The organism is Asaia sp. As-1742 (assembly GCF_011753235.1).
Lineage (GTDB): Bacteria > Pseudomonadota > Alphaproteobacteria > Acetobacterales > Acetobacteraceae > Asaia > Asaia bogorensis_B.
The window spans coordinates 399,708-515,050 of the sequence record NZ_VWWA01000002.1; the positions used below are offsets into that span (position 1 = coordinate 399,708).

Consider the following 115,343-nt stretch of genomic DNA (forward strand, 5'->3'; position numbering starts at 1 on the left):
GAAAGCGGGCAGGGTCCAGGCGATTGCCCCCTGGATCATCGCCGCGGACCAGATGCCGACGGCCCAGAACCCAACACGCCGCGGCCCGATACGATCAAGCAGGATGGAGGAAGGAAGATTGAGGAAGAAATAAGACCATAGGAAACTCGAGAGAACAAGTCCGGCCTCACCATGGGTCAGATGGAATTCACGAATGATCTCGGGCAAGGCCACCGCGAGAGCCGCGCGATCTCCATAACAGATGACACACATGAGAATGGTGATCGTGAATATGCTTAATCGAGGCAGAGCGCTTTCCCTTCCTGAGATTGGCAAGGTATATTTTTTCCATAGCGCTCTTGAAGCAGGGAGGGTCGCCTGATGTCGTCGCGGCATTTGCATGGCTCCCCTTCCGGTCAGGATGCATGAAGCTATCGGAACGATATTATATCGTATCGATATGACAATCAGCCAACATAAATCGTTTTTTAACAATGATTTATGACACTTAGAAATTCCTTGCATCATCGATGTTGCGATTATAGAACGAATTAAAGCAACAAAAAAATCGATAATTTTTCTTTCTGAGCCACAAGAAAATTGTTGGAAAATGATCGCAGAACTTCGCACCTTTCTGGTAGCCGCACAATTAGAGAGCTTCGCCGCTACGGCGGACAAGGTTGGACTGACGCAATCGGCGGTCAGCGCGCAGATACGCCGTCTGGAACTGGAATTCGGCTATGCGTTGTTCCACCGCACCGGACGTGCTGTGCACCTAAGTAAGCCAGGTCTGGTCGCTATGGAGCGCGCAGCGGAGATTGTGGCACTATTTGATCGCTTGCGCGACATTTCGCGCGAGAGCGTAATCAGCGGTACGATCAAGGTCGGGGTGATCTCGACAGCCTATGCATCGCTTCTCGCCCCGGCCATGTCTGGGTTTATCAAGGATAACAGCGACGTTCTGTTTTCCGTGAGTGTGGGTGTTTCCATGGGGCTGATGCAACGTCTGGAAGCACGCGACCTTGATGTGGCCGTCATTGTCAAACCTCCATTCAGCCTCATGCCGGATATGCAATGGTCCACTCTCGCAATGCAATCCTATGTGCTTGTCGTGCATGAGCAGGTGAAAGGGGAAGAATGGAGAGATATTCTGCGCCAGAATCCGTTCATTCGGTATGACAGCCGATCCTTCGGTGGAAGCACGATAAGTGCCTTTCTCAAGGAAAACCGGATTACCACCGCAGATGTGACAGAGACTGAAGAGATCAGTCTTATCCTGGATATGACATCGCGTAACGCAGGTGTGGCGATCATTCCGTCCTGCAGCGAAATCATGCGGTTTCCGGCCGTGAGGCGGATTGAGATCCCGGAGTTCGCCAAGAAGAGGGAGATAGGAATTATGACATATCGCAGCAAGAGGCGGGCGTCGCTCGATGCGTTTGTGCAGTACATGGCAGATGAATCAGGAATGGAAACACTGTCATGATGGCATCGGCAGAGTGCACAACTGACATAGAGGTACGTCATCGGGAGTTTGGAGCGTCCCTATTTGAGGAACTGCGCCAGATGAGCGAGGACGGTCGGGGAGTGACCCGCCCGTCATATAGCCCTGAAGAGGATGCTGCGCATGGTATTCTGAAACGGATTGCCGATCTGCACGGTCTGGAGGTCTACCGGGATTGGGCTGCCAATCTGTTTATCACTCTACCAGGTGTCGATCGTACACTACCAGCAGTCATGACCGGATCTCACGTCGATACGGTTCCGGTCGGGGGTAATTACGACGGAGCAGCAGGGGTCGTGGCGGGACTGTCCGTTCTTTGTCGTTGGGCGGCGTGTGGGTACAGGCCCTTGCGTGATACTACGCTGATTGTCACACGCGCGGAAGAAAGTGTCTGGTTCCCGGTATCCTATATCGGCAGTCGTACCGCGTTCAATCTGCTCTCTGACGATGACCTGCGGGCAGAGAGAAGCGATACGGGGCGCTCCCTTCGGGCGCATATGCGGGAATCGGGGGCAGATCTGACGCTAGACCGCCGCAAACCGCTCGATGCTCAGACGATCGCAAATTTCGTAGAGCTGCATATCGAGCAAGGCCCGGTGCTGATAGAAGAGGACGCCGTTATTGGTGTTGTATCTGCCATATGCGGCAGTATGCGATATCGACATGCCTCGGTTATCGGTCGGTATGCTCATTCGGGGGCTACACCGCGCAGCTTTCGCGCGGATGCGGTGGTCGCTATGTCCGAATTTGTCGTCGCAATGACGCAATATTGGGAGGAACTGGAGAGCGCCGGTAAAGCTATCACTCTGACTTTTGGAGTTTGCAGCACCGAGAACGGGATCGCGAATTTCAGCGCAGTTGCGGGGAATGTCTCTTTTGCGCTGGATGTGCGTGGGGTGGATGTCGGCCTTTTTGAAGAAGTGGAGCAGCATCTGCGTTCTGTTGTGACGACAATTGAAGCGCGACACGGTGTCCGGTTCGATCTGGGCGCACGCACTGGCAGCATGCCCGCCATAATGGATGCGGGCCTTCAGGACAAAGCTTTGCGACTGAGCCGTTCGCGACACATACCTGCTATCACCATGGTTAGCGGCGCGGGTCATGACGCGGCCACGTTTGCCGGGCAGGGTGTGCCAACACTGATGTTGTTCGTGCGCAATGCGAATGGCAGTCATAACCCCGATGAATCCCTCGACATGCAGGATTTCGCGCGCGCCGCAACGGTTCTCGATGAGCTTCTCGAGTGCTGCGCGGAGGAGATTTAAGCTATGCGCCTTTCACTTACAGGAGATTCGATCCTTTTCCGTCGACTGAACAGCCTTGCTGACCCGCGCATCAAGGGTCTTTTTGATCGCATTCGGGCATGTGACGTCAACTTCACCAATCTTGAACTGGTGGCGAACGATCACGAAGGCGACCCCGTGCTGGATCACGGCGGTACGCACTTCGGGGCACCAAGTTGGGTGCTCGATGAGTTGCGGGAAGCCGGGTTCAATCTCTTTGCTGCCGCAACCAATCACAGTCTTGATTACGGTACCTCGGGCTTACGCAAGATGATCCGATCGCTCGACAAGCGAGAACTTGTTTACGCTGGTATTGGTGTCAATCTGGAGGAAGCTCGCCAGCCTGCTTATCTGAGCACTCCGTCTGGAACGGTGGCGCTTCTCTCCTGCACCTCTACTTTTGCACGGGGGCAGGAGGCTGGGGCTCAGACATCTCTAATGGCCGGGCGACCTGGTGTGAGTCCTTTACGGTTCCAGAGATTTTTCGATGTGTCGCATGACATGTTCCACACTCTATGTGGCCTTCATAGTGCATTGGGGCTTGAGGCCATTTCGAACGAAAAGATTCGTCAGGGTTTTTCTTTCCCACCTCAAAAGGGCATCCTCCCGTTCGAAGGAATTAATTTCCGTAAAGCTTCGGATACCCGTATTCGAACATCGACTAATTCCGAGGATCGTGAGGATATCCTAAAGTGGGTGGAAGAGGCCAAAATGGTCTCTGACGTCGTCGTTCTTAGTATCCATGCTCATGAGAGCGATTATAATAAGGCCGGCTCTCCTGATATCGAGATACCGGCATCATTCCTCACCGTATTCGCGCATGAGGCAATAGAGGCTGGTGCAAGCATTGTCGTCTGTCATGGACCCCATTTGATGCGGGGTATCGAGATTTACAGGGGTAAACCGATCTTTCATGGGCTTGGCAATTTCATCGGCCAAAACGAACTTGTCGCACGTCTGCCTATGGACTCATACAAGGCCTTCCGCTTTGGTCCCGAACTAACACCATTCAAGCTCTATAATGGCCGGAGCGAGAATGATACCAAGGGTTTCCCCTCCGATCAGCGCTTTTGGGACAGCGTCGTGCCGATATGTCGGTTCGATCAGGGACGTCTACTCGACATTGAACTTGTGCCAGTCACATTAGGGTTGGGTGCGAAGCCACATATTCGCGGTCTGCCGTATGTTGCCGAGGGCGCGGACCGTGATCGTGTCATTAATGAATTGATGCGCCTTTCTCATCCATACGGGACATCCATTAAAGCGCAAGATGATCGTATCAGCGTGCTCTTGGAGGGGGATTGAGAAGCTACGCGTTATGTTAGAGGAATGATAGTGACGTGGCGAAGGGCGCGGGCCGGAATGGCAAGTGATAATAACCTGGAAAACTATTTTTTGCGAGATTATAGGTCCTTCGGTACGTCCCCGATATATGTGGGGACATCATAATCGTTATGCGAGGCGAAGTACTGCAGGATGATTGGAGAATATTCCTATAATGCGTCTCGTCAAAATGAGAGGATAATTATGAGAATACGACATCCCTTGTGGGCAGGTGTAGGACACAATCTAATTATGGATGTAGATTGATGTGAATTTGTCTAAGAACCTGTCTTTTTGTGAATATTGGCCTCATGGTAATATTGTCTATATTTATATACAGCCCTTATAGACTCTTTTAGTTTCGGAACATATTGCTGGGAAGGATGTTGGGTTTCAAAGCGATAAACATGGGTTCCTTGCTAACTAATTCGGCTGTTAATTGTGGCGCCTCAGCCGCGTCCAACTTCCTCAAAGCGGCACGCGTCACATATTTGGCTTTTTCAAGATTGCCGGTCAGCTTGCATTTCATGATCTCCGCCTGTGTGGCGCGAGGCAGTTTTGCTGGCGGCACCCAGATAGCGTTCAGCAGATCCAGATCTCGTCTGGCCCTATCGCACTGGGTGACATGGCGTGCTTTCCAAGCGGCGATCTTCTCCTGCCTGCGCCTGTCGGCCTCGCGGCAGAGCGTGACAAGCCATTCCTTGCATGTATCCCGCCTGACGATCTGCTGAAGCAGCTCACGGTTCTCTCTCCTCAGCCGTGCATTGGCCTCTTCGCGTTCCGTCGGCACGGGCAGGCAAAGCGGCTCGGGCGGCGTGGTACGCAGGCCAAGATGCCAGAAGACGGTCTCCAGAAGATAGTGCAGGATCTCGGCCAGTGTTTTTGAAAGCCGTTCGATTTCCTCATCGAGATGAGAGAGGCGTTTTTTCTTCGAGAGGACAAACACCTTCTCACGCAAGGCATCACGCTCCTGTCGTGTTTCCTGCAACCGTTTTCCGGTCTGCCAGAGCTGTCTGCGCACGTCTTCTATCTGCGCAAACAAAGCCGCGCCTTGTCCTTCCACGGAGCGCCGTGGACCATACTCCAGAGGCGGTCTTGCATTCAGTACCGTGCGGCACGCCCTGGCTTCACATTTCCACTGCCGGATGTAGTGAGCAAAGTTCGGTGGCAGTTCGTCGATACGATCCAGCGAAACGATTTTCGGCTTTTTGGGCGAGGAATGTGACGGCCTTACTCTCGCAGCCGCTCTCGCAAATGCTTCAGGGTCACGCCTGAGTTGCTCGCATGGCGGCAGAAGCAGACCGCTCTGCTCTCCATGACGTTCCATCGCAGCCGTCGCCAGAGCAGCACGCTCCAGGAGCGGTTCGACTGCTGTCCGGATATCTCCGCATTTCGGTCTGATCGCCTCATCCATCAGCAACTGGCGGAAATCCTTCATGCGTGTCTTCGTCAGGCGCGTGAAAGACCCGATAAGAACGCCGTCTGACGTCTCGATGATATGCGCGTCCTTACGGGTATCATGCCGGTCTCCGGCACGCATAACCCAGCCCCTTGTTTTCAGCAGGGCGCGAAAACGGTGCAGCTGATTATCCGACTGCGCCCACAGGGAAGCGATGACCTTCTTTGCTTCCACAAGGTCCAGGCCCTGTCGCTCGGCCATACGACGTGATTGGGATGTGTAGGCTGCGCGTGGAAGGGGCCGTGATGCGGATTCCGAGGCCGGGGGAGCAGATAGGTTGTTTTGAGGTGGAGGAGTAGAAACTGGTAGGTTTGCAGTATCGGCTGCAGGCCCCTGCAGGATCGCCTCAACGCGCTCCGCTTCCGCCGCCTTTCCCTCCTGACGCAGGGCTTTGACAATGGCCCGGTCATGCCGACCCGGCACCAGCTGATGCCCCAGACGGATTTCCTCGAGACGGGCACATTTCTCCAGACGCTGCCAGGAGAAGCGCGAGCTGAGCACATGGTCGTCCTGCCATTCGGGCAGAAGCAGATGGCCATGGGTGCTGCCATCCTTCTGATGCACGACCAGCGTCATGCGTTCCCTGTCCGCCTGCAGTTCATCACATAGCCTGGCTGCAAAAGAGGCGAGGGCCTCGTCACTCATGGGCTCGGCAGGGTTGAAGGCTATGTGACGCAGGCCATAGCGTATGTCTTCGCGTCTTGCTTCCTTCATCCAGTCTGCAAGACACCAGTCACTGCCATACAGAATGCGTATCGCCTCATTCCTCGCACCCCGAAGCACATGGCGTGAGACGGCCTGATGGCCGCTGCTGGTCCGGATGCGGGTTTCCTGCACAATCATGCGTCCCCCTCCGGAGTTCGAGGACGCTTAGTGCAGCGTAGTGGGCGAGGTCGCTATTGGCTGGGACACTCCTGCTCTGGCCTTTATCCTTGCCTCTGGTTCAACCATTTTTCGCAGTCGGGACGTTCTCCTTGGCCTCGTCACACGCATGGATTTGAGCAGGACATCGACGCGGTTCTTTGTCGCTTCCAGCGCATCCAGAACATTCCCTGCCCGGACAGCGTCACCGCAATGGGCAGAATGGGTCAGCTGGTTGAGGTTGTTGCCAATGCGCCCGAGCTCGCCCCGCAGCTTGCGCAATGAGGCACACACAGCCATCCCGTCATGCCCGGTCAGGGCGGCCTCTTTCAGCAGGGAGCGTACCCAGAGGGCAGTGGTCTCATGGCCCAGAAGACGTGCTGCCCTGGCCCAGTCGGCCAGCTCCTCAGGCGAGGCACGGACCGACAGGCGGGATGAGCGGGCAGGGCGGGAGTGGCCGGAGACGGGAGGCGTCACGGGCACAGGAACATGCGGCGAAGCAGACATGGGATGCGCTTTCCATCAAGGGGGTCAACGGGGGCGACAGCCCCCTTGCCAGCTGCTTCGTGCACCCAACGGGTAGCCACGAAGCACTGCTGGCTCAGGGGAGCCAACCCATGTCCTCATGATAGAACAGGACAAGAACAGATGCCGGACAGAACAGGCGGCCTCTGACAAACCCCATGCAGAATGAGAGGAATTTTCTACCTTCCGTCTGATGAAAATCCGCTCTCTCGCGGGCTGTCCCCTCCGGTCTCCCGGGGGACTTTCCTCAGTTTTCCGCGGTCTCCTGTGAGGCAGTCTCGGCGGTATCAGCATTAGCAGCGGCATCGGCGGCAGTCTTCGGTTCCTCGACGGCCTTCAGTCTCACACCGGGGCCGAACTGCGCATCGGCCGGGATGAACACCGCCCCGCAGGCCTCCAGAGTCTCACGCATGGCCCGCAGCGTGCGGATATGGGGTGTGCGGGCATTGGTCTCGAAATCAGCCACCGTGCGATGCGCCATCTCGGCCATTCTGGCGAGGTCACGCTGCGAGAGCCCCAACATGGCGCGGGCGGCACGGCATTGTGAAGCAACAAGCGTCATGGAGGGCTCCGTAGAGGTAAGGGCAGTGGGTGGAAGAAAAGAAAGGGAGGAAGAGGAAGAGAGACAGGCGATAGGGACAAAAAGCAGGGCAGGGATATTGATGCCTATACTGCCTCATATGCGTCGCTTTCGAAAGACGCTCGGACGGTTTTCTGCAAAAAAGCCGGGGTTTTTGCGTGGCTTAGTGTGCCGAAAGTAGACACAAAGAGTCCAAAAGAGATTGTAGGGAGTCCATATATGGCTTGGAGTCCAAATACGTTGACTATGACCTAGGAACGCCGCTATCTGTCGTCTCAAGAAGGAGAACGCAGTCATGGCGCGCTATGGATATGCCCGTGTGTCGACCGATATGCAGAGTGTCGACGCCCAGCTTCCCGCCCTCGAGGCCGAGAAGCTGGACATGATTTTCGTCGAGACCGTGTCGGGTGCCGTGCCTGCCAGAGAGCGTCCCGTCCTCGCCTTGCTGCTGGACCGGCTCCAGCCTCACGACAGTCTTGTCGTGGTGCGTCTCGACAGGCTCGGGCGCGATGCAATCGATATGCTGCAGCTCGTCTCCGCCTTGGACGCACGCGACATCCGAGCGCGTATTCTTGCGCTGGGCATCGAGACGGGCACGGCCAATGGCCGCCTGTTCCTTACTATCCTGATGGCGATAGCGGAGTTTGAACGTGAACTCATTCGAGAACGTACCCGGGCGGGGATTGCGGCAGCACGGGCGGCGGGGCGTCGCATCGGACGGCCCCGTGCGCTGACACCGGCGCAGACCCGGCACGTGAGGGCATTGGCGGCACAGGGACTGTCCATCCGGGACATCGCGTCCGTCATGAATGTCGGGCGCGCGACCGTGCATCGAGCGCTGCAGGACGAGGCTGGTCCGCAGCGGGTCGGGCCATCCTCCAGCGCCGCAGCCTGAGCCTGACGCCGGGGGGCGTTGCTTCAGTGACGGGGCCTTTGCATCAGCGTGAAACCCGCCAGCCCGCAGGCGGCGGCAAGCGCAATCCAGTAGCCGCTGTTCCATGAGGTGGCATCAACCAGAGCGGTGGCCTGTTTCTGCACCATAGCCTGCAAATCATGTTGCATGGCGGCACTACCGCCAAAACCGCCAAGCAGCTGACCGGTGCTCTGGGCTGCCTCGGCTGCGAGATGATGCAGCCGCGCATGTACGACCAGAGGCAGGGCCAGCAGCAGGAGTATCGGCAGGGTATTGAGCAGACGCGCCCGGGCAAAACCCAGCCAGGGTGTCACCCAGGGCAGGAGCGTGATGGCACAGCCGAGCAGGCGCCAGAAGCCGAACTGCACAGTGATGCCTGCACTTCCCGTCTGCACGCCGAGCAGCTGGTTCAGCGTGTAATCGAGCCTCATGCCCAGCATGGTGTTACCCGCATCGAGCGTCCAACCCGGCAGAACGTAGAATCCAAGCAGCAAGGCACCTGACATGACCAAGCCAGGCAGGGTCATGCGGTCCCTCTGCAGGCGCAGGTAGGGCAACAACACAGCTCCCAGTGAGCCGCCATTGCTGCGCAGGGTCTGACCGAATGCGCTCAGCGTTTCATTGGCCAGCACATCGCGTCCCAGTACATGGATGGACGCGATGCGTCCTTCCGGTGTCAGGGTGAAGCTGACTTTCTGGTTCAGGGCCGGGGCTGCTGGTCCCTGCCAGATTCCGGAGAGCATGAACGCGTGTTGTTTCCCGTCAGACACGAGGAGGCCCGGCTGGGCGTCGGGAATGCGGATGATGGTGCCACGACTGGCAACGCCCGGCTGTGCATCAGTGGGTGCATGGGCTGAAGAGCTGGCGTCATGGGTATTGCCAGCGTTGGGCAAGAAGGAGGGATGGTTCATCGGTCTGTCCTCACAGGGCGGGCTTCGCGGTGGCATGCGCGAGTTTGGCGTCAATGGCTGCATTGAGTTGCCGGATGATCTCGGCTGTGATGGCCTGTTCGGCACCAATATCCTCGGTCGTGATGCTCAGGCTGCGCACGGCGGAAGGGTTTTGCGGGACGACGCTGACAGCGATGCGCAGCCAGGCCTGTGTGGTGGCAGCGCGCGGATCTGACGAGGGCGAAGGATCAATCCCGGTGCCATCAGTTTTCTCAATGACGTTGCCGCTTTTGAGAGCGTAGAGCGCGGTCGCAGCACTCCCAGCCGACAGAGGGGGCAGATGCGCCGTGTAGTGCGCGGTGAGTTCGGCCTTGAGGGCATCGTATCCCGGCGCATTGAGGGGCGGGTAGGAGACAGTGCGCTCGATGCGGGTCACCACGCCGCCCATGACCGGTGGGGCGAGGGTGACATCAATCCTGTCGTTCTCGCGCTGGCAGCCCAGCGATGCCGGATAGGGCTGGCTCTCGATATCGACGCCCTTATGCGATGTCCGCAAAGTTTCGGTCCGCAGGCTCGGTTCTGTCTGACAGTATTGGTGCAGAACGGTAGTGGCTTCGGGGGCGGACATGCCAAGCGACAATCCGAGTATGGAAGCCTGACCAAGCGCATTGCTTATTCTGGAATAGGTGAGCTTCTGCGTCAGTGCGACGCCGCCATTATCCTGTGTCGCAGGAGCGGTCGGGGGTTCCGTGACGTGTCCTTGGCCAAGCGCATTGGCTGCATTGACCATGTTGCGGCGGAAAGCCTCCATATCCTGGGCCTGAGCGAGCGGCGCTGATGCCGCAGACAGCAAGAGGCAGGCGATGACGCGTTTCATGGTTTCCCCCGAAGTGATGTGACGCAGGCCAACACAGGGCCGGGACAGGTGTCAGTCAGAGCCACCTGAGGAGACATGACAGGGCAATGATGGGGTTATGGGTGAGCGGAAGCCCGACCTTGCAAAACCCTTGCCCTGACTGACTTTTCGGCGGCTCGATCGTGTCCTGGCCGGTTGTGATGACCGGTTCACAATCCGTCGGTTTCGGGACGGCACGGCATCGGGCCGGGTGTCCTGTCTCCAAACCGTGTTCCGAAATGAGCGAGGGGGTTTTCATGACACGGTATGGCTATGCACGTATCTCGACCGATGAGCAGACGCATGATCCGCAGCTTCTGGCACTCGAACGGGAAGGGGTGCGGGAGATCGTGTTCGATACAGTCTCGGGTGGGGTTCCGGCGGCGTCACGACCGGGTCTGTCGGAGCTGCTGGCGAAGCTGCAGCCGGGCGACAGTCTTGTTGCCGCACGTCTCGATCGGCTGGGGCGGACCATGCTCGATGTCATGGGGCTGGTGAGCAGTCTTGTGAAACGTCAGGTGCGCGTGAGGCTTCTCGATGTCGGGATCGAGACCGGCACGGCAAACGGGCAGCTCTTTCTGACCATCCTTGCCGGGTTTGCCGAGTTCGAGCGCGAGATCATCCGCGAGCGAACGCGGGCCGGGCTGGAGGCAGCACGACGGAGTGGCTCGCGGCTGGGACGGCCTGCGCGGCTGACCGAGAGGCAACGCAGGCATGTGGTTGAACTGCATGCATCAGGAAAATCTCTGCAGGAAATTGCGCAGATCATGGCTGTCTCGAAAACCACAATCTGGCGCGCGGTTTCCTGCGGGGGAAAGCGTTCCAGAAACGGAGGTTCCGGGACGGCCGCCCGGGCCGCCTGGCCGGTCCGATTGACACCGACACGATAATGACCGGTTCCGGGACGGAAAACGTGGTGGAGGGCGCGGGGTTCGGTGCGAGAGGTCGGCTATAGGGGGAGAGCGGAATGTCGGTTATAGGAAAAGGATGACCGAAAGCAGCCTTTCGCAATGTTCACGTTCATGACAGCTGTCGACCAGAGCCGGCCATTCCCACCCATCGCCATCAATGTCCGCTTCCTGACCCCAAACTGCCAATTCGGCGCCCGAGGCGACGTTCGACAAGGCGTCTTCATTTTTTGGGTCTCTGAGTAGTGGATTCGTCAATTCGAGTGCTGTCATTCGTTAATCTGCACTCGCGCAGCGGCCTGAAATAGGCCACCCAACTCACTTCGCCACGCGAATCTCGCGAAATGCTTCGCTATATTGCAACGCGGCGCTACGGCGATCACCCATGTCCACCAGCAGATCGAGTATCCTTAAGAACTTCTGAGCGAGAGGTAGAGGAAGAGGCGAGTCCCTGTCGGCGAAATGCTGGACAAGACCCGCGATACGGGCCGGCAGCAAGGTGCCGTGCCAACCTTTCAGTTGTACCGTCGTCTCAAGCAAGGTGGCTAGCACTTGGTCGGCGAACGCATCCGCGCGATAATTCTCCTTTGCCCTCTCGCAAAGGGTGAGAAACGACCCCATTACGGACGCCGCCCAACCTGCCACGCGCACGTAACGATCGACGATCGGCTCGATCCGGTCGATCTCGGTCCAGTCGCCGTTGACGTAGCGGGCGGCTAGGGTAGATCGCTCGACCGAGATAAACATCAAATGTTGCGCCAGCCGAGGCTGATCGAAGCCGGAAAACTCTCCGCTACGATATGAGTCCGGATCAAGTTCGGGAGCGGCAAGAAAACGTTCTAGACACGCACCGAGAATGTCGAAAGCACCATCGGGAATGATAGGAGCGTCCAAAACGTACGAGCAAATATACGAATCGACGAAGGGCGCCAGAACCGACCAACAGGCCTTGCCCTCCAGCGCGGAAATCGGCGCTAAGAACCGGTCTCGCACCTCATCGAGCGACATCAGTCCCGACATCCGTCCAAGAACCTTTCCCAATCCGTGGGTCCATTCGAACAGGGACGATGCAGTTTGGTCACGGCGCCCAGACTTGACCCAGGGAGGTTGGTTCTTTTGGTTCGTCCATCCCAGCAAGCTTGACGCAAAGTCTAGAAGGCTCCCGCGCGCTTGGCTGCGACAGACATCGTCCAGTGGAATGCGGGAAAGGATCTTGTCGGCATAAGGATCGTGCCAGAATGTCCTAGGTTCGGCCCAAACTTCGCCTGACCCGTCTTTGGGCCGCGTCTCATCCTCTCCAAAGCGCCGGTAGACTTGGCCTTTCGCTTCGGCCTCGCTCATCTTGATCCATGCTGGCGGCGGCAATGGAAGCTCTGGCCATACAGAATCGTCGCGGTAGAATTTCACAGCGGCGTTCACCGCCTCAGATATCTCCGCCGACGAATGGATGGGTTCGCTTGGACCACGCGAACGATCCCGTGGCATCGGTGCAACGTGACAAAGCGTAAAAGCAAGATATAGGGCGGCCCAGCTCATCCTTGGATCGCAATTCCATAATCTCGAGGCCTCTTCTAGGGAAGCTAACGAAACCACTTCAAGAGGATGAGCAACCAATCCGAGCAGATTTTCCGGTGTGTCAGCCTCTGCCGTCCCGGCAGCCAAATCAGCGGCCAATCCTCGAGCAGTGAATGCTCCGTGATGCCAAGGAATGATCGCGCCTGCTGGCCACATCGCATCGCCATGCTCGGGAGCCGCAATCGCGCGGCGGAGTATCTGGCGGGCCCAAACGAGATCTTCTGCGCGCGCTTCGTCGCGGTAGCGAAGCACGATCGCCGCCGCTGCCGCGACAGCCCCGCGACGTGTGCCGTCGTCTTCTTGTTCAGCTTTCTCGAAGAGATCGGGAGCATCTAGCGTTCGAGCCAGTTCAAGAGCAGATCGAACCGTGAAGCCTGCTCCGAGGGCATCCGTCTCGAACGCCTTTGCACCCCAAGCCCAAAGATTCACTTCCTGCAGGTCAAGCTTGGCACGCTCCGTCTTCGCAACTTGCTCCGGATCGGAGGCCGAGGGACTGACGTAAACAATTGCGACTTGGCCGGGTTCCTCCGTTTGGTAAGCACGATAGTTGTCGGCCTGAACTAGCTCCTCAAATTTCATCGCCTGGGCGGTCAGATCGTCGATCACCGCTTCAACATTGCGATGTTCTTCGTATTCGAAAGGAAGTTGGCTTTTGAAGCCGCGCACAGCCACCTGCACCTTACTGGCTACGGCTTCTCCGCCGACCATGAAAAAGCGCTGGAGATGCCACTCCAGGTGTTTTTTCCGAACGGATCTGGCTTCGGCCGCTTGGATAGCCTCGATGTGAACTTGATCGGAACGGTCATCAAAACCGAAGAAACTCACAGAGCCGGGCGTCAAATCCTGCGTCAGCCGATTGCGATCGGCGACGAGTAAGCGCTGCGACGTCACGAGCGGGAGGACGGTATCTGAAATTGTATCGTCATGCAGGGCGATCATCGCGGCGACACCGAGAATGGCGATGCATTCATTGCCTCGCACGATCCGCTCGATGAGCGCATCAGCTGGCGTGCCTCTGTCTAGCTCGGAAAAGCACCATCCCTCCAATGCCATGAACGCGCAACCAATTGGCTTTGGCACCCAAGCGTTACGGAACCAACAATATTCACGGTCGCCACCCCAAAAAGTCTGGGCTCCCCAAGTAAACGTGAGTTCGAGAGGAAGCGGTGTCCCGTGACTGTCGCGCACATGATGATGAAGCTGGCGCCAGGCCGTCATCGCGAAATTGCACAGCTCTCTCAGCAACCGAAGGGCTTCATCCGGTGCGGATTGGAAGAGCGAATGAAAGGGCTCTCGGAGTGGGGACGCGGGCCAGAAATTGCGAGAGTTACAATCGAGGGAAAGCCTTTCCCAATCGCGATAGTCGAACTGATGATGTCCTATCCACGAGAATGTGCCCTGGACTGCCAGTTGATCCTCACGGGTTCTCTCATCTTCTGGCTTGGCGAGGGCTCGCCTTCGCCGTTCCGATGACTGGTGAGCTTCCTCTTCCTCCCTTGCGACACGCTCATCCGGAAGCTCTTTGCGAAGGTGCTTCAGGGTGAGTTCGACCAGCAACACCGGATGGGTTCGTGCCAGCGTCGGAGAGAAAGGTATTATCTCGACGAAACGCTCCTCCCTCAAGCTTTCCGAAGCGATTTTCCTCTTCAGATAATCCTCGGTGAAACTCGGCTCCGACATTGCGGATCGGAGGATCAGAGTAACGAGTGATTTCCGGAAATCTCCTGATTGAGGGAGGGTCCCCCAAATTGCGGATCGATTAGTGCGGCCTTTGCTCTTGTTCTCGATGTCCAGCTCTTCGAGCCATTTCGCGCACTGGACGAGAATGGATCTGGAAAGCGGATTTTGGACGTCTTTCAGTGCGTTCTGCCAAACCTCGAAAACCGATAGGATGTCCGGATAGAGCCTCGTGGGGACATCCTCGATGCGCCGTAGCAGGAAGGAGATGAATCGTTCCCAGGCGGCGAAATCCGATGGCCATCCCAGAAGATCGGCAATTCGCAGCTGCTGCTCCTTAGAGAGATTACCAGCCAGAATGTTCCGGTTCGGCGTGGTCTTCTCAGCTTGGAACCAGACCAGCGCCTTCTTGAGGAAGTGAAAGTCGTCCGCCGCGGCTGCAGCGGCGAACTGGTCCTCCTTCTGGGCGAAGTCCGCAGCACCGACCGGCCCGAGCAACCAAGACCGGGTCCATTGCGAACGCATTCCGGACGCCGCTGCCCGACTGAGGTGCCCGGCCCATTCTTGAGAATGGGTGTATTCGGATTGAGAGAAAAGCTCGACGACCCGGGCCACCGCAGGTGGTTCTCCACATGACCGAACTTCGTCTAGCCAATCTTCGCTCCGATCAGCGAGAGCGTGAAAGTAGCCCCATTCGAAGAAGATATCATGAGCGAAGCGAACCGAGTGTCCCTTTCGGGCCTGTTGAAGAATGCCGTCCTCAATCAATTGGGAAACCTGAACGATGCAAGCCGCATTAATCTGGTTCAACTTGATAGGTTGGCTGAGATTACGCGCCCGAACCGTTGCCAGTTCCACTATCGCTCGTTGCCGCTCGATCGCGCTTCGTCCGGCGGCATCATATCCGCCCCGCTCCCACCAGTTTTCGATCAGATCGACTTCGGACTGTGGGATGAATAAACTGCCCGTCGCATCGGCCGCGAAACCTTGATCAAGAATCTTAGCGAAAAATGGACGGCGCACGATCTCGCGAACCCGGGAAGGGCCAAACAATAGCGAGCGAATATGCGGCTTATCGGTGGCTAGCAGTTCTGCCTCTTCGTCGCTCAACGTGCCGACATCGACTGTTCCGACGCCAGCGGAGTCCGTGAATTCACCCATCCAATTGCGGATTGGTTCAATGCCGGTATCGCGTAGCGAAAGCACGATTTGCCAGTTATCGAGCACAGGGAACTCTATGATCGTCCTGAGCAACTCTAGGATGATCGGTTGATGTTCCTTTTCAACGCGATCGATCGCATCGACGAACAGGACGCCCGTACCAGTGGCCGCAATCTCCACGAGCAAGTCACGCAGATTGCCGCCTGATAGTCCGAGGGTCGTTGCAAAAGCTCGCCAGCTTCGCCCTTCGAGCTGATCTCCTCGAAGGAAGAGCGCCGGTCCCGCCGACAGCGCTCGCTCGACGCACCGCTTTAGCAGTACCGACTTTCCGCTGCCCGGCAGCCCTCTAATTTGCACGACGCGGAAATTCTGGAGCATCGCATCGACCTTCGCGACAAGCCCGTTTCGCAGGAGGCGTGTGCCGCTGACATCGTCGGGAATGTTTCGTGCGAGGCTGGCGGCCAGATCGCTGAGATGCTCGATGTCGTTCCGGAATCTGGGAGCCCCGCTGAGACGGGCGACCGCCGAAATTGCGCGGACCAGGCGAGCGCGGTCAAACACGCCCGACTTTCCAGCTGAGTTACGCGCAAGCTGGACGATCTTTGACCAGACTAGCGGCGCCTTGCCGATGTCCGGTGCCGCCAATGCGTTTCGGATATTGGCGATCGCAGCTGGCGGATCGACGGCACCTTCGTGCAGGAAATCGAACTGGACCAGAACAAAATGAGCCAAGAACTGATGAACTTCAATGTCGCTGGGGGGCCTCTCCATCATCTCCGTGAGAAGCGTGACAATGTCGTTTCGTACCGTTTTGACTGACGGCCCGGCATTGCCGCCAGTGGCGAATCGGGCAGCGAAGTGGGCGGCATCGACACTTTCGCGCGCCAGTTCGCACAGCGTCGTCAGTGCCCGCGCCTTAGCTGGCGTCACCATCCCAGCAACGACGCCATATCGATCTTCCTTCTTGCGAAAGCTTGGCTTCGCGAGAGTGGCGGACGCGTCTCGGATGATATCTCGAAAGTCTGCGTTCGAGGTGGCCGCGCTGATCGTAAGAGACCGCTTCACCTGAAGGCTGAGGCGAGCGATCTCACCTGTCTCGCTTCGAAAGTCGACAATAACGTCGTCTAGCGGCTCGCCAAAATCACGTTGCTGGACTGCGACTTGATGCACGACACGATCTTCGATCCCTGGCGCGCCGACTTCGGCCAAGAGAGATGCCATATAGAATGCGGCAGCATCACCTTCGTAGGTGAAGCCTTCACCCCCGGCCAGTTCTGATGATTGCGGCAAAATATTCATCCGATTCTGTTAGGCAAAAATGCGCCCAAGCTTGTCGCCCGAACCATAGGTTGGTGAGCAGACATCGCCAAGCGGGCTGTGTCGGCGTTTTGAGAATTGGTAAGCAGATGCAGCTGAGCTTCAGCCTGTCAATATAATGCCGTGACGGCTATGTTAGAAATCATGACCAAGTGGCAATCTATAGTAAACTCGAAGGCTTCTGATGCGATGTTTTACTGACCAAAAGGGTGACCTAAAATGATTTTCGAATGGCAGATATACGATTTACATTCGGAAATACATGTAATTGATTTTTGGGGTTCCTCTCTCTTTGCCATGCTAGCCGGACAACCGCCGAATATTAGCTCCTGACTTGAGCTTCCGTTCGCCCTGCCGCTGGAAAAAGGTAGAAATGTCCCAAACGCGGTCTATCGCGGTTCACATAACAATGTCGGCTTTCGGGCAACCACCATCACCACTTCGATGTCTGCATTGGGGCGTAAGCGGACGAACTGATGTCTAAAGATGAGTCTCCGCTCAACTTTCGGAAATTGCTAAATCAAGCGTCTCGTAACCGATCGCGTCGACAACACGCTTGAGGTTAGGGACGTCAATCGCGGATGTGTAGTTCATGGTCCCCTGGCTGCGATGCGTCGCCTCATGCCCCAGGAGACGGTCAATCCAGATCTCCCGTAGTTCATGCCCGGTATTGCGCAGCTTGGTCGAGACTGTGTGGCGGAAGCTATGGAAACAGACTTCCCTGGGGAGTCCGGCTCTGCTTCGCAGGCGCGCAAAGGCCTGAGAGAAGCTTGCCGAGCGGTCGCCGGTTTTCGTAACGACAAGATCCGGGAACAGCCAGACCTGATCGGGCTTCATGAAAGACAGAATACCCTTTGCAATCAGCTCAGGGTGGATTGGTACGATGCGTGTGCCTGCCTGTGTCTTCGGGGACCATCCATTCTCGTCGTGCGGGCGGATCTGAAAGCAGGCGACACCTTCGATATTCTTGATGTCGGCGCAGCGCAGGTTGCAGATCTCACCGAGTCTCATACCTGTATAGGCCGCAATATTGATGATTGCGGCTGCCGTGCGTGCAGAGGGAATGCGGCTCGACCATGGTGTCGTACTGAGCTGCGCCAGCTCAGCATCGCTGAAGCAGCGTCGTTCGACCTTCTTCGTAACATGGTAGTCCCAGCCTGCCCAGACATTGCGTGACACCAGATCACGCTGCAACAGGAGCGCCCAAAGAGCGGAGAGACGAGAGAAGTGGTTCTTGACCGTCTTGGCGCTGATGGTCTCGAGCTTCTCGGTTTCAGCGCGCGCGACCTCGTCACGGATCGAACGACCGTTGCGCTCCTTGCCGTGGGTGGAGGGAAGACGGAAGAGGAGATCACGGAACTCGCCAGCGGTCTCTCCGGTAATCCGTTCAACCTCCATGTCGCCGAAGGCATCGATGAACATAGTAAGCGCTTTGCGCGTGCCGCGTTTCGTATCCTCTGAGCGATTGGTATCCGGGTAAATAAAACGCTCCGCAGCCATGCTGACCGTCAGAAGCTTTGAGCGGGAGCCGGAGCTTGCAAGCTTTTTCCTTGGCGTGGATGGTTTGCGTGGGTCTGGTTCAGCAGTCAGCGGCACTGGGGCGATAGGTTCGCTCTTCGTAGCGGTTCCAATGTCGACGACGATGCTTTTCAAGAGATCGACCTGAGCGGCCAGATTGGCGGCCTCCGCACGCGCTTCAGGCAGATCCTTCTTCACGATTTTCCGCATCGTTTCGAGCCGCTCGGTATCCTTGGCAAGATAGGGGCCGATGATGGAGAGAAAACGCGTTACAAGGTTGTTGAACTCGAGGAAGCGTACCTGAACCTCTGTCATTTCCCTTTCATGCTTGAGTTCGAGCAGGCGCATTTCGATGGCATGGGCAGACTCGGTATCGCGAACGAAGCTTTCATAAAAAGTGATGATCTCATCCGGTGTGGGCGGTCGGGCTTTCGAGTCACTCATGGCGCGCACCTTGTCGAAGAACTGTCCGGTCCGGTCATATAGCTGTGCCGCCCGTCTGCGAGCCTCGAGTTTAGCCGAAGTATCAAGCGAAAGGGAGATCTCGGACCGCCTCAGGAGAGGCTGAATATCCTTCGGCACGGCCCTGCGAAAATGGTAGCGGGACCCGATCAGACGCAGCATCAAAATTTCCCATTCTGGGAAGAATTCCGGGAAAACCCCGGTTTGACGCGATGAGAGACAAAAAACCCATCAATTTCAATGAGATAGTGGTGCGAACTATGGGACTCGAACCCATACGCCCTTACGGACTCGAGATTTTAAGTCTCGTGCGTCTACCATTCCGCCAAGTTCGCACAGCACGGCTCAGGCTCTAGCACGTGGGCGAGGGGGTGAAAATCCCTTGCGGGCTGCATAGCCATTATCCCAGCGCCATCAGCGCTGTACCATGCTGCCTGAGCCAGGCTTGTGCCGGCTTGCGGTGTTCATGAAACCGCTCCACCAAAGCCCAGAAGGCCGGACTATGGTCGAAATGCGTCAGATGGGCGAGTTCGTGCACCATCACGTAACGGCGAACAGGTTCAGGCATCATGATGAGGCGCCAGTTCAGCATGACCCGTCCGGTTCGTGTGCAGCTCCCCCAGCGGGTGCGAGCATTGCTGCAAGCGAAACGCGAGATCTGGCACGACATTCGCTCTGCCTCATGGGCGAGTTCGGCGGGGAGCATCAACCCGGCCCGATGCCTGAGGAAAACCAGAACCCGTTGCTCGAAGCGCTCAACAGGACCGTTGATCCGTAGGCTACCCTTTTCCATAACGGCGCTCTGTCTCTGCTCCGGCGCATGAATCAGGGTGACCGGGTGATCATCAAGCAGGATGGTGCTTCCCGGAACAAGGGCCGTCACAGCTGGCAGGGCATTGAGTCGTTCGCGCACCCAGCTGTCGTGAGTGAGCAGAAAGCGTCGCGCATGGTGCAGCGATAAATGGCGGGGGCAGGTCACCACGACCTGACGGTTGGCGCTGTCGATGCGAAGCGAAATGCGCTTGGCACGCGCAGAGTGTCGCCACGTCACCGGGTAGGCGGGGTCTGTCACCAGCGTCGTTTGGTTGAAGGTCGCTTGCGCCGTTTTTTCGCCACGCCGGGGGGAATTTCCGCCGGCCACTCAACGATATGGTCTTCCAGCATCCCGGCTTCGCGCTCGCTGATCATGCGGCCCTTTCCCGAGATTCCCGCTTCGTGCACAGAGTTAGCCGAGCCCGTGCGCAAATGATGCCAGGCCGGGAGGTCCTGCCCGTCGCGGATCAGCACATAGGCGCAGCTTGGAGGCAGCCAGTCGATATCGGCCAGAATTTCCGGTGTGAGCGAGACACAGTCAGGCACCTTGCGAAACCGCGTGGGATATTGCGAGCACTGACAGGTTTCCAGATCGAGCAGACGGCACGCGACATTTGTGAAATGGATCGCGTCGGTCTCTTCATCACGCAGCTTGTGCAGGCAGCATTTGCCGCAGCCATCGCATAAAGATTCCCACTGCGCCTTGGTCATCTCTGACAAGGGGATCACCTGCCAGAAAGGATGTTCGGAGTCAGACATGGACAGGCTTTGCAAGCATGAAACAGAAGGTGAGGGCAACAAGAGAAATCAGGCAGGAGAGCAGGATCGGACCTCTCAAAAGGGGAAACCACAGCAGGCGTATGCGTGCGCGGGAGCCCGCCCCCAGGCCGGATGCTGCGCGGCTCAGCGCTTCAACTCTACCCACAAGCCTCCTGTAGATCGGCAAGGTGCAGAAAGGCGCTGAGAGAGCGCCGCTCATGAGCATCGCACTGTGAAAAGGCCAGGGCGGCGGGGCGCTGCTCAACCAGAATGCCCCGATCAAGGATGCCCAGGCCGCGTGTGTGTAATAGGTTTCCTGAGCTGGCTGTCGTCTGAGGTGGGCAACGCGGGGAGCAACAAGAGCAATCAGAGCCAGGCAAAGCGCCCAACCGCCAATAAGTGCCAGCAAAGAGATCATCATGGCGTTGCCGTCAGCCATGCCTGAAAACGCTTCTGCAAGGCGTAATAGTTTATCGCCCAGAAACCATCGTTTACAGCGAGCATATGGATATCTCGCCCGTCCTGGGGGGCATCCTGCGTATCGTCATGCAGTGGCGTCTGATCGCGCAACATTTTCAGAACGGCCTCAGCCTGCTCGGGAGAAACGTTGCGCGGTATTGCCCAGGAAACTTTCTGGCGCAGGGATTGCCGCCATTGCACCGCAAAACTCGCTTTATCCCCAAGGTCTGCCAGCCGATCATGGGGGGTGGAAAGCATAAGGGCAGCCCCACTGCTCATGATACGTGATGCTTCCTCTGGCGTGCGCCACCAGACCAGATAAGGTCGCAGCTGATCGAGCTTGCGGAATGCGCGATCCACCCCGGCAGGGGAGGCGAGGGCAGTATAGATATCGCCGGGCGCAACGCCATCAGCCATGAGGGCAATTTCAAGCGTGCCACGCGGGTCAAGGCGCAAGGCGCGCTTGCCGGGATGACGGGCTATGTCCCAGAAATCGCTCCAGCTAGGCGCTTCGTCTCCCAGCCTCCCCCGATCCCATGCCAGCACAAGGCTGTCCTCGCCAGCAGCAATGCCACAAGGTGAAGCCGGGGGATTGTTTGCCACCGCAGCACTCGTCGATACGGGCAAGGTTTGCACCACGCCATCGCGGCAGGCGGCGTAAAGCGTCATGTTATCCATCATCGCGGCCAGCCACGCTGGTTTATGTGTCTGTGCAGCCAGCCGCAGCGTCGGAAGCGTGCCGTCCCACTCCTGCAATGGGTAAGGCTGGTCGGGCATCAGGAGCGAATGTGCGTCCAGACTGCCCGATAGCACGGCAAGACCCAACTGGGATCTGGAAGGATGTACTGCCTTTTTTCCTGACGCATGATGTGCAACGTGGCGGGCGTGATGGGTCGTCGCGACGGCCTGACATGAGGATGAAGGCAACGCTACGGACAGGCAAAGCGATACCAACAACGAGTATACGGCTTTGCTACAAGCGTCGCGTGTCAAACGACCATGTCGGATAAGGGTGGGCGACGCGTTCAGGAAACGGCCTTTCTATGAAAAAAAATACGGAACATCCCTTATAGATCGTCTTTCATCGGAAAGGCCACAGCCTGACTTGCCTGCCATGCAAGTTGCATGGGCGTGCCGGGCGCGAGGTGGCGGCCGGACTGCAGGAGCGGGCGTCTCATCTCTATCTCCACACCGTCGGAGAGACGAAGCCTCAAACGCATCTGCTCCCCCGTATTCAGCACGGATTGCAAGGTCGCGACGAGAGGCTGTGGGCCGTCATCATCCAGCACAGAAGTCGAGAAGAGCGGCGTTATGCGATCAGGGCGTATGCAAAGCACACAAAGGCTGTCTTCCTCCAGATCAGCGTCGGCAAGTGCCTCTACAATCCCGCCACTGGCGAGATGCACAGTGGCAACATCATCTTCGATTGTCAGCGTGCGCCCAACCAGAAGATTCGCCTCCGCGAACAGGGAAGCAACCCAGGGGGTGGCTGGGCGATCAAGCAGAATGCTGGCGTTGGCGCACTGGACAAGGGTCAGCTTGTCGAACAGCGCGATGCGTCCCCCCAGCCAAACTGCATCCTCACGACTGTTCGCGGTGTAGAGCAGGGTCAGGCCGAGCGCTCTGTGTAGCTTCGTGATCAATTGACGCGTTCGGATGATGGCGCGCAAGTCCAGCCCGGACAGAATATCATCCAGCACAAGGACTGAGGGATTGAAGGCCAGCGCCCGCGCCAGCCGCAGCCTCAGATCATACTCGGGGGACAGACTGTCAGCACGGGTCGAGGAGAAAGCATCGAGCCCGAGAAGCGCGAGACGGTTGCTGACGATGGCGTTCATCTCATGAAGCGGCATCCCCCGCACACGCAGGGAAAAAGCAATGTTGTCGGCAACGTCCATATGGCCGAAAACAGGTTCGCGCGCCGAAACCAGTGCGATATCACGCCTCTCGGGCGGCTCTTCAAGAATTGGCTCACCGTTGATCATGACGCACCCCGATGCCGGAGCTGCAAAGCCGCTCAGAACATCGCAGAACAGACCTAGCTGGTCGGTTGTCTCACTCAGCAGGCTGATGGCCTCGCCTCTGCCCAGCTCGAGAGAGAAGCCGGGTGCTCCCGCCGTCATCGAAAGCGCATGTATCGACAGTGGCGGCTGATGTTCCCGCGATGAACCTGACATGAAACCTCGCCTGAACTCTAAGCGTTGTATCCGAAACCATAAGATACGGTTCAGACCGTTTGAGGAGTTGTGACATGAGCAAGACCGACGTCAAGAAGTCTGTAGATAATGCCAGCAAATCGGCTCAGGAACAGATCGACAGCCTGAAGGACCAGCTGGAGCAGCTGCTCAAGGATCGTATCAACCCTGCGCTGCTTGATGTTGCAGGGCGCGCCGATCAGGCAGTGGCCAATGCCCGCGAGATCACAGACGTGCAGCTTCACAACGCCGAGGCCCGTGTGCGTGCTCGCCCCATCGCTGCGGTTTTGATTTCTGCAGTCATTGGCTTTATTGCAGGACGTGTCTCCAAATAGGCTGTCTTCCCTCCTGGATAAGGCGGCCTCCTGTTCCAATCCGTTTCAGGGTTGGATGTTCGGTGGCCGGCTTGCCCGGGTTGATCTCTGGCGGGTTCGCCTCTGGCACGTCCAGCACTGGCACGACTACACCGTAAAGGCTTGCGAATCTCCATGAAGGTCATTGATGTCGGGCAGGAAGCCCTTCAGGCTCAGGGCGAAGTTCTGCAGCGCGTGGCGATGCGCCTCGGCCGCCGTGTAGCCTACTTCGTCATCGCGGCCATTTTTGGGCTTTTTGCCCTCGTCTCGTTTCATGCCGTACTGTGGGCTTTCGCATACAGTGTCCTTCACTTCTCGGCTTTTGCTGCGGCCTGCTCGGTGCTTGGTCTTGACCTCCTGTTTGTGGTCATCTTCGGGTTGCTCGGCACGCGTAACATTGCTGACCCCGTAGAGTTCGAAGCCAGGCTGCGTCGTGATCGCAAGATGATCGAGTTCAAGCAGACACTGGCCCTGTCAACCATTGCCGGATTGCTGGTTGGCCCCATTGGCCGTTTTACAGGCAAGCAGCTCCTCGAGATTCTGCGTAATATCTTCACCCGGCGGTAAACCTGCTAACCGCGTTGTGAAATTTGTTGCTCTAAATCTAATGCAAAATTCAGGTTTGCCTTCTGGCGGCAAGCCTGGGTTTACCCTATGACCTTCCCTTAGTTGCCTCAGGCGTCAGTTCTGGGGCTTTTCCGGGTTCGGTCAGGACATCCGGTGTCTGCGCCCCTACAGCATGGCGGAAAATCCCGCACTTCATGTTGCCGGGCTTGGCTCTCCTCCTTCTGATCCCGCAAGGTCGATAGTGGAAGGAGAAGGGAGGCTGATGCTCGCGGAATTCGATCTTTTCGGCGTATTCATATCTCCGATGGCCATCTATTTCCTCGCCGCCATTCCCGTCACCCTTTTCATCCGGTTCCTGCTCTGGCGTACAGGCGCCATTGAGTGGTTCTGGCATGTCGCCCTCTTTGAGGTTGCGCTTTATGTCTGCGTTTTCTGCCTGCTGGTGCTCTATGTGTGAGCGCAGGGCAGCTTTGGAGATGGCCTTGGTTGGCCTTGTCTGCAGTTCTCCAGGCCTCGTGTATCTCGTCCTGCAATCTGTCCCACACAAGGAAATGCCTCCGTGTTGCTCGCTCGTACACTGATCCGGGTCTTTCTGACATTCGCGGTGCTCGGAGTGACGATCCTGCTGGGCTACACGTTGTGGGAGACCTACATGATCGCACCCTGGACGCGCGATGGACGCGTTCGCGTGTATGTGGTCGACGCAGCGCCTGAAGTGTCGGGAACAGTGGTCAGTGTGCCGGTGCATGACAATGATTTCGTTCATCGTGGCGACCCGCTTTTTGTGATCGACCCGGTACGGTTCCGCCTCGCGATCAAGGAGGCGGAGGCCCATCTGGCGAGCGCCGAGGAAGATCTGAAGCTCCGTCGCAACGATGCCAAGCGCCGCATGGGATTGAGCGGTATCGTCTCGGCTGAAGAGCAGGAAATCTACAACTCCAATGTCGAGACGCAGGAGGACGCGGTCAATGCAGCGCGTGCCACGCTCGATGTGGCGAGGCTGAACCTGCAACGTTCCATCGTCTACTCGCCGGTTGAAGGATACGTGACCAACCTCAATCTGCGCGTGGGTGACTACGCGCATGAAGGGCAGTCCCGCATGGCGGTCATCGATGCTGACAGCTTCTGGATCAACGCCTATTTCGAGGAAACGAAGATGTGGGGCGTGCATGTGGGCGACGTCGCCCGCGTGAAGCTCATGGGCTATCGCGAAATCATCCCGGCCCATGTCGTTTCCATTGCCCGGGGTATCAACGATCAGAACGGATCGCCGGACAAGCTGGGGCTGCAGGATGTGAATCCCATCTTCACCTGGGTCCGTCTGGCGCAGCGTATTCCCGTGCGTATCCATCTTGATCGCGTGCCGCCCGAGGTCATCCTGGCGGCCGGAATGACCTGCACGGTCACGGTCGGTACCCCGCCACAGGGGCAGCGGGGCCGTCTGACCACCTGGCTGCAGAACCATCTCTGATCATGGTGTCTCTCTCCCGCAGGCTTTGCGCCTTCACTTTTGCTGCCTCGCTTCTTGCTGGATGCACGGTCGGGCCCGCCTACAAGCCCGACCGCATGAAACTGCCCGATGGCTTCGTCGAGACCGATCACGCGGCCACCGCAGAGGAAATCGCCCGCACTGAGGCCGAGATGAAGGAGTGGTGGGGGCAGTATAACGATCCGCTGCTCAACCGGCTCGTGGCGCAGGCCATCAAGGGCAATTACGACCTGCTCATTGCCGACCAGCGTATCATCGCCGGTCGCGCGATGCGTGAAGAGGCCGCATCGGCCTGGTACCCGCAGCTTGATGTCAACGCAGGCGGTGGCTCAAGTCGATATTCCATCAATATCGACAACTGGCCCATCAGGCCCGGCAATCCGCAGAACCGGCCAGAGGCGTCGGTCCTGACCTATGGTGCCCAGGCCAGCTGGGAGATCGATGCGTTTGGACGCATCAGGCGCGAGGTCGAGGCGAGCGAGCGCGCCATCGATGTGAGTATCGAGGACCGACGCGCCACGCTGATGACGCTGCTTTCGGATCTGGTACGCGCCTATATCTCGCTCCGGGGGGCGCAGCTACGTTTCTCGATCGCGCAGGCCAACGTCAAGAATGCCCAGAGTGAGGTCGATCTGACCAAACGTCTTTATCTGGAGGGCATAGGCAACACGCTTCAGACCGCGCAGGCGCAGAGCGAACTTGATAGCGAACTGGCTTCGCTCGAACCTCTCAAGGCCCAGATCGACACGCTGAGTCACGGGGTGAGCGTGCTGCTGGGCGATATGCCGGGCGATCTCAAGGCAGAGCTTGAGGCATTGCCCAATGGGACAGCCTCCCTGCCGGTCATGCCACGCTTTCCGGCCACATTGCCCTCGATCGTCGTGGCCAATCGCCCCGATATTCGTGCCGCCGAGCGGGGCTATGCCGAGGCGACGGCTCGCATCGGCGTGGCCGTGGCCCAGCTCTACCCCAAATTCTCGATTCCCCTGACATTCAACCCGAATGCCTCCGCCATGTATCAGGCGTTTCAGGTCAATGCGATGAGCTGGTCTTTCATGATGCTGGCAACCCTGCCGGTCATGCACGGGGGGCGTTTCACCTCGCAGGTGGTCGAGGCGCGCGCACGGGCCGAGGCCAGCCGTCTGACCTATCGCAAGACCGTGCTCAATGCGTTCCGCGAGGTCGAGGACGCCATGACATCATGGCTGCATAACGACCACTATGTCGCCCAGCTGCATCAGGCAGCAACCGATAGCGGTCTGGCAGCGGACAGGGCAAGGCGGCTCTATGCCGCGGGTCTGACCGATTATCTGAATGTTCTGACGACGCAGCGCACCTTGCTGGGGGCTCAGGACCGTGAGGCAGTGGCCCGTACGGCCAGACTGCACGATTCCGTGGCGCTCTATACCGCGATGGGCGCAGGGTGGCAGGGTGTGGCGATGCGCGATACGGACTTGCCAATCGATGCGGCAAAGCAAAGTATCCTTGCAAAGGCCTTCTCGCGCTAGCTCACTTGAATTGCCGGCGATGGTCACAATATACAACGTATGAATTCTGTAGTATTCACGAAAAGCAAGGAGATACAGGCGTGAAAGACCCTTATGCAGCGCTTGGCCTGACGCGTAGCGCCACGGATAAGGAGATCCGCAGCGCCTATCGCAAGCTCGCCAAGGAACATCATCCGGACCATAATCCGAACAACAAGAAGGCTGAGGAGGCCTTCAAGGCCGTTGGTGCCGCCTATGCCATTCTGGGCGACAAGGAGAAGCGCGCGCGCTTTGATCGCGGTGAAATCGATGCCGAGGGGAATGAGAGAGGGCCCTTCGGTGGCGGCCAAGGTTTCCATGGCGGCGGTAACCAGTTCAATCAGGAAGATCTGGGGGCCTTTTTCTCCGACATGTTCAGCGGCGGTGGCACCGGTGCCGATTTTGGCGGAGGGCCATTTGGCGGGCGTCGTCGGACGCGTCGCGGGGCAGACCGCTCCTATACACTGACAGTCTCGTTCGAGGATTCCGTGCTGGGCACGACAAGCCGTGTGACCTTGCCCGAGGCGGGAACGGTCGAGGTCAAGATACCCGCCGGAATCGAGGATGGTCAGACCCTGCGCCTGAGCGGCAAGGGCGGTGCCGGTATGGGAGAGAATGCCCCTGCCGGTGATGCGCTCATTACGATCTCGGTGACGCCAAGCACGATCTATACCCGCGATGGTCGCGATCTCAGGGCAAATGTGCCGGTTGATCTGGAAACAGCCATTCTTGGCGGCAAGATCGTGATCCCGACGCCCAAAGGGCAGGTGACCATGAAGGTGCCTCCCCATTCCGATACCGGTACGGTGCTGCGGTTGGGTGGCCGTGGTGTCGCCGAGCACGGCCAGCACAAGGCGGGAAACCTGTACGTCACGCTTCAGGTCAGGATCGGTGACGTCGATCCCAAGCTCGAAGCGTTCTTTGCCGAACAGCGCGCGCAGCAGGCTGAGGAGGCCTGATAACGGTGGCGAGGCCCGGTTTTTTCGACTGGAAGCTGATCTTCACCCGTGAGGTGATGGGGGCGATTGTTGCCCTTCTTTCCACCGCATTGCTCGTGGTCCTTTGCTATGGCGGCATGAGGATCTCGGGGATCTGGGCCGGACTTTAGTCTTTCCATCACGGGGGAGTGTGATATCTCGGGTCCACTGATCTGATTTCTTGACCCGGACCCCCCTCATGAGCTCATCCTCTCTCACAGAGCTTCCGACGCGACGACAGGCCTTCTCGGTCGTCTTCGCGATCGAACTCTGGGAACGTTTTGGCTATTACGGCATGCAGGCCGTACTGACGCTCTATCTGGTTCAGCGTCTGGGGCTGAGCGACGTGGCAGCCAATGTCATGATCGCCGCCTTTGTTGGTCTTACCTACATCACCCCCGTTCTTGGCGGCTTTGCCGGCGATCGCATCCTTGGCCCGAGGCGCACCATGCTGATGGGTGCGTTTGCGCTGGTCTTCGGTTATGCAGCGCTTGCGCTTGCTGACCAGCATCGCTCATTGCTGTTTTTCGCCATGGCCCTGATCTCGGCAGGGAATGGCCTGTTCAAGCCCAATGCGGCCAATCTGGTACGTCGCATCTATGAGGGCGACGACGCTGCGCTCGATGCCGCGTTCACCATCTATTACATGTCGGTCAATGTGGGCTCGACCGTCTCAATGCTCATCACGCCGCTGCTGCAGGATCGCTATGGACCTGCAAGCGCCTTCCTGACCTGTTCGGGCGGGCTTGTCGTGGGGCTGGCCTATTATTTCTGGCGTCGCCGCTGGATCCATCACGCTGGCTCAGCGCTGGATCAGGGGCCTTTCCAGTTGAAACCGTTTCTGACTGTGTTTGGCGGGTTTGTACTGACCGTGCTTGTGCTGACAGGCATCATCGCGAGCCCCGGGATCGCGCGGCTCTGCGTCTGGTGCGCTACGGCGGCCATTGCCTTCCTGTGGGGGCGTCTCTACTTGCGCTCGGGCAATGCAGCCCGACCCGGTTTGCGCCTGACTTTCCTGCTCTGTCTGGAGAGCATGGCCTATCTGATTTTCTATCAGCAGATGATGACATCGCTCACGCTGTTTGCGCTGCGCGCTGTCGATGGTGATCTTCGTATCGGTGGCGTCACCCTGGTGCATCTCAGCGCTGGCCAGTTTCAGGCGCTCAATCCGATCTGGATCATGCTGGCGAGCCCGGTTCTGGCGGCCCTGTATAATCGTTTGGCCCGCCAGGGGCGCGACCTGTCACTTGCGCACAAGATGGTGCTTGGCTTTGGCCTCGTGACGCTGGGCTTCCTTATCTGGTGGATTGCCGCTTCTCATGCCCAGCCTCTGGTTTCGGCTTGGGTCATGGTTCTGGGTTACGGTCTGATCTCGATTGCCGAGCTTCTGACCATGGCGCTGGGGCTGGCGATTATCGCTCGCTACACACTGCCCGAAAGCAGTGGCTTCATGATGGGGTCGCTCTATCTGCTATGGGGCGTGGCTATGTACGCTGGCAGCCTGGTTGCCAATTTCGCTGCGGCCACGGGCACACCGGCAACGGGCGCTGCGGCGGCGGCGCTCTATGTGCCTCTCTTCCGCGATTTGTTCGTGGCAGGGTTGATCCTGACAGGTGTTCTCGTGTGCCTCTTGCCGCTGGCGAAGCGCTGGGATCGTGAGCACGTTATGGCGACAGGCCCGCACGTCCATCCTGATGCCCGCTCCGCCATGCCTGCCGAAATGGAAGGCTAGTCTTCCCGGGTCGGAGCGGTCTCTCTGGGCCGCCCCGACCCGCATCTGTACTCATGTTTTGCAGGTCGCAGGGGACGGCAGGAGCATTTGATGCTTTGCCGCGGCGTATCGTTTCTACTCCCGGCAGAGGCGCTTCTCTGTTTCCCAGCTAAAGGTTCAAGGCCGAAACGTGCCGTTCTAATGCTTTTGAGAGCAGGCATTTCTTGCAAGCGCCCCTTGCTCTCGAGACGCCGCCTCCGGCGCGTAAGAGGTTGAGCGGTGACCCGGCAACCTGCTTCAGGCCTGTTTCCGACATCATGATATCCCTGAAAGATGAGACGCAGAATGGCACCGCACGCGCGGGTTTTGCCAATTGCTTCGCATGATGCCTATGATCCTGCCGTTCAGAATGACCCTGTTCAGAAGGACGACAACATGAAGCCGAACTCCCGTCTCGCTCTCGCCGGTCTTGCTCTCATGGCCGGTACGGCGGCTCTGCCCTGCCTGCCCGTCACAGGGCTCGTTTCGCCGGCATTGGCTGCCAGTGCCCCGGCTGCCGACGCACCGCTGACGCTCAAGATTCTCAAGGTTGAGGGCAACAAGGCCGTCTCGACTGACGAAATCATGGCCGCACTTCCCTATCATGTGGGTGATACCGTCACGCGCGATCAGCTCGATGCAGGCGTGCAGAAAGTGGCGGATCTCTACAAGGCCAAGAATATGGGTGCCAAGTTCAGCGAGAAGGAGCGCTTTGTCAAAAACACGGTGCAGTTCTATCTCGTGATCGAAGAGCAGGCACCGCAGGCCGCCGCAGCCCCCGCGCCGTTCGTGCTCGACAAGGTCGAGTTCGTTGGCAACAAAAAAGTGCCGACCGCCGAACTTGAAGCTGTGACGAAGCTGCGTCCCGGTGCCACTGTGACAGCAGAGGCCGCAACCGCTGACACGCAAGCTATCCAGAAGGTCTATCAGAAGCATGATCTGGGCGTGCAGATCCAGCCAGTCGCCACCCAGCCCAATCACGACAATCATGTCGTGCTGACCTATCAGATCACCGAGAAATAAAGCGGTCCGATATCGTCTCTCGCTATCAACCGGCGCAGGGTACCGCGGTACCCTGCCAGCCGAATCACCTGACTTTTCCCATCAAGGGGCGGGCTGACCATCCAGCGCCTTGAAGAAGGCCTCGTCTAGCCGGACTGGTGTCAGGGCAGATGGAAGGTAGAGGGGGTGCTCGGGTCGGCCTCCCTTGCTCAGCCTCAGAACGAACAGGGGGATCCCGGCGGCGTGGAGGGCTTGCGCGACATGGTTGCCGCGTGCCCGTAATGACGGGTGGGTGGGTGAGCCATAGGCCAGTATCACCTTGTCGGCCTGCCGCGCCATATCGAGCAATGCCGCATCATTGCCTGGCCCCACAGGGTCCTCGACTTCAAGCAGACGCTTCTGGTCCGTGCAGCGATAGCCAAAGCTGTTGCCGACAAACATCGCGCCATACTCCCACTCGCGGGCATAGCGCTGGCATTTGGCAACGGTCCGGTCGTCGCCATACTCGGTGGCCACAGACGGGTTCATCATAAGCCACATGATGCTGGGCTTTTCAGGCGCCCATACCCTGTGCAGGCGGTAGCGATAGCAGTCACCGGGGCCATCGTAGAGGGCGGTGCTGGTCACGTCACCCTGCAGGCGCAGGGGACGCGAAGCACCAACATGGTGGGTCTTGTCTGATGAAGTCATGAACGAAGCGGCCACCCGTCACAGCATGTGGCCCGATCCCTATTTGCGGCGGTTCTTCATGGTATCGGCCTTGAAACTCTTCAGCGCTGCCAGCGCCTTGCTGACATGATTGCCCGGAGAGTCCGTGCTGATTGTGTCGATAATCTGCCCTTCGGGTGCGATCACATAGGTAATCCGCTGCGCAATATCGAGCATGGGCATCTTGGCATCATACAGGCGCGTGACCTTGCCATCCGTATCGGACGCTACGGGGAACTGTCCCTTGATCTGGCTGACCGAGAAATCATCCAGTTTGTGAATGTTGTCCATCGATACGCCAATGACACTGGCGCCAAGCGCCTTGAACTGGGGCATGGCGTCCGCAAAACCATGCGCCTCGGCCGTGCAGCCCTTGGTGAAGGCCGCCGGGTAGAAGTAAAGCACGACGGGGCCGTTCTTGAGAGCATCGTGCAGCGTGTAGCTGGTTTCCTGCCCATTCTGCGTGGCGGGGAGCGTGAAATCCGGCGCTTCACCCCCTTGTTTGAGCGCAGCGTGTGCCGAGGGGACCGCCGTCGCTATCGAGAGTGACAGGAGAGCGGCGGAAACGGGGATAAAACAGCGTTTCATGATGTCTCCACAGGGAGCTTGGTCAGAATGATGATCCCGGAGAGACGACGACGCAGGGTGTGTCACGGCCCATTTTCCGGCAGGCGGCCACGGCATTGTCATGGGAGAGATTGACCAGACGCGCCCGATACAGATGCGCCCGGCCCGACTGCACCGTGGAAACCTGACTACGCGCACCGGAAAGCGAAGTTCCAGCGTGATTCTGGGCCTGGGCCACAGCACGTGTGGCCTGCACGGCAGAATTATACGCGCCCACCTGGATAGCCCAATTGCCGGGTGTGATGGCCGGGGCCGCGCGGGATACAGCAGTCTGGCGGACGGGTCGGGGTGTCATGACCGCCAGTACGGGTTCGGCGGAGAGATGTCGACCGACGGGGATAGGCTGTACCGGTGCCCGCCCCGCCCAGGCCTGCGCCACGCTGTCGGTGCTGGAGTCAGAAGATGTATCCGAGGCGGAGGTCGTCAGACTTGCCATCTGGACAGGAGCAGGTGAAGGCGTTGCTGTGATACCGCGGGCAGCCCAGGCAGAGCTGACAGAATCGCGGTTCGAGGATGGTGCAGGCGCTTCGGCCACCTGCATGTCCTGCTGGTCGGCACTATAAGTAGCTGCCTGCGCCTGATGTCGCCATGCTGCACGAACCGAGGCAGTCTCACTGTCATTCTGGGCGACCATCGTCGCAGCCGAGGGGTCGTGCTGGGCCACCAGCAGATCGGCAGCCGAGCGGTTACGCGGCCAGATCCCCGCAATCTGCGGTCCCACATGGGCTACATAGCGACGGGTTTCGCGCGGCAGAGCCCGCCCCCGGCGAAGATAGGAGTCCAGACTGCCGGGACCATCATTATAGGCTGCCAGAAAACCCGGAGATCCGTAGATATCGTACATCTGCCTGATATAAGCCGTGCCCGCCATGATATTATCGTGCGGGTCATAAGCGTCATCACCGAGGCTGTACTGCATGCGCATGTCGTCATAGGTGGGGGGCATGAGCTGCATAAGCCCCATTGCTCCCGGTGCCGATGTAGTGAACTGGCCATTCCGGTCGTATAGCCGTCCGCCCGACTCCTGCATCATCACAGAGCGTATCCAGGTTGTCGGTACGTCGAACCGCTGAGATGCCTCCTCGATATAGGGTCCCCACGGATCGTCTGCCGGGCCGGGAGGCGCGTAATAGGATTTGGCATGCTCGCGATAATGCGCGGCTTCCTGGGCAACAGGGACCTGCGGGCGCTGAGGTGTGCTGGCGCAGGCACTGAGTAAGGCCGTTATCCCCGTAATCAGTAGAACGCGCTTTGGTGGCATTCCCGCAAGACGGGACCAGCCGACTTCATTCTGTCCGGCCTGAATGGTCGAGTGACGGGGAGGGGCCATGATGGATTTCACCTGATGCAACCGAGCGTGATCCGTAATGTGGGGCGAGAATGAGGCAAAACTACGGAGTGCAGCAAGAGAAAGGAAGCCAAAAGTGGCGTTATCGTGCTGCCCTGGATGATTTGGCCCGGTCTATCGCGCTGCAGTTGCGAAACCGAGTCTGATCCGCTACGCGAATTGTCCAGCGCGTCATGTGTTTTCAGGCGCTTGTCCCAAAAGAGACTGTCAGCAATTCCCGGAGAGACATGAGCCAGCGTCGTTATGCCCTCGCATGGGAGGATATACTATCAGGGCTGCGTATGTGGCGACTGGCAGCTACTCTTGGTTGGACTGATATACGACTGCGTTACCGCGGTTCGGTGCTTGGCCCGTTCTGGCTCACCCTTTCTGCCCTTATCATGATTGCTTCAATGGGGGTGATCTATGCTCGTCTGTTCCATATGGTGCTACGAGATTATCTGCCTTTCCTGTCGCTTTCTCTCGCACTCTGGCAAGTTGGCCTGTCGAGTCTGCTGACCGAGTCCTGCACCTGCTTCGTTGAAGCAGAAGGAACCATTCACGCGATGAAGCTGCCTTACACGCTTCATGCCATCAGGCTGCTGGTGCGCAATCTTATCGTGTTTGCTCATAGCATCATCGTGCCGATCGGGGTTTTTGTTCTCTACGGTGTCTGGCCGGGGCTGATCAGTCTCGCTGCATTGCCCGGGCTCGTACTGTGGGCTCTGAACGGCTATGCGGCATGCCTGCTCCTGGGTGCCTTCTGCGCACGTTTCCGCGACATAACGTCTGTTGTCGGGGCCTTCATGCAGATCGCTTTTTATGTCACCCCGATCATCTGGCAACCCAGCCAGCTGGGACCGCGCGGCCGGTACCTGATTTTCAATCCATTCTACGATCTTCTCGAGCTGGTGCGTGGCCCGATTCTGGGGCTCCTTCCCGGTCTGGACGTCATCACCGTTTCCTGCGGTGTCAGCCTCGTCTGGTGTCTGCTTGGCTTTCTGACATTCGTCAGAACGCGTGAGCGTCTTGCATTCTGGGTGTAAGAGCGATGTCCTCCATTACTCTCAAGGATTACTCCCTGATTTATCCCATGTTCCATGGGAGTGCGCGCTCGTTCAAGAAGAGCCTGTTCAAAGGCGTCCGACAAAAGATCCAGAATCGCCAGGCCGTTGGTGGCAGCATCATCAGCCAGGATGACACGACAATCATTGTGGCGCTGGATGCCATTTCGCTCACGATTGCATCTGGGGAACGTGTCGGACTGATCGGGCATAACGGGGCTGGGAAGTCTACCCTTCTGCGGGCGCTCGCCGGAATCTACGAATCCTCGATCGGCCAGTTCGACGTCACGGGAGAGGTCCACGCACTTCTCAGCCCACAGGCCGGGATGAATACGGAACTCACTGGCCGGGAGAACATCCGCTTGTATGCCCGTGTGCTGGGCATGACTGCGCAGGCAACCGTGGCGCTCGAAAAGGACGTCGAGGCATTCGCCGAACTGGGAGCTTTTCTGGATCTCCCCGTCAGGCATTACTCTTCGGGTATGGCCATCCGCCTGGGCTTCGGGCTCGCAACATCACCCCGCCCCGAGATCCTCCTCATGGATGAATGGTTCATGGCGGGTGACAGCCATTTCCAGGAGAAAGCGCGAGAAAGACTGACGCGCCTGATCGAATACGTTCGCATTCTTGTGGTCACGTCGCACTCTCTGCCCATCCTGCAAAAATGGTGCACGCGGATCATCTGGATGGAGGGGGGGCGGATCCGGATGGACGGGCCACCTGACCTGGTCATTGCCGCCTACGAGGCTGCAGGACAGGGCTAGCAATGACCTGCCCCCAGGATGTCGCCGGGGGCAGGAATGATCCCGCTTGGGGATTGTGTATCAGTGAAGCGCCCCGTCGGAAAACGATGGCGCACACTGCATTCAATAAGTCAGCTCTTGAAAATGCCAGTGATGGTCGAGAGGAGCGACAGAGCCTCCTCACGCGGGCGCTGGAAAGTATTGCGGCCGATGATCGAGCCAAACCCGCCGCCAGCATGGATGCCACGGATGGTGTCCAGCAGGGCCTCGGTGCTCTCATGCTCACCACCCGAGAAGATCACGATGCGGCGCCCTGCGAAGGTTGACTGCACAACGTGGCGTACACGGGCTTCCATGGTCGAGATGTCGATCTTCTGATCGAGATAGACCTTTTTGGCTGCCGGCAAGGAAAGCGCGTCTGTCGGCGGTTTGACCTTGATGATGTGCGCTCCACATTCGGCGGCCATATGCGCTGCATAGGCGCAGATATCGATAGCGGTTTCACCGGCCTTGTCGAGCATTGGGCCGCGAGGGTAGCTCCAGACGATGACGACGAGACCAGCGGCCTTTGCCTCCTGGGCCAGCTCACGCAGTTCGTTCATCTGATCGAAGCAGTATTCGCTACCCGGATAGATGGTGAAGCCGATTGCCGAGCAGCCCAGACGCAGGGCATCGGCAACCGTACCAGTGACGGCCTGGTTCTTCTCTGTCGCCAGAGAGTTCGAGCTGTTGCATTTGAGGATAAGCGGCAGCTGACCGGCAAAGGTCGAAGCACCTGCCTCAAGCATCCCGAGGGGGGCGGCGAAGGCATTCAGTCCGGCCTCGATCGCCAGCGAAAAATGATAATGCGGGTCATAGGCCGGAGGGTTGGCCGCGAAGGAGCGGGCAGGTCCGTGTTCGAACCCCTGATCGACGGGCAGAATGACAAGTTTGCCGGTGCCAGCCAGAACGCCCGTATTCATCAGGCGGACAAGATTGGCCTTGGTGCCGGGATTATCTGACTCGTAATTGGCAAGAATCGCTTTGACCTGCGGCGTAAGTGACATGCAACGCTCCTGTTTTACTGTCATGCCCGTCATTTTTGAGCTTCCGGGCGACCATCATACCGCTGTTTAACTGACGCGAGGGCGCTCCGTTTCTTTTGCAGCGCCAACAAGTCTTCACAGATGCGATATCGTTTTCACGGGCGATGGATCCTGTGCCGCTTTGCAGCGTTCGGGAGGTGGCTTCGAACGGCCTGTATGCCACCCGGATTGTCGCGGCGTGGCGGGTCTTGGAATGCGATAAAGGAGCTTTCATGCGATATTCCGGTCAGGCCCCGCTATCACCGGTCAGGCGCAGTCGGCTCGCGGTTCCAGCGTTCTCCCTCATCGCAGCCCTTGGCGTTTCGATCGCTAGCGGCGAACCGGCACGAGCCGAGCCGGTTGCGCTGATTCACGCGCGTGTTGTCGATGGCACAGGCGCACCGGCACGCACGGATCTTGCGATGGTGGTCGATCATGGCCAGATCATCGGCCTGGCCACGACACCGCCTGCGGGGGTCAGGATTATCGACTTGCAGGGCAGGACGATCATGCCTGCGCTGATCAGTGACCACAGTCATGTCGGGCTGGTGGACGGGATGAGCGCCGCTTCGGCCAACTACACACGCGCCAATATCCTGGCAGCGCTCAACCAGTATATGCGCTACGGGGTCCTGACCGTGACGGCGCTCGGATTGAACAAATCTCCCCTGTTCGATCAGCTGCGTCACGAGCAGCATGAAGGGGCCAATGAGGGGGCCGATCTTTTCGGTGTCGATCAGGGTATCGGCGCGCCTGCCGGGATGCCGCCCGAAGCCATGATTGACGGCATGGGGCGTGACCAGATTTTCCGCCCGTCCACCCCGCAACAGGCAAGACAGGCTGTGGACCGGATGGCTGATGAGGGGACGGATTTCGTCAAGATCTGGCTCGATGATCTGCGTCTGACCAATCCGGGCAAACCGCCCTTGCCGCTGCTCGGCGCGTCTGTCTGGGATGCGGCCATCAAGGAGGCTCACCGGCGTCACCTGCGCGTGGCGGTCCATATCCATGATCTGGATCTCGCCCGAACGGCCCTGCAGCATGGGGCCGATATTCTGGCGCATGGTGTGCGGGACAAGCCGGTCGACCAGGGCTTCATCACCCAGATCAGATCCACCGGAGCCTGGTATATCCCGACATTGTCGCTGGATGAGTCGACCTATTATTTTGCCGAGCATCCGGAGACACTGGGGCAGCCCGTGGCACATGATGCCATGTCACCGGCCCTTCGCGATAGGATCGCCGATGAACAATGGCGCAAGGATAGTCTGGCGAAGCCTTCGGTCGGCGCGGCACGCGCCGCATTGGCAATGAATGAACGCAACGTTCTCGCCCTGTATCGTGCCGGAGCAAAGATCGGGTTCGGGACTGACTCCGGAGCGACGCCGCTTCGCCTGCCGGGCTACGCCGAGCATCGCGAGCTTGTCCTGCTGACGCAGTCAGGCCTTACGCCGTTGCAGGCTATCAATCTGGCGACGCAGAAAGCAGCGGCTCTTCTGGGGCTGCAGGATCGTGGCGTGTTGGCTGTCGGGAAACGAGCTGACTTCCTCGTCATTGACGGCGCGCCAGACCGCACCATATCTGACATCGACCTGATTTCTCAGGTCTGGCAGCGCGGCAAGCCGGTCTCGGACGGGCTCGTCATCAAAGGGAAGACACCATGATTCGTCATTTCGGGTCAAAGCGTATTCTGGGGGTAGCCCTTTCGGCGCTCTCTCTTGCTGCCCCCTCGCTCGCGTTCGCGCAGCAAGGCCCGGCACCCCACCGCTATGCGGACGGGACTGGCAACAACATGATTGAGCAGCTGAATTCCTCCCAGCTGAACAACAACTACAAGGGGCCTTATTACAACCGCGGAGAGGCACCGCCGCCGTTCAGGCCCGTGCAGATGCAGCCACCGCCGCCACCCCCACCCCCGGTACGCCCGCACAGGCATCATTATCATCCGCACCCGGTACCGCCCAGACCCATGCAACCTGTTCCCCCCGGCGGTCCACGCTGAGCAGGTGCTGCCCATGACCCCTGCCGTCATTCTGGCAGGGGGACAAGGCAGTCGGTTGGGGTATCGGGACAAGGCGCTCATTCCAGCCGGGGAGGGGGCTTTGCTCGATCAGCTCCTTGACAGGTTACGGCCACAGGTCGGTCCGGTTGCGCTCTCGACACGACGCGACTGCGAAACTGCCTATGGCCGTGATCTGCCGCTGCTTCAGGATCGATACACCGGGGCCGGTCCGCTCTCCGGCGTGCTCGCGGCACTTGAATGGGCACAGGGTCTTGGCAGGTCGGTCGTTCTGACCGTACCGGTCGATACAGCTTTTGTCCCGAACGATCTGGTGAAACGGCTGGACGTGTCGCCCTGTTGTGCCATGAGCCGAGGACGCATCCATCCTCTCGTTGCGCTCTGGCCTGTATCGTCTCTGCCCCTGTTGGATGACTACCTGAGCGCGGGCGTGACATCGGGCGATCACCGTCAGCTTGCCGTCTGGAACTTTGCACGACGCATCGATATGACCCCCATCCCCTTTGATGATGAGGGGCCGGATCCGTTCTTCAACGTCAATACGCCGGATGATCTGCTGGCTTTGACAACGCTTCTTGAAGCGTGATTACGCGGGCTCAGTCATCAACAGGCCGAACTCACGCAATGCCGGAACAAAATTCTCATTTTCATGGCGTGAGCGGGCAAGCTTGACCAAGGCAAAGCGTTGCAGCGATGTCAGCGTTCCCCACGCCTCAGGTGTTGGCGGTGAGACCCTATCTGAAGCGGCCTGCTGAAGAACACAGTCAGGAATCGCCGCGCTATCACGCCAGAGATGATCCTCATTTGCGGGGAGGGGCTTTGGTGGCGCGTCACAGCGTTGCGCGATAAGGGACAGAAGATGAGCATGATAGCGGCTTTGCTCGTCTGGTGTAATGCAGGCGCGTTCCAGCAATTCACGACGTTCGTCCGGAAGAAACTGGCTCCATTGGCGCAGGCTTAGCTTGATACCTGTCAGATCGAGCTTCATTCGCACACACATCGGTATGCAACGTAACGATCCTGCAAAATCCTGCTCGAAACCGAAAATTCCCTGTGAGGCCGGTGAGGAGTTGGGTGTCATGTGGTCATCATTTCCAGAGTTTCGGGTCTGACAAGGCGATGGCCGCCGCAGAATACAGAGAAGCGGTCCCGCCGCGCATTGCCGATCAGGGTCATATCTGCCTTGCGGGCAATCTGGATGGCGCGATCGGTTGGAGAGGAGACCGCTACCAGTGTCGAGATACCCAGGGTCAGTGCCTTTTCAACCATTTCGTATGAGCAACGGCTGGTCAGCAGGCAAAAGCCTCGCCCCGGATCCCTTGGTGACTGGCTTAGTATGCCGATCAGCTTGTCCAAAGCGTTATGGCGCCCGACATCCTCACGCACGTAATGGATGATACCATCAGGTGAAGCCCAGGCCGCAGCATGCACCATATGCACTTGCTGGTTCAGGACTTGCTGGTCTGGCAGGGCATTGAGCGCCGCACGTATGGATGACACCGGAATACTATGCGCGGGAAGGCTCGGTGTTGCAGTGGCAATATCGTCAAGCGAGGTCACGCCACAAAGCCCGCATGAACTGCCTCCGGTCAGCAGGCGCTGACCCCGACGGATCAACCGGCTGAAATCGGCACCGGTGATGCGTATATGCGCTGTAAGCTGCTCTTCATGACGTTCGATATGGCAGGAGATCATATCGCTCGGTGCAGCGATGATCTTCTCGGTAAGCACGAAACCGAGCACGAAATCATGCAGGTCAAGCGGTGTGACCATCATGACGGCATGAACATGGAATTCATTGAAAATCAGGGTGAGCGGTATCTCTTCGGCAATGCCAAGCTCAATCCGCTCCTGAACGCCCTCGGGGCCGATTTCGATGGCGTGGCGCAGCACATGGGCTGCTGCAAGACTATCCGGTCTCGTGGTCATGATGTCCCCTCCGCGAGGAAAACACGCACCGGGATCGATTTGGCAGCGGGTGTGCCACTGATCTCGTCGAAATGGTTGAGAGGCAACAAGGGGTTGAGTTCGGGATAGTAGCCCGCAATTGCGCCACGCGGCATGGGATAGGCCACCGCCACGAGGTCGTTCACGCGGCGATGGATGCCGTCTGTCGAGATCGTTTCCAGACTGACGACCATTTCCTGCGTAATGCCGCGCTCTTCCATGTCCTCATCATTCATGAACACGACCATGCGGGTGTTGTAGATGCCCCGATAGCGATCATTCATGCTGTAAATGGTCGTGTTGAACTGGTCATGAGAGCGTATGGTGGAAAGACGCAACATGTCAGGATCATCGACCGCATCATCGACGGCGAGGCCCGGAAAGAGCAAGAACTGCGCCTTTCCAGTCGGGGTTTTCCACGCGCGACGACGGGGCGGAATGTCGAGATGAAACCCCTGCGGGTTGCGTATGCGGGCGTTGAAATCAGCATAGATGTCGGGATAGACCGCCGCAATCCTGTCGCGGATCAGACTGTAATCAGTCGGGAACAATGCCCATGGGATGGTGCTGTCCGGCAGGGTGGCCTGCGCCATGCCACAGACAATGGCGACTTCCGAAAGCAGGTCCGGGCTGGCGGGCTCGAGCACGCCGCGCGAGGCAGTCACATTCGACATGGCGTCTTCGATCGTCACGAACTGTTCGCCGGTCGCCTGACGGTCGATCTCCGAGCGGGCCACGACCGGCAGGATGAGCGCATCGCGCCCATGGACGATATGGCCTCTGTTGAGTTTGGTCGCGATACCCACGGTCAGGTCCAGACGACGCATGGCCTCATAGGCGCGCGGTGTGTCCGGGATGGCATGCACGAAATTGCCGCCCATGCCGATAAAGACGCGGGCCGTACCGGCAAGCATCGCCTCGACCGAATCAGCAGCATGATGGCCATGATCCCGCGGAGGCTCGAAACCAAAGACATCGCGCAGTCGGTCGAGATAGACCTGACTCGGCTTTTCATCAATGCCGACGGTGCGATCGCCCTGAACGTTGGAATGGCCCCTGATCGGGGCAATTCCTGCGCCTTTCTTGCCAAAATTGCCCCGCAGCATGAGAAAGGCCGCAATCTGCTGGATCATGCGGGCACCCTGCTGATGCTGGGTAATGCCCATGCCAAAGCAGATGATCGTGGCATTCGATCGCGCATAGATGTCGGCTGCGCGCTCGATCTGGGCCTTGTCGATGCCAGCAATACGCTCGATTTCCGCCCAGTCCTGCTGCATCACCTCCTGGCGCAGGGCCTCGAAACCTTCGGTATGGGTGGTGATGAAGTCATGATCCAGCACGCTCTCGCCTGCCTGATCCCGCTCGAACAATGCCTTCATCATGCCCTTGAAGAAAGCGAGATCACCGCCGATCCGGATATGGACAAATTCGGTCGCAATCGCTGTCGATCCCCCGGTTGCCATCTGCACGGCATCCTGCGGCTCCGTGAAGCGTATCAGGGCGCGCTCCGGCATGGGGTTGACCACAACGATCGGCACGTTGCGTTTGCGGGCATGGGCCAGAAGCCCCATCATGCGTGGTGAATTGGTGCCGGTATTCTGCCCGATAATGAAAATAGCCTCGGCATGGTCGAAATCATCCATGACCACGGTGCCCTTGCCGATGCCAATGGCACCCGGAAGGCCGCGACTTGTCGGCTCATGGCACATGTTGGAGCAGTCGGGAAAATTGTTCGTGCCATAGGCCCGCACAAAGACGGAATAGAGAAACGCCGCCTCGTTCGAGGTTCGTCCCGAGGTGTAGAATTCGGCCTGATGTGGCGAGGCAAGGCCCCGCAGATGCTGCCCGATCAGGGCGAAGGCTTCGGGCCAGCTGCACGGAACATAGTGATCCGTCTGTGCATCATAGCGCATGGGTTCCGTCAGGCGCCCCTGTTCCTCAAGCCAGTAATCGCTCTGTGCGGCAAGATCGCTGGCGCTGTACTGCGCAAAAAATTCCCGTGTGACGCGTCGCTTGGTGGCCTCAACCGCCAGACCCTTCACACCGTTCTCGCAAAACTCGATCTTCTTGTGCCGCGTGGGGTCCGGAAAGGCACAGCTCGGACATTTGAAGCCGCCCGGCTGGTTCATGGCCAGAAGCGCCCGCGACCCTTTGCCCACCACGCTCTGCTCCAGCAGAGCCTTGGCCGTTGCCTTGACCGCACCCCAGCCACCCGCAGGATGGTGATAAGGGCGATAAACGGTCTTGCTTTCGGACATGGACGGGTCTCCGATGAGGGGGCAGAACCTCACCTTAAACGCATGAACCTTGCCAGCGTCGAAATCGCGGTCTCATTTCTGCGTGAGGGGGTGCAGGATAGCCCTCACGCTGCAGTCCCGGCGTTGCTGATCAGTTCAGAAACTGCTGACCATGGAGAAGAACATGCCCCGCCGCTGGCCGTACTGGGCCTGGGTTACACCCACGCCGCTGCCGTCACGGAGCTGGTAACGATGGTCGAACAGATTGACCACATCGGCCCTGACCTTGAGGGAATGTCCAACCGGCACCTTCGTGAAGGTATGGGCGTAGCCAATGTTGAAAATGGCGTAGGCTGGCTGCTTCTCAAGATTGGCAAAGCCGCTGCGCAGGCCGTAGCCATACAGGAAATCGAGATAGGCCATATCATGCCTGTTGGCATAGGAAACCCCGGCTGAAGAGGTGAACTCCCCCTGATGATCGAGCTGTATGCCGTGACGCTGGATATAGGCCAGTTCTGCTGCCTCGAACTGATACTGCGCCGAATTGATGTCCTTCGCCCAGGTCTTGACGAAGGAGAAATTGCCATAGACCGACCAACCTCTGTGACGCCATGAATTGCCGATTTCCGCCCCGTAAACGCGGCCGCGGCGATAACTGAACGGTGCAAGAATGACCGCGCGCCCGAACTGCCCCAGATCGCCCTGGTCATGTGCCCATTTGCCAAAAGCATCGATCGTGATCTGATAGTCGCGCGTGACATGCTGAAGAATGCCGACATCAACGTAATGCGATTTCTCGACCCGTGTGGGTGTGTTCAGCATCGTATCGGGCGCATTGGTCGTGCCCGCGAATTTCTGAAGCGTCGCATCCGATATGTATTGCGGCGAGGGCGGCGCGAAGTAACGGGAATAGCCGAAATGTACCGTGGTCGAGGGGCTGGCTTTCCAGACCATATTGGCACGCGGGCTGACCTGTCCCTCGCTATTGAAAGACGAGGCAAAGCGGTCATAACGCAACCCGTAATTGAACGTCAGGCGCGGCGTGATATGAAATTCATCCTGGATATAGGCCCCGGCCTCGACGGCCCAGTTTCCGCTATGATCGATGATGCGCCTCGGGTCGATCGTGCTTTGGGCACCGGTCTCATCAACAGGAAAGGCCAGCGTGTCGGTATCGAGCTTTTCTGAGGTATATTGCGCGAGCAGGCCAAAGCGCAGCACGTGATGGGGGGCAATATCGTAGGAATTGTCGATTTGCAGACCGCCCGTGGTGAAATCGTTCACTTCGTGCTGCGATATGCCTGAAAAAGCGAGATCCCTGTTCGGGTCATTGCGATAGCCGATGCGTCCGTAGCGGAAATAGGGCGAGATCTGCAGGTTCGATTTCTCTGTGCTGCGCTGATAGGACATCACGGCATAGTAGTTCTGCTCGCTTTGGCCGTCGCGCAACAGACGCGACTGGATGTCCGGATCATCGGGCGCAATGGTGGAGGACTGATAGAGGATGGGCAGGGCGGTTGTGTTGGGTAGCTCGAAATCGGCGTAGGAAGCGCTGGTCAGGAAACTCAGCCGGCTTTCATCGTCAATCTGATAGGCGGCATAACCGAAGGCCTTGCCCTGCTGGGTCGTGTCATGCGTGGCGCGAAAGCTGTTCGTCGGGTTTTCAATGCCGATGTCGTTCCGGTTGTAGGAGGCCGTCACGAAGTAGTCCCACCGGCCCTTCGATCCTCCCAGTTGCAGCGACGGAATGAACGTGTTGTAGCTCCCGCCATAGAGTGAGACCTGGTTCTCCCTCAGCGTTGCGCCACTCTTGGTCTTGACGTCGATGACGCCCGACGTGCGAAAACCGAACTGGGCGGGTAGCGTGCCTGTCAGCAGGTCCACCGACTGGATGATACGACTATCGAGTTCCTGCCCGAAGCCGTTCAGCCCCTCAGGCAACAGAACGCCGTTCACGCGATAGGTGAGGCCGCCATGCTCGCCACGCACATGCACCTCGCCATAGCTGTCCATCACGACACCGGGGAGCCGGAGCAGGATCTGGCTGAATGCGGCGTTTTCACCTCCCGGAGTGACCTGTATCTGCCGCTGGTCGATGCCATAGGAAACCGCCCCCAACCCCGGTGCGAGACGGCCACGGGCCTGATCCATATGGGCAGTGACAGTAATTTCCTCCCGATGCGGGGGAGGGGCGGCACTTGCCACGGCAGGCTCGCTGCCTGCTTTCGACGGCTTTGCCCTGTCCTTTGACGTCGCAACAGATTGGCGGCCTGCATGCGTGGCAGACGGTGCCGGGCGATCCCGATGCGCAGGCGGTTCCGGCGGTGATGCCAATGGGGATTTTCGCACGGGATCGGCAAGGGTTGTACCCGACATAAGAAGGAGGGCCGTCGGCAGGCCAACCCAGAACGCAGGGCGGCGAAAAAAGCCTGCATTATGAGTGAGTGCTCTACTAAATCCCATATACTCACTATTATAGCATTTGCTAACTTCAAAATCGAGACGAGGCATGAAAGGGTCCTGAGCAGGGTTGAGAGGCCAATAGACGAATGGAGGCGGTAAGACGCGGGATTGCCGAGGCGTCATGGCTCGCTGCGTTGCAGGCTGCGCCATGACGCTGCGGAAAGTGCCGGACTCAGCTCATGAGCGTATCGTAGAGCAGCTTGAAGTTGAGCAGCAGGATCACGCCAGCGACGCCCCAGGAGAGCAGCTTCATGGGTATGCCAATCGTGAATTGACCCATCTTGCGCTTGTCAGAAACGAACATCACGAGCGGGATGACCGCAAAGGGTAGCTGCAGCGACAGGACGACCTGGCTGAAAATCAGCAACGTGCCCACGCCATGATTGCCATAGAGTGCCGTGACCACCACGACGGGCAGAATGGCGAGGCCGCGTGTGACGAGGCGCCGGGCCCAATGGGGCAGGCCAAGATGGAGAAACCCCTCCATCACGATCTGCCCGGCGAGTGTGCCGGTCACCGTAGAGTTGGTGCCCGCAGCGAGAAGCGCGACCGCAAACAGGGTCGAGGCCATACCCATGCCCAGAATGGGTGAAAGCAGGCGATAGGCGTCCTCGATTTCCGCCACGTCCTGATGGCCGGTATTATGAAAAGCGGCGGCCGAAACGATCAGAATGGCGGCATTGATGAAAAGCGCCAGCATGAGCGCCACTGTGCTGTCGAGTGTTGCCCATCGCAGGGCCTCACGCCGCCCGGTCTCGGTACGCGGGTAATCACGGGTCTGCACGATGGATGAGTGCAGATAGAGATTATGCGGCATGACCGTCGCGCCGATGATACCGATCGCGATATAAAGCATGGCGGGATGCGTGACGATTTCAGCCCGTGGGATGAAACCGGCTAGCACTTCGGCCACAGGGGGGGCTGCCGCCACGATCTGCGCTGTAAAACACAGGGCGATGATGCTTAAAAGCGCGATGATGAAGGCTTCGAGATAGCGAAAGCCCCGATTCATCAGAAACAGGACGATCAGCGCGTCAAAGGCAGAAATCAGCGCGCCTGCCAGTAGCGGAATATGGAACAGGAGTTGCAGGGCTACGGCTGTGCCGATTACCTCGGCCAGATCGCAGGCAATGATCGCAAGCTCGCAGGTGAGCCAGAGCACGAGATTGAGAGCGGGCGGAAAATGGTCACGACAGGCCTGCGCCAGGTCGCGTCCGGTGACGATGCCCAGACGCGCTGCAAGGGCCTGAAGGAGAATGGCCATCAGGTTGGAGATCATGATGACCGAAAGCAGCGTGTAGCCGAATTGCGCGCCACCCTGCAGATCGGTCGCCCAGTTGCCAGGGTCCATATAGCCCACAGCCACCATGTAGCCCGGACCGACGAAGGAGAGGAAACGACGTATCCAGCCCGACCCTTCCGGCGCAAGACGCACGGATGAGAAAACCTCAGGCAGGCTTTGTCCCTCACTGCCCAATGCGCGGACGAACCGCCGGGCTTTGGGCCCGGGAGGAGCCGGGTCGGGATGCGTCCCGCGAGCAGGTGGAAGAGAGGACATGATGCGTTACTCAAACCCAAGGCTTAGAAATATGCAATATACTATATTCACGAGTGAACGGTTTTGTGGATGCTAACGGTCCTGATGGCGCGAAGTTGACCGGGTATTTCCTCGCGGGTCGATGAGACTGCGAGCGGCAACGTCTGGACCGATCACGCAGCTTCGTCATTGGGAGGAGACAGGCAGAATAGACGGGATACGCGGCGAGCGAAGCGATCTCGTCCGGTAGGGGACGTTGTCAGTTCACTATATTCCCCAGACGAGAGGCAGGGTTTCTCTACCGTGTCAGGGCGGTTGCACTGCGAGCGACGCGCGGACTGCAGAAGGGGGAGAATGTTCGTTCAGCCGATCTGCCGCCCAAGGCTGCCGCGGGCGGTGAAGACACGCGTGCGATGACAGGAGCGCTGGCGCTACCGCGTTCCCATTGCAGGGTTGCCAGAAAGCGTGGTCAGGGCCGGGGGGATGGCGTCATGAAGGCGGTCAGGCCTGCTTCCAGCGCCTTGTGGAAAGCGGCCAGGGTCTCGTCACTGACATAATGCTCGATCCCCTCGGCATCGACCCGCACCGTTTCTTCGCTGATACCCAGAGCACGGAGGAAATTCTCGACAATCTGGTGACGGTTCTTGGCCTGATTGGCGATATCCTGCCCCATTTCGGTCAGGAACACGCCGCGATAGGGGCGGCGATGCACGTAGCCCTCATTGGCAAGGCGGGTGAGCATCTTGGCGACTGTTGGCTGTGAAACCCCCAGGCGGGTTGCGATATCCACCTGCCGCGCCTCATGGCCTTCAGCCAGAAGATCGGCAATGAGTTCCACATAGTCTTCTATCAAGGCATTGCGCCGCGCCGCCCGATTGAGACGAAAGCCTTCGGACTGCGTGTCGATATCGGGCAGGGTCATGTCACCTGCGCCGCTATCAGGCAGACCCGGCAAGGCAAACGCCTTCTCGCCCGGCTTTACATCCGCCTTCCCGCCTGCATCCTTACCCGATCGTGTCTTGCCGCCATTCATGGATTTCTCATCGCAGATTAGGCGGGCAAGCTCAACCGTGGCGCCCATACGGCACAGTCAGAAAAGAGGCGGTGTCATAGGGCCATAGCCGTCCTGTCATCACGTCACGGTGCCTGACCGCGACCCGCCTGATCCGGCATTGTGCGCCGCCCTCGTGCATGTCATGTCTCTGGCCTCAGCCGGCTGTTTGGACCGGGTGATGAAGGGCCGATGTCTCGTGACGAAGGTGGGCCCCACGACGGAACAGGAAAAGGCAGGAAGGACAGGACATGGCCGATCTCGACAGCATCGTTGCCGAAATCGCGCGTGACATGCAGATGATTACCGAGCGTGGCCATGTGGCAGATTACATCCCGCCGCTTGCCTGCGTCGATCCTGCCAAATTCGGTATCGCGGTCATTGACGCAGGGGGCACCGCTCATGTGGCGGGCGATGCGGATGAAGCCTTCTCGATCCAGAGTCTCTCCAAGGTATTCGGCCTGACCCTCGCCCTCACGCTGGAGGGAAGCGAACTCTGGAGCCGCGTGCGTCAGGAGCCTTCGGGAAGTGCCTTCAACTCGATTGTCCAGCTGGAGAGCGAGCACGGTATTCCCCGCAATCCGTTCATCAATGCCGGGGCCATCGTCATTTCCGATATTCTGGTCTCCCGGCTGGGGCGTCTGGGTGCGCGTCAGGCGTTGCTCGATTTTGCGCTTTCGCAGTCCGGCGCGCCAGAGGGGCTGCATATTGACGAGAACATGGCCCGCCAGGAGCGCGATACGGGGTTTCGCAATGCCGCCCTCGCCAATTACATGCGTACTTTCGGCAATATCAGAAATCCGATCGAGGACACGCTCGATCTGTATTTCCACCAATGCGCCCTTACCATGTCCTGCCGTCAACTGGCTGAAATCGGTTGTTATCTCATGACGGGCGGGGTGGATCTGCGCTCCGGCCGGATGATCACCTCTGTGCCCGATGCCCGTACCACCATGGCCCTTATGATGATGTGCGGCCATTATGACGGGTCTGGTGCCTTTGCCATCCGGGTGGGGTTGCCGGGCAAATCCGGCGTGGGCGGCGGTATTCTGGCCATTGCGCCCGGGCTGGCTTCGGTCGCGGTGTGGTCGCCAGGGCTGAACAGCCAGGGAAATTCCCTGCTGGGAACGCTCGCGCTTGAGCGTCTGGTGCAGCGAACCGGCTGGTCGGTGTTCAACCCGTTCCCCCTCTCGGTTCAGACCATTCCCTGATTCACGCGTTAGGTCTGACAGAATAGCGCTGCGAAGTGGCGCTGACGAATGGAAGGAGAGCAACCGTCGTGAGCCGTATTACCCAGTTTTCGACCATCGGGGCCCTGATGGCCGGACATCTGCAGGCCGAGCAGAAAATCGCATCGCTATGCGCCTGCCACGAGACCGGGTTCGGTCTCGGTTGCTCTGCCGGGCTCAATGGCGAACTCACGATCTGCGATGGCCGTGTTTATGAAGCAACGGCGGGTGAGCCCTTGCATGAGCTGCCGCAACGCGACGCAGTCCCTTTCGTGCAGGTCACGGCGTTTCGGCCTCAGTTTCAGGCCGAGGTCGAGAACATCACCCATGAGACGGCCTATGACAGGCTGTGCACCCTGATCGCGCCCGATAATATCTTTATGGCGGTCAGCGTGACGGGGCTGTTCGACCATCTCGTGCTTCGTCGCCCCCAGCGCGCCGCAGGCGAGAGCGATCAGCATCGCGATGTTGAGGCTGTTGCCGCGAGCCAGAAAATCGACAGGTTCGAGGGGATAAGGGGCCGATTGATCGGTTTCTGGACGCCCGCCCTGTTCGGTCGCATTTCTGTTCCCGGCTTTCATTTCCATTTTCTCGACGATGAACGCCAGATAAGCGGGCATGTGCTGGAATTTGCCGCCCGTCATGCAACGCTCAGCGCGGAGGAAAAACCGACCATCGAGATTACCAACCCGCAAAGCGACTCGTTCCGGCATCGAACCATCGAGACGGACAAGCTCGATGACATGATCCACCGTATCGAGAAATAACCCGCCCCGGGCCACGGGATGCAGGGCCGGACAGGCTGAACTGGCACAAAGCTCAGGCCGCGTGCTTGCCATGATGGTGTTCTTCGCCATCATGGGCATTTATTCGCCTTTCTGCCGGGTCCGACGCCATGCATCCGCTCGATCGTCTTGTCATCCTGCTCTATTTCGCAGGGCTTTGTTTCCTGGTCTGGCGTGTCAGCCGCCGCTCTGCAGGGTCGTCGCGGGATTTTCTCTCCGCGCATCATGACCTGCCCTGGTGGTCCCTGTGTCTCTCCCTTGTGGCGACCGAGACATCGACCCTGACATTCATCAGCATCCCGGGTATCGGCTATACGCAGGGGATGGTTTTTCTCGGTATCGCCGGGGGATATTTCATCGGGCGTGGCCTGGTCGCCCTGTGGTTTCTGCCGCGTTATGTCGAGGGCTCGATGACGAGCGCCTACACCGTGCTGGGTGCCCGTTACGGGGCCCCCATGCAGCGTCTGGCGTCCGGTGCATTTCTGGTCACGCGTTTCATGGCCGAGAGTATCCGCCTGCTTGCCGGGGCTTTGCCCATCGTCTGGCTGTTCACGCAAAGCGGGTTGCCTGTGGGCCGCTGGAGCGTCCTGTCCGCCATTCTGGTTTTCACGTTGTTCTACACAATTCTTGGCGGGCTTCGTGCGGTTGTGTGGTCAGACGCGATCCAGCTTGGCATCTACGGTTTCGGAGCCGTGTTCTGCGTGGTGTATGTCTGGCTCGGCATGGCAGGGCATGGTGTAGCAGGGCAGGGCTGGTCCATGGCCGTTCAGTCAGGCAAGCTCGCGGTCTTTCATCCCCTGACCGCACAGAACTGGCTCGGTGACCCCTTCACCCTCGCCGCCTCCCTTTTTGGCGGGGCTGTGCTTTCCATTGCTTCTCACGGCACGGACCAGCTCATGGTGCAGCGTATTCTGGCAGCGCGTTCATTGCGGGAAGCCCGCATGGCCCTGATTGGCAGCGCTGTTGTGGTGGCGGCCCTGTTCGGGCTTCTCTCCCTTCTCGGGGTTCAGCTCTGGGTTGCCCGCGCAGGGCGCAGCCTTGCTGTGGATCATATGATGTCCTCCGACGCGCTTTTTCCTCATTTCATGATTGAAGCGTTACCCGCCGGGATTGCCGGTCTGCTTATCGCCGGGGTGCTGAGCGCCACGATGGGGTCGCTCTCTTCCACACTCAACGCGATGGCCGGGGCAAGCCTGACTGATTTCGGTCCGAGGCCCCGTCGCTGGATCGAACAGGCGATGCACCATATCGGCTATCGGCCCGGCCCGCTCTCTGCGCCACGCTTCATGACCCTTTTATGGGGGGCTGTGCTGCTTGTCGGGGCGGCCCTGTTCACGATGGGAAGCAAATCGGCGGTTGTTCTGGGGCTTACCATCGCCGGGTGGTCCTATGGGCCGACACTGGGAGCGTTTCTTTGCGCGCTGTTTTTGCCCGGCCTCGGGGCTCGGGCGGTTATGGCAGGATATGTCGCATCCCTTGCTTGCATGGCGCTGGTACTGATCGTTGGCCAGTTGCGTGGTGTCGCGATTGCCTTTTCATGGCTTGTGCCACTGGGCATCCTGTTTCACCTTGGTGCCGCGGGGCTGTATCGCGCTTTGGCGGGACAGCGCGCCGCTCGCCCAGAAGCTGCCAGTCAGGAGCCCCAACGTGACTGAAACACCGTCAGATATCCTTCCGCAGAAGCACGCTGTGGAGAAACTCCAGACGGAGCAGCAGGACCCGCGCTACGCAACGATCGAGCTTTGGCCAACGGCAACGATCCTCGATGCGCTGGCTGAAGCGCAGATGGCGGCCACGGCGCTTGTCCGGGCGGCTGTTCCATCGCTTGAAGCGGTCGTTGAGGCGGCCCTGCCGCGTTTACGGCGGGGAGGAAGGCTCTTTTATGTCGGTGCCGGCACGGCGGGCCGGGTGGGTATGCAGGACGGGGTGGAACTGACCCCCACCTATGGTTGGCCGCCGGAGAAGCTGGTGATGCTGCTGGCTGGAGGCAGTGCCGCCGTATCGCAGGCTGCCGAGGGTGCCGAAGATGATGAGCAGGCGGCCTGTGCGGAGATGGACGCCAATCATGTAGGGCCCGATGATGTAGTGTTCGGTATCGCGGCGAGCGGCAACACGCCTTACAGCTGCGCGGCGCTCGGTTTCGCGCGCAGCAAGGGCGCGCTTACCATTGGCATAAGTTGCGTGGCAGAGGGTCGCCTGCTGCGTGAGGCCGAGCTTGGCATTGCACTGCCAACAGGAGCCGAAGCGGTCGCAGGCTCGACACGGCTCAAGGCAGGGACGGCGCAGAAAGCAGCGCTCAACCTGCTCTCAACCACGCTCATGATCCGTCTCGGGCATGTCTATCAGGGGCTGATGGTGGATATGCGTGTCACCAACGCCAAGCTGGCGCGGCGTGCGATCGGCATGGTGCGTCGCATTGCCGGGGGAACCGACGCGGAGATCGGGAATGCGCTGAAACAGGCCGATGGCAACGTCAAACGCGCTGTGCTGCTCCGTCACGGCATGACGCTCGAGGAGGCCGAACTCGCCCTGAGGACGCATGGGGGTGATCTGCATGCCATACTGGGCCGCAAGACAGAGACCGGCTCATGATCTCGTCCCGACAGGATGACGGGCCCCCAACGGGGCATGACGGCAGATATGAAGGCACGGGCAGATTTCTGCGCGTGATCGGTCTGATGAGCGGTACATCGCTCGATGGGGTGGATGCCGCCCTGATCGAGACGGATGGCGTGAGCGTACGGTATCGCGGCGCTGCGGTTAGTGTGCCCTATGAGGCCTCATTGCGTGAGCGTGTTTATGCCCTGTTCGGCCGGGCATCCGCCTTTGCCGGTGAGACGCTCGACGCCCTGCCGAAAGAATTCGGGGCGGTCGAACGCGAACTGACCGATGCCCATGTGCGGGCCGTGCAGCAGGTGCTGAAGCAGGAAGGCACGGCCGATCTTGTCGGGTTTCATGGCCAGACACTGTATCACGCGCCGGAACGGGGGCGGACATGGCAGATGGGTGATGCCTCTCGTCTGTCCCATCTGACCGGGCTGCCGGTTATCCATGATTTTCGTTCGGCCGATGTGGCGGCAGGCGGGCAGGGTGCCCCTTTGGCGCCTTGGTATCATGCTGCCTGCCTAGGCAATATGCAGGGGCCGGTGGCGATCCTGAATATCGGCGGCGTGGCCAATGTCACCTTCGTCGGGGCGGATGGGGCCATTCTGGCAGGTGACACTGGCCCGGGGAACGCGCTGCTCGATGACTGGGCCCTGCGCCATACAGGCGTGGCGTGCGACCGGGATGGCGCTCTGTCGCGTGCGGGGCAGGTCGATCAGGCTATTCTGGCCAGTCTGATGGCCGATCCTTTTTTCGCACGGCCCCTGCCCAAATCGCTGGATCGGCAGGCTTTTGCGATGGCGCTGGAGCGCGTGTCGGGCCTGGGGGCAGAGGATGGCGCGGCGACCCTTGTGGCCTTCACGGTTCGTAGTATCGCTCAAAGCGCCCTGCCGGAGGTGCCGCGTGGCTGGTTTGTGTGCGGGGGCGGGCGTCACAATCCGTCGATCATGCAGGCGCTCGGCCAGGCTTTGCCGGGCACGGTCGCGGCAGTAGAAGCGCTGGGGTGGAACGGCGATATGGTCGAGGCCGAGTGCTTTGCCTTTCTTGCCATGCGCAGCTTGCGCGGCTTGCCGCTTTCATCGCCCGGCATCACAGGGGCGCCCGGTTTCGGCTCGGGGGGCAGGCTGACCTGTTCAGCCCTTGTGCCCTCGTCGATTCTTCGAGGGACTTTCGCCCGCTGAAGGTGTTTCGGGGGCGGGTCTGCATGTTCTCTCAACGTATCAGTCCCGCCATCCCCAAGGCGTGATGCGGATCCCGGCTGACCCCGATTGACACTCTGTGCAGGGTGGTGCGTTGATGAACTGTAACAACGGATGGACCGAGCATGGGCAAATTGATGGCATTTCTGGTGGGCGCACTCGCTCTCACTTCCTGTAACGGGATCGATCATGCGGCATGCGCCAATGATCCGACGGCCACCTCCTATCAGGTGACGAGCGCAAAATCGGTTCTGCACACCTGCAACTGACCCAGCATTTCCCGGCTGGCCGGCGTTCGCGCAGGCTGCCGGCCTTGCTTCAGCCGGTCTTCATGATCAGCGGCGCAACTCTGACCGTACCGTGGGTCACAAGACTGGAGATGCGATGATTTCTCGCTATTGTCAGTAGAAATTCACGTCGCTGAAATATTAACAAATCAGACCAAAAATAGTCATCAAACTATAGTTTGATACGCGGGAACCCCTCGCACAAAGTGCCGCCCGATATCGCAAGCGTAACGACACGCATGCCGTCACAGTATCGGAACCGGGTTATGTCGCGTCCTATTTCCTGCAAAATGGCTTCTCTGCTCGCGTCTGGCGCTCTTGTGGCACTGCTTCCGCCGCGACCCGCCTGGGCTGTGCATCATGCCCCCCACTCGCCGCATAAGGGCATGCCTGTCAGTTCAGGCACACGGCCTGCGGCAAGCCGGGCCAAACGGCATGAGCCGGTAAAGGGCCAGGATGAAAACGTCAGTGTCTCAGGGCGCCGTGCCGTTCTGGGGGGCGGCTTGATGGCGCGGCAGACCGTTGCGCGTTCGATCAGTACGGTGACGCAGGAATATATCGCGAGGCAATCGCCGCTGGTCAATCCGGGCGTGCTGGTCTCCAGCCTGCCGGGCGTACAGGGAAATAACGAGGGACCGCTCAGCACGAGCTCGGAGACAGTTCATATCCGTGGTCTCGACCAGACCCAGATCGGCATGATCTATGAAGGCATGCCATTGGCTGATCCCTTCACCTATAGCGCTTACACATCGGCGATGGTGGATAACGAGGATCTGGCGAATGTCTCGGTCAGCCAGGGATCATCGGACCTTACGGCGCCAACCTATAATGCCGATGGCGCCCAGATGACCATGAGCCTGCGTCATCCCTCGGACCATTTCGCTCTATACGCCGAAGGCTCAGGTGGAACGCACAGCACCAACAAGGAATTTGTACGCGTCGATACGGGCGAGCTGGGCCATAGCGGTGTGACTGGTTTCGTTTCCGGCTCATATTCCAGCGGCAATCTGTGGCGTGGCCCCGGAAGCCTCTATCGCTGGCATCTGGACGCAGCGCTTTTGAAACACTGGACGCCCAAAAGCAGCTCCGAGGTCATTTTTGGATATAATTATGCGAACCAGACGGAGTGGGTCTATCCCAATCTCGCGCAATGGCATCAATATGGTACGGGCTATAATACGCATGGCCAGTATACACCGGGAGACACGCTGTATTACAAGCTGAATACCAAGGCCACCAATGCCGTGGTCGGCACCATCAAGAATCATTTCGATCTGGGGAGCGGTTGGTCGCTCGATGCCCAGCCCTACGCCGTTGAGACTTATGGCCCTAACAATTATGGCGCCAATATCCCTGTGACGAACGGGTATCGGGGTACCGAAAAATATGCTGTTCTGGATGGCTATACGCCGCAATCCGGCACGATCACGGCCATCAGTATTCACCCCTGGGTGCAGACCTCAAGCGGGCTGAACATGATCGCTGCCTGGCACCGTGGCATCAATACGCTGAAATTCTCCTACTGGTATTCCTATGCCGTTCATACCGAGTTTCAGAACCATTATCCGGTGAATGCCATGGGGCAGTACACGCAGAATAACGGCTACCTGACTGTAGGTGGAAAAGCGGTCACCCAGTATGACATCAACGGCTTCCAGCAGCTCAACGCGCTCGGTATCGAGGATCAGATCAAGCTGTTTCATGATCGCCTGACCATTGATGCGGGTTTACGCGCCAATATGATCTCGCGCCAGTTCACTGAAGATCTACCCGGATCGACCCCGTACAAATCGATCAAGAACATGTTCATCCCTACGCCGCAGGTGCTCATCAGCTATCAGATCGACCCCGACAACCAGATCTATGTGAACGGCACCACAGGTTATCGCGCCCCCTCATCGTTTCAGGCGCAGGTGCCGGTCTATACCTTCACGACGCCCGTAGCTGTCACGCAGCCTCTGGCAAATTTCACACCCGAATACATGATTGGCGAGGAAATTGGCTTCCGGCATTATGGGCCGGTCATGCTGAGTGTGGCGGGCTTCAACTACAATCTCACCCATCACCAGATCAGTTCTGTCTCCTATATTCCTGGGACCAGCATTCTCACCTCGCAACCTATCGATGCCGGGGGTGAATCAGCGCAGGGCGTGCAGGCTGAGCTTTCGACCCGTCCCTGGCATCATTTCAGCGCCTATGCCTCGGGCCAGTACATGCACACCCGTATCGGCAATAATATCGCCTATATGGGCGACATTCTGCCCACCAAGGGGAAGCAGGAGGTGGCTTCTCCCAAATTTCTCGGGGCGCTCGGACTGACCTTCGATGACGGCACGACATTCGGCAATTTCAATTTCCGTTACTCCGACTCCCAGTATTCAACCCTCATGAACGATCAGGGCATCCCGTCCTATTTCACGGCCGATGCCTCGATCGGCCGTTATCTGCCCCGCTTCGGGCATGTAAGACCCAAGGCGATGCTCAGCCTGATGAATATCGGCGATGTGCATTATCTGTCATCCATCACAGGTTTCACGCCGAGCGCTGCGAGCCGGATCAAGGGGCTGGGGGGCAAGACGCTTGTCGGGTCTCAGCCCGCCTATGCCGTAGGGACCGGCTTTGCAGCCATCGCGACCGTGTCTGCTACCTTTGAGTGAAAGGCAGACAGAACACGGCGATGTGAGAGCCTGCATGCGGAACATGCAGCCTGTCGTAGCCTTTCTTTTGGCAATCATTGCGAAAGGTTGTTCCGACCCATGAGCCAGGCTCTCATTATCCACGCGCCCCATGATCTGCGCCTTGAGACATTCGAGACGCAGCCCCTCCAGGACGGTGAAGTCATGGTGCGGGTCGAGGCAGGGGGTATCTGCGGTTCGGACCTGCATTACTATCATCACGGCGGCTTTGGCGCGGTGCGCATCAGGCACAAGATGGTGCTTGGCCATGAAGTGGCTGGGCGCATTGCGCAAAAGGCACCGGATGTGCAGGGGCTCGAAATCGGTGATGTCGTGGCCGTCAATCCGGGTCTGGCCTGCGGCCATTGCGCCATGTGTCTGGCTGGACTGTCCAATCACTGCACCGATATGCGGTTTTATGGCAGTGCCATGCGCAACCCGCATGTAGATGGTGCCTTCAGGCGGGACCTTGTCTGCAAGGCCGTTCAATGCGTCAGGGGGCATCACAAATCACCTGCCGATCTCGCTCTGGCCGAGCCCTTCGCCGTTGCGCTCCACGCTGTCAGACGGGCGGGCGCACTGCTTGGTAAAAAGGTACTGATCACGGGGGCAGGGCCGATCGGAACACTCGTGGCGGTTGCAGCCCGACTGAATGGTGCGAGGCGGGTGATTGTGACCGATATCCTCTCCGAGCCGCTCGCAATAGCGCGCAAGGCTGGCGCAGATGAGGTGATCAACGGGCGGGAAGAGCCTGATGCGCTGGCGGCGCTCAAGGGGCAGGTGGATGTGATGATCGAGTGCTCAGGCAATGAGCAGGCGCTCAGAAACGGCATTGATCTGATGAGCCCTTGCGGGACGATCGTTCAGCTTGGTCTTGGGGATGATGTGACTCTGCCGCAAAGCCGTATCGTGGCGGGCGAGCTGAACTGGGTGGGGTCATTCCGGTTCCGTGAGGAGTTTGCCCTTGCAGTCGAACTCATCGATAGCGGCAGGGCCGACCTCTCTGCCCTCGTCACGCACCGCTTCGCGCTCGAGAGAGCGAGAGAGGCATTCGATCTGGCCTCGAACCGCAAGGAGGCCATGAAAGTGCTTCTCACGCTCTAGGCTTGATCCCCTCAGAAGGCTGCGGCGATCGACCCGATGAACTGCCTGGGCGATGCGACAAAGAGATTGCTGTTGTTATCGCCCGACACCGATGCCGCGCCATACACGCCACCGATGTAATTCTTGTCAAAGAGGTTGGTGACGCCAAAGCTTGCCTTGAAATGTTCGGCAAAGCCGATACGGCCGAAATCATGAGCGAGAGTCAGATTGGCGAGCCAGTAGGACGGAATGCTCAGATCATTGAGAAATGTCATGGGTCGTGAGCTGATGTAGTTCACGTTGAAGTTAAACTGTGTCGCACGCCATGTGTAGGCCAGATTGGCCTTGTACATATAGGCTGGATAATACACCTGACGCTTGCCCTTCAGGCTATAGATCTGACCGCCGTAATTAATGCCCGTTCCCTGATAGCGCGCATTGTTCCAGCTGAAGCTGTTGGTGATTTCGAGCCCCTTGACCGGGCGGATGGCACCGAGGATATCGACCCCATCCATGGTTTCGCGGCCGACATTCATATAGGCATTACGCGTGTTGTTCGACGTCCCTTCGGTAATCGAAGCCAGACGATTATAGTAGTCTGTGTGATAGTAATCGACTGTGCCGGTGAAAAATCTGGTGTCGTAGCGATAGCCCACGACGTAATTCCAGGTTCGCTCGGGCTTGAGGATTTTCTTGTTCGCGTCAAACACCTGTTGCGCGGGCTGCGAGGCATTGCCCAGCCCACCCCAGGCCGTGCCGGAAGCGACCTGCGAGTAGTAGTCATAGGCGCGCAGGTTTTCGGCAATATCCCAGTAGATCTCATGATGATCGAGGAAATGGTAATCGAAGCTGAAATGGGGCAGGAAGGCGCCTGATGCCGTCAGGGAGCCACTGGCAGGGCGTCGATAATACGTGTTCCAGCCCTCGGCCTTGAGTTGTTGCGTATAGTCATTTTTCGTGCCGCCATGCGTGGTCTGGGTGAGTGATTTGAAACCCGCCAGAAGCGTCATACCCCTGATGATGGTCCAGCGATCCTGCAGGAAGAACTGGAAACTGTTCGAGTTGTAAGTGTCCTCGAACCACGTGGCCCCTGTTCCCTGCCTGAGATCGGACATCATGTTGTGGGCGCTGGTTGGGGTGTCCTCGTACAGGCGTGCGTTGTAGATCCAGCGATTGTTTTCATACCAGAGCCCACCCTCGACGAGATTATGATGCGGCGCTTCGTAGGAAAGCTTCTGCGTAAAGCCGACGCGCTGCATGCCGGCATGGGCCCGTTGCAGCGCCATGGGAACACCACTCACCGTACCATCCGCCAGAAGCATGGGCACACCGTAGCTTGGTGACGTCACGAAATTATTCGTGCCGCCATAAACGCCGCTGGCCACATTGCCATAGGCTACCGTGTCAGAATGCAGGCGCGTAGAGATATCGAAATGACCGTTGACCGAGGACAGGTAGCTACGCTGGATCTGGGAGCCATCCCATGCGTAATTCCCCACCTCGCTGTTGGAGAGAACGCCCTCATAGCCGGGCGGCACATCATCGGTGAACTGGGCATAATAGGCCCAGAGCTTCGCCTTTTCGTAATCGGGTTTGAGGTAGGTGGTATCGCGCCCGAGACGCTCCCACATGTTTTTCGTCAGGCTCAGATAATTGGCCTGGGTGAAATTGCCGAACCCGAAGAACCCGGTAATCTTGCCGTGGTCTCCCACAGGCTGCACGAGTTTGGCATCGGCCTGCAATTCGCGCTGATAGCCTTCGCCCTTCCAGAGTTTGCTCTCGGTGCGGGCAAAGGACGCATAGAATTTCGTACCACTCGGGTTGAGGATACCGCTATCGGCCCTTCCATAGGTGCGAAAGGCGTTATAACTGCCAAAGCTCTGACTCACCCGACCGTCGGCCTTGTCTGCAGGATCGGAGGATGTGTACGTCATGGCGGCGCCCAAAAGCTGCCCCGAGAACGTATCAAGTGAGCCTGCGCCTTGCGAGATGGTCATCCCCGCCAGATCATCCTGAATCATGGCCTGGGTGATCGATACCCCGTTCTGGTTGGTAAAGCCCTGCGTGCCGAGCGGTATGCCGTCAAGCGTTGCGCCGATCTGTGTCTGCGTGAAGCCGCGCACGTAAAAGGTATTGGCGGCGGTATCGAGGCCGAAAGCATCGGACGACGTGAAATTGGCCCCTGGTGTAGTGAGAGAAAGGACCTGCATCGGGTTCGTGCCGGGAATGAAACGATCCATGACGCTGCGCGAGATCGCGACTTCGGCAGCATGGCTGCGCAGGCGCTTGCCGCTGACAGAGATCGACTCTTTCTGCGCAGGGACGGCCAAGGCAGCAGTCTTTCTGGCCGTTACGGGTGTCTTCTTGCGTGCCGAAACGGATTTTTCCGCCTTCTGGCCGGCGTGAGACGCAGCCATGACAAGAGCAGGATTGCAGCCGAGAGATACGAATACCATGAGGAAAGCGCCAGAACGGAGTCTGTTGTCTGGTATCATCACTTTCCATCGACGCATGATCGCTTTTTCCGTAATCAGTTTCTTTCTGATTACGATAAAATGACGATATCGAAATGGTCAATCGCTTTTTGTTACGGGAAGTCACCAAATTTTCCAGGTTCGTGCCGGGGTCTCAGGCAAGTGCGCCTGCGTCACGCTCTCTCGCTGGCACCGACAATCAGGCCTTGCCTGTCCACCACCAGCACCCCGATCTCACAGTCTGGATAATCGAGCGTTTTGCGGGCGGTGGCGCAGGCCGCTTCGGCAATGAGTTTGCCCAGCCTTTCATCAGCGAGGGCGGCATAGCCCTGCGCAATAGTCTTGGCTGCGTCGAGTTGTGCCATGCGGGAGGCGGATAAGCCCAAGGGTGCGGCGATGCTGCGTAGCGCGGCCGGATTGGCCAGGGTGCGGCTGGAATGCAGATCGAGATGGCCCTCAGCCAGCTTGGTCATCTTCGCAATACCGCCAGCGAGAGTCAGGCGCGGTACCGGATGCCGATGGAGATATTTCAGCAAGCCACCCGCAAAATCACCCATCTCGATGAGGGCGGCCTCACTCACTCCGTAGCGCAACCGCGCAGCATTTTCCGAGGTCGCGCCGGTGCTCGCCACGATATGGGGGAGGCTAAGAGCGCGTGCGACATCGATGCCGCGATGGATCGAATGGATCCAGGCCGAGCAGGAATAGGGTATGACAATGCCGGTCGTTCCCAGAACGGAGAGACCGCCAATGATGCCAAGGCGAGCATTGAGCGTCTGTCTGGCCAGCATTTCACCATCGGCAATCGAGACCGTCACGATGGCATCCGCCCCTTCCGGCGTGACCTGCAGGAGTGCTGCGCGGATCATCTGTCGGGGCACCGGGTTGATGGCGGGCTCTCCCGGCGGCAGAGGCAGGCCGGGCTGGGTGATGGTGCCAACGCCTTCGCCTGCGCGAAAGGTGACACCCGCGCCCGGAAAGGCTTGCTCTACCGTCACGCGCATTATGGCACCATGGGTCACATCCGGGTCGTCACCGGCATCCTTGATCACACTTGCCCAAGCGGTTCGGCCGTCTTTCCCATGCCCGTTGAGCGCAAAACAGGCTTCCTTGCCGCCGGGCAGGCTGATCGTCACCGGGTCGGGGCAGATATCGTGCCGCAGCAGAGACCAGGCTGCCTTGGCTGCTGCCGTAGCGCAGCTTCCGGTTGTCCATCCGCGACGCAGGGCCGTGGCTTGCGTCATGACGGCGTTGGCTCCTCTCATCGCGGGGGAGGAAATACCTCCTATTGCAGGTCTGCGTGTTCTTTACATAGACGGCCCCGCGCCGCCAGTGCGGCGTGGTGGAGCGATAGCAACGGAAAGGCGCACGCCTTGTGCGTGCGGGCACGCAGCGCTTGTCTGGGGCGCTCAATAATGCGGACGTAACAATTCTCTCTGTATTGGCTGGATAACACGGCTATGGTTGGGGGCTTCTCCCGCAAGAAGGAAACACTGACCATTCCCGCGCCCGTTCTTCTCACCATTGTTGTGGTTCTCGCTCTCCTCCTCGTCTTCTGTCTGCTGTTCGGCGGGATCATGATCGTGCCGGGGCGGATGGTTTACGTCACCGAGTTTCTCGGTAAGCCGCAGCGCAAGCTTCTCGAAAGCGGGCTGCACTTCCGTATTCCGTTGCTGACACGCGTTTCGTACAAGGTGTCCCTCCAGCAGATGCAGGTAGAGACCTCTTCCGAGGTCAAGACGCTGGATGACGTGTTCATCGAGATACGCTGGGTGCTGCTCTACAGTGTCCGTGATGACAGCGAGGCCGTGTTCAACTACGCCTACAAGGTATCGCAGCCCGTCAAGCGTCTGGTCTTTCGGGTAGAGAATGAAATCCGGCAGATTGCGTCCACGATGACGCTGGCCGCGCTCTACTCGCAACGCAACGAGATTGCCCGCCGCGTCATTGCCGATCAGGTGGCCGATGCCCTTGAATCGGGTCTCGATATCCATGGCGTTACGATCGAGCAGCCCATGCCACCGCGCGAGATTCAAGAGGCCATGAACAACAAGCTGGCCGCCATTGCGCGCAAGGACGCCGCGCAGGCTGAAGCCGAGGCCGAAATGGTGCGGCGCGTTGGTATTGCCCGAGCCGAGGCCGAGAGCAAGAAGCTGCAGGGTGAGGGTATCGCCAATGAACGCAAGGCGATTGCGGCAGGGTTTGCCGAGGCGGCGGAGCTGTTTCGCCAGAGCGTGCCGGGTGTGAGTGAAGAAGCGATCCTGACCCTCATGCAGAATGTCAATCAGGCCGATATGGTGGTGACAGCCAGCCGCTCGGGCAAGGCGACCGTCATTTTTGTTCCAACCGACATGAATGTTGGTCAGATCGCCGCGGCCACGTCAGGGCAATTCGTCTCATCAATCGTCTGATCTGAACGCGACAAATGCGGATCATGGGGGTGTGGGGTGCCCCTGACCGTCAGCAGGGGCGTCGGTCAGGGTGTTGAGAAAATCCACAATCCTGTCGCGTTCGGCCTCCGTCAGGGCGGGTTTGTCACGCGGCCCGAAAGGCGCGTCATTCCTGTCGACATTGGCGCGGTATTGCTTGGGCAGATCGTCATAAAGGGCGACCGTTCCGTCTCTGTTGCGAGGATAGAAGCGCGCGGGCTCGATATCGCGCAGCACATAGAAATCCATTACCTCACGCAGGGAGGTGAACACGCCATTATGGAAAAAATGCCGACGCGTGGCGCTGTTGCGCAGAGAGGGGGTGCGAAAGAACCCGCAATAGCCAGAAGCGGCGCCGATATCGGTCCGGCCGGCAGCGCACAGACCCAGATCCACACTGCCGGGCAGGGCGAGTTTCTGTCGTGGCGCGGCAAGGGCCTCGTATTGATGATCGGTGAAAAGCGGTGGTCGCCCCTCCGCATCGACCGTGCTGAGATGACAGGCGGCGCAATTTCCCTTTTCCGGATCATTGAAGAGCGTCAGACCCTCGGCTTCATGGGGTGTCAGACGCGCCTTGCCCTCAAGCCAGGCATCATAGCGGCTGGAGTATGGGTGAAAGCCGGGAGATTCAATCTGGTATCGGGCAAGGGCAAAGAGTGCCTCTGCGACCAGCATGTCATCGGAGGCTGAGCCACCGACCAGCGCCATCAATGCCTTCGTGTAGGGTGCATGGCGCAGGCGCTGCACGACATCAGCCTGGGTGGCAGCCATTTCGCGCGGATCGAAAAGGGGCCCCGCTGCCTGCGCCTGTAGCGTATCGGCCCGGCCGTCCCAGAACAATCCGCCCTGAGGCACGAGGGCCAGGGCAGAGGCCGCCGTGTTGCCGGCGGATTTGGCTGCGTGCGGCGTCTGTGGGCCTGCCTGCGCAGGAGCGGCGGGTGCGGCCTCGCTGGTGGCATCATCCGGCCCGATACTGAAGGGCGGCTGGCGCTCCCGATAGGTAAGAGACGGCACCGCCCTCACGCCAGCAGCCTGCATCGTCCGTCCACCGCGGGCAAATACACGGTCATCATCGGGCGCGTAATGAGCCTTTGGCACATGGCAGGAAGCGCAGGAAAGCTGCCCCGACCCCGAAAGTTTAGGGTCGTTGAACAGATCGCGGCCCAGTCGGGCCATCGCGGAAAGGGGCGCTGTTACCGGACGCAGCAGTGTGACAGGGCAGGGATTGCTGCCATCGGCACGTATGCTGCACTCAGGTGCGGCGCTTTGCGAGGCGGCAAGGGCCAGACCGGGATGACAGCCCAGCATCCAGACGGCCCCGACCCAAAGTGGGAAAATCCGCTGGATCAGACGAGTACGCCCCCCTTGCAAAGGCCTTGGTAAATCAGTGCGGGGTGCAGCGAATGCAGGCGATTTCTCAGAAGACCGTCGGCGCATCATGCAGGATCGAGCCGTCTCTGGGGGCAAGATAGAGCGGCGACAGGTCAGGCTGTTTTTTGAAGTCGAACAGCGTATCGAGGTCGTTCGCGTCCTGATCGAATGATCCGCCACCCAGGCGCGCCCCGGCAAGCCAGTTATTCTCGATGAAGCGCAGGACTGAACTCTGGGTCAGCAGGGTATGGTCAATCGCATTACGGCGTGCCCAGGGGGAGAGAACGAGAAGCGGCGTTCTCGTGCCCGGACCACATCGTCCGTTGACCGGTTTGCCCTTCACCCCGGCAGGGGCAGGCGCGTTGCCGCACTGGCCGGGGCCATCCAGCTGATCGGCCTGCGGGTCATGAGAGCTGTGCTGGGGTTTGACGAAGGCATGGTCATACCAGCCATCGGAGTCATCATAGGCAATGATGATGGCCGTGTCTTTCCATTCAGGACGGGACTGGATGAAATTGACCAGACGTACCACGCCTTCCTGCTCGTCCAGCGGGTTGGAATAGCCCGCATGGGCATCCTGAAAGGCGGGAAGTTTGAGGAACGACACTGCAGGCATATGACCGGCCCGTGTGGCGGTTATGAAATCCTCGAGATCATACTGGTGGTTGGCGGGGTCTTTCGTCCTGCCATCCATGCCAAGCGTCTGACCAATGGCCGCAACACCCGAGGGGCGCAGATGTTTGGGATTGGCGGTGGAGGGATAATACTGGAACCAGTTGTGATGAGGAATGTAATCCACCACTGTCTGGGCAACGATGCTCGAATAGGTGGCGCGCTGGCACCCGGTTGTTCCGTTGCGGTTGCGGGCAGACAGGTCGAACCCGGCCATGAAGCCGCCCCAGCTTACGCCTTTTGCCGTCAGCAGATCACCGATATTGCGGCCTTCCATCCAGACCTGCTCACCGGGAAGCGAACAGACGTCTCCGCTGGGGTCGATATCGTTGATCATGGTCATACGCCCCTGATCATCCGCTCCCGTCCCGCCATTGCCTGACCCATCGGGGATAAAGGGCGAGGGATGCTCGCGTGTGCTTCGTTTCTCGGCCGAGGCAGTGATATGCAGACCGTTGGTCTGACCCGAAACGATTTCGAGCGCACCGGGCGTGGAGGGACCATAGGTATCGGTAAAGGCATTATCGCTCATGGCAAAACGCTGTGCGTAGCGCCAGAGGGCGGTAACCGTGTTGCCATCGAAATAGCCCATGACCTGACCGCGCGTGGCAAAAGCCCCGACACCGCCGGGTGAGGCCCTGCCGGTATGAAGCGGAAACAGATCGGCCTTGCCGCCATTATAGGCCATCTGTTCGGCCGTGTAGCCATGATTCTGGTCGGCCGTGCTGGCCTGCGTCCGGTCCAGCCGGAAGGGCAGCGCTGCGTCCGCACCATTCGCCGGGTTGGTGTTGGGGTTATGGGTCAGAAGATTGGCGCGCAGAAGGGTATTAGCGGGCGGTGTGCCAAGCTGCGGCAGGAAAATCGGCTCACCTTCGAGATTGGCTGCCTGGGGATAGGTGGCGAAATAATGATCGAAGGAAACGTTTTCATCGAAAATGACGACCACATGCTTGATGGGTGTCCTGGTTCGGAATCCCTCCGCCGCATCACGGGCAGTTTGTGCCTGTGCCTGTGCCGGTTTCGCAGCGAGGCTTGGGCTCAGGCAGGTCAGGGCAAGGAGGGCGGCGGCGAGAGAACGTGTCGGACGAGTCATGATCAACGGCGATAACATCTGTTCAGCGAGGAGAGAAGCGGCCTTTTGTCTGAAGCGTGGGGCCGGATATAAAGCGGGTCACGCCTCAGGTCTGGTCATCCTCACGCAGGGGCTCTTCATCGAGAGCCATGAGCGCGCCGCGACGCGATTGCAGGGAAATGGCTGTCAGACGGTGCTCCCGCCATGCCGCAACAAGCGTCTGGCGCCAGCGATCTGAAGGGGCTGAGGATCTGTCGTGCTGAAGCTGAAGTTCCATTGACCTGCTCCTTTTCCAGAAGAGTGCCGGGTTACGGCGCCTCGATAAAGGATTCCCGAGAGCCGGAGTGTGACCGTTCCATGAATTCGCCCCAGCAGAGCATTCGGCGGTACGGCGTGTCCTTTAAAACCATATAAAAACATGGGTCTAGCTATGATTGGAGATATCGACGCCTGCGCTTGTCACCTATTTCCTAGTCGCTGAGGCAAGGGGACTTACGGAGAGCACAATCCCGATATATTCGTCGCAGGCGGCTTGAATCATGGGGGCGTTAACGGACATGCTGGCGTAAAATGAGGTGCAGGAAAGCACCAGGAGTTACACCAATGTCGTTGCCCTGCTATGACCGTCTGGCATCTATAAGCGCCATTCCGTCAACATGTGAACCCTTCTCTTGGGGGCTGCCGAACGGAAGGTTCGGACTGGTGAGAGGGCCTGAAGCTCAAGCCTTTATCGTCGCGCAGGGACTTAATATCGACCTTACGGTCCGGTCTCCTCTTGAGTGCAGGCTGGCGGACACGTCTATCAGGCTTTGCGCGGGCGATCTGACGCTGCCTGGGAAACTATGGGGTCCCGATGAGGTCTTGCCGCCGCGCACCTACCCAAATTTCGGAGCCTCAATGGAGGAGATAAGCGCATATCTCCAAGTGCAACCCGCCACCGTTGCGGCGCTGGTCATCATCAATGATGCGGATCCTCTTCTCGCGCAGGCCTATCTTGATCTCACTGGCAAGAGCATTCCTGTTATCGACCTGCGAAGAATCGATCTGGAGTCGAAAATTATCGAAGCCCGTGCGGCCTTGGGCGCATTACTCGCTCAGAAACTGACCGCCGACGCCTATATTCCCCGGTTCCAGAGCATGGAAGAAGGGACCTCAGGCGTTCAGAACGAAGAGTCGAGCCGTTATTTCGGATCCCCCTTCATGCCGGAAACGATGGCGTGGCCAAATTGGCGCTGGGGAGAGAAGAGCGGACCTTATCTCTTCTACTGTCAATACCAGGTATCTGATCTCCCGGATCCGGTTCGCGCTTGTCTGCCTGAAGATGTCACCTCATTCCTCGTTTTCGTCAATCCGATCATTGATGTCTGGCCCCATACGCCTGACAATCCGCCTTACGAGCTGCGTTTCGTTCGTGCCGGGGAGAAATGTGCACTGTACACTGCACCCTCATCCTCCGATCAAGAAGCGCCTTTAGGGCGTGACATCGCAAGGTTCTGTCGAACGAGAGATACGGGAAGCGCACGAGAGTATTCCTCCCGTCCAGACGCAAGGCCAGAGTTTTTCGAGCTTGCGGACATGCCGTATAGCGTCAGCGAACCCTTTTTTATGAGCCCTGAGGCTGAACGTCGGTTTGTTCTTGACGAGGTGGCGGGAGAAGTTCTGCCTGAATCTCCACTTCTGAGATGGGAGGGAGACAAGTTCCTCGGAGAGCCCATATGGCTTCAGAGTGCGGAATACCGTTCCAGCCGGGACGGGACACCGATGATTGCTTTTTTACATATTTTTTATGACGGTGTGCCGGATCTCGCCCCCCCGCCTGAGGCTCTGTCGCGGGATGGGGCTGGGATCATTTGGTTGCCGAGGCGCTGGGTCAAAAATCGGACCTATGAATCCCAGGTCGAGATGACCTGGGATATGGGTTGAACCGTTCACGAGGTGGTTTTCGAGGCCGCCTCACAGACGGGTTTCAGTTAAAGCCCGCCGAAACACCGGCGAAAACGCCAAAGCCGTCGCCGGGTTGAAACACCGAGAGCTGCTTGCCTGCGGCGATGTAGCCCGGCACTACGATCGAGGCGTAATGCGTGTTGGCGAGGTTGTTGAAGGACAGAAAGACCTGCCGGTGTTTGTGCGGCCACTCATACCCGATGGTGGTATTGAAGATGTGGTAGGACGGGGCGTAATAGGTGTCGTCATAGGAGCCGGAGACTTTTGACGAGACCTGTGTATTGAAATTGGCATAAAGCCCGTTCTTCAGGTCGAGGCGTATTTCCCCCTGGTAGAAATGCGCCGGTATGCCCGGCAGGGCGTTATGGCCGAACACCGCATCATGCTTGAAGTGGAAATCCTGCCATGTATAGGACTGGCGCAGGCCGAGCTTGCCGCCTGACCATTTGATGAGATCGGTTTCCAGCGAGGCCTCGACACCCTGATGCGTCGTCGGGCTGGCATTGGAATAGGTGGCCGCACCGTAAAGCTGGGAGAGCGGCGTCATGACCGAGAGCAGCTCATTGCGTACGTCTGAGTAGTAATAGGAGACGCTCCAGCGATTGTTTTTCCACTCTCCCCGTGTGCCGACTTCATAGGTCGTGGCGGTCTGGTTATCGAGCTTTACCCCTGACGCGTTGAGGCCCTGCGCCGGGCCGGAGGTGTAAAGCGCGCCAGAAAGCAGTTGCCAGTCATTGGGCGGCTGGAAGCTGCGGCTGACATTACCGTAAATAGAGGCATGGGGCGAAATCACGTAGCGAAAACCGCCACGTGGCGTAAAGCCGAGCCCGGATGTGCCAACTGAGCTCTGCGTGGGATAGGTGACCTCGGTCGAACGCTGCACGAAATCCAGTGCGCCAGCTGCTGTCAGCCAGAAATTATGGAACAGCTCAAAATTGTTCCGGATGTGAAAGTAGTTATCGGTGCCGCCGTAATTCGAATGGCGCAGCACGGTGCCGAAGGGGATCTTGGCATAAATGCCCGTATTGGTGCGCGACCGGTTGGTCTGCCACGCCTCCAGATCGGTATAGGTATCGATGCCGAACAGCGTTTCGCTCTTGTGGCCCCATGCAGTGTCGTTGCGGCTGTAACGCAGCACACCCGCGACTGTCTTGTAGCCCCAGCGCTGGGCAGTCGCCGTATTCTGGATATCGATCGGCGCATCCTGATAATCGAAACCGAGTTCGAGCTTCGAGCGGTCATCGATACGGATCGTGGTCATGTCGCCATAGAACTTGCTGCCGGGCTGGATGCGATGCCCGTGCAGCGAGGCATAAAGCGCCTGAGCCTGTTTGGGGTTGGTTTCGATCTGGTCGCGGGTCAGATAGCCCGGATAGCCGTTCTGCGTCTGGCGATAGCGAAAGAAGAGGCGTGTCGAGACATTGTCATTGAAGCGATAGCCGTAATTGGCATTGACGCCGAAGCTGCTCGCTGCTGTCTGGGCCTGATACCCGCCGCGATAGGATTTGGTGAGGCTGATATAATAATCGGACTTGCCGATCACGGCGCCGGAGCTGATCTGCTGCTTGTTGTAATTGAAGCTGCCTGCCTCGACACGCGCCTGGAAATGATCGGCCGTATAGCCCGTGGGCGCCACGTAATTGATGGCACCGCCAAGCTGCAACCCGCCATAATCGAACGCATTCGCACCGCGCAAAACCTCGGTGTACTGGATGCCCAGCGTCTCGAATAGCTCATAGGGCGTGCCGGCAGGGGTGGTGACGGGCAACCCGTCGAACATCAGCAGAATGCCGGAGCGGAAGTAGTTGGTGCCTGTCTGGATGCCGGAACCACGAATGGAGAGGCGCAACCCGTCGCCGCCGCCAGAACTCTGGGCAAAGACGCCGGGCTGGAAGGCCAGCAGATCGGCATTGGTCAGATTACGGCTGCGAAGGACTTCCTTCGAACTGATGACAGATACCCCACCCGGCACGGTTTCGAGCTGGCGGCTTGCTGCTGCGGCCGGGGAGAGACGATGCTGTGAAACGGTAATCGATTCCGCTTTGGCGCCGATGACAGATTTCGCGCCACTGCGTCGGTCGGGCGTCTGGAGGCCCCTTCTGGCTCGATCGGTGGCTTTTGCCGATGCTGCGTGTCCCGAAGCTGACGGTGAATCAGCACTTGAGCCAGGCTGAGTGGCCGTGTGACCGGGCTGCACGAGAGCTGGGTTGCGACTTGGTGAGACGGCGGCAAATGCCGTCGAGACGGGAACAAGGCTCACCCCGGCCAGAAGGGCGAGGGAATGAGTGCCAAGCGTGTTGCGACGCAGGAGGGGCAATTCAGATCGGTGGCGGTGTTTCATAAGGGCGATATCCGGGGAGGGTGATGAATGAACTGGAGGGCGTGCGAGAAGGCGGACATCGGTCGCATGAGGGGATAAACGTCATATTTTCGTTGTTCATTATTTCACTCATTTGGAATCGTTGAATTTGGTCGCGGATCGTCCGGGCGCAGAGGGAGAAGCCCTTCATGCCCGGAGGGTGAAAGAGGGGGCGCTCACGGGGCCTGGTTTGAGGGGCAGAGCGTCTGCCCCCGGTTTCCGTCCCGTGTGCGATACAGGGCATGACGCAGGGTCGGGTCAGCATCGGCGTCATAGCCGAACACCTCCCATCGCAGCGCCATATGCAGCGCAATGCCGAACAAGGGGGCAATCAGGATGACCCAGAAGATCTGCATACCGAGTGCTGTATAGAGCGTAGGCAGCGCCCACATGCTCAGTGTGCCACTGAAGCCTGCCACGAAGTTGGTGAAGCCAATGCCTGTGCCGCGCAATTCGGTCGGGTAGCTGAGCGTCGGATAGACCATCTGCTGGCATCCTGGCCCGAAACCCTGAGCGAACAGAAAGAGGGCAAAACCGCTCATCACCGACACGATGCCCAGGCTGCTATGCGGCGTACCGGTCAGGGCAAGCAGCAGAATGCCCGCCACCTGCATGGCATAACCGGCAAGTGTGATCGGTCGCGATCCAAAACTGCGGGTCAGCCTGACGCCAAGCAGGCCGCCACTGAAGGCAAAGACCAGATTGAGCAGGATCGACACACCCAGCACTTCGGTGCGTTGCAGGTGCAGCATGGACGACAGGAGTCCCGGCAGACCGAAGGCAATCGCTGCATAGGAGGTGGCGCTCACGATCTTCATGCCAATGACAAGCGTGGTGCGCTTGAGCAGGGGTTTGCGCAGCAGGGCAAACAGGCTGGGCGGCGTCTGGCGCGGCGGCGCTACCGTGATATGCAGAACCGGGTCCACTCCATGTGTGGCGCGCAGGATAGCGGCGGCTTTTTCCAGATCACCGTGGCGGGCAATCCAGAGCGGCGATTCACTCATGTAGCGGCTGCGCACCAGAATGATGATCAGGGCGGGGACCGCGCCAAAGCCCAGCGAGGCACGCCACAGCCAGTCCGGGTGGCTGGCTGGCACAATGGCGTTGAGCGCAAACACGAGTATGAAGCAGGCCGAGGAGGCCGCATACCAGGTCGGGCACCATGCGGCGGCCCGCCCGGCCTTGCTGCCCTTGCCCGAGAGCTTCGAGAACTCGGAGAGAAACGCCATGGCAACGGGCAGATCCATACCAACGCCAAACCCCATGGCAAAACGGGCCAGGATGAGAATGCTCGCGCTTGGTGCAGCAGCGGCAACAAGGGCCGCAATCACGAAGCATGCCATGTCGGCCATAAATACAGCGTAGCGGCCGATACGGTCGGTCAGCCATCCGCCCATGATGCTGCCGATAATCGTCCCTGCGCTCATGGCGGCCGCGACCATCCCGGTTTGTGAGCCGGTCAGGCCGAAATGCTTCTGCACATCGCCAATGCCATAAGAGAGGGTCGTCAGGTCATAGGCGTCAAGAAACACGCCGCCCAAAGCCAGCAGCACGATGATATTGGCATGACCCTTGCCGCTTGGCCCGCGATTGATCAGGGCCGCAATATCATCGGCCGAGCGGATGATCGGGCGTTCGGGCGCATGAGAGGGGGCGGCACTCATGATCGGACCTCATCGGGCAGACGTTGCGTTGCAAGAGAGAGGAGGGCCGCGAGATGGCGGGCCACCGCTTGCGCGTTCTCGGTCACTTCGGGCAGGCCCATCAATTCGCCGAACGTGCCGCGTGACAACGGTCCCGCAATAAGGACGGAGTCCACCTTGTGGCCATCAGACAGCGCGTGATGATCAAGGCCGGTGTGCAGTCCAAGGCCGGTCGGGTCCGGGGCAAGGGCACCCTGTGCTGCGAGCGAGCGCAGCACAGGCATGTGTGCGACAATGCCTGCATGGTCGGGGCCGGTAGTATTGATCACGTGATCCACCACAAGGGGAAAGGAGGGCTCCCCCAGCTTTGTTCCGTCCCGGGGCTGGATGCGCAGGCGCACACCACCTTCCGAAATTTCTGCACTCACAAGGCGTGCAGCACGCAGGCTAAGCGTTTTATCGGCCAGACGCTGTGTCAGAATGGCGTCGATCTGCGGGGCGATACGGAAGCGATGCACGTCCCAGAAGGGGCGCAGGTGACGTATCAGTCGTCGACGCTCTGGAAGAGAAAGTGCCGACCACAGAACAAGCCCTTGCTTGCGCACGGCATCAATCACTTCGTGCCACGAGAGATCGGCATGATCGCGCAGTGCCTGTCGCACATGGCGCAGCAGGCCCGTTGCGGTCGGGGCCGGCGCAATGGACAGGAGCTCCGAGAGCGCCGAGGCCTCGGCAGCATGAGCGCGCGGTCGTAGCCCACGCCGTGAGAAGGCAACGATGGGTCCGTGATGGCCGCGTGCGGTCAGGCTGGCCACGACATCGGCCATGGTAAGGCCCGTTCCGATAATGGCCACGCGATCCTGCACCCCGATGCGCGACAGCGCGTCGTCACGCCACGGGTTGGCAATCACGCGTCGGTCGTGGGCGAGCGCCCTGAGCGGCACCGGCAGGGCGGGTGCGGGATGGGTCAGGGCGATGACAAGCCGTTCCGCCAGAATGGGCGGCCCATCGCTGAGAGCGATACGCCAAAGCCTGTCGCGCGTGATATCGAGCGCTTCGGCGCGGATATGCCGCAACCGCCCCGATGTGATCTCGGGGGCGAGGCGGGCCGCAACATAACGGCCAAACTGCGCCCGTGAGGGGTAGAGATCGCCCGAGGGTAGAAAGGCGTCAGGATCGGTGGCGGACAGGGCATCGAGATCGAGCCATGCGCGGAAATCTCCCGGCACGCTGGTATCGAGACTCATGCGCGACGCGGGCACATTAATCCGGTGCTGCGGGTCCTGCGTGCCATAAGCGAGCCCCGCGCCAAGCTGGGCACGCGGCTCGATAATCGCCACCTGGCCGGCGGCGAGGTCAGGGCGCAGCCTGAGCAGATGATAGGCCACCATCGCACCTGAGGCGCCGCCGCCGATAATGGCAACCGGGTAGGGGGGTGATGCGCTGCCCATTATGACGCCGCGACCCGTCCGGGCCTGTGGCTTCCGGCAATGGTTTCGCCAAACGGGCCCATATTGCTGCTGGCCTGCTTCGTACGCACGGGATGGGCGGTTGGCAGCAGCGGCAGCACGAGTTCACCGAAGCGATAGGCTTCCTCCAGATGCGGATAACCTGAGAGAATGAAGCTGTCGCACCCTGCGCGGCGGTATTCATCCATACGCTCGGCAATGGTGGCCGGATCGCCCACAAGCGCCGTCCCCGCGCCACCGCGAACCAGCCCGACACCGGCCCAGAGGTTCGGGCTGATCTCGAGCTTGTCACGCCGGCCGCCATGCAGGGCACTCATGCGTGACTGCCCCACGGAATCAAGCCGCGCAAAAACAGATTGTGCCTCGGCAATGGTGGCATCATCGAGTTTCGAAATCAGCCGGTCTGCCTCTGCCCAGGCCTCTGCCGTCGTTTCGCGGGCAATGACGTGAAAGCGTATGCCAAAGCTGACCTCGCGACCCGCTTTGGCAGCAGCCTCGCGCACACGGGCGATCTTCTCGCGCACAAGGGCGGGCGGCTCGCCCCAGGTCAGGTATTTCTGTACCCGTCTTGCCGCAATATCGATCCCGACATCGGAAGAGCCGCCGAAATAGAGCGGCGGGCCGTTTTCCTGATGGGGCGGAAAGAGCAGCCGACCATCCTCGATGCGGAAATGCGGCCCTTCATGGGCGATCGTTTCGCCACGCAGGAGGCGCGAATAGATATCCAGAAATTCGTCGGTAATGGCGTAGCGCGTGGGATGGTCATGAAACAGCCCATCGCCGCCATTCTCGCGCGGGTCACCCCCTGTCACGACGTTGATCAGCAGACGCCCTCCGGACAGGCGGTCAAGCGTCGAGGTCATGCGCGCGGCGAGCGTGGGTGACTGAAGCCCCGGACGCACAGCCACAAGGAATCTCAGACGCTCGGTCGAGGTGACCAGCGCGGAGGCAACAACCCAGGAATCCTCGCAGCTGCGCCCGGTGGGCAGAAGCACCCCATAATAGCCCAGCGAATCAGCGGCGCGGGCAATCTGCTGCAGATAGGGCAGATCGACCGCGCGACCGCCCTCGCTGGTGCCAAGATAACGGCTGTCACCATGCGTGGGGAGGAACCACAGGACGTTGATCTTGTCCGGGGTCGTGTAGGCTGAACCACCATCGCCTGAATGCCCCCCGAAAGAGGTGCTGTCTGCCGGTGCGAACGGAAGGGAGAAGGGGGGGCGGGTCATGGCAGGGCGCTTTCTTTCTGTACGGTCTCTTGCCGTGGGCTGGTCTGGGGTCGCGATGCGGGCTCTGGCTTGCGCCGAGCTGGCTGGGACGTGCTGGGATGTGCGTCGGACGCTGGCGGCGCGGCCCAGAAGGCCGGGGGCTTGCGATAGGCGGCGGCGGGATGCGTGTCGGGCAGGCGGTCGCGCCCTGTCAGGCGATGGCGCAGCGTTTCACCCTCTGCCGGGGCGGGGGGCAGCCTTCCGCGACGGCGCAATTCGGGCGCGATCAGGGTGGCGTAATCGTCCAGCGTTTCGTGGCTGTGATATTGCCGCAGATTGATGCCATCGATGCCGTCCTCATCGAGCCAGGTCTCGATGGCATCGGCAATCTGCTCCGGCGTGCCGGCGATGAAAAAGCGCCCCTCGTCAAAGCTTGCGATCTGCGCCAGCGCCGCACCGACTGTCTGATCGGCACCAAAGCGACGCCCCATATTGCCCAATTCACGTCCGCTTTGAGAAAGGGCCTGACCGATGGTGAGCGCCGGGTCGAACTGTCGCAGGTCGATTTCAGCCTGAGCATGGACGAGTGCGCCCTCCACGGAATACAGAGCCCGGTAGCGCGCCAGTTTGGCCTCGGCTTCCTCGGTTGTGCGGCCTGCAATGAGACCGGCCATCACATAGAATTTCAGCTCTGCTGGATCGCGCCCTTCTGCTGCGGCCGCTGCGCGGGTGCGGGCAATATGGTTGCGCACCTCATCCTGTGTGCGACCGCCAATGAATACGGCCTCGGCATGGCGTGATGCCGTTTTCAGCCCGCGTGGCGAACCGGTGGCCTGAAACAGAACCGGTGTGCGCTGTGGTGTGGGCTGCACAAGATGCGGCCCCTCGACACGGAAATGCGTGCCGTCATGATTGATGTGGCGCACACGAGCGGGATCGCTGAAGCGATCACCATCGCGATCCGCAATGACAGCCTCCTCCTCCCAACTGCCTTCCCAGAGCTTGTAGAGCACTTCGAGATATTCATCGGCGCGGTCGTAGCGGCTGTCATGTTCCAGCTCGCCATCCAGGCCGAAATTGCGTGCGGCATTGGGCAGGTAGGAGGTGACGACGTTCCAGCCCACGCGGCCATTCGTCAGCAGGTCGAGCGTGCTCATGCGCCGCGCAAAGGCGAAAGGTGGTTCGTAGGTGGTGGAAAATGTCGCGGCAAAGCCGAGCGTAGTGGTAACGGCGGCCATTGCCGGAATGAGCGAGAGCGGATCGAGATTCGGAATCTGCAAACCAAGACGCAATGACGCATCGAGCCCGCCAAACCGGTCATAGATGCCGATCACGTCCGCCAGGAAGATGGCATCCATCCCCGCAGCCTCGGCCTTGCGGGCTGTTTCAAGCCAGAACGCCATCTCGCCGAAACGATGGCGCTGGTTGCCTTCCTCGCGCCACATGCCGTGGACGATGTGACTGACGCAGGCCATCTCGAACAGATTGACGTGAAGGGTCTTGCGTTTGCCGGGCGGTGCCGCGCCCTGCCGATCGGCGTGGGGTGCAGGGCTCATGCTGCGTTCTCCCGTTTTGCGTCTGCCGCAAGGCGGCGCAGCCCGTCGCGGTAGGGCGTCCATAATCTGGTGCCGTTGAGCGCCACATCGCCCAGTTCGCGCTGGCGCTGTGCGGCGGGATTATGCGAGGCCAGTGTGCGGGCATTGCGCCAATGCCGATCAAGACGCCGTGTTTCGGAAGTGGCCGAGGCACCGCCAACCTCGAACAGGGTCGTGGCAGCTTCCAGCGTCTGCTGTGCGATGATCTGCTGCGCCTTGAAGATTTCCTCCTGGGCCTTTTCGATGGCATCGTCATCATGCTGCCCGGCAAGGAAGAGCGGCTCGATCTCCTCAAGCGCCTGTGCTCCGCGATCAGCAAGCACAGCAGTCGAGTAGGCAAGAGAGGACAGACGTCCCACGACGCTCTGTACGATCGGGTCATCCTTCTGGACCACCTTGCCCGGCACGCCGAATACCCTCTCGCGCGGGCGGACAAAATCCAGTGCATCGCGCAGCACGGCCTGGGCGATGCCTGCGAGGGTGGTGTTGTGGAATTGCTGATAATAGGCCCCAAGGAAAGGCTGGCTCGGCGGGGCGTTAGATGATGAGCGTTCGACAATCTGCCAGGGCTGCAGCGGAACCTGCTCGAAAATTGTGGTGCCGCTGCCGGTCAGGCGTTGGCCAAACCCGTCCCAGTCGTCCAGTCGGGTAACGCCGGGGGCGTCTGCAGGCACGAGCACACGCACCCTGTCACTGCCGAAAGTGGCCCAGACGATAATCCAGTCAGCATAGAGCGTTCCGGTCGAGTAGTATTTGCGTCCGTTCAGCTGCAGCCCTTCAGGGGCCTCGGTAACCTGGGTGGTGACGCTCGTCTCGTTATTGCGCTCGGCCATGGCCGCGCCCAGAACCCGGTTTTCGCGTATCAGGCCGCGCCACCGTTCGGCATCCGGCAATCCGGCGCGCAGCGTTTCAACGAAGGCAAAATGCGCCCGGAAAATCTGTGGAATATTGGAGTCCGCGCTGGCGAGGTCACGCAGGACCCTGAAGCTTTGAGACAGGCTCAAACCTGCCCCGCCTGCCGCCTTGTCCAGACGCAACCGACCAAATCCGGCCTGAGCCAGAGCGGCAACAGCGTCGTGCGCAGGGGCTCTTTCACAGTCGCGCTGCGCCGCATCCTGAGCAATAGCACGAAAAATATCTGTGAAAACCATATCAAAATTCCTATGACAGGACTGGATCACCACAATTAAACTATGGTAAATAGTTATTATTCTATCATAACAGAATGGATGGGCGGTTTCTGTCAACGGCTAATGTCGTTAAATAAGTTAATCACTATCAAATTGCGTTATTATGATGCGCCGATGGTATGCCGAACGGCGGCCTCGGCGATGCGGTCAAGGTAGATTCCGGGCTGCTTTTCCCCGTGGGGTTGCGGGGCTAAACAGAGTGGATCGTTGGCGAGACGTGACGAGAGGCGGGGGCGAAAGATGGCGGCCGAGGCTTATCTGGATGAATGGAGAGCAGCGCTCGAGCGGGGAACCGGAGCGCTCTATCTCGTGATGGTCGAGTCAATTGCTCACTCCATTCGCGAGGGCGATTTGCAGGAGGGGGAGAAGTTGCCTCCCCAGCGCGAGATCGCCGCCCGTCTGGGGACCAATCTCAGCACGGTGACACGCGCAATTGGCGAGGCCCAGAAGCGTGGGTTGCTTGATGCAACGGTTGGCAGAGGGACATTCGTCAGGATCAATGCGGGCGATGGCTCATGGCGCCAGACGAGAGCCAGCGTGATCGACCTGACAATGAATTCGCCCCCCCTGCCTCAGGATCCGTCGCTTCAAACCATGATCCAGGGGGAGATGGCGTCAATCTTTCGCCATCAGGACGTCCAGTCAATCATGTCCTATCGGGTGACAGGCGGCACGCAGCAGGATCGTCAACTCGGGGTTAACTGGCTGCAGCCAGTCCTCGGGCGGAGGCGGGCGGATGAAGTGCTCATCGTACCCGGTGCCCAGGTGGCGCTTTCGGCCATTATGAGTTCGCTACTCAGGCCGGGCGAGGCAATTGTCACAGATTATCTGACCTATCCGGGCATGCGATCGATTGCAGCGCAATTCGGTTACGTCCTGCTCGGGGTGAGCCACGATGAGGAGGGAATGAACCCCGAGGCGCTGGATCAGCTTTGTGCACAGCACAGGCCGCGCGTTCTGTATTGCACCCCGACCTTGCATAATCCCACAACCGCAACCTGGTCGGTCAACAGGCGAGAGGCCATATTGGCCATAGCCAGACGCCATCAGGTTCATATTGTCGAAGATGATCCCTATAGTCTCCTTCTCAAGGCGCCCCCGCCAACACTGGCGATGCTCGATCCGACGCGTGTCATCTATGTAGCCACCTTGTCCAAGGTGCTCAGCCCCGGTTTGCGCACGGCTTATATCGTCCTGCCAGGAGCCGAGATGACCCGGCGGATTACCTCTGGCGTGCGCGCAATCTGTCAGGCCAAGGCGGGTTTGCTGGACGCTCTTGTTTCGCGCTGGATCGAAACCGGTCTGGCACAGCAATGTCTGCGTAGCATCCGCGAAGAGTTGACCCATCGTCATCAGGTGCTGGCGCAGATCATGGGGCGTCATCTGCACGATCGATCGCCCAGCCCCCATGTATGGCTGCCCCTACCAGAGTGGTGGAGAAATTCTGATTTTGTGACGTTCGCCCGCAGGCAAGGTCTCGCGCTTGTTCCCAGCTCTGTCTTTGCGGTGACGGGTCATTCGCCTTCAGCTGTGCGGATTGCCTTGGGCAGCGTGCCGGACCTGTCGGGGCTACGGGATTCCCTGATCAATCTGCGATCAGTCCTCGACTACAGGCCTGCCGCAGGCTTTGCGGATATCGTCTGAGTTCGGGATATCCTACGGTGATCACGAAAAAGAGAGGCTAAAACCAAGCGTTTCCAGTGCTTTGCAGCACTGACGTCCGATTGTATTGAAAGCGTGCTAAAATTGTATGGGTATGTACGGGTCAATAACGGCAGAATTGTTAAATTGATTTAATTGTATTGATTTGAAATCCAGACAATATCTTGCATTTCCGATCAGTTTCTCGCACTCTATCCGGGTGATTAGCGAGGCCACCTTGGCGCATTGGCGTCTGCGGTGTTTCTCGCGAAGCATGACCGAGTTGAAGACGGAACGGCACCGGGGGGATGTACCTCATCACGGATGCTTCTTCGTCTGGGAGAGAAACGATGACCGCAGAATTAGCCAACGACACTTTGGATATTGCCGAAGCAAAGGCTCAACGTCGCCTGCGCTATCGTATGATTGCTATGGTCGTGGGCGTCGTCATGTTTCATGTCTGTCTTGCCTGGGCCATTGCGGGCACGTCGGTCGACATGCAGGACCATTTCCACACGAATTACTGGGCTCTGAGCGCCACACTTTTCTGGGCGATCTTCGCCGTTTACAACATGAGCGTCTCGTAAGGGTTTTCCTTGCGGGAGCGGCGTTGTGATGCGTTCATGACCTGCCCATAGATGACCTCATAACGGTCGATCATCGTCTCATGGCTGAAAGCGGCTTCGGCCCTAAGGCGGGGGATCGACCTGTTGATGTCGAGAGCCTCTCTGATCGCTACCGAAAGACCGGATACATCCTCAGGCGCAGCATAGCGTCCGGACTCTTCGCCGATGACCTCTCGTACCGCGCCTTGATCGAACGAGGCCACTGGCAACCCGCTCGCCATGGCCTCGACAGCGATCAGACCAAAAGGCTCATCCCAGCAAGGCGTAAACAGCAACAGTGCGGCCTGTTGCATTTCATCCGACAGGTCTGCACCTTCCAGAACACCGCCATACGTGATGCCCTCTCCCAATTCGGGTGCGATCTCCTGATCGAAATAGGCCCTGTCCTCCAGATACCCAAAGAGACGAAGCGATATATTGGCGCGTTTTGCGGCTGCGATGGCGAGATGCGGCCCCTTGTTGCGTGTTATCCGCCCGCACCAGATGGCGTGGTCGCCCCCTGAGGCACTGAAGGGCCAGCAGGCCATGTCGATCCCGTTATGTACAACCAGGCTCTCAGGCGGAATGGCCTGCCCCCACCATGATATGTTCTGTCGGGCGGATGTCACTGTGACATGATGGGTGTCACTCAGCGTGTCACGCACGATGCCGTGTATGGCGTCAAATGGCGGGACATGCAGCGACGTCACGCAAGGCAGGCCGGTGCGTTTTGCTTCCTGCATCACGAAGCGATGGAGGGAGTTGTTATGAACAATATCATAGTGTCCCGAAAAAATCCGGTGGCGGGCCGCGCCAAAGGCCTTGTCGAGAACGGTGTAGAGCTCCGGATGGGGGTTCGTATTTTCCCAAGGGTAGTCGCGGTCATAGTGAACAGGCAGTAAGGGATCGATCGTAAAGGCGGGATCGCTGTCACCCGCAGCGAAAAGCGTGACGTCATGCCCCCGCGCCATCAGGCCTCGCGCAAGATGAAAACTATGCGCCTCCATCCCACCCTTGAATGGTTCGGCAATCGGGTGGCGCGGATGCGCCACCAGGGCAATGCGGAGCGGGCGGTTCATGATGACGACCCGTCACTCAGCCGCGATGGCGACAGGGTTCACCGCGTCGGGGCTCAAAGAGCCAGGAGGTACTGGCAGGGGCACGGCAGCTTCGGTCGGTCGCAGCGCAGCGAGAGCGGCTTCACGTGTTGCCTGACGCTGCTCCAGAATGCTGATGACCGAGGCCGTATTGGCATAAGGCTGATGAGCCTGCTGTCCTGTCAGGGCCAGATCGTCTGCATTGGGTGCACGCAGAATACGGATAGGCTGTCCGGGCGTGTCATCGATTAGCCCCATGAGCCGGAAGGCGTGAAGCCAGTGGCCCATGGTGCGGTAGCCCCATTTGCTCTCGAAAATCTCGGCGTTCCGAACAACCGTCTCAAGATGGTGAACGGGCGGCATATGGTGTGTGTGGTGCTGATGATAGACGCGTGCGCCGTTGACCCAGGCCAGGGCATTGCCGGCCAGAGTGAAACCTTTGGCAAAATCCGTGTCCTCACCGCCATAGCCGGTGAATTCTTCGTCGAACCCGCCAGAACTGGCGAAGCGTGTCCCGCGAATGGCAAAATTGAGCGACCAGAAGCAGCGATAATCCGGGCAGGCTTCCACCCCATAAGCCGGTGGCCCGCGTCGGTCGGAATGGCGCTCGCTGACGGCTTCGAAAGCGGCGTAGGTCCAACCTTCATCATTTGCCCCAGCTGGGAGGTACATGACCTCACCCATCAGCAGTCCGTCGCAGGTTTCCAGCGCATCGCGATAATCCCGCAGGCAATGCGGTGCCGGGATACAATCGATATCGAGAAATACGAGAGCCTCACCGATGGCTTCCGATGCCGCAAGATTACGCGCGGCAGACAGATTCATCACCCCGGCAGGGGCAAGGATCTGACGCACGGGAAAATCCACCTCTGGCAGGTTTTCATAGGGCGTATCCTGCATCACGATAACGATGAATTCGTCAGGCTGGACGCTCTGGCGCGACAGACCGAGCATCATGTTGGCCAGATGGCTGGCGCGCCCTCTGGCAAGAGTCAGAACCGAAAGCGTGTTCATGGCAGGAAGCTTTCATGCGCGGTGGCGCCGGTCATGGTGGAAGGGGGCTCATTCCAGAGGCGGGCAATCAGGCTTTCAAGCCAGTGCGCAACGCCCTCGGCGGGACGATCATCTATGGCGCTGCGCTGGATGCCGGGCCGGTGGTGCGCATAGGTCTCTTCCAGCGCTTTTGCCCAGGCGAGTGCTGAAGCGGGCATATGCTGGCGTATGACGGCCATATGGGCGGCTTCGAGGCACTCGGCCTTGCGACGCTGTTCATCGAAATAGCGCCATTCAGGAATAGCGAGCCACGGCTTGCCCGCGGCGAGAATTTGCTGGCAGGTCGTATTGCCTGTGCTTGCAATGATGCAATCGGCCGCGGCGATATAGTCTGTCGCGTTCGATACCCACCCGCGATGAAGAATATTGCCAGGCTCTGTTGCGTGCCAGTCGCGTTCCAGCGCGCCGATTGTGACCCACAGGGCATCGGGGCGGTGGCGTGCGCCGACCGTGATGGGGGCCAGAGTGAAACCCGATCCGCCGCCGCCCGTCATGACAAGGATCATTTCCCGGTCGGGGACGATGCCGATGCGCTGTCGGGCCACTTCCTTTTCTGGCAGGATTTCGGGCTTGCCGAGGCCACCGGCAAAGAAAATCTGCTGTAGCCGTGAGGTCGTCCATTCAGGTTGTGCAAGCTGGGCCGAAAACGGCGCCAGCAGACCGACTGCGCCATCATAGGCAGCCTGATGACCCTCGTCGTCGCGGTCGCCGTGTTGCAGGATCTTGATATGCGGCACACTGCACAGGCGGCAAAGCTGGGCAATTTCGGCCGAAACGTCACAAATCATCAGGGCCGGGTCTGCCTCGACAAACCACGCCACTATCTGCCCCATAGCCTGCCGTATGCCGGGCCAGCCAAGCGGCGCACAATGCAGGGTGCGGGGCGTGGGCATATCCGCCAGCGCTGCGTTTTCCGCCCCGGTCGCTTCGAAAAGCGACGGAATGACGGTCAGGCTGACATGAGCGGGCAGGTCAGGAAATAGATCGGCGCGGGCACAGAAAATGCGTACCGGACGCGTATCGGGCAGAGCGTTGATGATCGCGAGACAGCGCTCCGCATGACCGCGACCCTGGTGATGCACGAAATAACCAATAGGGCGCGTCATGCGGACCATCCTGACAGTTGCGGCTGGGTTGCGCTGTCAATCAGCTGGGAGAACGCCGGCAAGGGAAGAACCGATGGCGCGATGCTACCCGACGGAAAGACAGTAGTTGCAAGCCTGCGCGGGGCAGGGCGTGCCATACGCTGACGTTGGCGTCCAAGTTTGCGGTAGAACGCGACAGAGTCTGCGGCGTAGTTTTCCCAGCCCAGGAGCGCCTGATGTCTGGTCGCTGCGCCTGAAAGCTTTGCCCATAGTTCAGGCGATGACAGCAGATGGTTCAGGCTTTCCGTCAGGCTGTCTGATGAATCAGGGGAAAAGAGCAGGCCATGCCCTAGTCTGGCGATGATATCGACCGGGCCGCCCCGATTTGTGGCAAGAACGGGCAGTGCGACCGAGGCCGCTTCGAGCAGGGTAAGACCGAAGGGTTCGTGACGCGCCGGATTGACGAAAACGCCTCTCGTATGAGCCGCAAACCGGTAGAGGCTGGCAACATCATGCGCCTCATGAGCGGCAGGTAGCGCGAACTGCGCCTCCAGCCCCGCTGCATGGCGGATATGATGCAGTTGTGCGATTACACCGGCTTCTTCCGTGCCGGGTTGCACACCGGCATGTTGCCCCGCGAGAATGACCAGATTGGCGCGCTCGCGCAGGCCGTGATCACTTGCATAGGCCTGAGCCAGGAGGACAAGGTTCTTCTTCTCGACAGCGCGGGCGATTGCCAGAATGACGGGGCGATCAGGATGATCCAGATGGCGGGCGATAAAGGTCCGTCCTTGCGCGGCGGGTGCGGGATCGAGCGTGGGGACGCCGGGTGTGATCTGGCGCAGGCGTGAGCGGTTGAGCGCGACGCCGTAGCGGGGGATCTGGTGGCTCGCTTCATCGCGGGTTGAAACGATGATGCCATCGGCCTGAGCGATGGCGCTTCGCTCCATGGCGATACGCGCGTGCAAAGCCGGGCAATTGCGCCCTCCCGCCTGCAATTTGTCGATGCCTAGCGCATGGGGTGTGTAGATGACGGGAATATTCAGCTTTTGCGCAAGAGCGAGACCAAGCTGGGCAGCATCGGCAAAATGCACATGAATAGCGTCGTAACGCTGGTCCGGGCGGCTGGCATGGCGCAGCAGGGCTTCAGTCAGGTCAGGAAGGTCCGCAAGAGCGGCATCTTTTTCGCGGTAAGGCGAGGCAGGAGCACCGATGCGCTGGATCGTGATCTTGTCCGAGACACATTCGATTTCCTGATCGTGAATCAGACCAAGCATTTCATTACGAAAACGTCTCGTAATGATTGTGATATGATCAACGTCACGACGGGCAGCCTGTGCATTGGCTGCCTCAAGCACATAAGCGATATGACCGCCCGTATCAGGCGTAATTCCGTAGGTAACCGGGGGCGCGCGAAGACAGCCACCCAGCGCAATGTGGAGTATATGCACGCGTCACCTCGCTCATGGGGCGATGTAACGTTTTCGGGAGAGAACGGGTTGCGCCGCCTAGGGACTCATTCCGCGTCCCATTTCCTCGTGTGGCGCTTGAGAGACTCTCGTTGAATCACGAGCGGTCATGCAAAGCCGACTAAGCATGGTTGCTGACACCAGTCCCACGCTGCAGGGCGTCCGGCGAGGATAGGGATGTCTATGCCCAAAGGAGTGGGCGACAGGCGTCATGGTTCGAGCCTGTCGCATCACGGAAAATCAGTCCCGGTTGATCAGGATATCAATTGGTGGCCGGCCATTGAGATAACCTAGCGAGAAAGTACCCGCCTCTGGCGCAATACCGTCATGCAGCAGGCTGCGCCAAGCGCCCTGAACAGGAAGCATCGTTTCGCTAAGGCCGCGATGGTGAATGCATAGTCCTTCATCGGGCGCCAGCTCCATTGTCAGCCGCGGCGCAATGATAAGGTATGAGCCTTCCATCGTTTGCCGCTGGAAGGCAATCACATGCTCTGCCAGAGGGCCGGTGGCACTGAGTGGCAGATAGCGCCCAGAAGCAAAGAGATCCGTGTTCTCAAGGCGAAGAGCCAGAACGGTTTCGATCAATGCCTGCTTGATGCGGCCATTCTTCCACCCGGCGCTGCTTTGGGCAAAGGGCAGGGCTTCATCGAGCATTGCCCGATGGGTGGGATAATCGACGGGTCGGCGGTTATCCGGATCGACAAGGCTGAAATCCCAGGTTTCACGACCCTGATAAAGGTCAGGAACACCGGGGTTGGTCATGCGCAGCAAGGTCTGTGACAGGCTGTTGAGCGTAGCAGCCGGGCTGATGCGCTCGACATAGGATGACAGGCCTTTGCCAAAGTCTCCGCTCATGCAGCGATGGGCGAAATCCAGACAGGCTTTTTCATAGGCCTCGTCAGGATTGCTCCACCCGGTCTGGCTGCCGGCTTCACGCAGTGCCTTGGTCAGATAGGCGTCGATACGTTCGCTGTAATCGCTGAAACCAGCCTCATTTAGGGGCCAGGAAGAAATTAGCGTCTGGAAAATGAAATAGGCATCGGCCGATATGGGTGAGGGACCATGGGCAGTCTTTTCGAGGAAAGCCTGACTCTGGTCCAGCCAGCGCCGCGCCGTTTCAGGCCAGTTGGCTGCGGGCTCGCTGAGAACCATGAGCCGAGCCCGCCCATCTTCCCCGCGCTTGTGGTCATGCGTTGCGGTGGTAAGGAGTGCCTGGGGGTGGTTAGCCAGACGCTCGATATTCATGCTGTGAAAGCTCTTCACAGGGGCTGCGAACCGATCGGGGCTGCAACCGACATCGTTACGCGAGAGGAGGCGGGCATAGCGATAGAACGCTGTATCCTCACCTGCCTTGGCCGTGAGAGGCGCTGTGAGATGCTCGAAGCGTTCAAGAATATCCTGCCGTTCCGTCGTGTCGATCCGGGCATCGGCAAGGTACTGGCAAATCTGGTCCAGTATCTCGTGCTGATAGACGGGCAAAATCTGCTGTGCTGCGAGACGTGCCTTGTCGATGGCGCGAAAATCGGCACCGGAATCACCACCATCGGCGAAATAGCTGCGATAGACCGGAAAGACGGTCAGAAGAGCGCGCAGGGCAACGCCAATGGCGTGCGGCGTAAGGTCACGACCCGACGGGAACTGCCCCGCAAGCCGCACTGTCAGCGCCTCGAAATCGCCCACGAATGAAGTGTCGAGTTTTTCATGCCGGGCCCCGTGCTCGACGGTTTCAAAATCGGCCGGACCGTAAGCGGACCACAATTCGGTGAGTGGTGCCTCGCCACGTGGGTCATGAAGGGCAAGATCAACCTGCTCGAGAAAGTCGTAGCCAGTCGTCCCCGTGACCGGCCATTCCAGTGGCAGGATTTCGTTCTTCTGGAGGATCTTCTCGATGAAGAAAGGTGCCTGATCGCGCAGACCTTCCGGGCGTTCCCGCCGCAAAGTGTCCAGACGGGCGCGAAGTCTCGTGCAGTATTCCGCCGGGCGAGCGAGGCCATCGACATGATCCACGCGCAAGCCGTCGATCAGGCCTTCACGATAGAGCTCGAAGACGAGTTTATGCGCGTCATCAAACACGTCCTTGCGGTCCATACGCAGGGCAACGAGAGAGGTAACATCGAAAAAACGGCGCCAGTTGACCAGATCGCCTGCAACGCGCCACCAGGCCAGACGGTAGTGCTGCGCCTCAAGCAGGGCTTCCAGTCTCTCGCGCCCGCTCTTGCTGTCAGGGGTGATCAGCTCATTGAGTTTCGCAAGGGTCTCATCGGTCATGACCGATGCCCCTAAGCATCCCGCTTCGGCAAGCAATGAGGCTTCGCTTTGTGCGGATAAAGGATAGAATTGATCGCCGTAATGGATGGCGAGATGGTTGGACGCTTCATGAAGCGCGATCTTCAGATCACCGCTCTTGATGGTGTCATCAAGGGGGTCGCCGAGAAAAGGCAGCAACACCTTGTTGTGCAGCATCGGGTTGGCCGGTGACCAGTCGATGTCGAAATGCTGGGCATAGGTGCTATCGCGCCCGTGGCGCAGGACATCCATCCACCAGTGATTGGCGGAACCAACCCCCATATGGTTGGGGACAATATCGAGGATAAGCCCCATGCCTTTGTCACGCAGCGCCGCAACCAGATTCTTCAGCCCTTCGATACCGCCACGATCAGGGTCGATCGTGTGGCAATCGACCGTGTCATAGCCGTGCGTGGAGCCGGGGGTGGAGGACAGGAGCGGCGATGCATAGACATGGCTGATTCCAAGTTTTCTGAAGTAGGGAACCAGCGGGACGGCGTCATTGAGGGTGAATTCACGATGAAATTGCAGCCGCAGGGTTGCTGTCAGAGGCAGATAGGTCATGCGCGTCACTCCAGTCCGGCCACCAGACTGCCGGGTGGCAGTTCTTCTACGGCGCGTCGCGCTGCCGAGCTATAAAGGAGCGTGGCAGGTTCGGAAATCTTGCAGGTTTCATGGTCCGAAAGATTGATGGCGATCGACAGGATTGATCCATCGTCGAGTTTCCAGCGCGCTATTACCGATTTGTCGCCTATCACGCTGGCATCGAGGCTGTGCACATTCGAGAGCCTTGGCACAAGAAAGCGTTTGCGCAGGGTGAGGAGACTGTGGGTGCGGTCAAGCCAGATACGCCCATCCAGCGTGGCGCGCTCATCACGATCCGGGCGCGACTGGTCGAAGGTCGAGAGCGCATTGGGGTCAGGGATGGTCTTGCGCTTTTCGGGATCCTGAAACGAGGCGAATTTGGCAAATTCCTTGCGTCTGCCCTCACGCACGGCGTCAGCCAGTTCATCATGAAAATCGCAGAAGAAGAGAAAGGGTGTGGTGCAGCCCCATTCCTCTCCCATGAACAGCATCGGGACCATCGGACACAGCAGCAAAAGAGCATAGGCCGCATGGAGGGCTTCGGGCGCTGCGAGTGAAATCAGACGCTCACCCATGGCACGGTTGCCGGTCTGGTCATGGTTTTGCAGGAAGAGGATGAATTTGGTTGCGGGCAGGTCGCCGCTCGGCATGCCGCGTTTCTTGCCCGAATACGGGTTCATCTCTCCCTGATAGGCAAATCCCTCATGCAGCACGCGGGCAAGTATGCGCGTGGGGTTATCGGCGAACATTTCATAATAACCCTCCTTCTCCCCCGTGAGCATGACATGCAGCACGTTATGGCCGTCATCATTCCATTGGGCGGTATACCCATCACGCAGGAGGCCTGCGTCGTTATTTTCGTTTTCAAGAATGAGATGCACGTAGCGACCGGGTTCGATTGTTCCGGTGACGCGCTTGCGCAGCTTGCCGAACCACGCATGGTCGGTAATGGCTGAGGCTGCATCAATGCGCACGCCGTCAAATCGGAATTCCATCAGCCAGTAGAGCACATTGTCGATGAAGAAATCGGCCACTTCAGGCTTGGCAAAGGCAATGCCAGTCCCCCAGGTGGAATTGTTATCGTGATCGAAAAACGCTTCCGCGTAGTCGTGCAGAAAATTCCCGTCCGGGCCGAAATGGTTATAGACCACATCCAGCAGCACCATCATACCTTTGGCATGGGCCGTGTCGATAAGCCGCTTCAGCGAGTCAGGGTCACCATAGGCCTGCGTCGGGGCGTAGGGCAGGACACCATCATACCCCCAGTTGCGCGTGCCGCCGAAGCTGTTGACGGGCATGATCTCGATGGCCGTAATCCCCAGCGCCTTGAGCTCATCCAGACGATCGCGCACGCCATCGAAACCGCCGAGCAAGCCGGCATGGAGCTCGTAAATGACGGCTTCGACCCAGGGGCGGCCAGTCCAGTTCCGTGTTTTCCAGATATAGGAAGACGGGTCTGTCACCACGCTCGGACCATGCACGCCGTCTGGCTGACTACGGCTGGCCGGATCGGGAACGGCAAGATCGTCCCGTACGCGATAGCGATAGCGGGCACCTGACGGACAAGACGTTGTCAGGGTGAAGGTGCCGTCAGGTTCGGCCTGCATGGGCAGGGGCGCCTGGTTTTCCAGTTCGAGGCTGACGGCCTTGCATGACGGCGCCCAGAGAGCGAAACGTGTTGTTCCGTCACTCTGGGGGGTGGCACCAAAACGGGTCTGGTAGAGATACGCTTCTGGCATTGGTGCCTCCGGTTGGGGAAGGGTCAGCCGTGTTTCGGGACGAGATACAGAACGGCGAGAGGAGGAAGCGTCAGGACGAGTGAATGTTCCATGCCATGAGCAAATTCTTGCGACGCCATGACGGGATTGTCATGAACCACGCCAGAGCCACCCAGCTCGCTGCGGTCGGTATTGACGCGTTCGACCCATGCCCCACCACGTGGCACGCCGATGCGATACTCGTGGTGGACCACTGGCGTCATGTTGCACACGACGAGAACAGGGTTAGCCCCCGGAGCCTGACGCAACCAGGCGAAAACCGTATTTTCGGTATCGTCTGCGATGATCCATCTGAAACCGTCATGGTGGTAATCATGAGCGCTGAGCGCCCGTTCCTCGCGATAGACCGCGTTCAATAGGCCGACCGTATCGTGCATACCCTTGCCAAGATGATCGTGCAGACGGTTCCAGGCGAGTTCACGGTCATTGTGCCACTCTTCCCACTGGGCGAGTTCACCCCCCATGAAGAGTAGCTTCTTGCCCGGATAGGCCCACATCAGGGCGTAATAGGCGCGCAGATTGGCATGTCGCCGCCAATCATCACCCGGCATGCGCGACAAAAGGGATCCTTTGCCATGCACGACCTCGTCGTGAGACAGCGGCAAAATGAAATGCTCGGTATAGGCATAGACCATGCCAAAGGTGAGGTCTGACCCATGATAGCGCCGCCATAGCGGATCCTGCTGCATGTAGCGCAGCGTATCGTGCATCCACCCCATATTCCATTTGAAGCGAAAGCCCAGCCCACCGACCTCAGCAGGCGCAGTCACACCCGGCCAGGCCGTCGACTCCTCGGCAATCAGAGCAGCGTCATGGCAGTAATCGCGTATAATCCCGGAGAGCTCGCGCATGAAATTCACGGCCTCCAGATTTTCACGGCCGCCATAGACGTTGGGACGCCACTCGCCTTCCTTGCGGCTGTAATCGCGATAGAGCATGGAAGCCACTGCATCGACACGCAGGCCGTCGATGTGAAAATTTCTCAACCAGTAGAGCGCACTGCCGGTCAGGAAATTGCGAACCTCCGTGCGCCCGAAATTGTAAATGAGCGTATGCCAGTCCTGATGGTAGCCCTCCATCGGGTCAGAGTGCTCGTAAAGATGCGTGCCATCGAAAAGGGCCAGCCCGTGGGCATCTGCCGGAAAATGCGCCGGTACCCAGTCCATGATGACACCGAGCCCCGCCTGATGGCAGCGGTCCACAAACCGCGCAAATTCGGCGGGCGTGCCATGGCGCGAGGTTGGCGCATACATGCTGAGAGGCTGGTAACCCCACGAGCCTGAAAAGGGATATTCCGTGATCGGCATGAGCTCGATATGGGTGAAGCCCAGCCCGGTCACGTAAGGAATGAGTTTGTCGCCCAGATCATTCCAGCTCACATAGCCGGTCGGGCTGTTCAGGCGCTGCCATGATGGCACGTGTAGCTCATAAATCGAGATGGGTGCCTCGAGCGACTGCCGTGTCGCGCGCTGCGCCATCCACTCCTGATCCTGCCAGTCATGCTCGAGCGGTGGGGCAACGATCGAGGCTGTGGCCGGGGGGAGCTCGGCATAACGGGCATAGGGGTCTGCCTTGGCAGGCAGAATGACACCCCCTTGTGCCATGATCTCGAATTTGTAGCGCTCGCCAGACCCAATGCCCGGAACGAACAGCTCCCAGATGCCTGCGCTATGGCGCAGGCGCATGGCGTGACGACGGCCATCCCAAATGTTGAAATCACCGATGACCGACACGCGATGGGCATTGGGCGCCCACACACTGAACCGCACACCCGATACACCATCGATCTCACAGATATGGGCGCCCATGATCCGGTCGATGTCGCGATGATTGCCTTCCGCGAAAAGATAGAGATCAAGATCGCCAATCAATGTGCCGAAGCTGTACGGGTCGTGCGTTTCCTGCCAGCCATCTGCCCACAGAATGCGCAGGCTATAGCGTGTGGAGGTCGCCGCTATGGTTGCCTTGTAGATGCCGCGCTCATCGATGCGGTCCATTTTCTTTTCGAGCGGGGGCTTGTTCTTGCGTTCAGCAAGCAGCCTGACCTCGACGGCGTCCGGGTAGAACACGCGTACGACGCCACTGCGTCCTTCGCGATGGCGGCCGAGATATGAGAAGGGATCATGAGCGCGCCCTTCGACGATTTCATCGATCAGGGATTGTTCCTGAGGCTTGATGGCCTTGATGGCGGCCTGCGTGGTTTCTGTTTCAGTCATGGAAAAAACGATCTCGCCTCAGGGGATTGCGCAAGCGGGTGGGTGCGCGGGCCATGAGGTCCGCGCGTCATCAGGAGCGTGATACGGGGTGGTGCGGTCAGGCACTGGTCCCGAAACGGGGCAGATCAGTGCGACCCAAACCAGGGTTGCGCGGGCGGCTCTGCGGCATTCTGGCCGTGCGGTTGAAGGATGTGTTGGGCGCAAGAGGGATGCCCACATCGCTCAGTCGCGGCGCAATTTCGCTCTCACCGATCAGGCGGGCAGGTGCGCGACCGGCCATCTCGAGAAGCAGGCGCGCGTAATGGGCCGCCTTCCCATGCCATGAAACATCGTGCAGCGACCCATTGCGCTGCAAGCGGGCCCAGACCGATTTCTGTCGATAGAGCCTCTGTGCATGACGGATAGCGCGGTATAGCGCATCGCCCTGGGTCGGGGAGAACAGGATGCCGTTAGCCACACCTTCTTCGATGGCGGCGGCATTGGCGTCCACAATGGTATCGGTCAGACCACCTACACGGGCAGCGATTGGCACGGACCCGTAACGGAGGGCGTGAAGCTGCGTCAGGCCGCAGGGCTCGAACCGCGAGGGTATGAGTGAGGCATCGACCGCAGAATGCAGGCGGTGGCCGAGCACCTCATCGTAACGCAGATGACAGACCAGATGACGCGGGTAACGCAGCTGAAGCGACCGGAAAGCCTGCATGATGTCGTTATCGCCCACGCCCACGACGGCGAGCTGGATATTGGCCTGAAAAAGGCGTGGCGCGATTTCGGCCAGGATATCTACGCCCTTCTGGCGGGTCAGACGGCTCACGATACCGAGCAGCATGGCATTCGGATCCTGCGGGAGGCCAAATTCTGCCTGGAAAACACGCTTGTTCGCACGGCGGCCCGCGATGTCACCCACGGCATAGGGAAAGATCACCGCAGGGTCAGTCAATGAGTTCCAGTCGTGGAGATCGATGCCGTTGAGAATACCATGCAGGTCATTCGCCCGCGTGCTGAGCAGACCCTCGAGACCCATGCCGTTTTCGGCCGTCTGGATCTCCTCTGCATAGGTAGGTGATACGGTGATGAGTTTGTCTGCAAGCTGCAAACCCGCCTTGAGATATCCGAGCTTGCCGTAGAACTCGACACCATCGACCGAGAATGCCTGATCGGGCAGTCCGATGCGTGAGAGAAGGTCGCGCGGAAAGAGGCCCTGAAACGCCATGTTGTGGATGACATGGGCAACCGGGGGCGCTGGCAGGTTGTCGTAGCGCAGATAGGCGCTCACGAGCCCGGCCTGCCAGTCATGGGTCATGACAACGTCTGGCTGCCAGTTTGCGAGGCAACCCTGCGCAATGCAGGCTGCCACGCGGGAAAGCACCGCGAAGCGCATGTCGTTGTCGGGCCAGTCTCGCCCGTCAGGCCCCAGATAGGGACCGCCTATGCGGTCATAGAGGTCACTCGACTCAATCGCGTAGAGATGATGCCCGTGAGCCATTCCTTCCCACAGGGTAACGCGATAGCCAAGCATGTCATGAAATACATAGACCTGCGTTCTCTGGGTCAGGGCTTTCATGACGGCCGGATAACCGGGAAGGATGGTGCGGGTGCGCACCCCATGATGACGCAGGGCTATTGGCAACGAAGCGGCGACGTCCCCCAGCCCGCCCGTTTTGACAAAGGGAAACATTTCCGCCGTCACGGAAAGCAGCTGCAAATCCGTCGGAAGCGCAACGATCTGGTCTGAGGGCATGGCGGGCCTCGTTTTAGGAATCGGAAAAGAAATTGCAGAGCCTTTTAGGATGCTAATACTTATGAAACGCTTCGCATCTGAAATCGTTAATCGCTCGCGTTTATGTTATCAGCCCTTTCCTGTTTCGTAGCGTTAGGCCCCTCGAACCCGGTTGCAGATAGGAAACACGCCAGTCTGTCGGGTCAGGATGGAAAGAAACTCATGAGTGATTCTTTTGCGAAACGCCTGAAAGAAGGAAGCCCGGCCGAGAGAGGCGCCGTCTACGACGGGAAGGGCGTCAATTTTGCAGTATTCTCCGCCAACGCCGAGGCGGTTGAGATCTGTCTGTTCGATCAGAACGGCGAGAAGGAGACCGACCGGATCCGTCTCCCGGAATATACGGACCAGGTATTTCATGGCTGGGTGCCCGACCTTCGTCCGGGGCAGCTCTACGGGCTGCGTGTTCATGGCCCTTACGAGCCCGATGCAGGGCATCGTTTCAATCCGAACAAGCTTCTGCTTGACCCTTATGCCCGTGAGCATTTTGGGGAGATCGAGTGGAATCCCGCGCTCTTCGGCTATCAGATTGGCCATGCCGATAAGGATCTGAGCTTTGACGAGCGCGACAGCGCAGCATTCATTCCGAAATGCGTGATTACCGATCCTACGGCGCAAAACCTGCGTCCTTTGGGCACGCGTTGGTCCGAGACGGTGGTTTATGAGACTCACGTCCGAGGTTACACCCTTAATCATCCCCGGGTTCCGCGTCGCCTTCGGGGCACTTATGCAGGGCTGGCAAACCGCCATGTGATCGAACATCTGAAATCGCTTGGCATCACCACGATTGAGTTGCTGCCGATCCAGAGCTTCGTTGCAGACGAGTATCTGGTGAACAAAGGCCTCACAAATTACTGGGGCTATAACACGATCGGCTTCTTCGCTCCCGACACGCGCTATGCTGCAGATCAGGATGATGCCCTGACCGAAGTGCGCCGCATGGTCGCCGCCTATCATGAGGCGGGCATCGAGGTGGTCATGGATGTGGTTTACAACCACACGGCAGAAGGGAATGAACTCGGTCCGACCCTCTCCTTCAAGGGCCTCGACAACGCGACCTATTACAGGCTTATGCCTGACAATAAGAGATTCTATATTAATGATACCGGTACAGGAAATACGTTCAACCTGACAAAAACGGCCTCATTGCAGTTCGTTGTTGATAGTCTGCGCTACTGGGCCAATGAGATTGGTGTAGATGGCTTCCGCTTCGATCTCGGCACCATCCTCGCGCGCGAGGTCGACGGGTTCGATAGCCAGTCGGGCTTCCTGCGCATCTGCCAGCAGGATCCGACCCTCACCCATCTCAAAATGATTGCCGAGCCTTGGGATATTGGACCCGGTGGGTATCAGGTTGGACAGTTTCCGCCCGGATGGGCCGAATGGAATGACAAATTCCGCGATACCGTGCGCGACTTCTGGCGTGGCGAGGCCAAGGCCGATGTATTGGCGCCGCGCCTGCTTGGCAGCCCTGACCTGTTCAATCATCTGGGCCGTCAGGCCTGGGCCAGCGTAAATTTCCTGACGGCTCATGATGGTTTCACGCTATGGGATAGCGTCTCGTATAATGAAAAGCACAACGAGGCGAACGGCGAGGATGGCAAGGACGGTACGTCGGACAACCGGTCATGTAATTACGGTGTGGAAGGTGAGACGGACGACGCTGCCATCAACGAAGTACGTTGGCGCCAATGCCGCAACATGATGGCCACGCTTGCGTTTTCCCAAGGCACGCCCATGATCGTCGCCGGTGACGAATTCGGTAGAACCCAGGGCGGCAACAACAATGCCTATTGCCAGAATAACGATATCTCCTGGGTTGACTGGCGTATCAGTGAAGGGGGCGCACGCCTCTCCAAATTCACAACACGCCTTCTCGCACTGCGTCGTCGCTTCCCGATCCTGCGTCGCGCTCGCTTTCTGACCGAGGCCTATAATCCTGAACTGGATGTGAAAGAACTGACGTGGGTGAGCGCGTCAGGTGGCGACATGCAGCAGGATGAATGGTCGCTGGCGCAGTGCTTTGGGCTCATGCTTGACGGCCGGGCCCAGCCCAGCGGTATCATGCGTCGCGGTGCCGATGCCACGCTTCTGCTCATTCTCAACAGTTGGCACGATGTCGTGGAATTCACGCTGCCCAAGGCAGAAGGTGATGAGTGGAAGCTGCTGCTGGATACCAACCGGCCAGATGATGGCGAGGCGCTGGAATCCGAATTGTTTGCACAGGAGCAGGTTTATACAGTGACAGGGCGTTCGGTGCTTCTTTTTGAACTGATCACCAAGTCTGAGGCCAACTAATCCTCTCTCTCCAGGCCCAACGATCGACGATGAGCACCGCACTTTACGCGTCCAGCTCATCGTCAGCAGGCTGCCTGATCCGGCCGGGATCTTCCCACGGTCCCGGCCTTTGCCCAGCGTCTTTCGGGTCGATGATTGCCCTTCGGGGGCCGTAGCATCACACAGGCATGTCACGGTTATCGGCGATAGCCTCCATAGAGAGATAGGAGGTGACGGTGTCCAGCTCCACCTTACTGATAAGCATCTGATAGATGCGGTCGAACGCGTTCATGTCCTTGGCGACGACCTTGAGCATGTAGTCGTAATCACCCGCCAGACGGTGGAAATCCACGATGTTAGGTATGGCCAGAACGGCCTCGCGAAACTGGCTCAGCCATTCGCGTGAGTGGTAGCGGGTGCGTACCATGACGAAGACCGTCACACCCAACCCTATGGCCGTTTGCGACAGCCGGACGGTTTCTCCCTCGATCACGCCGCTGGCTCTGAGCGCATTCAGACGGCGCCAGCAGGCATTCTGCGACAACCCGACTTTCTCGGCCAGACCCCGCTGGGAAAGCGATGAATCCTGTTGCAGGGCTCGGACGATAGCGCGGTCTATTTGATCCATGAAATTGAGAAAAACAGATCATTTGATAGAAAGAAAGCAGAATCTGCGATGAAATAGGGTGAGTTTTTTACCATTCCATCGCTCTATCCTGTGCTCATCCGATCACAGGAGCCTTTACCATGCTGAACCCCGATACCTGCCTCGATGATTTTGCCAGTTCGCTGAAGGGCGAAGAGGGGCTGGCAGGGCTTCGCAAAGGGGTCATTGGTGAGGGTGTGCCTGTGCCGGGGCCGTTTGGCGACCATCCGCTGCTCTATGCCGATTACGTGGCATCGGGGCGTGCGCTTCAGCAGGTCGAAAGTTTCGTCCTCACGCAGGTTCTGCCTTACTACGCCAATAGTCATACCCAGGCGTCCTATTGCGGGCGCATGATGACAAGGCTGCGTGCCTCGGCGCGCGCTCATATAGCCCGGCTCTGCAAGGCAACGGAGGCGTACAGCGTTGTTTTCACCGGCTCAGGTGCGACGTCAGGCATCAACCGTCTCGTCAGCCTTATGGGCGTTACACAGGCCGTCGCTGAAGGCAGAAAACCGCTCGTTCTGATCGGGCCTTACGAGCACCACTCCAACATTCTGCCGTGGCGCGAAAGCGGTGCGGAAATCATCGAGATCGGCGAGGCCGTGCAGGGTGGGCCTGATGTGGCAGAGCTCACCCAAGTGCTGGAAGCCCTCACCCCGGGTCGGCTGGTGGTGGCGGCCTTTTCCGCAGCCTCGAATGTGACTGGCATCCTGACCGATGTCGCGGCCATCACGACCCTGCTCAATGCGCATGGCGCGCGTTCGGTCTGGGACTATGCGGGCGGTGGGCCGTATCTCACCATCGATATGGCAGCGGGAACGCCTGCCCAGATCGATGCGGTGGTCGTATCACCCCACAAATTCATCGGCGGACCCGGCGCTTCGGGCGTGATGATCGTTCGTGATGCTGCTGTGGCCATCACACGCCCGAGCCTGCCGGGTGGTGGAACGGTTCGTTTTGTCTCGCCCTGGGGCCATGATTACTCCGATCGCGTGAGCGACCGTGAGGAAGCGGGCACACCCAATGTGGTGGGCGATATCCGTGCGGCGCTGGCATTTCTGGTGAAGGATGCCATCGGTCAGGATTTCATGGACGGACGTCATGCCGAACTGCGCGCGCGGGCGCTGAAGGCCTGGGGCGACGTGGCAGAGATCGAACTGATCGGTGCCTCACCCGACAAGCCGGCTCTGCCCATCTTCTCCATGCGCATCCGCGATCATCAGCGCGGCGGTCATATCCATCAGCAGCTTTTCACCCGCTTGTTGTCCGATTGCTACGGTATTCAGGCTCGTGGCGGCTGTGCCTGCGCCGGGCCCTATGCGCATCGACTGCTGTCCATCGATGAGCCTGCCTCGGCAATCCTGCGCCGCGAGATCCTGTCGGGTCACGAAATCGAAAAGCCCGGCTGGACCCGGCTGAACTTCAGCGTTCTGATGAGTGACGAAAAGGTGGATCGGGTCATCAACGCAGTGGCGACGCTTGCGCGACAGCCATACCCGATGGCCGATATCTATCGCTGTGACGAGCAGACAGCCCGCTTCGAAGCGCTCTCAGCCTGAAGGGCAACCTCTGCGGGGGCGCATAAGGCAAACCCTGTGTTCCGCCAGGCTCTGGCCCGGCGGGATGGTCGTCAGGATATCAGGCGTCCTCTTCGGTCTCGTTCTGGGCAATCTGAAAGGCCCCGGCATTGAGCTTCGAGGCGGCATGGTGCCCCAGCGATACCGCGCCAAGGCAGAGCACGGCTGAAAGAATGATGTTGAGCATGGCGCGGCCCCATGCATCGGCACGCATCAGATCCAGTGTCTGGAGGCTGAATGACGAGAAGGTGGTGTACCCTCCGCAAATCCCGACCATGACAAAGAGCCGCATGTTTTCCGAAACGGGAAAGCGGCCATGGGCGAGCGTCAGCGTACCGAAAAAACCGATGACAAACGACCCGACCGTATTGATGGCCAGGATCGTGCCCCACGGCATGGAGCGGCTATAGGGCGCGGTCGCGACAGAGACGAGATAGCGCCCCAGCGTGCCAAGGGCCCCGCCGAGCATGACGAAAAGACAGGCGGTGAAGGACATGAGGGGGAATAGCTCCGGTCTGGTTCGTCGGGATCACCGCCTTATCATAGGGTGGCCGAGGCTTACAGGGCTGTCTCGCGCGGCATGACCTTCCTGAGCCGGTACAGGCCCAGGGTCTCGATGCTTGCCCCTGCGCCCGTCGCCTCAAGCTTGAGGAAGCTGAGCGGGTTGGCCGGAAAGAGCAGTGCGGTTCCCACAGAAAGGCCACCATTGGCGAAGACCTCAAGTGTGCAGGCATCAAGCACCAGACGTATGTCGAAATGGCGGTCATCGGCATTGAGAGGGGTCGAGAACTGCCCGGTAAAGAAAGGCTGCTTGAAACCGTTGAGATCGGCCCGGTCAATCCAGAGCTGACCGCTGAAGGCGTCAAAACCGATGGTCAGGTTCTCGCCCATATCATTGCCGAACACGATAACGAACCGACCTGTGCGCCCCTTGTCCCCCAGCGGCAGATTAGGGGGCATCTGGTCAACGGTCGCGCTAAGGACCAGTTCGAGCGCCACGCCTGGCGGGAGCGGCACCGAGGCACTGGCACCGGCGGCCAGACGCTGGCAGGTGAAAGCGATAGGTGCTTCACGCAGGGTTTCGAGCCCTCTCGGGGCCTGGGCGAGGCGCAGCCAGCCGGCTGAGTCATGGCGCAGTGTCATGAGCCGGGGCAGGGTCATGCAGCCGCGCCAGCTCTGGGTCGGGAGTTCCTGACAGTACTGCCAGTTGCCCAGCCAGGCGATGGAGACGGCCTGCTTGCCCGGCATGTTCTGGTAACATTGAAGGGCATAGGCATCCTTGGCAAAATCCGTCAGCCCGATCACGGTGTCATCCGGGGTGAAGCGACTGCCATCGAAGCTGCCAACGAAATACTGGGTGATGCTGCCCCCCGTCGGCCCACCGGGATTGACCGAGATGAACAGAACCCAACGTGATCCGCCGCCTTCAACGGGAATCTCGATCAGATTGGGGCATTCATAATCGACGCCATACAGGCCGGACGGGCCGAAATCGCTGAGATGCACCCAGTGTCGGAGGTCGATGGAGGCGTAGAATGCAATCTGATGCAGGCGTGACTTTGCAACCACCATGACCCATTGCCGGGTGGGTTCGTGAAAGATCACCTGCGGATCACGAAATGAGTTGCTGCCGATATCGAGCACCGGATTCTGGGCGATATCGTGGAAACTCTGTCCCCCGTCCTCACTGATCGCCAGATACTGCGACTGCTTCTTGGGCGTGGCGCGGGTGTAGAGGGCAACCAGTCCACCTTGCCCCTCCTTGAACAGCCCTGAGCTGTTCTGTGCGTCCAGCACGGCGCATCCGGTAAAGGCCTCGCCAGCAGGCGTTTCATTGAGCGCAATCGGCTGATCCTGCCATGACAACAGATCCTTGCTCGTCGCATGGCCCCAATGCACGTGACCGGCATAGGGGGCAAAGGGGTCATATTGATAATAGAGATGAAAAACCGACCCATCATGAACAAGCCCGTTGGGGTCGTTCATGAAACCGCTCTCGGGTGAGAAATGGATCGTGGGGCGATAGAGGGCATCGCTTTGCGTGCGAATGACCGGATGGGCGGTGGCTCCTGGCTGGTCGGCAGGGGAGGGATGCGAGGCGTTCGGCTCGGCCTTTCTTTCCTTGTCCGGTGCCTTGGGTGCCGCCACAGGGCCGGGCGCGGCCTGCGCCAGTGCCGCTCCCATCAGGCCACCTCCGGTCGCGACAAGCGAAGCGAGGGCCCGTCGGCGGCTCAATCCGGGGAAAACGTGACGCTCGGTCATCAGAACTCTTTCTGTCGGCATTGGAGGAAGGCCGAGGTGCCCCCCGATGGAAAACCAGCATAGGTCAGCCATGACTCAGCGCCAAACCGGGGCGCTACGCAGTGCCTTGGGTGAATGCGGTGCCTGCCCACAGATGCTCGCGCCCAGATCGAAAATCACGGAGTGGTGTTCTGCTCACGCAAAAAATCATCGGATTTTGTGAATAATAGATCTATTTCATGAGACGACGTCGTTATATCTAACAGTTCTGTCATGTTCGCGTATCGCTGGAGCATGTCAGGACCTGCAAGGAATGACGATATGGCACAGGCACTGGTTCTGGAAGAGCGTGGCAAACTGTCGCTGCGGGACATTGCCCTAGATGACACGCTTGGCCCTGATGATGTGCGTATTGCCATCCATACAGTCGGGATCTGCGGGAGCGATGTGCATTACTATACGCATGGTGCCATCGGGCCGTTTGTCGTGCGCGAGCCCATGGTGCCCGGGCATGAGGCCTCGGGGACAATCACCGCGCTGGGCAGCCGGGTTACGGGGCTGAAAATCGGTGACCGTGTGTGCATGGAGCCGGGCATTCCTGATCCGCAATCGCGTGCCTCCCGTCTGGGGCAGTATAATATCGACCCTGCCGTGCGCTTCTGGGCAACCCCGCCTGTGCATGGTTGCCTGACCGCCTCTGTCGTGCATCCGGCGGCTTACACGTACAAACTGCCTGATCGTGTGAGCTTTGCTGAAGGGGCGATGGTCGAGCCGCTGGCGGTCGGGGTTCATGCCTGCGTCAAGGCCCGCCTGCAGCCCGGCGACGTCTGTCTGGTTACAGGGGCAGGGCCGATCGGGATCATGACAGCGCTTGCGGCGCTGGCCTCCGGGGCAAGCCAGGTTTTCATCAGCGATTTCTCGGCCCCCAAACTCGCTATCGCCGGGGCTTATCCCAATATCACGCCGATCAATCTGGCAGAAGGGAAAGCGGCAGAGCGCATTGCCTTGCATTGTGGCGAGGGCTGGGGGGTTGATGTCACGTTCGAGGCGAGCGGTTTCGAGAGCGCCTATGACGATGCGATAGCCTGCACGCGCCCCGGTGGCCGTCTCGTTCTGGTCGGCATGCCGCCGCGCAAGGTCGCTTTCGATATCGTGGCGGCCCAGGCGAAGGAGCTGAGCATGGAGACGATTTTTCGTTACGCCCATGTCTATGATCGCGCGATTGCCCTGATTGCCTCGGGCAGTATCGACCTCAAGCCGCTTGTTTCCGGCACTTATCCCTTCGGTGACGCCATCGCCGCCTTTGAGCGTGCGGCAGAGGGGCGCGCCGAGGATGTCAAATTGCAGATCACGCTCTGACGCGCCGCCATTTCCCCTGAGCGAGACAACAACGTGCTGTCTTCTGCGCATAATCCGAGAGTGCCGAGACGACCATCGGGTGGCGGTGGGCGTGGGGCCGTCAATCCGGCCGTGCTCGAACTGATCCCGGACCGGAAATCGTTCAGTTTCCGCTGGCATCAGTACGATTATCCGGCGGCAATTGCCCGCTGGAACCATCACCCGGAATATGAGCTCCATCTGATCACGTGCGGGACCGGCAGGGCAATGATCGGTGATTATATTGGCCCTTTTAAAGCCGGTCAGCTGGTGCTTGTCGGCCCCGATCTGCCTCATGCGTGGTTCAGCCCGCTTGCTGAAGGGGAGGTACTGAAAGGCCGTGATGTGGTGCTTCAGTTCAGCCAGAGCTGGATAGAAGGGCTGATCGCCCTCTGCCCTGAACTCGCGGGCCTGACGCGTCTGCTGGCTGATGCCCGCTACGGCGTTGAGTTTACGGGCGCGCAGGCCCTCGCCAACGGTCTGGCGCTCAGAAATCTCGGTGGCCCAGTTGGGGAGTCCATGGGCGAGCAGCCTTGCACGCCTAATGGTTCGACCGATGACACGATGGAGCGTGCTGCCGCTGATAGCGGTGCGCGTCTGGCTGGTTGCATCGCCCTGATGGCGCGTCTTGCGGCTTCCCCCTGGAGGCGCCTTTCCGGCAATTGCCAGAAAATGCGGGACCCCCTCGCACAGGGGGGCTCGGGCGCCGTCAGGATCAACCAGCTGGTTCGTGCGCTTTTATCTGCCGATCCGGCAACGCTGCGCCATGAGGATATTGCCGCCTCTTTAGGCATGACGGCATCGGGGTTCTCGCGCCAGTTTCGCGCGGTTACCGGTGAGACATTCATGAGTTTTGTGCAGCGTTTGCGCATCGATCATGCCTGCCATCTTCTGAGCACCACGCATGATGCCATCACGGTGGTCTGTCTCAAGGCCGGTTTTGGCAATCTCTCGAATTTCAACCGGGTTTTCCTGAGCTTGCGTGGCTGTACGCCGCGACAGTTCCGGCACCACTCGCACCAGATTACCGCCCCCTGTTTTTCCGGGTGCCACAAGGTGCCCCTTACCGAAGGATCGACCCTGTCATGAACGCTCTCTCGAACCGCTTTTCGCTTGAAGGAAAGATCGCCGTCGTGACCGGCGCCTCACGCGGCCTGGGGGTCACGATCTGTGAGACCCTGAGCGCAGCTGGCGCCGATATCGTGGCTGTGGCGCGGGACGAGGCCCTGCTGGAAGAAACACGAACCCGCGTAACGGCGAATGGACGTGAATGTCTGGCTCTGGCCGCAGATCTTCTGGATGCCGAGGCCGCCGAGGCAGTAACGGCCCGGATCAAATCGACGCTAGGTGACGCGACGATCCTGGTCAATAACGCGGGCATGAGCATCCCGCGCTCGCTGACCGAGCAGAGCGTTGAGGAATGGGATTCCATCCTGAACCTCAACCTGCGTGCGCCCTGGCTTATGGCCCGTGCGCTTGCACCTGGCATGATTGCCGCCAAGGCAGGCAAGATCATCAATATCAGCTCGATGGCCAGCGGTGTGGCGCTCGTCGATCATGGTCCCTATGTCGCGTCGAAAGCCGGGTTGAACGGCCTGACCAAGGTGATGACCGCTGAATGGGCTCAGCACAACATCCAGGCCAATGCGGTCTGTCCTACCGTGGTCTGGACGCCCATGGGCGAGCGCGTATGGGGGGAGGGGGACAAGCTCCAGCGTTTCCTGGAAAAAATTCCCGCAGGCCGTGTGGCCACGCCGCAGGAAGTGGCCGATCTGGTGCTTTATCTTGCCGCGCCCGCCTCAGGCATGATCAACGGGCAGGAGATCTTTGTCGATGGCGGTTATACCGCGCTGTAAGGGGTGTCACAGGGCCCGTTATCACCCCCATGGGAGAAATGGGTCCGGCATATCGGCATAGAGACCGGGATCGAAAGCGCCGGTATCGGGCGGTATGATCAGGCACGCGTCAAGCGCCTGACGCAAGGCGGCCTCGTTCAGGTTGGCACCGATAAAAACGAGCTCCTGCCTGCGGTCACCATAGCAATGGTCCCATAGCGCATCGAGTGTTTGCCGCCATTCAGCATCATTCGGCCAGTCTGCTGCAGGGATACTCACCCACCAGCGCCCGGCGGCCTGGTTGCGCGCCAGCGAGCCGGCAATGCTCAGCTCGCCCACCCAGTCGGGGCGGGTTGCCAGCCAGAAATACCCTTTGGCGCGCACAAGCCCCGGCCATGAGCGGGCGATCAGTGAAGCGAAGGCTTCCGGCTCGAAGGGTCGCCGCGTGCGATAGACGAAGCTGGTCACGCCATAGGCCTCAGTCTCCGGCGCATGCATGTGCGGGTGATAGAGTTCCTGAAACCAGCGGGCATGGCGATGGGCCCGCTCGAAATCGAAAAGGCCGGTATCAAGCACCTCCCGCGAGGCAAGACGGCTTTCCGAGGTTTCGATCACCCGGGCCTCGCTATTGAGGGCGTTGATGATGGAGCGTGCGACCCGGCGCTGTGCCTCGCTTGCCGTATCGATCTTGTTGAGCACAATGACATCGGCAAATTCGATCTGCTCCGTCAGGAGATCGACAAGGCTGCGATGGTCATCCACGCCAGCGCTCTCACCCCGCTCATGCAGGAAATCGGTGGAGGAGAAGTCATTGAGCAGATTGACCGCATCGACCACCGTCACCATCGTATCCAGCCGCGCCACGTCGCTCAGACTATGCCCTGCCTCGTCACGAAACTCGAATGTGGCGGCGATGGGCATAGGCTCTGCAATGCCTGTCGACTCAATCAGCAGGTAGTCAAAGCGATCAAGGGCGGCAATGCGGCTGATTTCCGTCAGAAGGTCGTCGCGCAGGGTGCAGCAGATGCAGCCATTGGTCATCTCAACGAGGTTTTCCTCCGCACGTGTCAGATCGGCATGGCCCGCGCGAATGAGTGCGGAATCGATGTTCACCTCACTCATGTCATTGACGATCACCGCTATCCGCAAGCCTTCGCGGTTATGCAACAGATGGTTCATCAGCGTGGTTTTCCCTGCGCCGAGATATCCTGAGAGTATGGTCACCGGCAGGCGCGTGTCACGGTCTCCCTTGTTGGTGGCGAGGGTTTCGGCGGTCTCGCCGGACAGATGAGCGGGGGAAGGGCTGGATGAATCGGGCATGAGGCGCTCAGGGCAGAGGAACGGGGAAGGATTGAAATCTTTGATAGAACCGTTATGTTATAACATAACTTATTTTGAGGGCCACCCATGATTGCTTCCTGCCCGACGCGACGTATCCTCGCCTTCCGCAAAAGCCCGCTGGCGGTCACACTCCCTTCCGGCGACCTGACGACGCTGCCACTGGGCTTGCACGCAGAGGTGCGCGACGCGGCCTATCGCTACCTTGCGACCCGTCCTGCCGTGATTGTGCTGCGCGGTACGCGTGATGAACTCGGGGCGAAGCTGGCCGATGCCATGCAGGGCACGTTCGACGCCTTGCGTGGGGATATCATGTCGCTTGTGGCGCTCTACGCCGATATGACGGGGCACTCTGTCATGCGGGTCAGGCTCGAGCGGATCGTGACGGATAGCTGCCGCAAATTCCATGTCGATCACCTCGCCTTGCGACTGTTGCGCAGCTATGTCGGGCCGGGCGTGCAATGGACACGTGATGACGGCGCCCATATCGAGGATACCCCGCCCGGGGCGGTTGTCCTTCTGGCAGGGACGGCCCATCCCGACTGGTCCGATCAATGCACGGTGCGACATCGGTCTCCACCTATGACAGCGGCACAGCTTCAGGTCGGGGGAAGGCTGCTGCTGACGATTGACGAGACCGCGCTGGGGCATGACGGTCTGATCGATGCCTGCTGCGAAGAGGACCATGACACAGTTGATCGCGGCCTGCCCCCGCAGGACGGGCACGCGCCGGACGACGATGCGGGGTTGCATGTTCGCCATTGAGAGCTGGCCCGACGGGCAGGATATGCTGCATGGGATGGCTTCCCAGTCAGGCCAGGTTCCCCATGTCCGCGCCGGTAATCTGGAGGACACACTGGCAAGCCTGACCCGTCAGGATCTCGATATGGTCATCTGGACGCGCCAACCTCCACAGAGCTGGGTGGAGGCCATGAGAGAGGCCTTGCCGCCTCTGGAGCCGCTCTCGCTCTCAGGAACGGTCGAACAGGTGATGCAGGCGGCTCAGGCTCTTGTTTCGGAGGAAGGATATCCGGATTTTCTGGCAGAGGACCTTGCCCATTGTGCGTCGCTTGCCGCGGCCCTCTCGGGATCAAACCGGATCAGTCTGGTTCTCACCACGGGCGTGGCCGGGGGGCAGCCTGAGCCGGGAGGGCGTCTGTCGCTGTTCTGCGCCTATGGTCATGATGAAGCCGGCTGGAATTCGGGCGAGCCTTTTACGGGCCCGCGCCTCACCCGGTTCGCGCCGTTCAGTCTGGCTTTCATGCCAGTCCGGGATGAAAGCCGGGTGAGGATCGATCTGGACAAGGCCTCGCTCGGCGTCGTGCTGTTCCTGCGCGCCGACTGAGGGCCCAGCGTCAGGGGGTGATCAGAGCGAGATCTTTCCCTGACGATGCAGTGTCTGGATGCGGTCGGCGGTGCGCAGGGCAATGGCGGTGATGGTCAATGAGGGATTGACGCCCCCTGTGGTCGGGAAAATCGACCCGTCGCAGATCCACAGATTAGGGACATCCCAGCTGCGACAATCGGCATCGACCACCGATGTTTCTGCCGAGAACCCCATCCGCGCCGTACCCGCCAGATGGTTGGTATCGTTTTCCTGACGCCAGATATCCTGTGCGCCGATGAGTTCGAGTGAGCGCTGCATTTCGCCCAGAGCGTGCTGGATCATGACCTTGTCGTTATCCTGCCAGCCATAGGTGATATGTGTGATGGGCAGGCCATACTGGTCTTTCTCATCAGCCAGCGTCACGCGGTTAATCATGCTGGGGAGCATTTCCCCTACCATCTTGAGGCCGACCTGATGGTTGTAATCCATCATTTTCTGTCGCAGCGCCTCGCCCCATAGCCCACGCGAGGAGGACACGGCAGAGGACCATTCCAGCGGCAGGGGACCCTGGGCCATCCAGCAATACCCGCCAAAGAAATCCTTCTTATCCTCATAGTTCCAGTGCTCGGTAATGGTGAGAGAAGGCGGCCCCTTGTTCCAGCGCACCGTCTCTTTCATCTTGCCATAGACAGCCTGATTGGATTGCACCATGAGGTTGCGCCCCACATAGCCCGACCGGTTGCCGAGCCCTTGCGGAAAGCGGTCTGTGGCCGAGTTGAGCAGCAGCCGCGGCGTCTCGATGGCATAACCGGCAACGATGACCTGTTTCGCCTTCTGGAAATGCCACTTCCCTTCGCGATGATAATGCACACCGGTCGCGACACCCTGCGCGTTGGTCTCTATGCGTCCCACCATGGCAAGATCACGTATCTCGGCACCGGCCTTCAGGGCACGGGGAATATAGGTCACAAGCTGGCTCTGTTTGGCGTTGGTCGAGCACCCGACACGACAGAAGCCACGATAGACGCAAGAGGGGGAGTCGCCGCGCGGTGCCGAAACCGTAGCAAGAGGTGTTTCAGACCATTGATAGCCCATTGCCTCGGCACCACGCGCAAGCCACTCCGCCGCGCCGCCAATTTCATGCGCACGATAGGGATAGCGTGGCCGTTTTGGCCCCCAGGGATAGGAAATCGGCCCGGCAATAGCGAGGTCGCGTTCAGCCTTGTCGTAATACGACCACATCTCGCGCCAATCGAGCGGCCAGTCGACCGCGTAGCCCAGCTTGGTGCGCGACTGGAACCATTCGGGCCTGAATCGTAATGAAACCATAGCGAAATGGACCGTCGAGCCGCCAACAGCCTTGCCGCTGTTATTGCTGCCCATCTTGATCGGATTTGCCCCGTCGATCAGCCGTTCATCGGTCCAGTAAAGCTGGCTCTGACTGGTCTCGTCAGAAGCAAAATCCTCAATCGGCCTGAAATACGCGCCCGCATCGAACCCGATGACCGAGTAACCCATCTCAGCCAGACGGGCGATCAGGGGGCCTCCACCCGCCCCGGTGCCAATCACCACGAAATCCACCGGCTCATTCTGCGCATATTCGCGCATGGGCACCCATTCGCCCTTGCGAAAGACATCCGGTGCGCGGCCATTGATGGCGCGCGGTGTGAGCAAGGGATTATCGGACATGACGGTTTTCCTTGCGCACTTTCTCGACCGTTTCGGGCGTGGCTTCGATCGCCTCCCAGGGGTCGCGGCGGTCATTCTGCATACGGACGTAGCCCCGTGGGCTCGCTGGACCGCCAAAACCGATCTCGCTCCAGGCGGTCGGATGGGCGTAATAGGCGGAGAGGATATCGGTCAGTACATGCCCATTGAAGAAAAGCTGCATCTGCTCAGCGCTCCACCCGGCATGGCCCAGACGACCGGCCCCGGCTTCGCGCATCAGGTTTTCCTGATCGGCGGCGGATAGAAGGTGGAATGAGGCGTCGTGGCGTGCGCGGGCTTCGGCCTCGAATACCGCCAGGCCACTTTTCCATGTTTCGCGCTGGGGGGGCAGGGCTGCATCGCGAAAGCCGGGGCGCTCATCCTTCAGCAACTTCTGGTCAACATAGGCAGCGAGCGGAACGGGCGGGCGATCATTCGGCTGGGGCATAACCCTGTCGCACAGGGCGCAAAGCGTCAGCCATTCCGCCTGCTCTAGAAAGCGCGCCTCACGTGGTACAGCGAGGCGCTCGTCAATCACGCGGCGCGTTGCATCGTTCCATGAAGGACCGAGGCGCTTATTGAGCACATCATAACCCGGATAGCGCTCAGACATCGCGGTCATCCTCCATCAGATCGAGCGCCGCGAGCCCGGCAAGCGCCAGTCCGGTGAAGGCGGGCGGGGCCGGAATAGGGGGGCCATTGAGCAGGTTCTGTTGGATGTTGCGCCAGCCATCCATGTCACGCCCGACGCCGATCGCATGAAAGACGGTGCCGGACACACCCATGATGGCGGTAGCGCGCAGCCACCAGCGTGTCAGGCGGCGGTCCGTCCGGGCATCGCCCAACGCGGCATGCGTGATGGCCACGGCAGCGGCAGGCGGCATGGCAACAGGCAGGACCATGAACGGGTCATGGAAACTGCCGCGGAAATGGAGCAACCCGGCCTCACCGGTCGTGCCGACCATGCCTGCGCCGGTAACCGCGCCGATGACGCGCCCCGCGGGCAGGCCGAACAGTTTCGGCACGTCGCCCGGTTTTGTCTCGCGCACTCGTTCAGAAAAAAAACCGAGAAGGCCAGAGAGCCCTATGGCCATGGGCGCCCCGAGCGGTGCCCCGTAAAAAAGGTTTTGCCAGATGAATCGTCCCGGCTTCTGGACGACATTCCAGATGTGAAACCCGGTGCCTACCAACCCCACGAGCCCTGTCAGGGCATAAACTCCGTCACGGACCAGATGCGAATGAGCGCGTCTATCCGCCGTGCCATGCGCCGAGACAGCGAGGGCGAGGGCCGAGGTAACAAGGGGGGTGTACATCGCCTTGTTCGCAAAATCGCCCCGGTAGTGCTCGACGGCACTGTCGAAAAGAACCGAAGCGGCCAGTGTGCCGGCGGAACGGTTGAGGCGTCTCGCAGCGAGATTGGCGCGATCCGCCGAGGGAGGCGGCTCTGCCGCAAGGGCAGGGAGGGCGGATTTCCGGCTCATGCGCCCGCCTCGCGTTGCGGCAGCGAAGGCCGCCGCTGTGAGCGCGCCGGTCAGGCCGAGGGCCCAGCCGACCGCGCCACGCGGGCCACTATAACGCGGCATTCAGGATTTCTTCGAAGGCAGGAACGTGGCCAGCATTTCTTTCGCTGACCCGCGGATCACATCGAGCAGTTCCGGTTCGGTCGGCAGGGAAGAGAGGAAAGCCTTGGCCTGTTGCAGGGTGATGTGCGGTGGCAGGGGCGGCACGTCGGGATCGGTGCGGGCTTCGAGGATAACGGGTCGATCCGCGTTCAGGGCCTCTTCCCATGCACCGGCAATTTGATCGGGGTGATCGACCAGAATACCCTTGAGGTCGAGCAATTCGGCGTATTTGTGATACGGGAAATCTGGAATGGATTGCGTGGCGGTCGTCTTGCCCTCGCCAAGCTGGACGCGCTCCTCCCATGTCACCTGATTGAGGTCCTGGTTGTTGAGCACGAGAACGATCAGTTTAGGATTTTCCCATTGCTTCCAGTATTTGGAGATCGTGATCATCACGTTCAGGCCATTCATCTGCATCGCCCCGTCGCCCATGCAGGCAATGACGGTCCGTTCAGGAAAGGCCATTTTCGCGGCGACCGCATAAGGTGTGCCAGCTCCAAGCGAGGCAAGGCCGCCCGAGAGCGAGGCCTTCATGCCACGACGGATTTTCAGATCCCGCGCAAACCAGTTGGCGACCGAGCCTGAATCGGCGGTGATGATCGCGTTTTCAGGCAGACGGGGTGACAATTCCCAGAATACGCGCTGCGGGTTGATCGGGTTGGCGTCCGTCATGGCGCGGGCTTCGAGAACCTTCCACCAGGTCTCGACTTCCTTCTCGATTTTTTCGCGCCAGCTTCGGTCGCTCTTGCGCTGCAAAAGCGGAATCAGGGCGCGCAGTGTAGCGGCGCTGTCGCCTTGCAGGCAGACTTCCATCGGGTAACGCAGAGAGAGATTGGAGCCGTTGATGTCGATCTGGACGCCGCGTGCCTGACCCGGATTGGGCAGGAACTCGCTATAGGGATAGGCCGAGCCTACCATCAGGAAAGTGTCACATTCCTTCATCAGGTCCCAGGACGGTTTGGTGCCGAGCAGGCCGAGTGAGCCGGTGACATAGGGTAGTTCGTCTGGCACGGCGGCCTTGCCCAGAAGCGCCTTGGCAATGCCGGCGCCGAGCAGGTCGGCAATCGCAATCAACTCATCCGTGGCTTCCAGTGCGCCAGCACCGGCCAGAATGGCGACTTTCTTGCCGGAATTCAGAATTTCCGCGGCGGCTTGCAGGCCGTGCATCTCCGGCACGGGGCTGATGACCGTCTCGCCAATGCCGGTATGGGTAAAGCCATGCGCGACAGGCGCTTCCTTGTAAGGCAGCTCCTGCAGGTCGTTGGGGACGATCACGATGGTGGGGGCACGTTTGTCGCGGGCAATACGCACGGCGCGATCAATGGCGTGCCTCATCTGCGAAGGTTCGGTAACGGTAACGATATATTCCGAGCCGACATCCTTGCAGAGCGATTGCAGATCGACTTCCTGCTGGTAATTCGACCCGATACAGGTGCGCGCCTGCTGGCCCATGATGGCGACGACGCCCACATGATCGAGCTTGGCGTCATAAAGCCCGTTGAGCAGGTGAATGGCACCTGGCCCCGAGGTTGCAAAGCAAAGCCCGACCTGACCTGTGAATTTGGCATGGGCGGAAGCCATGAACGCCGCCATTTCCTCATGGCGCACCTGAACATATTCCACACGCCCGGCATCGATCTCGCGCTGAAGCGCCACATCGATCCCGCCTGCACCATCACCCGGATATCCATAGGCCCTTTTCAGGCCCCATTCCTGAAGGCGTTTCCACATGAATTCGCTGACATTCATGGACATGGCTCTGATGCTCCGGCGATTGGCTGTGTGCCAGAGCAACGTCGCGTCAAGCGGGAATGTTCATTTTCATACTTTGTAAAATTATTTTATATTCATGAACCGGAATGATCAGAATTCGCTGTTTCCTGCGTTATCCGATGCTGAAAACGGGATGAACCGGGACAGGATCAGCGTGGCGCGCGAGATGTCACTTTAACGTGACGACACTGCAAAAGCGCCAGAAGCCTCCGGCCCCGTTCCTGCTCCATTGCCATCGTATCAGCATGAACCTTCGGGAGATCTTTTCATGTCCATCACGGCCAAACGGCGTTTGAAAGATATCTATCAGCTTACCGATTTCGAGAAGGCCGTGAAACGCTATCTGCCCAAGGCTGTGTATGAGTATGTGCGCAATGGCGCCGGGTCGGAAATAACCCTTCGCCGCAACCGGGCCGTCTTCCAGCGCTATTTGTGGCGGCCCTATCGCCTGCGCGATGTGTCCAGTCTCAACACCAAGATTACCCTTCTGGGTGAGACCTATGACCAGCCTTTCGGGTTCGCCCCGACGGGTGGTGCCGCCATGACCCGTTATGACGCAGACCGTATCGAGGCATCGACCGCGCGTCGCCATAATCTTTTCTATGCGCTTTCCGCCAATTCGCTCACACCTCTTGAAGAGATCATACGCATCAATCCCAGGGCCTGGTTTGCGGCCTATCTGCCTAGCGATATGGGCATCATCGATGGCATGATCGATCGTGTGCAGGAGGCGGGTTATCCCGTCCTTCTCATTACCTGTGACGTGCCTGTACCCGCGCAACGTATTGCCGAGACACGGGCAGGCTATTCCATGCCAATCCGGCCCAATCTGCGCGCCACACTCGGTGGCATGGCGCATCCGGGCTGGACCCTCGGCACGCTGGGCCGCACGATCCTGCGCGATCGCAACCCGAAGATCGTGAACATCCGCCCCCAAGGTGGGCCGGGCCTCTTCTCCAATGAGATTGCCGCTGTCGGCGGGTCGCCTCACTTCACCTGGGACCATATCCGCCACATCCGGTCGCGATGGAAAGGCAAGCTCGTGCTCAAGGGGCTGCTGCGTCCGGAAGATATTGCCGAAGCGGCCCGGATCGGGGCCGATGCGGTTGGCATCTCCGATCACGGTGCCCGCCTGCTCGATTCTACCATTGCCCCGCTTGAGGCTCTTGGCGACATCAGGCAGGCAGCGGGCGATATGGCCGTGATTGTTGATAGCGGCTTTCGTTGTGGCGGTGATGTGCTCAAGGCCCTCACGCTTGGCGCCGATGCGGTCATGCTGGGGCGTCCGTTCCTTCAGGCCTGTGCGCTGGCGGGCAGTGCCGGGCTCGACAAGGCCATTTCCATTCTCAGCACCGAAATCAGCCGGGATCTGGCCCTGCTGGGTGTCACGGGTCTGGAATCACTCGAGGAGGATTTGCTCAAGGATCTGGGCGATGTCCGTTTCGCCGAACAGGCGACGGAAAAAACCTGACCGATTGGGCAGAGGGGGTATCGGAACGCTGGGCAGCTTGTGTCATGATCGCGCCCACCTCCACCCCTGGCGTGAAAGACTGGGCTATGAATGCGACCGAACGCGGCATACGTGAGCAGTTCTCCTTCTGGCGGGCGCTGTCGTCTCCCGGTTCTTCGCCCGAGCCCGGTTTTGCCCATGTGGTGATTGGCTGCGGCACCTCGGTGCATATCGCTGACAGCATTGCCTGTGCGCTGAACGAGGCCGGGTTTGCCGCGCGCGCGGTGCCGGGCAATGAGTGGACGCGTCGCGCCTCATCCTATGTACCGGCCGGGACACCCACCCGCATGCTGGCGCTGTCGCGCAGTGGTGAGTCGACCGAGACCGTGGCAGCCGCCGCGGCAGGGCTCAGGGCAGGGCTCGATGTCTTGGGCGTAACATGTGCGCCCGGCAGCGCCCTGACGCGCGTTTCAAGCGAATCCTTCGAGGCTGAGACCCATCCCGAGGAGGGGATCGTGATGACCGCCTCGGCCAGTCTGATGCTGATGACGGGCCTGCGCTATGCCGGGTTGTCCATTACGCCTGATACGATCGTCGCTGCCGAGGCCCTTCTGGAGGCTTCCGACCCGCATCTCGTTTCACTGATTCAGGGGCGCTCGCATTTCGTGTTTCTTGGCGGCGGCGCCTATTACGGCGTGGCCCGCGAGGGGGCGCTGAAGATGCAGGAAATGAGCCTTAGCCAGAGCGAGGCGCATCATCCGCTTGAATATCGTCATGGCCCGACCAGCCTGATCGATGAACATTCCTTTGTGGTCATGCTCTATCATCCTGATACCCGCGAAGAGGAAGAGCAGGTGGCGCGTGAGGTGATGGAGAAGGGAGCGGTCGTGCTTGGGCTTGGCGGTCTGGGTACGATTTCTCTCCCTGTGGGCGGCGATCATGGCGCGGGACCGCTGGTATGTCTGCCCGTGCTGCAACTTCTGGGCGAGTACGTGGCGCGCGCCAACGGGCTCGACACGCTGGCGCCGCGTCATCTGACCAAGGTCGTCACATTCGACGCCTGATCGGTTAATCCCGGGCAAGGTGCTCTTGGCCGGTGTCGCATCCGATGGGGCAGCCATCGAGCCACAGGAGGGGCCGTGCCTTAGGTGTGTCTGACACCGATGGCACGAGCCTATGGCAACCCGGACGGTCGCCAGACGCTGGGAGCGAGGAAAAATCGAATTCCTCGCCCAGACCTGCCGGAGCCGATCGATGCGCGCACCCATCGCCTACCACCCCGACATCGAGAAAGGCTCGACAGATGAAGGGGCCACTCACGAGCAACTGCGTCGGACATTCCGGCGCATCATTACGGCGACGCATCGTGATATCGGCACGGCTTCGCGCGGGGTTCATGCCAAGAGCCATGCCCTGCTTGAAGGGACATTGCATGTGGCGGCCAATCTTCCGCCGGAGCTTGCACAAGGGCTTTTTGCGACACCCGGTGCCTATCGCCTGACGGCACGGCTTTCAGCCATACCGGGCGATCCGCTGCGCGATGCCGTTTCAGGTCCACGTGGCTTTGCCCTGAAAATTCATGACGTGCCCGGTCCGCTGCTGGAAGACAACAAGGGGGTGGCGGTACAGGACTTCCTGTTTGCCAACGGTGCCGTTTTCGGGGCATCCGATGCCAGGGGATTTCTGCAGAATCTGCGCGTGCTGGCGCTGACAACCGATCGGGCAGAGGGAGCCAAAGCGTGGCTTTCGCGCACGCTGCGCCTGACACAGCGTTTATTGACGCGCTTTGCCAGACCCAGTGCCACGCTTGCTGCGCTGGGTGGATTCACACCCACTCATCCGCTGGGCGACCGGTTTTACTCGCAGGTGCCGGTGCGTTTTGGTGATTATGTCGCGAAGCTCGATCTCGTACCTGAGTCAGAGAGCTTTCGTCGGCTGACAGGCCGCTTGATCGATATCGATCATGATCCGGTTGCGATACGCCGGGCGATCAGGCGCGTCATGGCACAGGAAGGTGGTCGCTTCAGCCTGCGCGCACAGCTGTGCCGCGATGAACAGCGGCAACCTGTCGAGAATGCCGCAACAGAGTGGAGCGAGGCTCTCAGCCCTTTCCACACTGTGGCAACGCTTGAATTTCCGCCGCAGGATAGCTGGAACGAGGCGCGATCATACCAGATTGATGAATGTCTCTCGTTTTCACCCTGGCATGGGCTCGAGGCGCACAGGCCGCTTGGCAATATCATGCGCGCCCGACGCGCGTCCTATCCGTTCTCCGCGGGATTGAGGTCCAGGCTGAACGGATGTCCGATGAAGTTCCTGCCGTGATAGATGGCTGCTTACACGCGTGTAGTCGAAACGTGCGTTAGGTGAGACTTTGTGCGGGCGATAGTGGAGGTTGTCTGGTATAAGTGCTTCGGTTATTGTTCTGCTGATTTTTACGACAAAACATTTCTTTCGTTTGATTGCGAAAAGTTCACTTTGTCATAAAACAGTCATTCAACTGACTTATTGGGTCGTTTATAGCATCGCGCATACGGTCCAGAGGCAAAGTCAGTCAAATTCATGCGCGCGCGTTCCCTTACTTCCCTGCTGCTTCTATGCGGCGTTGTCATGCCGGAATCCGGTCTTGCCGCGGGGCAATCAGATGACATCGCCGCCCTGCGCCGTGAAATGCTTGAAATGCGGGCGCAGATGCAGGGGCAGATCAGCGATCTGCGTCGCGAACTGGCGAAGGAACGCACGCTGCGCCGTCAGTCAGAGCTTGCGGAAAACAAGGCGGTATCTAACCGTCATGGTCGTGCCACCGGCGTTGTTGGAACACCCAGCCCTCATGATGTCGCTGATGCGCGACCGGGCTTGCATGCGAAATCCGCTCGGCCGCAGCCAATCCAGCCTCGTGACGATGCACCTGATGTTCGCACTGCATCAGCCGGGGCGGGCGGCGTTGTCGTGCAAACTGCTCGCACGGCTCAAACCTCGGCGTCTCCTTCCGGATCGGGGAGCGGGACCGTATCGCCCGGTTCTGTATCACCCGGTTCTGTATCACCCGGTCAGCCGACCAATGCTGGAGGGGAAGGCATACAGTTAGCTTCGGCCCGGTCACATGGGGAGGGCAAGCCCTCTGACCCACAGGTAGCTTATGATACCCATCTGATCCCGCCGCCCGATCATGGTCTGAACATGTCATTGGCCGATTTCCGCCGGGCCACGAAATCTGCTGAAACGGTCGATATCGGGGGGATACGGATCGGCTTCCCTGCCGGGCGTCCTACCATCGCATCCAGTGACGGGCTCTATGCCTTTTCGGTGGGGCTGGTCATGCATCTGGATATTGGCGGTTTTCCGTCAACGGGCGGTACGGCTCAGGGGCAGACCGGCCGTTTCCCCAAGATGAACGAAAATGCCCGTCGTCTGCGTCTGCCGCTGACATGGCGTTATGGCAATCTTCTGGCCAACCTTACGCCAGAATGGGGGCGCACGGTCGACGGTACGGCTGGGCTCTATGAGGCCAATATGGTCTATAGTGGCATTCATAATTCGCAGTTCACCTTCGGCTATTACCAGCCTCGCGTGACGATGCAGGATTCAGAATCGTCCAACGGCTTCATCCTGATGGAGCGTGCCTCGATTTCGGAAGTGGTGCGTCTGATTGCTGCGGGCGATACCCGTATGAGCCTTGGTGGGCGCACGCATGAAAAGCGCTGGTATCTCGGCGCTTATCTGACGGGTCAGACCTATGGTGATCGCACCAATGACCCCACAGTGTCCGACAGCCAGATGGGTGG

The 115,343-nt window shown here is 59.4% G+C and carries 92 protein-coding genes and 1 tRNA gene (2 of these 93 cut by a window edge); 42 read left to right on the forward strand and 51 right to left on the reverse strand.

Going from position 1 to position 115,343, the window contains the following annotated elements; genetic code table 11:
* Window positions 1-252, reverse strand: the 5' end (the start) of a protein-coding gene (locus F3J08_RS04470; RefSeq protein WP_240149127.1) for an MFS transporter. 930 nt of this gene lie to the left of the window's left edge; the window shows 252 of its 1,182 coding nt (coding positions 1-252); it begins with the start codon at window positions 250-252; its stop codon lies off the left edge, out of view.
* Window positions 253-589: 337 nt separating this feature from the next.
* Here F3J08_RS04470 and F3J08_RS04475 point away from each other — a divergent pair, with 337 nt between their 5' ends.
* The 3 genes from F3J08_RS04475 to F3J08_RS04485 all read left to right on the forward strand — a co-directional run bounded on the left by F3J08_RS04475 (window position 590) and on the right by F3J08_RS04485 (window position 4,071).
* Window positions 590-1,465: a LysR family transcriptional regulator gene (locus tag F3J08_RS04475; RefSeq protein WP_166928582.1), complete on the forward strand. Its 876-nt coding sequence runs from the start codon at window positions 590-592 to the stop codon at window positions 1,463-1,465.
* 80 nt (window positions 1,466-1,545) lie between these two features.
* On the forward strand, window positions 1,546-2,748 hold the full coding sequence (locus tag F3J08_RS04480; RefSeq protein ID WP_205206704.1) for a hydantoinase/carbamoylase family amidase: 1,203 nt from the start codon (window positions 1,546-1,548) through the stop codon (window positions 2,746-2,748).
* A gap of 3 nt (window positions 2,749-2,751) precedes the next feature.
* Window positions 2,752-4,071, forward strand: coding sequence for a CapA family protein (locus F3J08_RS04485; protein ID WP_166928583.1), 1,320 nt, complete (start codon window positions 2,752-2,754; stop codon window positions 4,069-4,071).
* 373 nt (window positions 4,072-4,444) lie between these two features.
* Here F3J08_RS04485 and F3J08_RS17120 read toward each other — a convergent pair whose 3' ends face one another.
* The 3 genes from F3J08_RS17120 to F3J08_RS04500 form a co-directional block, all read right to left on the reverse strand.
* Window positions 4,445-6,391, reverse strand: a complete 1,947-nt coding sequence (locus tag F3J08_RS17120) for a hypothetical protein (protein ID WP_240149128.1) — start codon at window positions 6,389-6,391, stop codon at window positions 4,445-4,447.
* Window positions 6,392-6,418: 27 nt separating this feature from the next.
* Entirely contained in the window at window positions 6,419-6,916 is a 498-nt protein-coding gene (locus F3J08_RS04495; RefSeq protein ID WP_166928584.1) for a plasmid mobilization protein, read from the reverse strand.
* Between the two features lie 265 nt (window positions 6,917-7,181).
* Window positions 7,182-7,496: a helix-turn-helix transcriptional regulator gene (locus F3J08_RS04500; protein ID WP_166928585.1), complete on the reverse strand. Its 315-nt coding sequence runs from the start codon at window positions 7,494-7,496 to the stop codon at window positions 7,182-7,184.
* A 313-nt stretch (window positions 7,497-7,809) separates the two neighbouring features.
* Between F3J08_RS04500 and F3J08_RS04505 the strand changes: the two genes are divergently transcribed.
* Window positions 7,810-8,409, forward strand: coding sequence for a recombinase family protein (locus F3J08_RS04505; RefSeq protein ID WP_166928586.1), 600 nt, complete (start codon window positions 7,810-7,812; stop codon window positions 8,407-8,409).
* Between the two features lie 23 nt (window positions 8,410-8,432).
* Here F3J08_RS04505 and F3J08_RS04510 read toward each other — a convergent pair whose 3' ends face one another.
* Entirely contained in the window at window positions 8,433-9,338 is a 906-nt protein-coding gene (locus F3J08_RS04510) for a hypothetical protein (protein WP_166928587.1), read from the reverse strand.
* A 10-nt stretch (window positions 9,339-9,348) separates the two neighbouring features.
* Complete coding sequence (locus F3J08_RS04515; protein WP_166928588.1) at window positions 9,349-10,194, reverse strand: hypothetical protein; 846 nt, start codon at window positions 10,192-10,194, stop codon at window positions 9,349-9,351.
* Window positions 10,195-10,451: 257 nt separating this feature from the next.
* Here F3J08_RS04515 and F3J08_RS04520 point away from each other — a divergent pair, with 257 nt between their 5' ends.
* A complete protein-coding gene (locus F3J08_RS04520; protein ID WP_240149129.1) occupies window positions 10,452-11,102 on the forward strand; it encodes a recombinase family protein in 651 nt (216 codons plus the stop codon).
* A gap of 336 nt (window positions 11,103-11,438) precedes the next feature.
* On the opposite strand, the gene F3J08_RS04525 is transcribed toward F3J08_RS04520, so the two are convergent.
* The 8 genes from F3J08_RS04525 to F3J08_RS04560 all read right to left on the reverse strand — a co-directional run bounded on the left by F3J08_RS04525 (window position 11,439) and on the right by F3J08_RS04560 (window position 23,038).
* Entirely contained in the window at window positions 11,439-16,832 is a 5,394-nt protein-coding gene (locus tag F3J08_RS04525; RefSeq protein ID WP_205206706.1) for a hypothetical protein, read from the reverse strand.
* 516 nt (window positions 16,833-17,348) lie between these two features.
* Window positions 17,349-18,992, reverse strand: coding sequence for a DUF6538 domain-containing protein (locus F3J08_RS04530; RefSeq protein ID WP_166928590.1), 1,644 nt, complete (start codon window positions 18,990-18,992; stop codon window positions 17,349-17,351).
* 87 nt (window positions 18,993-19,079) lie between these two features.
* A tRNA-Leu gene (locus F3J08_RS04535) sits at window positions 19,080-19,165 on the reverse strand.
* 65 nt (window positions 19,166-19,230) lie between these two features.
* Entirely contained in the window at window positions 19,231-19,902 is a 672-nt protein-coding gene (locus F3J08_RS04540) for a SprT family zinc-dependent metalloprotease (protein ID WP_166928591.1), read from the reverse strand.
* Window positions 19,899-20,402, reverse strand: a complete 504-nt coding sequence (locus tag F3J08_RS04545) for a YcgN family cysteine cluster protein (protein WP_166928592.1) — start codon at window positions 20,400-20,402, stop codon at window positions 19,899-19,901. Before F3J08_RS04545 ends, F3J08_RS04540 begins: the two co-directional genes overlap by 4 nt.
* Window positions 20,395-20,841 carry a hypothetical protein gene (locus F3J08_RS04550; protein WP_166928593.1) on the reverse strand — a complete coding sequence of 149 codons (447 nt, stop codon included), beginning with the start codon at window positions 20,839-20,841 and terminating at the stop codon, window positions 20,395-20,397. Before F3J08_RS04550 ends, F3J08_RS04545 begins: the two co-directional genes overlap by 8 nt.
* The gene (locus F3J08_RS04555; RefSeq protein WP_240149130.1) at window positions 20,820-21,686 is read right to left on the reverse strand and encodes an extracellular solute-binding protein; all 867 of its coding nucleotides are present in this window, start codon (window positions 21,684-21,686) and stop codon (window positions 20,820-20,822) included. Before F3J08_RS04555 ends, F3J08_RS04550 begins: the two co-directional genes overlap by 22 nt.
* A 242-nt stretch (window positions 21,687-21,928) precedes the next feature.
* Window positions 21,929-23,038, reverse strand: a complete 1,110-nt coding sequence (locus F3J08_RS04560) for an ABC transporter ATP-binding protein (protein ID WP_166928594.1) — start codon at window positions 23,036-23,038, stop codon at window positions 21,929-21,931.
* A 74-nt stretch (window positions 23,039-23,112) separates the two neighbouring features.
* Here F3J08_RS04560 and F3J08_RS04565 point away from each other — a divergent pair, with 74 nt between their 5' ends.
* The 9 genes from F3J08_RS04565 (at window position 23,113) to F3J08_RS04605 (ending at window position 30,741) form a co-directional block, all read left to right on the forward strand.
* Complete coding sequence (locus tag F3J08_RS04565; RefSeq protein WP_023980010.1) at window positions 23,113-23,391, forward strand: hypothetical protein; 279 nt, start codon at window positions 23,113-23,115, stop codon at window positions 23,389-23,391.
* A gap of 153 nt (window positions 23,392-23,544) precedes the next feature.
* Complete coding sequence (locus F3J08_RS04570; protein ID WP_166928595.1) at window positions 23,545-23,976, forward strand: phage holin family protein; 432 nt, start codon at window positions 23,545-23,547, stop codon at window positions 23,974-23,976.
* 262 nt (window positions 23,977-24,238) lie between these two features.
* Entirely contained in the window at window positions 24,239-24,433 is a 195-nt protein-coding gene (locus tag F3J08_RS04575; protein ID WP_122040127.1) for a DUF1656 domain-containing protein, read from the forward strand.
* Window positions 24,434-24,535: 102 nt separating this feature from the next.
* On the forward strand, window positions 24,536-25,447 hold the full coding sequence (locus tag F3J08_RS04580) for an HlyD family secretion protein (protein ID WP_023980007.1): 912 nt from the start codon (window positions 24,536-24,538) through the stop codon (window positions 25,445-25,447).
* A gap of 2 nt (window positions 25,448-25,449) precedes the next feature.
* The gene (locus F3J08_RS04585; protein ID WP_122040128.1) at window positions 25,450-26,973 is read left to right on the forward strand and encodes an efflux transporter outer membrane subunit; all 1,524 of its coding nucleotides are present in this window, start codon (window positions 25,450-25,452) and stop codon (window positions 26,971-26,973) included.
* An 80-nt stretch (window positions 26,974-27,053) separates the two neighbouring features.
* Complete coding sequence (locus F3J08_RS04590) at window positions 27,054-27,950, forward strand: DnaJ C-terminal domain-containing protein (RefSeq protein WP_166928596.1); 897 nt, start codon at window positions 27,054-27,056, stop codon at window positions 27,948-27,950.
* A 5-nt stretch (window positions 27,951-27,955) separates the two neighbouring features.
* Window positions 27,956-28,099, forward strand: a complete 144-nt coding sequence (locus tag F3J08_RS04595; RefSeq protein WP_162993523.1) for a hypothetical protein — start codon at window positions 27,956-27,958, stop codon at window positions 28,097-28,099.
* A 68-nt stretch (window positions 28,100-28,167) separates the two neighbouring features.
* Window positions 28,168-29,700, forward strand: coding sequence for a peptide MFS transporter (locus tag F3J08_RS04600; RefSeq protein ID WP_166928597.1), 1,533 nt, complete (start codon window positions 28,168-28,170; stop codon window positions 29,698-29,700).
* 324 nt (window positions 29,701-30,024) lie between these two features.
* Complete coding sequence (locus F3J08_RS04605; RefSeq protein WP_023980002.1) at window positions 30,025-30,741, forward strand: POTRA domain-containing protein; 717 nt, start codon at window positions 30,025-30,027, stop codon at window positions 30,739-30,741.
* Between the two features lie 81 nt (window positions 30,742-30,822).
* On the opposite strand, the gene F3J08_RS04610 is transcribed toward F3J08_RS04605, so the two are convergent.
* Genes F3J08_RS04610 through F3J08_RS04620 form a run of 3 tightly spaced genes read right to left on the reverse strand, consistent with a single transcriptional unit; the run spans window position 30,823 to window position 33,385 of the window.
* The gene (locus F3J08_RS04610; RefSeq protein WP_166928598.1) at window positions 30,823-31,410 is read right to left on the reverse strand and encodes a DUF1643 domain-containing protein; all 588 of its coding nucleotides are present in this window, start codon (window positions 31,408-31,410) and stop codon (window positions 30,823-30,825) included.
* A 39-nt stretch (window positions 31,411-31,449) separates the two neighbouring features.
* Window positions 31,450-32,016, reverse strand: a complete 567-nt coding sequence (locus F3J08_RS04615) for a peroxiredoxin (RefSeq protein ID WP_166928599.1) — start codon at window positions 32,014-32,016, stop codon at window positions 31,450-31,452.
* Between the two features lie 22 nt (window positions 32,017-32,038).
* Window positions 32,039-33,385: a transglycosylase SLT domain-containing protein gene (locus tag F3J08_RS04620; RefSeq protein ID WP_370458664.1), complete on the reverse strand. Its 1,347-nt coding sequence runs from the start codon at window positions 33,383-33,385 to the stop codon at window positions 32,039-32,041.
* A gap of 245 nt (window positions 33,386-33,630) precedes the next feature.
* Here F3J08_RS04620 and F3J08_RS04625 point away from each other — a divergent pair, with 245 nt between their 5' ends.
* Window positions 33,631-34,428, forward strand: a complete 798-nt coding sequence (locus tag F3J08_RS04625) for an ABC transporter permease (RefSeq protein WP_240149131.1) — start codon at window positions 33,631-33,633, stop codon at window positions 34,426-34,428.
* Between the two features lie 5 nt (window positions 34,429-34,433).
* Window positions 34,434-35,210: an ABC transporter ATP-binding protein gene (locus tag F3J08_RS04630; protein ID WP_122040135.1), complete on the forward strand. Its 777-nt coding sequence runs from the start codon at window positions 34,434-34,436 to the stop codon at window positions 35,208-35,210.
* 110 nt (window positions 35,211-35,320) lie between these two features.
* Here the strand turns inward: F3J08_RS04630 and F3J08_RS04635 are convergent, their stop codons facing one another.
* Complete coding sequence (locus tag F3J08_RS04635; protein WP_122040136.1) at window positions 35,321-36,235, reverse strand: class I fructose-bisphosphate aldolase; 915 nt, start codon at window positions 36,233-36,235, stop codon at window positions 35,321-35,323.
* Window positions 36,236-36,486: 251 nt separating this feature from the next.
* Here F3J08_RS04635 and F3J08_RS04640 point away from each other — a divergent pair, with 251 nt between their 5' ends.
* Genes F3J08_RS04640 through F3J08_RS04650 form a run of 3 tightly spaced genes read left to right on the forward strand, consistent with a single transcriptional unit; the run spans window position 36,487 to window position 38,859 of the window.
* Window positions 36,487-37,917, forward strand: a complete 1,431-nt coding sequence (locus tag F3J08_RS04640) for an amidohydrolase family protein (protein ID WP_166928601.1) — start codon at window positions 36,487-36,489, stop codon at window positions 37,915-37,917.
* Window positions 37,914-38,255, forward strand: coding sequence for a hypothetical protein (locus F3J08_RS04645; protein WP_166928602.1), 342 nt, complete (start codon window positions 37,914-37,916; stop codon window positions 38,253-38,255). Before F3J08_RS04640 ends, F3J08_RS04645 begins: the two co-directional genes overlap by 4 nt.
* 13 nt (window positions 38,256-38,268) lie before the next feature.
* A complete protein-coding gene (locus F3J08_RS04650) occupies window positions 38,269-38,859 on the forward strand; it encodes a molybdenum cofactor guanylyltransferase (RefSeq protein ID WP_166928603.1) in 591 nt (196 codons plus the stop codon).
* Here F3J08_RS04650 and F3J08_RS04655 read toward each other — a convergent pair whose 3' ends face one another.
* The 6 genes from F3J08_RS04655 to mntR all read right to left on the reverse strand — a co-directional run bounded on the left by F3J08_RS04655 (window position 38,860) and on the right by mntR (window position 47,379).
* Window positions 38,860-39,354 (reverse strand): nitrate reductase associated protein, encoded by a 495-nt coding sequence (locus F3J08_RS04655; RefSeq protein WP_122040140.1) that lies wholly within the window; start codon window positions 39,352-39,354, stop codon window positions 38,860-38,862. It abuts the gene before it with no gap.
* Window positions 39,351-40,202 (reverse strand): formate dehydrogenase accessory sulfurtransferase FdhD, encoded by an 852-nt coding sequence (fdhD, locus tag F3J08_RS04660; RefSeq protein WP_083510844.1) that lies wholly within the window; start codon window positions 40,200-40,202, stop codon window positions 39,351-39,353. Before fdhD ends, F3J08_RS04655 begins: the two co-directional genes overlap by 4 nt.
* The gene (locus F3J08_RS04665; protein ID WP_166928604.1) at window positions 40,199-42,478 is read right to left on the reverse strand and encodes an FdhF/YdeP family oxidoreductase; all 2,280 of its coding nucleotides are present in this window, start codon (window positions 42,476-42,478) and stop codon (window positions 40,199-40,201) included. The genes fdhD and F3J08_RS04665 overlap by 4 nt, the downstream gene beginning before the upstream one ends.
* Before the next feature lie 135 nt (window positions 42,479-42,613).
* Window positions 42,614-44,608: a TonB-dependent receptor gene (locus tag F3J08_RS04670; protein ID WP_240149150.1), complete on the reverse strand. Its 1,995-nt coding sequence runs from the start codon at window positions 44,606-44,608 to the stop codon at window positions 42,614-42,616.
* Window positions 44,609-45,092: 484 nt separating this feature from the next.
* Window positions 45,093-46,478, reverse strand: a complete 1,386-nt coding sequence (locus F3J08_RS04675) for an Nramp family divalent metal transporter (protein WP_166928606.1) — start codon at window positions 46,476-46,478, stop codon at window positions 45,093-45,095.
* 448 nt (window positions 46,479-46,926) lie between these two features.
* A complete protein-coding gene (gene mntR, locus F3J08_RS04680; protein ID WP_166928684.1) occupies window positions 46,927-47,379 on the reverse strand; it encodes a manganese-binding transcriptional regulator MntR in 453 nt (150 codons plus the stop codon).
* 380 nt (window positions 47,380-47,759) lie between these two features.
* Here mntR and F3J08_RS04685 point away from each other — a divergent pair, with 380 nt between their 5' ends.
* From F3J08_RS04685 to F3J08_RS04720, 8 genes are all read left to right on the forward strand, one after another.
* Complete coding sequence (locus F3J08_RS04685; protein WP_122040143.1) at window positions 47,760-48,719, forward strand: glutaminase; 960 nt, start codon at window positions 47,760-47,762, stop codon at window positions 48,717-48,719.
* Between the two features lie 68 nt (window positions 48,720-48,787).
* Window positions 48,788-49,504 (forward strand): acetolactate decarboxylase, encoded by a 717-nt coding sequence (locus tag F3J08_RS04690; RefSeq protein WP_166928607.1) that lies wholly within the window; start codon window positions 48,788-48,790, stop codon window positions 49,502-49,504.
* Window positions 49,505-49,632: 128 nt separating this feature from the next.
* Window positions 49,633-51,177 (forward strand): sodium:solute symporter, encoded by a 1,545-nt coding sequence (locus F3J08_RS04695; RefSeq protein WP_166928608.1) that lies wholly within the window; start codon window positions 49,633-49,635, stop codon window positions 51,175-51,177.
* The gene (locus F3J08_RS04700; protein ID WP_285532280.1) at window positions 51,170-52,114 is read left to right on the forward strand and encodes an N-acetylmuramic acid 6-phosphate etherase; all 945 of its coding nucleotides are present in this window, start codon (window positions 51,170-51,172) and stop codon (window positions 52,112-52,114) included. Before F3J08_RS04695 ends, F3J08_RS04700 begins: the two co-directional genes overlap by 8 nt.
* Window positions 52,111-53,307 carry an anhydro-N-acetylmuramic acid kinase gene (locus tag F3J08_RS04705; protein ID WP_166928609.1) on the forward strand — a complete coding sequence of 399 codons (1,197 nt, stop codon included), beginning with the start codon at window positions 52,111-52,113 and terminating at the stop codon, window positions 53,305-53,307. The genes F3J08_RS04700 and F3J08_RS04705 overlap by 4 nt, the downstream gene beginning before the upstream one ends.
* A gap of 143 nt (window positions 53,308-53,450) precedes the next feature.
* Window positions 53,451-53,594, forward strand: coding sequence for a hypothetical protein (locus F3J08_RS04710; RefSeq protein WP_023979983.1), 144 nt, complete (start codon window positions 53,451-53,453; stop codon window positions 53,592-53,594).
* Window positions 53,595-53,902: 308 nt separating this feature from the next.
* Window positions 53,903-56,269 carry a TonB-dependent receptor gene (locus tag F3J08_RS04715; protein WP_240149132.1) on the forward strand — a complete coding sequence of 789 codons (2,367 nt, stop codon included), beginning with the start codon at window positions 53,903-53,905 and terminating at the stop codon, window positions 56,267-56,269.
* 99 nt (window positions 56,270-56,368) lie between these two features.
* Window positions 56,369-57,391 (forward strand): L-idonate 5-dehydrogenase, encoded by a 1,023-nt coding sequence (locus F3J08_RS04720; protein ID WP_166928611.1) that lies wholly within the window; start codon window positions 56,369-56,371, stop codon window positions 57,389-57,391.
* 11 nt (window positions 57,392-57,402) lie between these two features.
* Here the strand turns inward: F3J08_RS04720 and F3J08_RS04725 are convergent, their stop codons facing one another.
* Both F3J08_RS04725 and F3J08_RS04730 read right to left on the reverse strand, forming a co-directional pair.
* Window positions 57,403-59,826, reverse strand: a complete 2,424-nt coding sequence (locus tag F3J08_RS04725) for a TonB-dependent receptor domain-containing protein (protein WP_166928612.1) — start codon at window positions 59,824-59,826, stop codon at window positions 57,403-57,405.
* A gap of 191 nt (window positions 59,827-60,017) precedes the next feature.
* Window positions 60,018-61,088: a cobalt-precorrin-5B (C(1))-methyltransferase gene (locus tag F3J08_RS04730; RefSeq protein ID WP_166928613.1), complete on the reverse strand. Its 1,071-nt coding sequence runs from the start codon at window positions 61,086-61,088 to the stop codon at window positions 60,018-60,020.
* A 216-nt stretch (window positions 61,089-61,304) separates the two neighbouring features.
* Between F3J08_RS04730 and F3J08_RS04735 the strand changes: the two genes are divergently transcribed.
* Window positions 61,305-62,255 carry an SPFH domain-containing protein gene (locus F3J08_RS04735; protein ID WP_166928614.1) on the forward strand — a complete coding sequence of 317 codons (951 nt, stop codon included), beginning with the start codon at window positions 61,305-61,307 and terminating at the stop codon, window positions 62,253-62,255.
* A gap of 21 nt (window positions 62,256-62,276) precedes the next feature.
* On the opposite strand, the gene F3J08_RS04740 is transcribed toward F3J08_RS04735, so the two are convergent.
* From F3J08_RS04740 to F3J08_RS04750, 3 genes are all read right to left on the reverse strand, one after another.
* Window positions 62,277-63,581: a cytochrome-c peroxidase gene (locus F3J08_RS04740; protein WP_240149133.1), complete on the reverse strand. Its 1,305-nt coding sequence runs from the start codon at window positions 63,579-63,581 to the stop codon at window positions 62,277-62,279.
* A gap of 109 nt (window positions 63,582-63,690) precedes the next feature.
* Window positions 63,691-65,409, reverse strand: a complete 1,719-nt coding sequence (locus F3J08_RS04745; RefSeq protein ID WP_166928615.1) for a phospholipase C — start codon at window positions 65,407-65,409, stop codon at window positions 63,691-63,693.
* Window positions 65,410-65,494: 85 nt separating this feature from the next.
* Complete coding sequence (locus F3J08_RS04750; RefSeq protein ID WP_023979975.1) at window positions 65,495-65,665, reverse strand: hypothetical protein; 171 nt, start codon at window positions 65,663-65,665, stop codon at window positions 65,495-65,497.
* Window positions 65,666-66,285: 620 nt separating this feature from the next.
* Between F3J08_RS04750 and F3J08_RS04755 the strand changes: the two genes are divergently transcribed.
* Complete coding sequence (locus F3J08_RS04755) at window positions 66,286-67,311, forward strand: hypothetical protein (protein ID WP_166928616.1); 1,026 nt, start codon at window positions 66,286-66,288, stop codon at window positions 67,309-67,311.
* A gap of 43 nt (window positions 67,312-67,354) precedes the next feature.
* Here F3J08_RS04755 and F3J08_RS04760 read toward each other — a convergent pair whose 3' ends face one another.
* From F3J08_RS04760 to F3J08_RS04785, 6 genes are all read right to left on the reverse strand, one after another.
* Window positions 67,355-69,673 carry a TonB-dependent receptor domain-containing protein gene (locus tag F3J08_RS04760; protein WP_205206710.1) on the reverse strand — a complete coding sequence of 773 codons (2,319 nt, stop codon included), beginning with the start codon at window positions 69,671-69,673 and terminating at the stop codon, window positions 67,355-67,357.
* 194 nt (window positions 69,674-69,867) lie between these two features.
* The gene (locus F3J08_RS04765; RefSeq protein WP_166928617.1) at window positions 69,868-71,355 is read right to left on the reverse strand and encodes an MFS transporter; all 1,488 of its coding nucleotides are present in this window, start codon (window positions 71,353-71,355) and stop codon (window positions 69,868-69,870) included.
* A complete protein-coding gene (locus F3J08_RS04770) occupies window positions 71,352-72,785 on the reverse strand; it encodes an FAD/NAD(P)-binding protein (RefSeq protein WP_166928618.1) in 1,434 nt (477 codons plus the stop codon). The genes F3J08_RS04765 and F3J08_RS04770 overlap by 4 nt, the downstream gene beginning before the upstream one ends.
* The gene (gene ssuD / locus F3J08_RS04775; RefSeq protein WP_370458670.1) at window positions 72,785-73,930 is read right to left on the reverse strand and encodes an FMNH2-dependent alkanesulfonate monooxygenase; all 1,146 of its coding nucleotides are present in this window, start codon (window positions 73,928-73,930) and stop codon (window positions 72,785-72,787) included. The genes F3J08_RS04770 and ssuD overlap by 1 nt, the downstream gene beginning before the upstream one ends.
* Before the next feature lie 98 nt (window positions 73,931-74,028).
* Window positions 74,029-75,486, reverse strand: coding sequence for an NtaA/DmoA family FMN-dependent monooxygenase (locus F3J08_RS04780; RefSeq protein WP_166928688.1), 1,458 nt, complete (start codon window positions 75,484-75,486; stop codon window positions 74,029-74,031).
* 77 nt (window positions 75,487-75,563) lie between these two features.
* Window positions 75,564-76,757: an acyl-CoA dehydrogenase family protein gene (locus F3J08_RS04785; RefSeq protein WP_166928620.1), complete on the reverse strand. Its 1,194-nt coding sequence runs from the start codon at window positions 76,755-76,757 to the stop codon at window positions 75,564-75,566.
* A gap of 279 nt (window positions 76,758-77,036) precedes the next feature.
* Between F3J08_RS04785 and F3J08_RS04790 the strand changes: the two genes are divergently transcribed.
* Both F3J08_RS04790 and F3J08_RS04795 read left to right on the forward strand, forming a co-directional pair.
* A complete protein-coding gene (locus F3J08_RS04790; RefSeq protein WP_122040157.1) occupies window positions 77,037-78,440 on the forward strand; it encodes a PLP-dependent aminotransferase family protein in 1,404 nt (467 codons plus the stop codon).
* Window positions 78,441-78,787: 347 nt separating this feature from the next.
* Window positions 78,788-79,024 (forward strand): hypothetical protein, encoded by a 237-nt coding sequence (locus tag F3J08_RS04795; protein ID WP_162922317.1) that lies wholly within the window; start codon window positions 78,788-78,790, stop codon window positions 79,022-79,024.
* Here the strand turns inward: F3J08_RS04795 and F3J08_RS04800 are convergent.
* From F3J08_RS04800 to glgA, 8 genes are all read right to left on the reverse strand, one after another.
* Window positions 79,003-80,121 (reverse strand): glycosyltransferase, encoded by a 1,119-nt coding sequence (locus F3J08_RS04800; protein ID WP_166928621.1) that lies wholly within the window; start codon window positions 80,119-80,121, stop codon window positions 79,003-79,005. The two genes, F3J08_RS04795 and F3J08_RS04800, sit on opposite strands and share 22 nt — an antisense overlap.
* A 12-nt stretch (window positions 80,122-80,133) precedes the next feature.
* A complete protein-coding gene (locus F3J08_RS04805) occupies window positions 80,134-81,153 on the reverse strand; it encodes a glycosyltransferase family 2 protein (protein WP_166928622.1) in 1,020 nt (339 codons plus the stop codon).
* The gene (locus tag F3J08_RS04810) at window positions 81,150-82,298 is read right to left on the reverse strand and encodes a hypothetical protein (RefSeq protein ID WP_166928623.1); all 1,149 of its coding nucleotides are present in this window, start codon (window positions 82,296-82,298) and stop codon (window positions 81,150-81,152) included. Before F3J08_RS04810 ends, F3J08_RS04805 begins: the two co-directional genes overlap by 4 nt.
* On the reverse strand, window positions 82,295-83,728 hold the full coding sequence (locus F3J08_RS04815) for a glycosyltransferase (RefSeq protein WP_166928624.1): 1,434 nt from the start codon (window positions 83,726-83,728) through the stop codon (window positions 82,295-82,297). The genes F3J08_RS04810 and F3J08_RS04815 overlap by 4 nt, the downstream gene beginning before the upstream one ends.
* 258 nt (window positions 83,729-83,986) lie before the next feature.
* Window positions 83,987-86,596, reverse strand: a complete 2,610-nt coding sequence (gene treY, locus F3J08_RS04820; RefSeq protein WP_166928625.1) for a malto-oligosyltrehalose synthase — start codon at window positions 86,594-86,596, stop codon at window positions 83,987-83,989.
* A 5-nt stretch (window positions 86,597-86,601) separates the two neighbouring features.
* Entirely contained in the window at window positions 86,602-88,356 is a 1,755-nt protein-coding gene (treZ, locus tag F3J08_RS04825; RefSeq protein ID WP_166928626.1) for a malto-oligosyltrehalose trehalohydrolase, read from the reverse strand.
* Window positions 88,357-88,379: 23 nt separating this feature from the next.
* On the reverse strand, window positions 88,380-90,611 hold the full coding sequence (gene glgB / locus F3J08_RS04830) for a 1,4-alpha-glucan branching protein GlgB (protein ID WP_166928627.1): 2,232 nt from the start codon (window positions 90,609-90,611) through the stop codon (window positions 88,380-88,382).
* A gap of 97 nt (window positions 90,612-90,708) precedes the next feature.
* Window positions 90,709-92,352 carry a glycogen synthase GlgA gene (gene glgA / locus F3J08_RS04835; RefSeq protein WP_166928628.1) on the reverse strand — a complete coding sequence of 548 codons (1,644 nt, stop codon included), beginning with the start codon at window positions 92,350-92,352 and terminating at the stop codon, window positions 90,709-90,711.
* Window positions 92,353-92,553: 201 nt separating this feature from the next.
* Here glgA and glgX point away from each other — a divergent pair, with 201 nt between their 5' ends.
* On the forward strand, window positions 92,554-94,686 hold the full coding sequence (gene glgX, locus F3J08_RS04840) for a glycogen debranching protein GlgX (protein WP_122040167.1): 2,133 nt from the start codon (window positions 92,554-92,556) through the stop codon (window positions 94,684-94,686).
* Window positions 94,687-94,843: 157 nt separating this feature from the next.
* Here the strand turns inward: glgX and F3J08_RS04845 are convergent, their stop codons facing one another.
* Window positions 94,844-95,293: an Lrp/AsnC family transcriptional regulator gene (locus F3J08_RS04845; RefSeq protein ID WP_062165155.1), complete on the reverse strand. Its 450-nt coding sequence runs from the start codon at window positions 95,291-95,293 to the stop codon at window positions 94,844-94,846.
* A 119-nt stretch (window positions 95,294-95,412) separates the two neighbouring features.
* Here F3J08_RS04845 and F3J08_RS04850 point away from each other — a divergent pair, with 119 nt between their 5' ends.
* Window positions 95,413-96,870: an aminotransferase class V-fold PLP-dependent enzyme gene (locus tag F3J08_RS04850; RefSeq protein WP_166928629.1), complete on the forward strand. Its 1,458-nt coding sequence runs from the start codon at window positions 95,413-95,415 to the stop codon at window positions 96,868-96,870.
* A gap of 79 nt (window positions 96,871-96,949) precedes the next feature.
* On the opposite strand, the gene crcB is transcribed toward F3J08_RS04850, so the two are convergent.
* Together crcB and F3J08_RS04860 are read right to left on the reverse strand one after the other, a co-directional pair.
* Window positions 96,950-97,384, reverse strand: coding sequence for a fluoride efflux transporter CrcB (crcB, locus tag F3J08_RS04855; RefSeq protein WP_023979964.1), 435 nt, complete (start codon window positions 97,382-97,384; stop codon window positions 96,950-96,952).
* Between the two features lie 62 nt (window positions 97,385-97,446).
* On the reverse strand, window positions 97,447-99,150 hold the full coding sequence (locus F3J08_RS04860; RefSeq protein ID WP_166928630.1) for a glycoside hydrolase family 32 protein: 1,704 nt from the start codon (window positions 99,148-99,150) through the stop codon (window positions 97,447-97,449).
* Window positions 99,151-99,450: 300 nt separating this feature from the next.
* Between F3J08_RS04860 and F3J08_RS04865 the strand changes: the two genes are divergently transcribed.
* From F3J08_RS04865 to F3J08_RS04875, 3 genes are read left to right on the forward strand one after another with little or no spacing between them, the layout of a single operon-like run.
* Window positions 99,451-100,488 (forward strand): NAD(P)-dependent alcohol dehydrogenase, encoded by a 1,038-nt coding sequence (locus F3J08_RS04865; protein WP_166928631.1) that lies wholly within the window; start codon window positions 99,451-99,453, stop codon window positions 100,486-100,488.
* A gap of 33 nt (window positions 100,489-100,521) precedes the next feature.
* A complete protein-coding gene (locus F3J08_RS04870; protein WP_166928632.1) occupies window positions 100,522-101,595 on the forward strand; it encodes a helix-turn-helix domain-containing protein in 1,074 nt (357 codons plus the stop codon).
* The gene (locus tag F3J08_RS04875; RefSeq protein ID WP_062165150.1) at window positions 101,592-102,362 is read left to right on the forward strand and encodes an SDR family NAD(P)-dependent oxidoreductase; all 771 of its coding nucleotides are present in this window, start codon (window positions 101,592-101,594) and stop codon (window positions 102,360-102,362) included. Before F3J08_RS04870 ends, F3J08_RS04875 begins: the two co-directional genes overlap by 4 nt.
* A gap of 21 nt (window positions 102,363-102,383) precedes the next feature.
* Here the strand turns inward: F3J08_RS04875 and F3J08_RS04880 are convergent, their stop codons facing one another.
* Complete coding sequence (locus F3J08_RS04880; protein WP_166928633.1) at window positions 102,384-103,661, reverse strand: GTP-binding protein; 1,278 nt, start codon at window positions 103,659-103,661, stop codon at window positions 102,384-102,386.
* 87 nt (window positions 103,662-103,748) lie between these two features.
* Here F3J08_RS04880 and F3J08_RS04885 point away from each other — a divergent pair, with 87 nt between their 5' ends.
* Together F3J08_RS04885 and F3J08_RS04890 are read left to right on the forward strand one after the other, a co-directional pair.
* A complete protein-coding gene (locus tag F3J08_RS04885; protein WP_166928634.1) occupies window positions 103,749-104,444 on the forward strand; it encodes a DUF1826 domain-containing protein in 696 nt (231 codons plus the stop codon).
* On the forward strand, window positions 104,431-105,024 hold the full coding sequence (locus F3J08_RS04890) for a DUF1826 domain-containing protein (RefSeq protein WP_166928635.1): 594 nt from the start codon (window positions 104,431-104,433) through the stop codon (window positions 105,022-105,024). The genes F3J08_RS04885 and F3J08_RS04890 overlap by 14 nt, the downstream gene beginning before the upstream one ends.
* A gap of 21 nt (window positions 105,025-105,045) precedes the next feature.
* Here the strand turns inward: F3J08_RS04890 and F3J08_RS04895 are convergent, their stop codons facing one another.
* Genes F3J08_RS04895 through F3J08_RS04910 form a run of 4 tightly spaced genes read right to left on the reverse strand, consistent with a single transcriptional unit; the run spans window position 105,046 to window position 110,084 of the window.
* A complete protein-coding gene (locus F3J08_RS04895; RefSeq protein ID WP_166928636.1) occupies window positions 105,046-106,695 on the reverse strand; it encodes a GMC family oxidoreductase in 1,650 nt (549 codons plus the stop codon).
* On the reverse strand, window positions 106,685-107,326 hold the full coding sequence (locus F3J08_RS04900; RefSeq protein WP_122040176.1) for a gluconate 2-dehydrogenase subunit 3 family protein: 642 nt from the start codon (window positions 107,324-107,326) through the stop codon (window positions 106,685-106,687). The genes F3J08_RS04895 and F3J08_RS04900 overlap by 11 nt, the downstream gene beginning before the upstream one ends.
* The gene (locus F3J08_RS04905; protein ID WP_205206712.1) at window positions 107,319-108,296 is read right to left on the reverse strand and encodes a hypothetical protein; all 978 of its coding nucleotides are present in this window, start codon (window positions 108,294-108,296) and stop codon (window positions 107,319-107,321) included. Before F3J08_RS04905 ends, F3J08_RS04900 begins: the two co-directional genes overlap by 8 nt.
* Window positions 108,297-110,084 (reverse strand): thiamine pyrophosphate-requiring protein, encoded by a 1,788-nt coding sequence (locus tag F3J08_RS04910; RefSeq protein ID WP_062165904.1) that lies wholly within the window; start codon window positions 110,082-110,084, stop codon window positions 108,297-108,299.
* A gap of 292 nt (window positions 110,085-110,376) precedes the next feature.
* On the opposite strand from F3J08_RS04910, the gene F3J08_RS04915 reads away from it, so the two are divergent.
* The 4 genes from F3J08_RS04915 to F3J08_RS04930 all read left to right on the forward strand — a co-directional run.
* Window positions 110,377-111,579, forward strand: coding sequence for an alpha-hydroxy acid oxidase (locus F3J08_RS04915; protein ID WP_166928638.1), 1,203 nt, complete (start codon window positions 110,377-110,379; stop codon window positions 111,577-111,579).
* A 44-nt stretch (window positions 111,580-111,623) separates the two neighbouring features.
* Window positions 111,624-112,622, forward strand: a complete 999-nt coding sequence (locus F3J08_RS04920) for an SIS domain-containing protein (RefSeq protein ID WP_240149134.1) — start codon at window positions 111,624-111,626, stop codon at window positions 112,620-112,622.
* 190 nt (window positions 112,623-112,812) lie between these two features.
* Window positions 112,813-113,883, forward strand: coding sequence for a catalase family protein (locus tag F3J08_RS04925; protein ID WP_166928639.1), 1,071 nt, complete (start codon window positions 112,813-112,815; stop codon window positions 113,881-113,883).
* A 237-nt stretch (window positions 113,884-114,120) separates the two neighbouring features.
* A protein-coding gene (locus F3J08_RS04930; RefSeq protein WP_166928640.1) for an OprO/OprP family phosphate-selective porin crosses the window boundary here: on the forward strand, window positions 114,121-115,343 show its 5' portion. The gene runs 709 nt beyond the window's last position; only the first 1,223 of its 1,932 coding nucleotides appear in the window; its start codon is at window positions 114,121-114,123; its stop codon lies beyond the right edge, outside the window.

Excerpts from the sequence above, each read along its gene's own strand:
- F3J08_RS04475 (WP_166928582.1), top strand. The coding sequence starts at position 590 with ATGATCGCAGAACTTCGCACCTTTCTGGTAGCCGCACAATTAGAGAGC.
- F3J08_RS04480 (WP_205206704.1), top strand. The coding sequence starts at position 1,546 with ATGAGCGAGGACGGTCGGGGAGTGACCCGCCCGTCATATAGCCCTGAA.
- F3J08_RS04485 (WP_166928583.1), top strand. The coding sequence starts at position 2,752 with ATGCGCCTTTCACTTACAGGAGATTCGATCCTTTTCCGTCGACTGAAC.
- F3J08_RS17120 (WP_240149128.1), bottom strand. The coding sequence starts at position 6,391 with ATGATTGTGCAGGAAACCCGCATCCGGACCAGCAGCGGCCATCAGGCC.
- F3J08_RS04495 (WP_166928584.1), bottom strand. The coding sequence starts at position 6,916 with ATGTCTGCTTCGCCGCATGTTCCTGTGCCCGTGACGCCTCCCGTCTCC.
- F3J08_RS04500 (WP_166928585.1), bottom strand. The coding sequence starts at position 7,496 with ATGACGCTTGTTGCTTCACAATGCCGTGCCGCCCGCGCCATGTTGGGG.
- F3J08_RS04505 (WP_166928586.1), top strand. The coding sequence starts at position 7,810 with ATGGCGCGCTATGGATATGCCCGTGTGTCGACCGATATGCAGAGTGTC.
- F3J08_RS04510 (WP_166928587.1), bottom strand. The coding sequence starts at position 9,338 with ATGAACCATCCCTCCTTCTTGCCCAACGCTGGCAATACCCATGACGCC.
- F3J08_RS04515 (WP_166928588.1), bottom strand. The coding sequence starts at position 10,194 with ATGAAACGCGTCATCGCCTGCCTCTTGCTGTCTGCGGCATCAGCGCCG.
- F3J08_RS04520 (WP_240149129.1), top strand. The coding sequence starts at position 10,452 with ATGAGCGAGGGGGTTTTCATGACACGGTATGGCTATGCACGTATCTCG.
- F3J08_RS04525 (WP_205206706.1), bottom strand. The coding sequence starts at position 16,832 with ATGAATATTTTGCCGCAATCATCAGAACTGGCCGGGGGTGAAGGCTTC.
- F3J08_RS04530 (WP_166928590.1), bottom strand. The coding sequence starts at position 18,992 with ATGCTGCGTCTGATCGGGTCCCGCTACCATTTTCGCAGGGCCGTGCCG.
- F3J08_RS04545 (WP_166928592.1), bottom strand. The coding sequence starts at position 20,402 with ATGTCTGACTCCGAACATCCTTTCTGGCAGGTGATCCCCTTGTCAGAG.
- F3J08_RS04550 (WP_166928593.1), bottom strand. The coding sequence starts at position 20,841 with ATGGCTGACGGCAACGCCATGATGATCTCTTTGCTGGCACTTATTGGC.
- F3J08_RS04560 (WP_166928594.1), bottom strand. The coding sequence starts at position 23,038 with ATGTCAGGTTCATCGCGGGAACATCAGCCGCCACTGTCGATACATGCG.
- F3J08_RS04565 (WP_023980010.1), top strand. The coding sequence starts at position 23,113 with ATGAGCAAGACCGACGTCAAGAAGTCTGTAGATAATGCCAGCAAATCG.
- F3J08_RS04570 (WP_166928595.1), top strand. The coding sequence starts at position 23,545 with ATGAAGGTCATTGATGTCGGGCAGGAAGCCCTTCAGGCTCAGGGCGAA.
- F3J08_RS04575 (WP_122040127.1), top strand. The coding sequence starts at position 24,239 with ATGCTCGCGGAATTCGATCTTTTCGGCGTATTCATATCTCCGATGGCC.
- F3J08_RS04585 (WP_122040128.1), top strand. The coding sequence starts at position 25,450 with ATGGTGTCTCTCTCCCGCAGGCTTTGCGCCTTCACTTTTGCTGCCTCG.
- F3J08_RS04600 (WP_166928597.1), top strand. The coding sequence starts at position 28,168 with ATGAGCTCATCCTCTCTCACAGAGCTTCCGACGCGACGACAGGCCTTC.
- F3J08_RS04605 (WP_023980002.1), top strand. The coding sequence starts at position 30,025 with ATGGCACCGCACGCGCGGGTTTTGCCAATTGCTTCGCATGATGCCTAT.
- F3J08_RS04610 (WP_166928598.1), bottom strand. The coding sequence starts at position 31,410 with ATGACTTCATCAGACAAGACCCACCATGTTGGTGCTTCGCGTCCCCTG.
- F3J08_RS04615 (WP_166928599.1), bottom strand. The coding sequence starts at position 32,016 with ATGAAACGCTGTTTTATCCCCGTTTCCGCCGCTCTCCTGTCACTCTCG.
- F3J08_RS04620 (WP_370458664.1), bottom strand. The coding sequence starts at position 33,385 with ATGGCCCCTCCCCGTCACTCGACCATTCAGGCCGGACAGAATGAAGTC.
- F3J08_RS04625 (WP_240149131.1), top strand. The coding sequence starts at position 33,631 with ATGAGCCAGCGTCGTTATGCCCTCGCATGGGAGGATATACTATCAGGG.
- F3J08_RS04630 (WP_122040135.1), top strand. The coding sequence starts at position 34,434 with ATGTCCTCCATTACTCTCAAGGATTACTCCCTGATTTATCCCATGTTC.
- F3J08_RS04635 (WP_122040136.1), bottom strand. The coding sequence starts at position 36,235 with ATGTCACTTACGCCGCAGGTCAAAGCGATTCTTGCCAATTACGAGTCA.
- F3J08_RS04640 (WP_166928601.1), top strand. The coding sequence starts at position 36,487 with ATGCGATATTCCGGTCAGGCCCCGCTATCACCGGTCAGGCGCAGTCGG.
- F3J08_RS04645 (WP_166928602.1), top strand. The coding sequence starts at position 37,914 with ATGATTCGTCATTTCGGGTCAAAGCGTATTCTGGGGGTAGCCCTTTCG.
- F3J08_RS04650 (WP_166928603.1), top strand. The coding sequence starts at position 38,269 with ATGACCCCTGCCGTCATTCTGGCAGGGGGACAAGGCAGTCGGTTGGGG.
- F3J08_RS04655 (WP_122040140.1), bottom strand. The coding sequence starts at position 39,354 with ATGACACCCAACTCCTCACCGGCCTCACAGGGAATTTTCGGTTTCGAG.
- fdhD (WP_083510844.1), bottom strand. The coding sequence starts at position 40,202 with ATGACCACGAGACCGGATAGTCTTGCAGCAGCCCATGTGCTGCGCCAC.
- F3J08_RS04665 (WP_166928604.1), bottom strand. The coding sequence starts at position 42,478 with ATGTCCGAAAGCAAGACCGTTTATCGCCCTTATCACCATCCTGCGGGT.
- F3J08_RS04670 (WP_240149150.1), bottom strand. The coding sequence starts at position 44,608 with ATGGATCAGGCCCGTGGCCGTCTCGCACCGGGGTTGGGGGCGGTTTCC.
- F3J08_RS04675 (WP_166928606.1), bottom strand. The coding sequence starts at position 46,478 with ATGTCCTCTCTTCCACCTGCTCGCGGGACGCATCCCGACCCGGCTCCT.
- mntR (WP_166928684.1), bottom strand. The coding sequence starts at position 47,379 with ATGACCCTGCCCGATATCGACACGCAGTCCGAAGGCTTTCGTCTCAAT.
- F3J08_RS04685 (WP_122040143.1), top strand. The coding sequence starts at position 47,760 with ATGGCCGATCTCGACAGCATCGTTGCCGAAATCGCGCGTGACATGCAG.
- F3J08_RS04695 (WP_166928608.1), top strand. The coding sequence starts at position 49,633 with ATGCATCCGCTCGATCGTCTTGTCATCCTGCTCTATTTCGCAGGGCTT.
- F3J08_RS04705 (WP_166928609.1), top strand. The coding sequence starts at position 52,111 with ATGATCTCGTCCCGACAGGATGACGGGCCCCCAACGGGGCATGACGGC.
- F3J08_RS04710 (WP_023979983.1), top strand. The coding sequence starts at position 53,451 with ATGGGCAAATTGATGGCATTTCTGGTGGGCGCACTCGCTCTCACTTCC.
- F3J08_RS04715 (WP_240149132.1), top strand. The coding sequence starts at position 53,903 with ATGGCTTCTCTGCTCGCGTCTGGCGCTCTTGTGGCACTGCTTCCGCCG.
- F3J08_RS04720 (WP_166928611.1), top strand. The coding sequence starts at position 56,369 with ATGAGCCAGGCTCTCATTATCCACGCGCCCCATGATCTGCGCCTTGAG.
- F3J08_RS04725 (WP_166928612.1), bottom strand. The coding sequence starts at position 59,826 with ATGGTATTCGTATCTCTCGGCTGCAATCCTGCTCTTGTCATGGCTGCG.
- F3J08_RS04730 (WP_166928613.1), bottom strand. The coding sequence starts at position 61,088 with ATGACGCAAGCCACGGCCCTGCGTCGCGGATGGACAACCGGAAGCTGC.
- F3J08_RS04735 (WP_166928614.1), top strand. The coding sequence starts at position 61,305 with ATGGTTGGGGGCTTCTCCCGCAAGAAGGAAACACTGACCATTCCCGCG.
- F3J08_RS04740 (WP_240149133.1), bottom strand. The coding sequence starts at position 63,581 with ATGCTGGGCTGTCATCCCGGTCTGGCCCTTGCCGCCTCGCAAAGCGCC.
- F3J08_RS04745 (WP_166928615.1), bottom strand. The coding sequence starts at position 65,409 with ATGACTCGTCCGACACGTTCTCTCGCCGCCGCCCTCCTTGCCCTGACC.
- F3J08_RS04750 (WP_023979975.1), bottom strand. The coding sequence starts at position 65,665 with ATGGAACTTCAGCTTCAGCACGACAGATCCTCAGCCCCTTCAGATCGC.
- F3J08_RS04755 (WP_166928616.1), top strand. The coding sequence starts at position 66,286 with ATGGAGGAGATAAGCGCATATCTCCAAGTGCAACCCGCCACCGTTGCG.
- F3J08_RS04760 (WP_205206710.1), bottom strand. The coding sequence starts at position 69,673 with ATGAAACACCGCCACCGATCTGAATTGCCCCTCCTGCGTCGCAACACG.
- F3J08_RS04765 (WP_166928617.1), bottom strand. The coding sequence starts at position 71,355 with ATGAGTGCCGCCCCCTCTCATGCGCCCGAACGCCCGATCATCCGCTCG.
- F3J08_RS04770 (WP_166928618.1), bottom strand. The coding sequence starts at position 72,785 with ATGGGCAGCGCATCACCCCCCTACCCGGTTGCCATTATCGGCGGCGGC.
- F3J08_RS04780 (WP_166928688.1), bottom strand. The coding sequence starts at position 75,486 with ATGGCCTGCGTCAGTCACATCGTCCACGGCATGTGGCGCGAGGAAGGC.
- F3J08_RS04785 (WP_166928620.1), bottom strand. The coding sequence starts at position 76,757 with ATGGTTTTCACAGATATTTTTCGTGCTATTGCTCAGGATGCGGCGCAG.
- F3J08_RS04790 (WP_122040157.1), top strand. The coding sequence starts at position 77,037 with ATGGCGGCCGAGGCTTATCTGGATGAATGGAGAGCAGCGCTCGAGCGG.
- F3J08_RS04795 (WP_162922317.1), top strand. The coding sequence starts at position 78,788 with ATGACCGCAGAATTAGCCAACGACACTTTGGATATTGCCGAAGCAAAG.
- F3J08_RS04800 (WP_166928621.1), bottom strand. The coding sequence starts at position 80,121 with ATGAACCGCCCGCTCCGCATTGCCCTGGTGGCGCATCCGCGCCACCCG.
- F3J08_RS04805 (WP_166928622.1), bottom strand. The coding sequence starts at position 81,153 with ATGAACACGCTTTCGGTTCTGACTCTTGCCAGAGGGCGCGCCAGCCAT.
- F3J08_RS04810 (WP_166928623.1), bottom strand. The coding sequence starts at position 82,298 with ATGACGCGCCCTATTGGTTATTTCGTGCATCACCAGGGTCGCGGTCAT.
- treY (WP_166928625.1), bottom strand. The coding sequence starts at position 86,596 with ATGACCTATCTGCCTCTGACAGCAACCCTGCGGCTGCAATTTCATCGT.
- treZ (WP_166928626.1), bottom strand. The coding sequence starts at position 88,356 with ATGCCAGAAGCGTATCTCTACCAGACCCGTTTTGGTGCCACCCCCCAG.
- glgB (WP_166928627.1), bottom strand. The coding sequence starts at position 90,611 with ATGACTGAAACAGAAACCACGCAGGCCGCCATCAAGGCCATCAAGCCT.
- glgA (WP_166928628.1), bottom strand. The coding sequence starts at position 92,352 with ATGCCCTCAGACCAGATCGTTGCGCTTCCGACGGATTTGCAGCTGCTT.
- glgX (WP_122040167.1), top strand. The coding sequence starts at position 92,554 with ATGAGTGATTCTTTTGCGAAACGCCTGAAAGAAGGAAGCCCGGCCGAG.
- F3J08_RS04845 (WP_062165155.1), bottom strand. The coding sequence starts at position 95,293 with ATGGATCAAATAGACCGCGCTATCGTCCGAGCCCTGCAACAGGATTCA.
- F3J08_RS04850 (WP_166928629.1), top strand. The coding sequence starts at position 95,413 with ATGCTGAACCCCGATACCTGCCTCGATGATTTTGCCAGTTCGCTGAAG.
- crcB (WP_023979964.1), bottom strand. The coding sequence starts at position 97,384 with ATGTCCTTCACCGCCTGTCTTTTCGTCATGCTCGGCGGGGCCCTTGGC.
- F3J08_RS04860 (WP_166928630.1), bottom strand. The coding sequence starts at position 99,150 with ATGACCGAGCGTCACGTTTTCCCCGGATTGAGCCGCCGACGGGCCCTC.
- F3J08_RS04865 (WP_166928631.1), top strand. The coding sequence starts at position 99,451 with ATGGCACAGGCACTGGTTCTGGAAGAGCGTGGCAAACTGTCGCTGCGG.
- F3J08_RS04875 (WP_062165150.1), top strand. The coding sequence starts at position 101,592 with ATGAACGCTCTCTCGAACCGCTTTTCGCTTGAAGGAAAGATCGCCGTC.
- F3J08_RS04880 (WP_166928633.1), bottom strand. The coding sequence starts at position 103,661 with ATGCCCGATTCATCCAGCCCTTCCCCCGCTCATCTGTCCGGCGAGACC.
- F3J08_RS04885 (WP_166928634.1), top strand. The coding sequence starts at position 103,749 with ATGATTGCTTCCTGCCCGACGCGACGTATCCTCGCCTTCCGCAAAAGC.
- F3J08_RS04890 (WP_166928635.1), top strand. The coding sequence starts at position 104,431 with ATGTTCGCCATTGAGAGCTGGCCCGACGGGCAGGATATGCTGCATGGG.
- F3J08_RS04895 (WP_166928636.1), bottom strand. The coding sequence starts at position 106,695 with ATGTCCGATAATCCCTTGCTCACACCGCGCGCCATCAATGGCCGCGCA.
- F3J08_RS04900 (WP_122040176.1), bottom strand. The coding sequence starts at position 107,326 with ATGTCTGAGCGCTATCCGGGTTATGATGTGCTCAATAAGCGCCTCGGT.
- F3J08_RS04905 (WP_205206712.1), bottom strand. The coding sequence starts at position 108,296 with ATGCCGCGTTATAGTGGCCCGCGTGGCGCGGTCGGCTGGGCCCTCGGC.
- F3J08_RS04910 (WP_062165904.1), bottom strand. The coding sequence starts at position 110,084 with ATGAATGTCAGCGAATTCATGTGGAAACGCCTTCAGGAATGGGGCCTG.
- F3J08_RS04915 (WP_166928638.1), top strand. The coding sequence starts at position 110,377 with ATGTCCATCACGGCCAAACGGCGTTTGAAAGATATCTATCAGCTTACC.
- F3J08_RS04920 (WP_240149134.1), top strand. The coding sequence starts at position 111,624 with ATGATCGCGCCCACCTCCACCCCTGGCGTGAAAGACTGGGCTATGAAT.
- F3J08_RS04925 (WP_166928639.1), top strand. The coding sequence starts at position 112,813 with ATGCGCGCACCCATCGCCTACCACCCCGACATCGAGAAAGGCTCGACA.